At 56.0% G+C, this 115,343-nt stretch carries 82 protein-coding genes (2 of these 82 running past the window's edge); 35 read left to right on the plus strand and 47 right to left on the minus strand.

Going from position 1 to position 115,343, the window contains the following annotated elements; genetic code table 11:
• A protein-coding gene (locus DYU11_RS06350; RefSeq protein WP_119666823.1) for a family 43 glycosylhydrolase crosses the window boundary here: on the minus strand, positions 1 to 1,768 show its 5' portion. 98 nt of this gene lie to the left of the window's left edge; the window shows 1,768 of its 1,866 coding nt (coding positions 1-1,768); it begins with the start codon at positions 1,766 to 1,768; its stop codon lies beyond the left edge, outside the window.
• A 264-nt stretch (positions 1,769 to 2,032) separates the two neighbouring features.
• Between DYU11_RS06350 and DYU11_RS06355 the strand changes: the two genes are divergently transcribed.
• The 4 genes from DYU11_RS06355 to DYU11_RS06370 all read left to right on the plus strand — a co-directional run bounded on the left by DYU11_RS06355 (position 2,033) and on the right by DYU11_RS06370 (position 7,390).
• Complete coding sequence (locus tag DYU11_RS06355; protein WP_229365717.1) at positions 2,033 to 3,667, plus strand: tetratricopeptide repeat protein; 1,635 nt, start codon at positions 2,033 to 2,035, stop codon at positions 3,665 to 3,667.
• A gap of 56 nt (positions 3,668 to 3,723) precedes the next feature.
• Positions 3,724 to 4,077, plus strand: coding sequence for a winged helix-turn-helix domain-containing protein (locus DYU11_RS06360; RefSeq protein WP_119666825.1), 354 nt, complete (start codon positions 3,724 to 3,726; stop codon positions 4,075 to 4,077).
• 561 nt (positions 4,078 to 4,638) lie between these two features.
• Positions 4,639 to 6,690: a response regulator gene (locus DYU11_RS06365; RefSeq protein WP_119666826.1), complete on the plus strand. Its 2,052-nt coding sequence runs from the start codon at positions 4,639 to 4,641 to the stop codon at positions 6,688 to 6,690.
• 1 nt (position 6,691) lies between these two features.
• Positions 6,692 to 7,390 carry a LytR/AlgR family response regulator transcription factor gene (locus DYU11_RS06370; protein ID WP_119666827.1) on the plus strand — a complete coding sequence of 233 codons (699 nt, stop codon included), beginning with the start codon at positions 6,692 to 6,694 and terminating at the stop codon, positions 7,388 to 7,390.
• Positions 7,391 to 7,408: 18 nt separating this feature from the next.
• Here the strand turns inward: DYU11_RS06370 and DYU11_RS06375 are convergent, their stop codons facing one another.
• Positions 7,409 to 8,053: a response regulator gene (locus DYU11_RS06375; RefSeq protein ID WP_119666828.1), complete on the minus strand. Its 645-nt coding sequence runs from the start codon at positions 8,051 to 8,053 to the stop codon at positions 7,409 to 7,411.
• Between the two features lie 10 nt (positions 8,054 to 8,063).
• On the minus strand, positions 8,064 to 11,174 hold the full coding sequence (locus DYU11_RS06380; protein WP_229365718.1) for a sensor histidine kinase: 3,111 nt from the start codon (positions 11,172 to 11,174) through the stop codon (positions 8,064 to 8,066).
• A gap of 547 nt (positions 11,175 to 11,721) precedes the next feature.
• Here DYU11_RS06380 and DYU11_RS06385 point away from each other — a divergent pair.
• The 3 genes from DYU11_RS06385 (at position 11,722) to DYU11_RS06395 (ending at position 16,947) form a co-directional block, all read left to right on the plus strand.
• The gene (locus tag DYU11_RS06385) at positions 11,722 to 14,478 is read left to right on the plus strand and encodes a TonB-dependent receptor (RefSeq protein ID WP_119666830.1); all 2,757 of its coding nucleotides are present in this window, start codon (positions 11,722 to 11,724) and stop codon (positions 14,476 to 14,478) included.
• A 43-nt stretch (positions 14,479 to 14,521) separates the two neighbouring features.
• The gene (locus DYU11_RS06390; protein WP_119666831.1) at positions 14,522 to 15,781 is read left to right on the plus strand and encodes a right-handed parallel beta-helix repeat-containing protein; all 1,260 of its coding nucleotides are present in this window, start codon (positions 14,522 to 14,524) and stop codon (positions 15,779 to 15,781) included.
• A 65-nt stretch (positions 15,782 to 15,846) separates the two neighbouring features.
• A complete protein-coding gene (locus DYU11_RS06395; RefSeq protein WP_119666832.1) occupies positions 15,847 to 16,947 on the plus strand; it encodes a phytase in 1,101 nt (366 codons plus the stop codon).
• A 152-nt stretch (positions 16,948 to 17,099) separates the two neighbouring features.
• Here DYU11_RS06395 and DYU11_RS06400 read toward each other — a convergent pair whose 3' ends face one another.
• Positions 17,100 to 18,035, minus strand: coding sequence for an NAD(P)/FAD-dependent oxidoreductase (locus DYU11_RS06400; RefSeq protein ID WP_119666833.1), 936 nt, complete (start codon positions 18,033 to 18,035; stop codon positions 17,100 to 17,102).
• A gap of 442 nt (positions 18,036 to 18,477) precedes the next feature.
• On the opposite strand from DYU11_RS06400, the gene DYU11_RS06405 reads away from it, so the two are divergent.
• The 5 genes from DYU11_RS06405 to DYU11_RS06425 all read left to right on the plus strand — a co-directional run bounded on the left by DYU11_RS06405 (position 18,478) and on the right by DYU11_RS06425 (position 25,568).
• A complete protein-coding gene (locus DYU11_RS06405) occupies positions 18,478 to 19,047 on the plus strand; it encodes a TetR/AcrR family transcriptional regulator (protein ID WP_119666834.1) in 570 nt (189 codons plus the stop codon).
• A gap of 52 nt (positions 19,048 to 19,099) precedes the next feature.
• The gene (locus tag DYU11_RS06410) at positions 19,100 to 19,957 is read left to right on the plus strand and encodes an SDR family NAD(P)-dependent oxidoreductase (protein ID WP_119666835.1); all 858 of its coding nucleotides are present in this window, start codon (positions 19,100 to 19,102) and stop codon (positions 19,955 to 19,957) included.
• Between the two features lie 12 nt (positions 19,958 to 19,969).
• On the plus strand, positions 19,970 to 20,389 hold the full coding sequence (locus DYU11_RS06415; RefSeq protein ID WP_119666836.1) for a DUF6069 family protein: 420 nt from the start codon (positions 19,970 to 19,972) through the stop codon (positions 20,387 to 20,389).
• A 335-nt stretch (positions 20,390 to 20,724) separates the two neighbouring features.
• Positions 20,725 to 23,787 carry a SusC/RagA family TonB-linked outer membrane protein gene (locus DYU11_RS06420; protein ID WP_229365719.1) on the plus strand — a complete coding sequence of 1,021 codons (3,063 nt, stop codon included), beginning with the start codon at positions 20,725 to 20,727 and terminating at the stop codon, positions 23,785 to 23,787.
• Positions 23,788 to 23,891: 104 nt separating this feature from the next.
• The gene (locus DYU11_RS06425) at positions 23,892 to 25,568 is read left to right on the plus strand and encodes a RagB/SusD family nutrient uptake outer membrane protein (protein WP_119666837.1); all 1,677 of its coding nucleotides are present in this window, start codon (positions 23,892 to 23,894) and stop codon (positions 25,566 to 25,568) included.
• A 189-nt stretch (positions 25,569 to 25,757) separates the two neighbouring features.
• On the opposite strand, the gene DYU11_RS06430 is transcribed toward DYU11_RS06425, so the two are convergent.
• The 12 genes from DYU11_RS06430 to DYU11_RS06485 all read right to left on the minus strand — a co-directional run bounded on the left by DYU11_RS06430 (position 25,758) and on the right by DYU11_RS06485 (position 37,357).
• Positions 25,758 to 26,348, minus strand: coding sequence for a TetR/AcrR family transcriptional regulator (locus tag DYU11_RS06430; RefSeq protein ID WP_119666838.1), 591 nt, complete (start codon positions 26,346 to 26,348; stop codon positions 25,758 to 25,760).
• Positions 26,349 to 26,429: 81 nt separating this feature from the next.
• The gene (locus DYU11_RS06435) at positions 26,430 to 27,188 is read right to left on the minus strand and encodes an SDR family oxidoreductase (protein ID WP_119666839.1); all 759 of its coding nucleotides are present in this window, start codon (positions 27,186 to 27,188) and stop codon (positions 26,430 to 26,432) included.
• Positions 27,189 to 27,218: 30 nt separating this feature from the next.
• Positions 27,219 to 27,833, minus strand: a complete 615-nt coding sequence (locus DYU11_RS06440; protein WP_119666840.1) for an SAM-dependent methyltransferase — start codon at positions 27,831 to 27,833, stop codon at positions 27,219 to 27,221.
• A gap of 89 nt (positions 27,834 to 27,922) precedes the next feature.
• Positions 27,923 to 28,573: an MOSC domain-containing protein gene (locus DYU11_RS06445; protein ID WP_119666841.1), complete on the minus strand. Its 651-nt coding sequence runs from the start codon at positions 28,571 to 28,573 to the stop codon at positions 27,923 to 27,925.
• Positions 28,574 to 28,670: 97 nt separating this feature from the next.
• Positions 28,671 to 30,500 carry a glycoside hydrolase family 15 protein gene (locus tag DYU11_RS06450; protein WP_119666842.1) on the minus strand — a complete coding sequence of 610 codons (1,830 nt, stop codon included), beginning with the start codon at positions 30,498 to 30,500 and terminating at the stop codon, positions 28,671 to 28,673.
• A 110-nt stretch (positions 30,501 to 30,610) separates the two neighbouring features.
• Entirely contained in the window at positions 30,611 to 31,663 is a 1,053-nt protein-coding gene (gene rhaT, locus DYU11_RS06455) for an L-rhamnose/proton symporter RhaT (RefSeq protein ID WP_119666843.1), read from the minus strand.
• A gap of 212 nt (positions 31,664 to 31,875) precedes the next feature.
• Complete coding sequence (locus DYU11_RS06460; RefSeq protein ID WP_119666844.1) at positions 31,876 to 32,811, minus strand: cation diffusion facilitator family transporter; 936 nt, start codon at positions 32,809 to 32,811, stop codon at positions 31,876 to 31,878.
• A 6-nt stretch (positions 32,812 to 32,817) separates the two neighbouring features.
• Complete coding sequence (locus DYU11_RS06465) at positions 32,818 to 35,049, minus strand: TonB-dependent receptor (RefSeq protein ID WP_119667484.1); 2,232 nt, start codon at positions 35,047 to 35,049, stop codon at positions 32,818 to 32,820.
• Positions 35,050 to 35,119: 70 nt separating this feature from the next.
• Complete coding sequence (locus tag DYU11_RS06470) at positions 35,120 to 35,437, minus strand: DUF6660 family protein (protein ID WP_119666845.1); 318 nt, start codon at positions 35,435 to 35,437, stop codon at positions 35,120 to 35,122.
• Between the two features lie 125 nt (positions 35,438 to 35,562).
• Complete coding sequence (locus tag DYU11_RS06475) at positions 35,563 to 35,886, minus strand: DUF3817 domain-containing protein (RefSeq protein ID WP_119666846.1); 324 nt, start codon at positions 35,884 to 35,886, stop codon at positions 35,563 to 35,565.
• Between the two features lie 11 nt (positions 35,887 to 35,897).
• Complete coding sequence (locus tag DYU11_RS06480) at positions 35,898 to 36,362, minus strand: hypothetical protein (RefSeq protein ID WP_119666847.1); 465 nt, start codon at positions 36,360 to 36,362, stop codon at positions 35,898 to 35,900.
• A gap of 80 nt (positions 36,363 to 36,442) precedes the next feature.
• Positions 36,443 to 37,357: a helix-turn-helix transcriptional regulator gene (locus tag DYU11_RS06485; RefSeq protein WP_158600225.1), complete on the minus strand. Its 915-nt coding sequence runs from the start codon at positions 37,355 to 37,357 to the stop codon at positions 36,443 to 36,445.
• A gap of 173 nt (positions 37,358 to 37,530) precedes the next feature.
• On the opposite strand from DYU11_RS06485, the gene DYU11_RS06490 reads away from it, so the two are divergent.
• The 9 genes from DYU11_RS06490 to DYU11_RS06530 all read left to right on the plus strand — a co-directional run bounded on the left by DYU11_RS06490 (position 37,531) and on the right by DYU11_RS06530 (position 46,925).
• Positions 37,531 to 37,908 (plus strand): hypothetical protein, encoded by a 378-nt coding sequence (locus tag DYU11_RS06490; protein WP_119666849.1) that lies wholly within the window; start codon positions 37,531 to 37,533, stop codon positions 37,906 to 37,908.
• 119 nt (positions 37,909 to 38,027) lie between these two features.
• Complete coding sequence (locus tag DYU11_RS06495; protein ID WP_119666850.1) at positions 38,028 to 40,367, plus strand: TonB-dependent receptor; 2,340 nt, start codon at positions 38,028 to 38,030, stop codon at positions 40,365 to 40,367.
• 20 nt (positions 40,368 to 40,387) lie between these two features.
• Positions 40,388 to 41,584, plus strand: coding sequence for a sialidase family protein (locus DYU11_RS06500; RefSeq protein WP_119666851.1), 1,197 nt, complete (start codon positions 40,388 to 40,390; stop codon positions 41,582 to 41,584).
• A gap of 20 nt (positions 41,585 to 41,604) precedes the next feature.
• The gene (locus tag DYU11_RS06505; RefSeq protein WP_119666852.1) at positions 41,605 to 42,048 is read left to right on the plus strand and encodes a hypothetical protein; all 444 of its coding nucleotides are present in this window, start codon (positions 41,605 to 41,607) and stop codon (positions 42,046 to 42,048) included.
• 2 nt (positions 42,049 to 42,050) lie between these two features.
• On the plus strand, positions 42,051 to 42,692 hold the full coding sequence (locus DYU11_RS06510) for an SCO family protein (protein ID WP_119666853.1): 642 nt from the start codon (positions 42,051 to 42,053) through the stop codon (positions 42,690 to 42,692).
• 161 nt (positions 42,693 to 42,853) lie between these two features.
• Positions 42,854 to 43,627 carry an MbnP family protein gene (locus DYU11_RS06515; RefSeq protein ID WP_229365720.1) on the plus strand — a complete coding sequence of 258 codons (774 nt, stop codon included), beginning with the start codon at positions 42,854 to 42,856 and terminating at the stop codon, positions 43,625 to 43,627.
• Between the two features lies 1 nt (position 43,628).
• On the plus strand, positions 43,629 to 44,726 hold the full coding sequence (locus tag DYU11_RS06520) for a cytochrome-c peroxidase (RefSeq protein WP_119666855.1): 1,098 nt from the start codon (positions 43,629 to 43,631) through the stop codon (positions 44,724 to 44,726).
• Between the two features lie 145 nt (positions 44,727 to 44,871).
• Positions 44,872 to 46,083, plus strand: coding sequence for a hypothetical protein (locus DYU11_RS06525; RefSeq protein WP_119666856.1), 1,212 nt, complete (start codon positions 44,872 to 44,874; stop codon positions 46,081 to 46,083).
• A 182-nt stretch (positions 46,084 to 46,265) separates the two neighbouring features.
• Complete coding sequence (locus DYU11_RS06530; protein WP_119666857.1) at positions 46,266 to 46,925, plus strand: class I SAM-dependent methyltransferase; 660 nt, start codon at positions 46,266 to 46,268, stop codon at positions 46,923 to 46,925.
• Between the two features lie 104 nt (positions 46,926 to 47,029).
• Here DYU11_RS06530 and DYU11_RS06535 read toward each other — a convergent pair whose 3' ends face one another.
• From DYU11_RS06535 to DYU11_RS06565, 7 genes are all read right to left on the minus strand, one after another.
• Positions 47,030 to 49,684: a M14 family metallopeptidase gene (locus tag DYU11_RS06535; protein ID WP_119666858.1), complete on the minus strand. Its 2,655-nt coding sequence runs from the start codon at positions 49,682 to 49,684 to the stop codon at positions 47,030 to 47,032.
• Positions 49,685 to 49,751: 67 nt separating this feature from the next.
• Positions 49,752 to 51,074 (minus strand): M20/M25/M40 family metallo-hydrolase, encoded by a 1,323-nt coding sequence (locus DYU11_RS06540; protein ID WP_119666859.1) that lies wholly within the window; start codon positions 51,072 to 51,074, stop codon positions 49,752 to 49,754.
• A 77-nt stretch (positions 51,075 to 51,151) separates the two neighbouring features.
• Positions 51,152 to 53,977 carry a M14 family metallopeptidase gene (locus tag DYU11_RS06545; RefSeq protein WP_374755986.1) on the minus strand — a complete coding sequence of 942 codons (2,826 nt, stop codon included), beginning with the start codon at positions 53,975 to 53,977 and terminating at the stop codon, positions 51,152 to 51,154.
• 130 nt (positions 53,978 to 54,107) lie between these two features.
• Positions 54,108 to 54,734: a hypothetical protein gene (locus tag DYU11_RS06550; protein WP_119666861.1), complete on the minus strand. Its 627-nt coding sequence runs from the start codon at positions 54,732 to 54,734 to the stop codon at positions 54,108 to 54,110.
• A gap of 93 nt (positions 54,735 to 54,827) precedes the next feature.
• On the minus strand, positions 54,828 to 56,423 hold the full coding sequence (locus tag DYU11_RS06555) for a SusD/RagB family nutrient-binding outer membrane lipoprotein (RefSeq protein ID WP_119666862.1): 1,596 nt from the start codon (positions 56,421 to 56,423) through the stop codon (positions 54,828 to 54,830).
• 101 nt (positions 56,424 to 56,524) lie between these two features.
• Positions 56,525 to 59,773: a SusC/RagA family TonB-linked outer membrane protein gene (locus DYU11_RS06560; protein ID WP_119666863.1), complete on the minus strand. Its 3,249-nt coding sequence runs from the start codon at positions 59,771 to 59,773 to the stop codon at positions 56,525 to 56,527.
• 360 nt (positions 59,774 to 60,133) lie between these two features.
• On the minus strand, positions 60,134 to 60,514 hold the full coding sequence (locus tag DYU11_RS06565; RefSeq protein ID WP_119666864.1) for a MerC domain-containing protein: 381 nt from the start codon (positions 60,512 to 60,514) through the stop codon (positions 60,134 to 60,136).
• 232 nt (positions 60,515 to 60,746) lie between these two features.
• Between DYU11_RS06565 and DYU11_RS06570 the strand changes: the two genes are divergently transcribed.
• On the plus strand, positions 60,747 to 61,313 hold the full coding sequence (locus DYU11_RS06570; protein WP_119666865.1) for a hypothetical protein: 567 nt from the start codon (positions 60,747 to 60,749) through the stop codon (positions 61,311 to 61,313).
• A gap of 45 nt (positions 61,314 to 61,358) precedes the next feature.
• Here DYU11_RS06570 and DYU11_RS06575 read toward each other — a convergent pair whose 3' ends face one another.
• On the minus strand, positions 61,359 to 62,060 hold the full coding sequence (locus tag DYU11_RS06575) for a TapB family protein (RefSeq protein WP_199736684.1): 702 nt from the start codon (positions 62,058 to 62,060) through the stop codon (positions 61,359 to 61,361).
• Positions 62,061 to 62,138: 78 nt separating this feature from the next.
• Positions 62,139 to 63,008 carry a geranylgeranylglycerol-phosphate geranylgeranyltransferase gene (locus DYU11_RS06580; RefSeq protein ID WP_119666866.1) on the minus strand — a complete coding sequence of 290 codons (870 nt, stop codon included), beginning with the start codon at positions 63,006 to 63,008 and terminating at the stop codon, positions 62,139 to 62,141.
• Between the two features lie 256 nt (positions 63,009 to 63,264).
• Here DYU11_RS06580 and bshA point away from each other — a divergent pair, with 256 nt between their 5' ends.
• From bshA to DYU11_RS06600, 3 genes are all read left to right on the plus strand, one after another.
• The gene (gene bshA, locus DYU11_RS06590) at positions 63,265 to 64,401 is read left to right on the plus strand and encodes an N-acetyl-alpha-D-glucosaminyl L-malate synthase BshA (RefSeq protein WP_119666868.1); all 1,137 of its coding nucleotides are present in this window, start codon (positions 63,265 to 63,267) and stop codon (positions 64,399 to 64,401) included.
• A 134-nt stretch (positions 64,402 to 64,535) separates the two neighbouring features.
• Positions 64,536 to 65,873, plus strand: coding sequence for an NAD(P)/FAD-dependent oxidoreductase (locus DYU11_RS06595; protein WP_119666869.1), 1,338 nt, complete (start codon positions 64,536 to 64,538; stop codon positions 65,871 to 65,873).
• Between the two features lie 86 nt (positions 65,874 to 65,959).
• On the plus strand, positions 65,960 to 66,592 hold the full coding sequence (locus tag DYU11_RS06600; protein WP_119666870.1) for a sterol desaturase family protein: 633 nt from the start codon (positions 65,960 to 65,962) through the stop codon (positions 66,590 to 66,592).
• Positions 66,593 to 66,627: 35 nt separating this feature from the next.
• Here DYU11_RS06600 and DYU11_RS06605 read toward each other — a convergent pair whose 3' ends face one another.
• The 4 genes from DYU11_RS06605 to DYU11_RS06620 all read right to left on the minus strand — a co-directional run bounded on the left by DYU11_RS06605 (position 66,628) and on the right by DYU11_RS06620 (position 73,985).
• On the minus strand, positions 66,628 to 67,710 hold the full coding sequence (locus DYU11_RS06605; RefSeq protein WP_119666871.1) for a glycoside hydrolase family 43 protein: 1,083 nt from the start codon (positions 67,708 to 67,710) through the stop codon (positions 66,628 to 66,630).
• 81 nt (positions 67,711 to 67,791) lie between these two features.
• Positions 67,792 to 69,315, minus strand: a complete 1,524-nt coding sequence (locus DYU11_RS06610; RefSeq protein WP_119666872.1) for a RagB/SusD family nutrient uptake outer membrane protein — start codon at positions 69,313 to 69,315, stop codon at positions 67,792 to 67,794.
• Positions 69,316 to 69,341: 26 nt separating this feature from the next.
• A complete protein-coding gene (locus DYU11_RS06615) occupies positions 69,342 to 72,782 on the minus strand; it encodes a SusC/RagA family TonB-linked outer membrane protein (protein WP_119666873.1) in 3,441 nt (1,146 codons plus the stop codon).
• A 150-nt stretch (positions 72,783 to 72,932) separates the two neighbouring features.
• Entirely contained in the window at positions 72,933 to 73,985 is a 1,053-nt protein-coding gene (locus DYU11_RS06620; RefSeq protein ID WP_119666874.1) for a FecR family protein, read from the minus strand.
• A gap of 433 nt (positions 73,986 to 74,418) precedes the next feature.
• On the opposite strand from DYU11_RS06620, the gene DYU11_RS06625 reads away from it, so the two are divergent.
• Positions 74,419 to 75,081, plus strand: coding sequence for a zinc metallopeptidase (locus DYU11_RS06625; RefSeq protein WP_119666875.1), 663 nt, complete (start codon positions 74,419 to 74,421; stop codon positions 75,079 to 75,081).
• 90 nt (positions 75,082 to 75,171) lie between these two features.
• On the opposite strand, the gene DYU11_RS06630 is transcribed toward DYU11_RS06625, so the two are convergent.
• The 9 genes from DYU11_RS06630 to DYU11_RS06670 form a co-directional block, all read right to left on the minus strand.
• Positions 75,172 to 76,707, minus strand: a complete 1,536-nt coding sequence (locus DYU11_RS06630) for a glycoside hydrolase family 32 protein (RefSeq protein WP_119666876.1) — start codon at positions 76,705 to 76,707, stop codon at positions 75,172 to 75,174.
• A gap of 67 nt (positions 76,708 to 76,774) precedes the next feature.
• Positions 76,775 to 78,493, minus strand: coding sequence for a RagB/SusD family nutrient uptake outer membrane protein (locus tag DYU11_RS06635; protein WP_119666877.1), 1,719 nt, complete (start codon positions 78,491 to 78,493; stop codon positions 76,775 to 76,777).
• Positions 78,494 to 78,512: 19 nt separating this feature from the next.
• Complete coding sequence (locus tag DYU11_RS06640; RefSeq protein WP_119666878.1) at positions 78,513 to 81,665, minus strand: SusC/RagA family TonB-linked outer membrane protein; 3,153 nt, start codon at positions 81,663 to 81,665, stop codon at positions 78,513 to 78,515.
• Positions 81,666 to 81,702: 37 nt separating this feature from the next.
• Positions 81,703 to 82,596: a carbohydrate kinase family protein gene (locus DYU11_RS06645; RefSeq protein WP_119666879.1), complete on the minus strand. Its 894-nt coding sequence runs from the start codon at positions 82,594 to 82,596 to the stop codon at positions 81,703 to 81,705.
• Between the two features lie 109 nt (positions 82,597 to 82,705).
• Positions 82,706 to 84,040 carry a sugar porter family MFS transporter gene (locus tag DYU11_RS06650; protein WP_119666880.1) on the minus strand — a complete coding sequence of 445 codons (1,335 nt, stop codon included), beginning with the start codon at positions 84,038 to 84,040 and terminating at the stop codon, positions 82,706 to 82,708.
• A 315-nt stretch (positions 84,041 to 84,355) separates the two neighbouring features.
• Positions 84,356 to 86,818, minus strand: a complete 2,463-nt coding sequence (locus tag DYU11_RS06655) for a TonB-dependent receptor (RefSeq protein ID WP_229365722.1) — start codon at positions 86,816 to 86,818, stop codon at positions 84,356 to 84,358.
• 281 nt (positions 86,819 to 87,099) lie between these two features.
• Complete coding sequence (locus tag DYU11_RS06660; protein WP_119667486.1) at positions 87,100 to 89,901, minus strand: hybrid sensor histidine kinase/response regulator transcription factor; 2,802 nt, start codon at positions 89,899 to 89,901, stop codon at positions 87,100 to 87,102.
• A 107-nt stretch (positions 89,902 to 90,008) separates the two neighbouring features.
• Complete coding sequence (locus DYU11_RS06665; protein ID WP_119666882.1) at positions 90,009 to 90,407, minus strand: phage holin family protein; 399 nt, start codon at positions 90,405 to 90,407, stop codon at positions 90,009 to 90,011.
• An 83-nt stretch (positions 90,408 to 90,490) separates the two neighbouring features.
• The gene (locus tag DYU11_RS06670) at positions 90,491 to 90,907 is read right to left on the minus strand and encodes a phage holin family protein (RefSeq protein ID WP_119666883.1); all 417 of its coding nucleotides are present in this window, start codon (positions 90,905 to 90,907) and stop codon (positions 90,491 to 90,493) included.
• A 127-nt stretch (positions 90,908 to 91,034) separates the two neighbouring features.
• On the opposite strand from DYU11_RS06670, the gene DYU11_RS06675 reads away from it, so the two are divergent.
• Complete coding sequence (locus DYU11_RS06675) at positions 91,035 to 91,763, plus strand: class I SAM-dependent methyltransferase (protein ID WP_119666884.1); 729 nt, start codon at positions 91,035 to 91,037, stop codon at positions 91,761 to 91,763.
• A 21-nt stretch (positions 91,764 to 91,784) separates the two neighbouring features.
• Here DYU11_RS06675 and DYU11_RS06680 read toward each other — a convergent pair whose 3' ends face one another.
• Positions 91,785 to 93,455 carry an amino acid permease gene (locus DYU11_RS06680; RefSeq protein WP_119666885.1) on the minus strand — a complete coding sequence of 557 codons (1,671 nt, stop codon included), beginning with the start codon at positions 93,453 to 93,455 and terminating at the stop codon, positions 91,785 to 91,787.
• A 173-nt stretch (positions 93,456 to 93,628) separates the two neighbouring features.
• Between DYU11_RS06680 and gldA the strand changes: the two genes are divergently transcribed.
• The gene (gene gldA, locus DYU11_RS06685) at positions 93,629 to 94,543 is read left to right on the plus strand and encodes a gliding motility-associated ABC transporter ATP-binding subunit GldA (RefSeq protein WP_119666886.1); all 915 of its coding nucleotides are present in this window, start codon (positions 93,629 to 93,631) and stop codon (positions 94,541 to 94,543) included.
• Positions 94,544 to 94,613: 70 nt separating this feature from the next.
• Here the strand turns inward: gldA and DYU11_RS06690 are convergent, their stop codons facing one another.
• Entirely contained in the window at positions 94,614 to 95,147 is a 534-nt protein-coding gene (locus DYU11_RS06690; RefSeq protein ID WP_119666887.1) for a DUF4136 domain-containing protein, read from the minus strand.
• A 132-nt stretch (positions 95,148 to 95,279) separates the two neighbouring features.
• On the minus strand, positions 95,280 to 96,323 hold the full coding sequence (aroB, locus tag DYU11_RS06695) for a 3-dehydroquinate synthase (RefSeq protein WP_119666888.1): 1,044 nt from the start codon (positions 96,321 to 96,323) through the stop codon (positions 95,280 to 95,282).
• A 199-nt stretch (positions 96,324 to 96,522) separates the two neighbouring features.
• On the opposite strand from aroB, the gene DYU11_RS06700 reads away from it, so the two are divergent.
• Positions 96,523 to 97,431: a manganese catalase family protein gene (locus DYU11_RS06700; RefSeq protein WP_119666889.1), complete on the plus strand. Its 909-nt coding sequence runs from the start codon at positions 96,523 to 96,525 to the stop codon at positions 97,429 to 97,431.
• 52 nt (positions 97,432 to 97,483) lie between these two features.
• Here DYU11_RS06700 and DYU11_RS06705 read toward each other — a convergent pair whose 3' ends face one another.
• The 4 genes from DYU11_RS06705 to DYU11_RS06720 form a co-directional block, all read right to left on the minus strand.
• The gene (locus DYU11_RS06705) at positions 97,484 to 98,626 is read right to left on the minus strand and encodes a pyridoxal phosphate-dependent aminotransferase (RefSeq protein ID WP_119666890.1); all 1,143 of its coding nucleotides are present in this window, start codon (positions 98,624 to 98,626) and stop codon (positions 97,484 to 97,486) included.
• 125 nt (positions 98,627 to 98,751) lie between these two features.
• Entirely contained in the window at positions 98,752 to 99,231 is a 480-nt protein-coding gene (locus tag DYU11_RS06710; protein WP_119666891.1) for a hypothetical protein, read from the minus strand.
• A gap of 29 nt (positions 99,232 to 99,260) precedes the next feature.
• The gene (locus DYU11_RS06715; RefSeq protein ID WP_119666892.1) at positions 99,261 to 100,718 is read right to left on the minus strand and encodes a SusD/RagB family nutrient-binding outer membrane lipoprotein; all 1,458 of its coding nucleotides are present in this window, start codon (positions 100,716 to 100,718) and stop codon (positions 99,261 to 99,263) included.
• Positions 100,719 to 100,803: 85 nt separating this feature from the next.
• On the minus strand, positions 100,804 to 103,986 hold the full coding sequence (locus DYU11_RS06720) for a SusC/RagA family TonB-linked outer membrane protein (protein ID WP_119666893.1): 3,183 nt from the start codon (positions 103,984 to 103,986) through the stop codon (positions 100,804 to 100,806).
• 578 nt (positions 103,987 to 104,564) lie between these two features.
• Here DYU11_RS06720 and DYU11_RS06725 point away from each other — a divergent pair.
• The 6 genes from DYU11_RS06725 to DYU11_RS06750 all read left to right on the plus strand — a co-directional run bounded on the left by DYU11_RS06725 (position 104,565) and on the right by DYU11_RS06750 (position 113,102).
• On the plus strand, positions 104,565 to 107,651 hold the full coding sequence (locus tag DYU11_RS06725; RefSeq protein ID WP_119666894.1) for a SusC/RagA family TonB-linked outer membrane protein: 3,087 nt from the start codon (positions 104,565 to 104,567) through the stop codon (positions 107,649 to 107,651).
• Between the two features lie 117 nt (positions 107,652 to 107,768).
• Positions 107,769 to 109,310, plus strand: coding sequence for a SusD/RagB family nutrient-binding outer membrane lipoprotein (locus tag DYU11_RS06730; protein ID WP_119666895.1), 1,542 nt, complete (start codon positions 107,769 to 107,771; stop codon positions 109,308 to 109,310).
• A gap of 26 nt (positions 109,311 to 109,336) precedes the next feature.
• Entirely contained in the window at positions 109,337 to 110,110 is a 774-nt protein-coding gene (locus DYU11_RS06735; RefSeq protein WP_119666896.1) for a DUF4397 domain-containing protein, read from the plus strand.
• Between the two features lie 53 nt (positions 110,111 to 110,163).
• Entirely contained in the window at positions 110,164 to 111,267 is a 1,104-nt protein-coding gene (locus tag DYU11_RS06740) for a BamA/TamA family outer membrane protein (protein ID WP_119667487.1), read from the plus strand.
• Between the two features lie 96 nt (positions 111,268 to 111,363).
• Positions 111,364 to 112,059, plus strand: coding sequence for a TIGR04283 family arsenosugar biosynthesis glycosyltransferase (locus tag DYU11_RS06745; RefSeq protein ID WP_119666897.1), 696 nt, complete (start codon positions 111,364 to 111,366; stop codon positions 112,057 to 112,059).
• Positions 112,056 to 113,102 carry an NAD-dependent epimerase/dehydratase family protein gene (locus DYU11_RS06750; protein ID WP_119666898.1) on the plus strand — a complete coding sequence of 349 codons (1,047 nt, stop codon included), beginning with the start codon at positions 112,056 to 112,058 and terminating at the stop codon, positions 113,100 to 113,102. The genes DYU11_RS06745 and DYU11_RS06750 overlap by 4 nt, the downstream gene beginning before the upstream one ends.
• Here the strand turns inward: DYU11_RS06750 and DYU11_RS06755 are convergent, their stop codons facing one another.
• Positions 113,103 to 114,590: a flavin-containing monooxygenase gene (locus tag DYU11_RS06755; RefSeq protein WP_119666899.1), complete on the minus strand. Its 1,488-nt coding sequence runs from the start codon at positions 114,588 to 114,590 to the stop codon at positions 113,103 to 113,105.
• Between the two features lie 174 nt (positions 114,591 to 114,764).
• A protein-coding gene (locus DYU11_RS06760) for a glycosyltransferase family 9 protein (RefSeq protein WP_119666900.1) crosses the window boundary here: on the minus strand, positions 114,765 to 115,343 show its 3' portion. It continues 426 nt past the right edge of the window; only the last 579 of its 1,005 coding nucleotides appear in the window; the start codon falls outside the window, past its right edge; it ends in the stop codon at positions 114,765 to 114,767.

Here is a 115,343-nt window from a genome sequence, read left to right on the forward strand (position 1 = left end):
CGACGTTGAGCGCCCGCAGCTCGAATGTGTTAGGCTGGTCGTTCCAGAACTGATACGTCTGATACAGCTTGTCAGGTGCAATGCCCCAGCGGATGTTATAGCCCACGGCTCCGGGTACCTTTTCCCACGCGAGATCGGCGTTACGCTGGTCTTTCTGGCGTTTAACGGTCAGTTTGCCGGGTGTTGCGGGAGCTTTCCCGCTGCCGTTCCCAAAGATACGGAGCCCATTGATGGCTACCGTTGGTCCGGCAACGTACACGTGCTCATAGCGAACGTAGCGGGCGCGGATAGGCTTACCGTCGGCCCGCAGCGGTAGCTCGACGTAAGCACAGGCATGGTCGCGCTTGGGCTCCTTGGTCAGGTCGGCGGCTACGTCCCACTTCTTGCCGTCGCGGGAGGTCAGGATTTTGAACTGGGTATACACCGACGAATCGGAGTCGAAAATGGTTTGCTTGTAGTCGAAGTAATTCACCTGTACCGCCCGGATGTCGCACTCCTGCTGCAAATCAACAGTCAGAGTTTCGCCGGGTTTGTTCTTGGTTGAGGCCCAGAACGTGCGTGGATTTTCGTCGTTCACCAGTTCGGCCCGCATCGTGTCCGTCATCGACGACGCCGTCACGGGTTTTTTGTAGTTCAGCAGCATCCAGCCCGTAAACAGCTCGTCACCTGACTGGCCCGATCCAGGGCGGCCCAATCCAGGGCGGCCCAGTCCAGGGCGGGTATCCACTTTTTTGGTGGGAAGGAAATGCGGAAAGTCGCCGAAACGGGTATTGACATACATCTGGTCATCTTCGTCGAAACCTGCCGGGTTCATCACAATCCGCCGTTCCATGCCCCAGTTGACGCCGATCCAGGTTGTGCCGGTGTTCCAGTAATTACCGAAGTTATCCTGAAACGTATTGCCGTGACCGCAGCCCGTTGCGTAGCCGCCGGGTTTGTACGCCACCGGATTGTAGGGCGCGTACTCGAACGGGCCAAGGGGGTCTTTGCCGACGTAGGTTCCGTTGCCGTAAACGTTGTACTCCGTGCCGGGTGCACCGTACTGCAGGTAATATTTACCGTTGTGCTTGGTCATCCAGGCGCCCTCCGTGAAGGGCTTGATCGGGTCGGAATGGTTCGGACCGAACCGTTCCCAGCCGTGCTGATACGGATCAAGCCAGAACATAGCTTTGTAGGCCTGGGCCGGATTATTGCCGGCGTAGGTCAGGTTCCGGCTTTTGTCGAGTTCAGCGCCAAAGATGGGGTACACATTCGACGACCCCCAGTACATGTACCACTTATCCGTGTCAGGATCGTGGAAGAGCGCCGGGTCCCAGGGACCGATGTCTTTCGGCAGCCGGGGCATCCAGCGGTTATAAAAGATCAGCTTCCCTTTTTCGGGCTCGGTAGAAATGAATATAGGCCGCTGTTCAAACGTCGACTGAAACAGATACAGCGTATCGCGAACCGACAGAGCCGCCGGGGCGCACATGTCTTCCATCGGCCACTTGTTGGGGACAATGTACTCCCAGTCGACCAGATTTTTGGAGTGCCACCAGCCACCCTGAATCGTTACGAAGAGGTAATACTCGCCGGGGCGGCCTCCCGATTTGTGGTTGATGATGACCGGATCGGCACCAGAACGGTACGAAATTCTCTCGTTCAACTGCTCGAAATTATACCGGTAGCTGATGTCCATCGGGTTGCAATACGTCTGCTGCGTTGCCTGCCGCTGAGCCATAGCCGCTGAACCGACAACGAGCAAAAAGAGAAAAGCCAGATTTTTCATACAATACATGAATAGCAATTGGGCTCGCCTGTAACGAAGGCCGTATTGTAAAATTAAGGGATGCGAACCGCATTGAAGTCTATTGCATCTGAGAATTATCAAATTTCCAGCCAGCGTTTCGCCACGCCGGTTACCGCTCAACGGCGTTGACTTCACAAAAACTTCACGTACCAAATCCCGGCGACTACTTATCTTCATGCGGTGAATTAATGTACAATGCGACCCTTTTGCCTATATTTTTCGGCAGATCATCTGGTAATCAGGGTGCCTGTCGCCTGCTGGTTTATCCTGGCGATGTGGCTTACCGAAGCCAGGCCGGGTAATGCGCAGGCGACCACAGCCGGGCCGGTTGTATCGGGTATTGACCAGCTGGCGCGTCAACGTCCGGATTCAGCGTACCTGGTGATCAAACAGGCGCTGGCAAAGGCTACGGCCGAGAACGACCGGATTGCCGAGGGAGACAACCTGCAGCAGCTGGGACTGCTTTTTTACCACCAGGGCAACTATTCGCAGGCGATCAACTACCTGTTGCAGGCCCAGAAACTATTCCGGACGGCCAACGTACCCGACCGGCTGGCCCGCAATCTGAACGAACTGGGTACAGTGTATTATTACAATCGGCAGAGCAGCCTGGCCCGTAAACAGTTTGACGAAGCACTGACCCTCTACCAGCAAATTCGCAGCCGGCAGGGCATGGCCCGGACGTACGGCAACATCGGGCACCTCTACGAAAAAGGAGGGGATCTTAACCAGGCGTTCCGCTACCAGCGACTGGCCCTGGCCAACTACCAGGCCGTAAAAGACCCGTCGGGACTGTCGAAGATTTACGAGAACCTGGGGAGTATCTACGAGGATCGGGCGCAGTATGATTCGGCCCGGTACTACTACCAGAAAGCCCTGAGCATGAGCGATCAGAGCCGCGACGAGATCGGGCGGCTGGAAATCGTCAATAACCTCGGGGATCTGTACCGGAAAACCGGCCGCTACCCGCAGGCGCTGAACATATATTATCAGGTGAAAAACCTGGCGGGGCAGAAAGGCGAGCGGTACCAGCTGAATGGTGCCTACCGTGATCTGGGCAAAACCTACCAGTTGATGAACCGGCATGATAGCGCCTATCATTACTTCGAACTAAGCCACGACCTGACCGACCAGATTTATGCGACGGATAATAACCGGCAGATTGCCCTGCTGCAAACGCTGTATGAAGTGGAGCAGAAAGACAGCGAAATTGCTCAACTGAGCGCCGAAAAGCGAATCAACGTCATCCTGACCGTAACGGCGGTGCTGGTGCTGGTGTTGATCGGTGTGCTGGGGGCGGTGGTCATCAGCCGGCAGCGGCTCAAGATCCAAAACGAACAGGCGCTGAACCAGCAGAACCAGGAGATCTTCCGCACCCAGAACGAATTGATGCAGGCCGAGCTGACCAACAAACAACTGGCCGAAGAAAACCTGCGGTACCAGCTGGAACTGAAAGGGAAAGAACTAACCTCGCACACCCTGCACCTGATCCAGAAAAATCAGGTACTGGAGGACCTGAAGAGCGACCTCAATACGATTCTGAAAGACGACAAGCGGGACCAGCGCAAGCAACTCAAACAACTGGTTCAGAAGATTGGACAAAGCTTCAGCCAGGATAAAAACTGGAACGACTTCCGTACTACGTTCGATCAGGTCCATCCCAACTTCTTCAGTAACCTGACGCGCCACTTCCCCGATCTGACCGCTACCGACCTGCGGCTGATCGCCCTGCTAAAGATGAATATGAACTCGGCCGACGTGGCCACGATGCTGGCCATTTCGCCCGATAGCCTGCGGGTGTCGCGCTACCGGCTTCGTAAAAAACTGGGTCTGGCCGAGGGTGAGTCGCTGTCGGGGTACATTCAGCGGTTTGTGTAGCGACCGATAAAGGGAAGCTTTTATCTTAGCCGGTCAGAACCGATTTAGTTGTCAGCATGAATACACTTCGCCTTAACGGCCGCATCTGGCTTGAAACCATGTCGGACGATGCGACCGAGCGGTTTTTTGGCATTGGCCGAATGGAACTGCTGGGCCATATCCAGCAGACGGGCTCGATCAACCGGGCTGCCAAAGCCATGCGGATGTCGTACAAACGGGCCTGGGACTTAGTCCAATCCATGAATAAGCAGGCCGATGCGCCTTTGGTAGTCACACAAACGGGGGGCGATAAAGGCGGGGGGGCCGTGCTGACGGCCGAAGGAGAAAAATTCCTTGCCTACTATCGCGGCCTACAGGAGCGGTTCCAGCAGTTTCTGGCCGACGAAGTAGCCAACCTGCCGCCTGGCTGATAGCCGCCGGGTTTGTGTAGCGGTCCGTACAGGTGCTGTGCACGGGCTGCACGTACTGGATGGCCAGGCTAGACCTGCCCGCATACACAAAGGGCCACTGCAATCGTAACGATCACAGCAGCCCCGATTCAAGTGAACGGTGGGTAACACTTTGTTTAACAAGCACTCATCTGGCTGTCAGACCGGCCTTCGGTATACGAATTGCCCGCAGCGACTGATGTAGTGATGTTGCTTTTGAGGCCATACGCCCGAACCTCGGTCGGTAGCCTCGTTTTCTCATGGTGATCGCCCCGAAAGGATGACCTAAAGGTACGTTGACTGATCACCCCCGGTCGGGCGTTTTCGATGAAATGCAGGTTTCAGCCGTTTTTTGGTAGGATTTCCGCCGAAAGGAGATTGTTACTAAACTGAATTTAGTATTAAATAAAAATCTGAACTAATAACGTAGTAGTCGTTTATAGTGTGGTGTTTTGCCACTATTTTTATGCAGTTATGGGATAGTGGTTAAACTTTAGTAAACCGGATCATACACCTCATCACTACTTCACTCGTCCATCAATCATGAATCGTAAGAAGCTTGATACGGTAGCCGTCTTGGCCGCGCAGGAGCGGGCTGCTCGTATGCAGGCTGAGACCATGCTGGAGCAACGCACGAAAGAGCTTACCCTGCTCAACGAACAGTTGATTCAGGTAACAGCCAGCCTTGATCAGCTGCGAAAAAGCGAGGAAAAATACCGCGGCATCATGAATAACATGGATCTGGGCCTACTGGAAGTAGACAACGACCAGATCATTGTTCGGGCCTATGACCGGTTCTGTCAGATGATTGGCTACCGCGAGGATGAGCTGCTCGGGAAAAATGCGGGTGAACTGTTCTTGAAGCCAGGAGACGCTGATGTGCTTGAGAAAGAGCAGGAAAAGCGGAAACATGGTCTGTCGAGTTCCTACGAGTTACCGCTGCTGCATAAAGACGGGCATACCATCTGGGCGCTCGTCAGTGGTGTGCCGATCCTGAACGAAAAAGGGCAGGTTGTCGGCTCCATCGGCATTCACTACAACCTTTCTGAACGTAAACAACTGGAACAGGAGCTGGAGAAAGCCCGGCGTCTGGCGGAAGAGGCCCGAATCGCTGAAAATCAGTTTCTGGCGAACATGAGCCATGAAATTCGGACGCCCCTCAACGCCATCATCGGCATGACCAACCTGCTGTATGATACGTCGCCGTCTGCCCAGCAACAGGAATACCTCGACATGGTGAGGTCGTCGGCCGACTTGCTGTATGAACTGGTTTCCGATTTGCTGACCATGGCCAGGATTGATGCCGGGCGGATTGACATTCGCCCCGAGCCGTTCAGCCTGATCGATTTGCTCAAAACCCTGGGGCATGAATTCAGGGAAAAGCTGACGAATTCGTCGGTTCGCTTTGAGCTGGCCATCGAGCCTGGTCTGTCAGAAAGCTTCATCGGCGACGGGGCAATCTTACGCCAGATTCTGAATACCCTGCTGAGCAACGCCGAAAAATTTACCGAAGAGGGAATGATCCGGCTTTCGGTCCGGCTACAGAAGCTGGAAGGTAATAAAGCCTGGATTGAGTTTGCCGTAGCCGATACCGGCATGGGCATTCCGGACGATAAACGCGGGCAGATTTTTGAGAAATTTCAGCAGGTGAGTCACCTGGAGCTCAGGCACAAAGGCGTGGGTATCGGCCTGACCATCGCCAAACGACTGGTTGATATGCAGGGCGGTCAGATTGGTGTGCAGAGTACGATAGGGCAGGGCACTGTGTTTACCGTTTCACTGCCCTACGTAATGAATAGTGTAAATAGCCAGTCGGGAACGGCAGACTCAGCCGCCCTCGTCGGCCAAATGAGCGTGCTGGTGGTAGAAGACAATCTGATGAACCAGCGGTACATCAGTGCCCTGCTCACCAAATGGGGGGTAACGTATCAGGTAGCTAAAAATGGCCAGGAAGCGGTAGACGTTGCCCGGCACACCCGGTTTGATCTTATTCTGATGGATATCCAGATGCCCGTTCTGGACGGCTACGAAGCAACCAGGGCGATTCGGGCCTCGCCCAATCCAAACCAGCAGGTTCCTATCGTTGCGTTGTCGGCTTCGGCCATGCTGGACCATCGCGAGAGCCTGCATGCAACCGGTATGAACGACTTTCTGGGTAAGCCATTCTACCCCGCAACGCTCCTGGAACTGCTTCAGAAATACGCACTGGAAAAAGCCAGCGCGACCCCGGAGACCATAGACCTGACCGCGCTGGACCAGCAGCAGCTCATCGACCTCTACGGCGACGATGCGGAGTACGCGGCCGATATGTTTCAGACATTTCTGGAACAGATTCTGCCGGAGTTCGACGCCTTTGAACCGCTGATCCGTGAGCAGCAATGGACAGCCGTTCGCCAACTGGCGCACAAGCTGAAACCTACGCTGCGAATGGTAGGCCTCCCAACGCTCGAAAAAATGATGGCACGGTTAGAAGAAATGGCATCAGAACATCCGGATGGCGTTGAGGTTCAGACGCTCTGGCGTAGCTTCTACTCCGAGTTGACAAGTAAAAAATCTTTGATTGAGGCCCAGTGGCAACGCTACCTAACCAGTTGATATGATCCTCAAATGCATCATCGTTGACGACGAGCTAATGGCCCGAAAGTCGCTGCAGCGGCTTTGTGAGCAACACGAATCGCTGGCACTGGTAGCGGTCTGTGAACAGGCCGATGAAGCACTCAGGGTACTGACGGAGCAGGAGATAGACCTGATCTGGCTGGATGTCGAAATGCCGGGGTTATCCGGTTTCGACCTGCTGGAACGGCTCCCGACAACTCCGCTGGTTGTCTTAACCACAACAAAGACCGAATACGCCTTTGATGCGTTTCAGTACCAGGTTGCGGATTATCTGAAAAAGCCTATCGCCCTCCCCCGGTTTAACCTCGCCGTCGAAAAAGTACTGGACTTGAGCGACCACAGGAAACCCGTTCAGCCGCCGATCAACCCCCGCAGGGAAATTTACGTCAAGACCGACGGTCGCTACATCCGCATTCCCTACGAGACGATTTCATACATCGAGAACATGGGAGATTACGTCAAAATCATCACGAACACCCAGGCCGTTGTGGTGTATACTACCATGAAATCGCTGGAAGAAAAGCTGGGCCGGGAGTTTCTCCGGGTACACCGCTCGTATATCGTACACCTGGATAAGATCGTCGATATTGAAGAGAACAACCTGCTGATTGCCAATAAAGTAATCCCAATCAGCCGCGCAAACAAAGCCGAATTGATGAACCGCTTAAACGTACTTTAAACCGGATAGGCCGGCCGTTTAGAGCCCCTGTTCATTGGCAAACCGGATCAGTTCAGCCAGGCTGTTGATGTCTAGTTTATAATAAATGTTCTTTCGGTGCGTCTTCACGGTTTCTTCGGACAGAAACAGGCGCTGGGCAATTTCGCTCGTTGTCAAACCATGTTTCATCAGGACGATGATCTCCAGTTCGCGGGGCGATAGCTTGAAGCGTTTGACAAAGTCATCCTCCAGGTGCAGATCGCCGGCTTTGCCGCCCAACCGTATGTCGAAGTAAGTGCCACCCTGCCCAACACGGTCCAGGCAGGTGATTAACTCCTGCTGAGAGGCACTTTTCAGGAGGTAGCCCGCTACACCAATAACTTTCAGTTCTTCCACAAACTTCTGGTAGCTATACATTGACACGATAATCACCCGAACGTCCGGAAATTCCCGCACAATCTGCCGCGCAATGTCGAGGCCGGTACGCTGCGGGAGATTGATATCCAGCAGCACCACATCCGGTCGCCAGGTATGAATGGCCGGTACGACATCGGCCCCGGTGTACACCTGCTCGACAACCCGGAAGGGCGTACCGTCAAAGGTGAGCAGGTTGCGCAGCCCATCGTTGAACAACTGATGATCGTCGGCAATAAGAACGGTAGTGGGCTTGATCCCGGAAACCATAATCTGGGTATTAATACGGCACGTCGAGGGTGATGGTCGTGCCGGCTTCTCCAGAGTCGACTACCAGTTTCGACTGCAGGTAAGCCGCCCGGGAGTGAATGTTACGCAGGCCAATTCCGGCTTGTCCGTTCCTGGCTGCCACAGCGTATCCCTGGCCATCATCCTCGACCAATAAAGATACGTGTTGCGGATAAAAAATCAATTGTACCGTAATAGTACGGGCCTGGGCGTGTTTAATGGCATTGCTGATGAGTTCGACGGCAATGCGGTAGATGGTCAGTTCGGTTTCGTGATCCAGGCGCCGTTCGTCGCCGAACGTAATAAACAGAAATTGAATCTTGGAACCTGCTTCGACCCGCCTGACAATTTCACGGATGGCTTCGGTCAGCCCAAGCTTGACAAACTCGGGTGGCATGAGATGATGAGCGATATGGCGCAGGTCAGCGATGGCTTTCTTCATGAGTTGGATGGGGCCTTCCAGCTCGTCGTGCGGTCGATGAAGGGTTTGCAACTGCCCTTTGATGACCGATAGCGTTGCGCCTAAATCATCGTGGAGATCGGCCGCCAGCCGTTGGCGTTCTTCTTCCTGGGCCTGCAACACCCGTTTCAAATTCGTCCGTTGCCGACGGAGCCGGGCGCGGGTATAAAGTCGGATGGATACGACCGCCAGTAATACCAACAGCAGGCCGGCCAGGAGCCTGAACCAGGTGGTTTGCCACCAGGGCGGGTGGATGATAACCCGCAAAGCCACGCCTTTATCGTTCCAAACGCCATCGTTGTTTGACCCTTTGACCCGAAATACGTACGTACCAGGGGCCAGGTTGGTGTAGCTGACGTACCGGCGCGAACCGCTGTGTACCCAGTCTGGCTCAAGCCCGTCCAGTTTGTAAGCGTACTGATTTTTAGCCGGGTTTGTATAATCCATCGCAGCAAACTCAAAGGAAAGAAAATTCTGGTCGTAGGTCAGCTCAACGGGATCGGTGCCTGTTTTGCCGGGTAGCGGAGTGTCGAATAACTTAATCTGAGTTATAGCCAGTGGAGGAACGTGCCGGTTGATGGTCAGCTGGCGAGGATTAAACGTAGTAAAGCCGTTATTGCCTCCAAAGTATAATGTACCGTCTTTTGTTTTGCAATGAGCCTGTCGAAAGCCATTGCTTTGTAGTCCGTCGTTGACATCGTAATTGGAAAAGGTCGTGCGATTAGCCGAAAACCGGGAAAGCCCTTTTGTGGTGGCCAGCCAGAGATACCCCTGGCTGTCTTCAGTGATAGAAAAGATGGTGTTGTCGCCCAGCCCGTTAGCTTGTGTAAACGCCTGAAATGTTTCTGTCTGGTAGTCGAACCGGCAGAGGCCGCCACCCAGAGTGCCAAACCATAGGTTTCCTTTTGAATCCTGAGTGATGCAGGGAACGCCATCCGACGTGATGCTGCCGGGCTTGTGCCGATCGGGTCGGTAGTAGGTGAAACGACCCGTTTTTCGGTCTAACCGATTCAACGCAACGCTCACGGTACCAATCCACAAGTTACCCCGGTCGTCTTCCAGTATAGACGTAATGTGAGTGTCGCTGATCCCGTTTTTTTGCCGAGGGGCGTAATAAACGACCTGACCTGTTTTAGGGTTGAAGCTCTTAAGGCCGTAGGTCGTACCCAGCCAGAGCAGTCCCTGTCGATCTTCATACAGCGCTAGAATCGCTGCCTGGCCACTCAGCCCTGGATACCGCTTGGTTTGTCGTGTTAAACAGCTAAACGTTCCTGTTTTTGGGTTGAACAGGGCCAGTTCGCCCCCGCTGGCCACCCATAGATTTCCTTCCCGATCTTCAAGCATGGCCTCAGCGTTCCAGTTAGGCAGACTCGTTGGATCAGTGAGGCTGTGCCGATACTGTGTAAATTGACCAGTTCGCTGATCCAGCCGGTTCAACGCATTGCTGGTGCCAATCCAGACGGTGCCCGATCGGTCCTCCAGGATGGACTGAACAATCTCATTATTCAGCGAACGGGGATCGTACGGAAGTGGCCCGTAATGGCGAAAAGGGTGGCTAAGATTGACTTTGTCAATGCCTTTGCCGTACGTGCCAACCCATAGTAAACCGGACCGGTCGACCAGCAAAGACAGCGCACAGTCGCTACTTAGGCCGGATCGATCAACCGGGTTGTGGCGGATGTGGTCGAATTGCCTGCGTTTTGTGTCGAACCGAAACAGACCCTCGCTGGCGCAGCCTAACCAGAGATTCCCCTGCTGATCCTCCGCAAAGTGGCGGAAGTGCTTGTTAGTGAACGTATTGATGGTTTGAGAAGGGCTCAGTCCATACGGGTAATGAATAAAGGTCTCCGTTTTTCGATCAAACTGGTTGATCCCATTGTCAGTGCTTACCCAAAGCCTGCCGGCCCGGTCCTCGTAGGCTTCCCACACTTTATCGTGGCTTAAGCTACGCGGATTAGTGGGGTCGTGACGGTACGTAGTCAAACTGACCTGCGGAGGTTTACCCGGACCGGTCAACCTCACCCGCATGCCATGCAGCCCACTGTCCGTGCAAAGCCAGATAGTACCTGTTTTGTCGCCGTAGATGGTATTGATAACCGGAATGACGGATTTCCCCTCAGCCGACTGTTCGGACAGCAAGGAAGCATAGTTGATGCGGGAATAGGCACCGGTTTTTTTATCGAATCGCCGAAGTTCGGCCTGGCCGTTGGAGACCCAGATGAACCCGTCCTGGTCTTCGCAAAGCGAATGAATGCTGCCCTGGCGAAGTGTAAGCGGTGATGGCGGGTAGCAGGTAAATGTTTCTGTCCGCCGGTCGAATTTACACATACCCTGGCCCATTAAGCCAATCCAGAGATTGCCATCCCGGTCCTCCATGAGCTGGGGTATTGAATTGCCGGCCAGTGAGGTCGTATCGCCGGGAATCTTTTTGTACGTAGTCAGGGTGTAGCCGTCGTATTTATTAAGACCATTGTCCGTAGCAAACCACAGGAAGCCATAGCTATCCTGGAGCATAGCGTAAATCAAATGATTGGAAAGCCCCTGATTGACCGTAAGGTGTTCAAACCGGAGCTGAGTGGGCTGGGCCTTACCCGCTGCGGCAGCGATAAGCAGCCACAGGGCTATCCACCACGAACGAATCATAAGAAACGGGAGAGATATGATCGGGTTGAAAGTAACATGCGACCGGTGACTAAAAAATACCCCTTTCGGGGTATAGGCTACGCCCGGAGAAGCCCGGAAATTTACAACGGTTAATGCACAATGTCACGTAACCACAGCAGGCTTTCTGTTCTATCCACAGACCATATCGCCCATCCATACCAATCTCTTCACTCCACCCGTTCGTTCTTCAGGTAAAGGAAATTTGTTTAGCCGGAATGCGCTGACAGCATTCCGGCTTTTTCTTTTTGCACAACGAGTTTGTGCTCGCCTTAACAATAGCGTAACAGCTTGTTAATAATAAGATAATGGCAGGCCTGTAACGGTATATAACACTGGTATTCAGTTGTTTATTATTTGTTTGTTCACGTTGTTGCCTGCTTGTTAACGCCCGTTGTTGCCTTGTTGCTTTTTTGTTCACGGCCCTGAATAGGTCTCCTCCTCTATTTCATCTGACCTTTGTCCTGTCGAAACGGTACAGCCACTACAGCACGTAGACTGCCCCTCCGGCAAAGACATGTAACAGGCAATGAAAAACGTATATCTGATCTTGATGGGGCTCTTCGTTTCGCTTCAGGCGGTGGCGGCTACGGTCAGAGGCCGGGTGGTCGAATCGGCTACCGGGGAGCCGGTCATCGGGGCGAACATCCTATTCGAAGGGAACAGGCTGCATGGTGTATCGGGGCTGGATGGATCGTACGTTGTCCGCAACGTGACCCCGGGGCAGTATCGAATCAAAATCAGCTATCTTACTTACAAAACCCTGGTCAGGTCAATCACTGTCGATAAAGATGAGACCCTCACGATCGACTTTACAATGGAGCTGGCCGAAGACCGGATGCTTCAGGAAGTAGCGATCGTTGCCAGGCGCGACGGTGCCAGCGACAACACGGCCCGTAACCTGGAACGGAATGCCAACCAGGTTATGAACATTGTGTCGGGCAAAACCATCCAGCTTTCGCCCGATCTTACCGTAGCGAATGTAATTCAACGCGTTTCCGGGATTTCAATCGAGCGAAACAGCAACGGCGACGGCCAGTACGCCATCCTGCGCGGTATGGACAAGCGCTATAACTACACGCTGGTCAACGGCGTCAAGATTCCGAGTCCTGACAACCGCTACCGCTACGTCCCGCTTGATATCTTCCCTTCCGAGCTGCTCGACCGGCTGGAGGTTTACAAAGCCCTCACGCCCAGCATGGAGGGCGATGCCATCGGCGGGGCTGTCAACATGGTCATGAAGGATGCGCCGGATAGCCCATCCATTATGGCCAACCTCTCGACGGGTTTCAGCGAGCTGTTTTTCGACCGGGATTTTATGCGGTTCCAGACCGGACAGGTAAGCAGCCAATCACCCTACGAACGCTTCGGAAATCAGTACAACGCGACGGCTACCGATTTCTCAAAGGCTACGTCGACCTATACCAACAGTCGGCCGGCACCCAACCTGCTTGGGGGCCTGTCGATCGGCAACCGGTTCTTCAACCGGAAGCTGGGGGTGATCCTGGCCGGTAGTTATCAGAATACGTACCGGGGCAGCAATAGCCTGTTCTTCGATTTCGAAACGGTCGATACGTTGCGGGGCGTGACGCTGACGGAACAGAACGAACGGTTGTATTCTGAGCAGCAAACCCGCTACGGTATCCACGCCAAGCTGGATTATCGGCTCAGCCCGCGGCACAAGCTGCAGTGGTACAATGCTATCATGAGCCTGACCAATGCGCAGGTCCGGGATACCAAATCGACTCAGTTGACCATCGGCGGCTATGACCCGGAACTGGGTAATGCGACGCTGGGGTACTCGACGCGGTCGCGGCTGACCAAGCAGCAGATTTATACCAGTACGCTTCAGGGGGAACACAAACTACAGGATGCCCTGCGGCTGCAATGGTCGGCGGTGTATTCAGAAGCTACGAACGACGTACCCGACAACACGACGATCCCCCTGCTGGGCGAACGCAGGAACAACGTCGAGACCCGTACGACGGTTGGTAATGCAACGCGCCGGTGGGAGCATAATTCCGACCGCGATCTGGCTGGTTACCTCAACCTGACCTACACGACGTCCATCGCAGGCATTGCCATCGACTGGATGGCGGGCGGTTTATACCGCGACAAGCAGCGGGCTAATTTCTACAACAACTACCAACTGCGGCCAACGAATCTGCTGGCCCGCTACGGCACCGATTTTGCCAACTACGCCGATATTGCCTGGACCGTTATCAACCCCCGCGGTGCCGTAGCAACGGCCCTGACCTACGACGCCAGCGAAGTGATCAAGGCGGGCTATGTTCAATTTAAAACCCAGACGCAGCGAACGGAGATAGTGGGTGGTGTCCGGGTTGAAAACACCGATCAGGGGTATACGATGCGGTTCCAGATTGGCGAAGATCGGCCGACGGGCCGGCAGGTATACACCGACGTACTGCCGAGTCTGCACATCCGCTACATGCCTCAGGAGCGCACGAATCTTCGGGCGTCTTACTTCCGGTCGATCAACCGGCCGGGCTTTTTCGAGATCGTACCGTATCGCATCGTGCAGGAAGAATACCAGGAGCGGGGCAACGCGGATCTGAAGCGGGCCATCGCCGACAACATCGACCTGCGCTACGAATTTTTTCCCCGACCTTCGGAGCAGTTCATGGTGGGCGCTTTCTACAAGCGGCTTCAGAACCCGATTGAATACACCCTGCAGCGTGACGCCATTCGCGGACAGGATACGTACTACTCGCCGGGCAACTTCGGCAACGCCAGTAACTACGGACTTGAAGTTGACTTCATCAAGTACCTGAAAGTGTGGGGCATCAAGGCCAACTACACCTATACGCACTCCCGGATCACAACCGCCAAGTCGAAGCGAATTCGTAATCAGACCGGCGATCTTGAAACCATCACCGTCAACCAGACCCGCCCGCTGTATGGACAGTCGGCGCACGTAGCCAACCTGTCGATGCTCTACAAGAATACGGAGAACGGCTGGGATGGTCAACTGGCCCTGAATTACACCGGCGACCGGATCAATACCGTTTCGCAGTTTGTGGACAATGACCTCTGGCAGAAGGGGTTTGTTCAGATGGACGCTTCTGTCGAAAAAACGTTCGGGAAAGGCTTCAGCTGCTTCGCCAAGGCCAATAACCTGCTCAATACGCCCCTGGAAGTTTACATCAAAAACGCAAGCCCGAAGAACGAAGGCGTTCCGTTTCAGTCGGAATCGGGCCAGACGCTTGTGCGCCGGGACTTCTACCAGCGCTCGTACCTGCTCGGACTTCGGTACCGATTTCAATAACACCTAGTACCAAACATACTATCACGTATCACAAGCAAACCTCATGAAAAAGTTACTAATCTTCGCTGCGCTGTCGACCGTACTCGTTACGGGTTGTAAGGAAGAAACCAGCACCACCGATCCTACCCCGCAGCCGGTCGTTCAGGAAGCCGTTTCGGGTGAAGTGTCCGGGGTCTGGAAAAAAGGAAGTACCTACAAGATCACGGGCCACCTGCAGGTTCCGGCCGGTAAGACCCTGACTATTGAAGAGGGCGTAACGGTTTTGATGAACGACTCGACGGTGAAGCCCGAGATCGTCGTGCGCGGTAATCTGTATAGCCTCGGCACGACGCAGAATCCGGTAAAAATCACCGTTCCGGATGCCTGGAAAATCGCAAAAAATGAATTTGGTGCCCTGTGGGGTGGTATCGTAGCCGCTCCGACCTGCGCGGAGTTCGTTATGCAGAACACCGTTCTGGAATACGGTGGTGCCGTTACGACGGAAACGTCACCGTCTGTAAAAGGCGGCTTGTACAAAGCGGCTGCCGGCGAACGGATCCCGGCTATTTATTACTCGAACGTAAACGGTCAGTTTGTGGTGACAAACAGCATCGTTCGTAACTTCTACGAAGACGGTTTCTACCTCGAAGGGGGTAAGGTAATCGTGGCGAACAATAAGTTCTACACCACGGGTATTGCCAACGGCGACGCCATCAACATCAAATCGGGCGTCGTGGCCGACGTAGCGTTTAACCTGATCTACAGCCCCAACACCAACGGTCTGAAGCTGTCGAACTCCGGCGACCGTACTCCGCAGGCTTACGTGATTGGCTACAACAACACGATCCTGAACGCCGGCTGGCGCAGACCGACTACCAAAGGCGGTTCAATCTGGCTCGAAAAAACCGTGCGTGCCGATCTGTACAACAACCTGCTCGTGAACGACCGCTTTGGCATCAAACGCGACAAGGGCGCTCCGGAAGATAACCGCTCGAAAGTGAGCAACAATATGTACTACGCCTTCACGCAGGAGGCCGTTAACCAGTTCCAGCCGTCGACGGAGATTCTGGCGGGAAGCAACGACATCATCAGTAAAACGGCCGGCGACAACGATCCGAAATTCGTCAACTACCCGCTGAACACGGCCATGACGAACGCTACGTTCAACCAGGCATGGGATTTCAACGTACAGGCCGGATCGCCGACGCTGGGCAAAGGCACTACCAGCTTTACACGCAACTACGCCAATGGGTTGACCATCAATGGCGTAACGTACAAGTCGCCTGAGCCGACGACTACCATCGGTGCTTTCGGCACGAAATAAGGTGTTTATTCCCCGGTCTGGCCCGATCGGACCGGGGATTTCCAGTTTTTAACTCTGAACGGCCAGTGAATTCGTCAAAACTCATTCTTTACGGTTGCCTGCTGCTCTCGGGGCTGGAACAGAGCTGCCGGACCGAAGCCCAGACGGCGGCTGCGACCACGCCGATTGGGGAAACCATTGTTAAACCAGTTGTCATTACGGATCCTGTTCAGCATGATTCGGATGATCCGGCGGTATGGATTAACCCGCAGGACCCGACTAAAAGTCTTATCATCGGAACGGACAAAGAACAGGACGGTGGACTGTACGTGTTTGATCTGAACGGTAAGATTCAGACCGACAAGGTGGTAAAAGGCCTGCAGCGGCCCGACAACGTAGATGTGGAATACGGCCTGATGCTCAACGGTAAACCTACCGATATCGCCGTCACAACCGAGCGATTTACCCATAAGCTGCGGATTTACTCGCTGCCGGATATGAAACCGGTCGATGGGGGCGGGCTTGATATGTTCGTCGGTGAAACGGGTACCGCCTTCCGCGACCTGATGGGAATTGCCCTGTACAAGAACAAAGCCGGGCAAACCTACGCCGTAGTGGGCCGCAAGAGTGGACCGACGGATGGTACGTACCTGTGGCAGTACCTGCTGGCAGATAACGGATCGGGCACCGTAAAAGCAACGCTGGTGCGCAAATTTGGGCAATACAGCGGCCTGAAAGAGATTGAATCCATCGCCGTCGACGATGAGCTTGGCTACGTTTATTACTCCGACGAAGGCAAGGGCGTCCGGAAATACTACGCTGATCCGGAAAAGGGGAATCAGGAACTGGCTCTTTTTGCCTCGACCGGCTTCGCCGAAGACCACGAAGGGATCTCAATCTATAAGCTGACTGATAAGACAGGTTATATTCTGGTATCGGATCAGGGAGCCAATCGGTTTCACATTTTCAGCCGGGAAGGAACCGCACTGAATCCGAATCAGCATGACCTGATCAAGGTCGTTACTGTCAGTGCCCACCAGAGCGACGGCTCCGAAACGGTATCCGTACCCCTGAACAGCCAGTTTCGCTACGGCCTGTTCATCGCCATGAGCGACGACCGGACGTTTCAACTCTACCGCTGGGAAGACATTATGGGTAAGGACCTGAAAAAGATTGCGCTGAAGTAACACCGGCCTGCACAACGCCCTGCCCTGACTAGTTGAGACGCTAGCCAGGACAGGGCGTTTCAGTCTGACTAACTTGTCCAAACGCCCTGAATTAAGCCCCTGTTTGTCCGGCCAGCTACGTTCTCTGGGGTAGCCGGCAAGATTATAAGTGCTTAGCTGCTAACGATGGATAGTTTCAGAGCGATATCGTCTTCGATCATCTCTTTGTTGATCCAGGCACCGGCTTTGGCTCCGCTGGCGACGGCGATAGCTACCTGTCGGAAGGGCGTACTAATGTCGCCGGCTACAAACAAACCGGGTACGTCGGTTTGCCCCATCTCGCCTGCCTTGACCAGTCCCATCTCGGTCAGCTTACAGCCCAGCTGTTCGGCCAGATCCGAATGCTGCCGGAACGGTACGCGGCTAAACACAGCGCTTAGTTCGTGCCGCGATCCGTCCGAGAACGCCAGGGCTTCAAGATTCCCAGCCTGATGAACAAGGTGCGTCACTGACCGCTCATCAACCGGAACGCCCAATTGCTCAATGAGCTGCTGTTGCTCGCCGGTCAGCGTAGCAGGGCCATTGGTGAACAAGGTCAGGTTGCGGCTCCAGTTCTGGATTAGACGCACCAGGTCGTAGGCCATATCGCCGTTCGCCAGGATACCCAGCGGCTGACCGTGCACCTCGTAGCCGTGGCAATAGGGGCAATGCAGTATCGTGCGGCCCCAGCACTCGGCAAAGCCCGGAATGTCGGGCATAACGTCTGCCAGGCCAGTAGCGATCAATAGCTTCCGGCTGCGGTACGGCTGCCCGGACTGGGTTTCTACCCAAAAGCCATTGTCGTCCGGCCGGGCCTGGGTGACTTTGTCGGAAAGAAACGAAACCGTCGGGTAGGCGAGGACCTGCTCTTTGGCGATGGTCGCGATCTGGCCCGGTGTGTCACCGTCACGGGTTAGAAAGCCATGCGAATGGGGCGTTTGGCGGTTGCAGGGCTTGCCACTGTCGATGATGAGGACGGTACGTAGCGACCGACCGAGCGTCATAGCGGCACTCAATCCGGCGTAACTACCTCCTATGATTATGACATCGAAACTGCTTGTTGATTTCATTTGCCAGGGTGTTTGAACTGAAGAAACACAAAGCTAACCCTATTTTTCTTAATTGCAACAATGTTGCATTAATAAACGTGTGGATAAAAAGCAAAACACCGAAGTTTCCGGCGTAGACTTTAGCGGCTACAACCTTAATTTTGTTACGTTAGTAATCACCAGCAGGGCGAAAATCAGCCAGTAAACGGCAACTCGTTGACCATGATTAAGTCAGAGCACTCTTTCGTAATCTTTATTTTTTGTCATGCTGACGCAGGAAGCAGCTCCGGTAGTCAGATAAACATGTCAACCGAAGATGCTTCCTGCGTCAGCATGACAAAAATAAACTACTGGCATTTCGTTGATCAACTATGGGAAGACTCGTAACCTTTGTGGGTCAATGTTTCATAAATTTCTGGATCTAATCAGAACTTTTATTTTGTAACACTGTTATAAGACTGAAATGTCACGGAAAGCCGAATACCAGGAGTCACTTAAGCAGGATATTCTCTACCAGACCCTCACCCTGGCGGGCGAAGAAGGCTGGCCGGGCGTATCCACCCGTAAAATTGCTGATCGGCTCCAGACAAGTACCACGGCAATCTACCACTACTTTGGTGGGAAAGATGCTATTCTGGCTGAACTGCAGCGGGAAGGCTTTCGGCAGCTATGCGACGCTCAACTGGCCGCTTTAGCCCAACGACCCGATAAGCCTAAGAAACAGTTGAAAGCGGTATCGCTGGCTATGCTGCACTTCGCCCGGCAGAATCCGGAACAGTATGCGCTCATGTTTAACCTGGATGGAGCCGTTTGTCACAGCGATGCCGGCGACGAAGCGATGGAAGGCATTCATCAAATCCGGGGGGTGCTGCAAAAGTTAACTGATGATAACGTCGAGTCGGTCTTTATGCACTGGTTTGCCCTCATGCAGGGGTTTGTTGCCCTGGCCCGGCATGATTGCCACCCGGAAGCAACGGATCGCTTTGAGCAACTGGTCGAAGAGGCCATTGACCGATTTATAAAGGGCTTGTAAGCCTTTTATTTTTTGCCTGATTGAAAACACTGTTATAAAATAAAGCAATGGTATGAAACAGGTAGCAGTACTGATTGGCGCAACCGCGGGTATTGGCAAAGAGACCGCCCGGCTCCTGGCGCGGGAAGGGTATCGTGTACTTCTGGTTGGCCGTAACCAGACAGCCGGACAGGCGCTGGCAACTGAGCTACAGGGCTCGTTCATTCAGGCCGACGTGTCGCTAATGAGCGACGTACGTCGGGTTGCGGATCAGGTCGGTCAATTAACCGATACCTTGGATCTGATCATTCATACGGCCGATGTGCTGACGACGAAACGCCATGAAACCGCGGAAGGGTTCGAGGTATCGATTGCAACAAACTATTACGGCCGGTTTTTACTGAATCACCTGTTGCTCAACGAAGCGCCCGTGTATCGACCCGCCCGCATCATTCACGTAGCCGCGGCAGGATTTCCGGCAGGCAAAACGTTCAGGGCGAAGTTTCCGGTTGCGGCAACAGCCAGTGGTTTTACGGCCCACAACATCGGGCAAATTGCCAATGACTTTTACGGACTAGCACTGGCGGCTAAGCTGCAGCCGTCCGGAACGAAGGTCAATATCCTGAACCCGGGTCTGGTCGATACCGATATACGGCGCCGGGGCGACTTTCCGGGCTGGTTCAAAGCAGTTGAACCTGTGTTTGACTGGTTGCTCAGGCCCTGGATCACAAAACCCCACGACTACGCGCAAGTTGTAGTCGACATTGCGACCGGACGTAACGCTGAGGCCGATCAATCGGTGCTGATCAACCGCAAAGGCAAATCCATTCAACCGTCGACGGCCTTGCTGGACAACGAACTGCGTAACTACGTCTGGGAGCAGACCGCGCAGCTTACCGGACTTACAACTACATCAATGCTTACCAATTAAACCGTTTATTGTATGGAAACCCGGATTACATCTACCCCCCGTGTCGGCCGAGTGCTGTCGCTGGCCGCTATTGCCGGTAGTATATCGGCTATTATTAATGTCCTGCTGTTTCAGATTGGCCTGACCACGGGCGCTATTCCCGGCGATCTGATCATCCCGAATGCCGGTGAACCGCTGAGTGCTGTGCCGGTTATTATTGCTTCCATATTCCCATCTCTAGTGGCGGGTGTGGTGCTGGTAATCCTGAACCGGTTCACGAAAAATCCACTGCGGATTTTCAATAGTCTGGCGGTCGTTATTTTTCTGCTTTCGTTTTTCTCGCCGTTTAGCATCCCTAATGCGCCGATGGGAATGGTAGTGATTCTGGAACTGATGCACATTGTAGTGACGGGCGCCGTTCTATATATCTTCAATCGATTCGCTCGCAGCTAGCTGTAAAGACGACCGTTCAAGGCCCGGGCACACGCATTTCCATGAAATGCGTGTGCCCGGGCCCATTTTGTTAAATTATCTTATTCATTGGTACCGGTCCGTTAATCCACTCATAATATTTATTTGTAATTGATCCGGAAAAAATTGAATATTATCGCCAGTTACTGATTGATTAACAGCTATATCTATAATTAAATGCTGGAAAAGTTTATAAAAGCTCAGGACCGTTTACTGGCTAATTGATGAGTGTATTATCAATTCTTTAATTCCCCCTCAACGCATTCCGACTGACGACGCATACCCGGAAATTTGTGGTTGAATTTAAACTTCCTGCTATGGATTTTTTTTATCATCTTCTCTCTTCGCTGACCGCTCGGTTTCGTTGGGGAATGCTGCCGCTACTAATCGCGGTGGCCATCCTGCCTGCTGGTGCATGGGCAAACGACACGTTGCTGGATCAGCCTGCGAACACACCAAGCCAAACTAACCAGCCCAAAGCCGATATTACGGTTAGCGGCCGGGTCACCGATGCTACTACGAATGAAGCGCTGGCCGGTTGCACCGTTCTGCTGAAAGGTACGCAGCGCGGTACTACCACCGATGCTTCCGGTAACTTCCGGATTGCGGTACCCAACGAAGACGCAGTGCTTGTTATCGGTTTCATCGGGTTTGTATCCCAGGAAATCCCTGTCGGCAATCGCGCCACTATAAACGTAGCGCTCGCTCCGTCGGCGTCGGAACTGGCGCAGGTCGTTGTGATCGGGTATGGTACCACCACCAAGAAAGACGCGACGGGTGCGCTGACCACCGTAAAAAGTACCGAATTCAACCGGGGTATCATCAACTCACCCGAACAGCTCCTGCAGGGTAAGGTAGCCGGGGTGAACGTTACGTCGGCGAGTGGCGAACCCGGTGGCCGGCAGAACATTACCGTACGCGGCCCCGGTGGCGTTCGGACGGGCAGTACGCCCCTGTTTGTTCTGGATGGTATTCCGCTGGACAACTCCAGCACGGGCGGGGCCACCAATCCGCTGAGCTTCCTGAACCCGCAGGATATCGAAGCCATCGACGTCCTGAAAGATGCGTCGGCAACGGCAATTTACGGTGCCCGGGGTGCCAACGGTGTTATTTTGATTACGACCAAAAAGGGGAAAGCCGGTACGTCGAACCTGACCCTTTCGAGTAACGTCGGTATTTCGAATATGGCCCGTCCGATCGACGTGTTTACGGCCGACGAGTTCCGCCGGCAGGTGGTAGCCGTAGGGGGTGTGCTGGATGATCAGAATGCGTCGACGGACTGGCAGCGCGAGATCAGCCGGACGGCCGTTACGCAGGATTACAACATCGGCCTGAGCGGTGGCAGCGACAAGCTGACGTACTACGGATCGCTGAGCGTACAAAACCAGGAGGGCATTCTGAAAAACAGCCAGTTCAACCGCTACACCGGTCGCTTCAACGCTTCGCAGAAGTTCCTGGAAGACCGGCTTACGCTGGATGTGAACCTGACGGCTTCGCAGACCTTCAACGAACGCCCGCCCATCGAAAGCATTGTCGGAGCCGCTATCTCGGCGAACCCGACCTACCCGGCATACGATGCTACGGGCGCACCGGCCCGCTACCAGGCCTTTACAAACCCGCTGCTGACGCTGAATCTGCAGAAAGACATCACGACGATCAACCGGGTGGTGGCCAGCGTGTCGCCTTCGTTCAAGATCACTAAAGACCTCATCTATAAACTGAATCTGGGCGTCGACAATGCCAGCTCAACGCGGGATCTGCAGTCGCTGGCCAACACGGTTCCGCAGCAGGACGGACGGCTCGAAAGCATCTACGGTAACAACCGGAACGTACTGATCGAGAATTATTTCACCTACACCCGGGGCTGGAACAATCACAACCTGACGGCGCTGCTGGGTCACTCGTACCAGAAGTTTTCAATTTCGGGCCGGAACTGGAGCATCAACCGATTCCCGATTTCGCCCATTGAGCCGATTTATAACCCCGGTCTTGGTCAGGACCTGACGCTGGCCAACAACCGACCGGGTGGGTTTGCGCTCGAAAACGAACTGCAGTCGTTTTTCTCGCGGGTCAACTATGCCTACCGCGATCGGTATCTGCTGACGGCGACGGTACGGGCCGACGGATCGAGTAAGTTTGGGGCCAACAATAAGTACGGTGTTTTCCCGTCGTTCTCGGCGGGCTGGCGTTTGTCGGAAGAGCCGTTCCTGCAGTCAGGACCGTTCTCTGACCTGAAACTGCGGGCCGGCTGGGGTCAGACTGGTAACCAGGAGATTCCGTCGAAAATCACCCAGGCGCTGTTTACATCGAACGTATCGGCAACGACCAGCTATCCCCTCGACAACTCGACGACTTTCCCGGCCGGAACCACCTACACCCGACTGGCGAACCCCGACATTCAGTGGGAGGTATCGACCCAAACCGACATTGGTCTGGATTTTGGCCTGTTCAAAGGTGCCCTGACGGGTACGCTCGACTACTTCCGCAAGGTATCGGGTAAAATCCTGCTCGAAGTAATCCCGGCCGACCCCATCCAGCCGGCGGCTACCTACTGGACCAACGTACCGGACATGACCATCACCAACCAGGGCGTTGAACTGGGGCTGAACTACCGCTACGTCAGCCAGAGCGGCCTGCGCTTCGACCTCGGGGGGAACGTTACGTTCATTAAGAACGTAGTGAACAACTCGCCATACACGGTGATTACGTCGGGGTCGGCAACGGGGGCTGGTCTGACCTCCGCTACCGTGAACGGCTACGTCAACGGCCAGCCGATCGGTACGTTCTTCCTGCGCGAGTACACCGGCATCGACGACAAGGGCGTGAGCATTTACCGCGACATTGACGGCGACGGTATCGGCGGAACGGACAAAGACCGGATTGCGGCCGGCAGTGCGCTGCCCACGCGGCAGTACAACGTGAACGGCAGCGTGTCGTTCAAAGGCTTCGACCTGACGGCCAACTTCAACGGTGTGTCGGGCAACAAGCTGTACGACAACACGGCCAACGCGTTCTTCTACAAAGCTCGTCTGGTGAAAGGCCTGAACGGTCCGGCTGAGTCGGTGGGTGAGCCGACCGAATCGATCAATAACTCGGCACCGGTATCGACCCGCTTCCTGAAAGACGGTGCGTTCTTCCGGCTGAACAACCTGACGCTGGGATACAACCTGAACCCGCAGCTGATCGGGATGAAACGGTGGATATCGAACATCCGCCTATCGGCCACCGGCCAGAACCTGTTCGTCATCACGAAGTACAACGGCTACGATCCGGAAGTGAACACCGACCGGACGGTTAACGGCATTTCGTCGTATGGTATCGACTACCTGAGCTACCCGAAAGCCCGCTCGTTTGTGTTTGGCCTGAATGTGACGTTTTAATTAGTTCGTGGTTTGTGGTTCGTAGTTTGTGATTAGCACCTGCCTGTTTCAGGACCGTTAACCACAGACTATGAATCACAAACTACAAACCTGAAACTATAATCATGAAAAAGATATTCATCTCAACCATAACACTGCTCAGCCTGCTGTCGCTGAACAGTTGTACCGATCTGAACGAGAACGTCCTGGACGAAGCCTCAGCAAGCGGTCTGACCGATAAACAAGCCGCCGATGGCAATATTGCCCCGGTGTATGCCCGCCTGCCGGACGTGTTCACGCACACGACCTACTTTGCCATTCAGGAAATCTCGACCGACGAGGCTATTCTGCCGTATCGGGGTGGTACGGACTGGGGCGACAACGGAATTTACATTGCCATGCACCAGCATACCCACACCAGCACCGATCCGAACCTCCGGAATACGTGGCTGCTGCTGGCCCAGGGCATTTCGCGGTCGGTTACGGCGCTGAACACGCTGCCGACGATCAACGATCCGAACGTAAAAACGTACATCGCCGAAGCGCGGGGTATGCGGGCGTATTACAACATGCTGCTGCTCGATCTGTTCGGGCTGGTATTTGTAAAAAATGACCCGCAGTCGAATTCAGAAATCCTGCGGGGTGAACCGGCGCTCGAATACATAAAGAGTGAGCTTCTGGCCGTAGAGCCGGATCTGCTGACGACGGTTGGTCCGGGTCGGTTGACTAAAGGAGCCGCGTGGGGCTTGCTGGCCCGGCTGCACCTAAATGCGGCCGTGTACCGGGATCGCTACGCTGCCCAGTTCACGTTCAAGCCCGAGGATATGGACAAGGTGGTGGAGTACTGCGACAAGATTATCAGTTCAGGGCAGTACCAGTTGTCGCCGGATTATTTCTCGATCTTTAACGACAACAACCACGACAATAAAGAGCTGATTTTTGCGGTTGATCAGCGCGCCGAGCTGAACGGTCACAACCGTCTGGCGTACTTCTCGCTGTCGGGCGACCAGTTCCCGCTGCCGGCATTCCCGGGGGCCAACGGCACGGATGGCCCGGCCATCACGCCGGATTTTTACCGTACCTGGACGAGCGCCTATGCGCCCAGCGACCCGGCTGGGGTTGACCCGCGTTTTTACAAAAAGAACATGAACATCCCCGCCGATTCGTGCGCGGCTGCCGCTGATATCGTTATGGACCGGGGTATTCTGCGTGGCCAGCAGTATGGTTTGCTGCGGGTGAACGGCGCGTTTGTGCGGTGCGGCAACAACTACCGGCTTGGCAAGCTGTTCAACGTAACGCGGAACCGGCCCACGCTGCCCGTAAACTTCACCGAACAGGTTGACTTCAGCGTAGCGGGGAGCAACTACAACACGGGTTACCGGGTACTGAAGTACGAATTCGGTAAGAAATCACAATCCGGCAGGAACCTGGGCGATGCCGATATTTCGATTGTCCGTCTGGCCGATGTATACCTGATGCGGGCCGAAGCAAAATTGCGGAAGAGCAACGATGCGGCTGCTGCCCTGACCGACGTGAACACCGTCCGGGCCGCCCGGACGGCCATCAAGCCGGCCCCGGCCCTGACGACCATGAACCTTGATCTGCTGTTCCGCGAGCGTGGTTTTGAACTTTACTGGGAGTGCCTCCGGCGCACGGACATGATCCGGTTCGGTAAGTACGAAGGTACCTGGACCGAGAAGACCAACGCCGATCGGCAGAAGCGGATCTTCCCGATTCCGCAAACGGCCATCGACGGTGCGTCGAACATTCCGGGTTATCTGGCGCAGAATCCCAGTTATTAATACCTACGTGCCTTTGCTGCGCCGGATTATCCTGAAAAGGCTCTGGCTAGAACGCCGAAGCGATTTTGACGTAGTATAACGGATACCGTAGCAACGTAAACCGGCCCTGTTTCTCACGGAGAAGCAGGGCCGGTTGTTTTATGGCCAGCGGTTTTTCTGCCCAAGCAGGTGCCTGCTGAGCCCGTCTGGTTAGTCGATCGGTTGCAACGTACTCATGGCCACGTCCATTACCGCCTGCATAGCCGACAGGTCCGGGCGGGCCCGGCTCATAACCTTCAAGCCCGTAAACGTCGTGAATAAGAAACGGGCCAGATCAGCCGCCGAATGTGCCCGGTTGATACTGCCTTCCCGCTGACCGCGCTCAATAACCTGCCGGAGCCGCTCTTCAAACGTTCGTTGATTGGCGGCAACAATCCGGGCAATTGCCGGGTCATGCGGGGCCAGCTCAATCGTAGCATTGACAAGGAAGCACCCTTTTTGCTGCGGATCATCGACCGATTGCCGAATGCCACCGGTAAACAAATCCCGTAGCAGGTCGATGGCCGGCCGAGACTGATCCATCCACTGACAAAAGCCGTTGTGTTCGGCATCGCGGTAGTGTTCCAGCGCTTTTATGTACAACTCGCGCTTGTCGCCGTAGGTGTCGTACAGACTGGCGCGGTTGATCCCGAGTCCATCCACCAGGTCCTGCACGGACGTAGCTTCGTAGCCCCGGCACCAGAACAGGTTCACGGCTTTCTGCAGAACGGCTTCTTCGTCAAATGCTTTGGGTCGCGGCATATACAGGAATAGCTTAGTTATAACGGTCAGAGCTATAACTACACTACGTGGAATGTTCGTTCCAAAACTACGCAAAAAAAATTATAGCGTCACCATACCACCGTCGGCGATGAGTTCGGCACCGAGCACAAACGACGAGTCGTCGGAAGCGAAGAACACGGCTATTTTGGCGATTTCGTCCGGCGAGCCGAACCGGCCCAGGGGTACCTGCCCAACGATGCTTTGACCCATCTGTTGAAGCTGCTCTTCGGAAATCTGCAGTTTTTCGACGCTGTGCATGGGCGTAACGACCGGGCCGGGGCTAACGGCATTGACCCGAATCCGACGCGGCAGCAACTCAGCCGACAGGTTGCGTACCAGCGAAATCAGGGCGGCTTTGCTGGCTGCGTAGGCGCTGGCGCCGGGCATACCCATGTGCGCATTGACGGAGGTGTTCAGCAAGATGGAACCGCCCGCGGGCATCAGTGGCAAGATGCTCTGGATGGTAAAGTAAGCGCCTTTGAAGTTGATGTCCATGTTGTAATCAAACACATCCTCGGTCATGGCGTCAATCGGCGCAAATTTGCCAACCCCTGCGTTGACGAACAGCACATCAACCCGTTCGGTAATAGCTGTAACCTGATCGCCCAGTTGCCGGATGTCGGCCATGCTGCTGGCGTCTGAGACGATGCCGGTTACGTTCTCGCCGAGTTCCTGAGCTGCGTTCTGAACGGAGTCGGCGTTACGACCGGTAATGATCACGTGTTCGGCTCCCTCGGCCAGAAATGCCTGAGCGGTGGCAAAGCCAATGCCGCTGTTACCGCCCGTAATGACGGCGATTTTTCCTTGTAAGCGATTCATAAGTAGTGGTTTTAAGAAAAGAATAAGACATTACAATTTTAAAGCGATTAACCGGGTGACATGCGCCGGGCCGTGGTGATACGCTCCCTCCGCCAGCGTAATCGACTCGTTGTTGAGTTGTTGGATGGAAAAACCCTCCGCAAAAACGGCGCGCAACTCCTCGACGGTATAGCAAAACTCTGGCGCGTTGGGCCCACCCGACGGATTTCCGATTTGCCTGGGGTGAAAGCCCTCAAGAATCAGCGTGCCGCCTGGTTTAAGTAACCCGGCAAAGCGGACCAGCATGTCACGACGTGGAGCAGGGGCAAGGTGTACGTAGATCAATGCCAGCGCATCATAGCGCGTCTGGGTATCAAACGTGAGTAGATCCGCTAGTTCGTAGCCGATGCTGACACCCCGTTGGGCCGCCAGCCGGAGGGCTTTCTGCCGACCTTCTTCGCTGAAGTCAAAGGCGTCAACGTGCCAGCCCTGCGATGCCGCATAGACTGCATTACGGCCTTCACCTTCGGCGGGCAGCAGTAAGTGCCCCGGCTGAAGTGAACGTAGTGCCTGAGCGAAAAACTGGTTGGGCTGCGTACCGTACACAAACTCGGCCTCGCTGTATCGATCGTCCCAGAAGCGATTCGCCTGAAAGGGTGCCTGCATTTTAGAATGATTGTTCTGAAACAAAGGTAAACGTATTAGAACGAGCATTCCAAATAAAACATCGAAAATTTTAAATGTAACGCGGACCGTTACTTTTCGATCGACCAGCGAAACCGCTTGAAATGATTTTTGAGATTTTTAGCGAGAAAGGGGTGATTGACCAATTGATCCATTCGTTCGGAATTGGCGCTGCGTGAAAAATAGACCTCAGCAACATCGCGGATACTCAGGCTGCGGTCCGGTTCTTCTTCCAGCGTAATGGAATCCCCAGCCTGTACATCGCCTTCGTCCAGAACCCGGAAATAAATGCCACAGCGCATGGCGTTGCTGAATGTCCTGACCATACTGCGGTCGTTGAACCGGGCGTTCAGCTTGAAACATGGAAAGCGGGGCTGCGCTACCTGTAGCCGGGCGCTGCCAACCCGGTAAACACTGCCGATGTAAACAACCGGATCCGGAAGTCCGTCGGTAGTCAGGTTTTCGCCGAACAGGCCGTAGGTCCAGTCAGGCCAGTCGAGCTGCTGTTTCCAGTAGGCGTAATGGTCGATGTCATAGGCGTACACGGCTTTATCAGGCCCGCCGTGTACGCTGAGATCGGCCTGCTGATCACCGGCTACGTTCAGCCGGCTGATACGTAGCCGTGTCGTCACCGGGGATTTAAAGATGCCGGTGCTAACCGGTTTGCCCTGCCACTCAATCACCTGGGGCAGCCCTACGTTGACAGAAACGATACGTTGCATTTCCAAAGACGAATGACACGTAACTTACTAAAAACAATCTGGGCAAAAGCAGGCGAACAGGATGGTTAGCCGGGTTTTACTCCCCAAAACAGGTATGTTAATACGACTGGAAGCTGTCCAGCCGTCGGTTCAGGTCAAAAGCGGCACTGATTAGCCCGAGGTGGGTGAACGCCTGCGGGAAATTGCCGAGGTGCTCACCGCGTTTGCCCAACTGCTCGGCAAACAAGCCCAGGTGGTTGGAGTACGACAGCATCTTCTCGAACAGCAGCCGGGCCTTGGAGAGTTGCCCCGCCCGCGACAGGCACTCGACGTACCAGAAACTACACATCGTGAAGGTTCCCTCTTCGCCTTCCAGCCCGTCGATGGCCCCCGAATCGAGCCGGTAGCGGTGCACCAGCGAGTCGGAGATGAGTTCGCGCTCGATTGCCTCCAGCGTGGAGAGCCAGCGGGGTTCGTGGGGATGGATGAACCGTACGAGCGGCATCAGCAGGGCGGACGCATCGAGTGCGTTGCCGCCTTTAAACTGCACAAACGCCTGTTTTTCTTCATTCCAGAAGTTGTCATAGACGTCGCGGTAGATCTCGTCGCGACTGGTGCGCCACCGGTCGATAGGCGAAGGAAACGAGCGGTGTTCCACCACTTTGATGGCCCGGTCGAGGGCTACCCAGCACATAAGCCGCGATTGCAGAAATTCACACTCCTGGCTACGTACCTCCCAGATGCCGTGGTCGGGCCGGCTCCAGTTATCGCAGACGAATTCGATCTGCCGCTCCATCTTCTTCCAGAAGGCGTAGGTGACGGCCCCGTGGTATTTGTCGTAGAGGTAAATCGAGTCCATCAGCTCCCCGTAGATATCGAGCTGAAACTGGGAATAGGCTGCGTTGCCGATGCGAACCGGGGCCGAGTTGCGGTAGCCGCTCAATTGATCCAGTTCCTCTTCGGGCAGCTCGCGTCGGCCGTCCAGCGTATACATGAGCTGAAGGGTTTCGCCGGCCTCGTCGATGGTATCAAGCTCCTGCTCAATCCAGTGCATAAAGGCCGCTGCTTCTTCCATGAACCCCAGGCGCAGGAACGCGTACATCGTGAAAGCCGCATCCCGAATCCAGGTAAAGCGGTAATCCCAGTTCCGGTTTCCGCCAATAACCGAGGGCAGACCAAAGGTCGGGGCGGCTACGGTCGACCCGAACTGGAAAGACGTGAGTAGTTTCAGGGTCAGGGCAGACCGGTTGACCATTTCCCGCCAGCGCCCGGTATACTGCGATCGGCCAATCCAGGTTTTCCAGAAATCGACGGTGGCTTCAAAATCGGTCGTAGTGTAGAAGTGAATGGCATCCTCTGCGCTCCGTATTTCGTCGTCCGACGAGGATTCGATTACAAAATGGGCTTGTTCCACTTCACTCAGCGTAAACTCCGCGTACACGTCCGGGCCGTCGATGGTCATCGGTACGTTGCTCATAAGCCGAAACGACGATTTTGGATTCGACAGGCTGGTGAACATGATTTCGTGCGGACCACCTTCGATGCGGTGTTCAGCGCGGGCGTAGTCGAACCGGGGCATGCACCGCATCCTGAACGGTACGTTACCGCGGGTGATCGATACCGTTCGTACCAGTACGCAGTTGCGTTCAGACGTTTTTACCGGCATAAAGTCGGTAATTTCGGCGACACCCGCTTCTGACAGGAAGCGCGTGACCAGTACGGTGGTATCGGGCAGATACAGCTGTTTGGTGTCAGCGTCGTCCAGCCGGGGGGTAATTTCAAACGTTCCGCCCCGCTCGGCATCCAGCATGGCGCCGAACAGACTCGGCGAGTCGAAGCGGGTGAAGCACATGAAATCGATGGAGCCCGACATGGAAACCAGCGCAATGGTGTGCAGATTACCAATGATACCATAATTGCCGATGGGTTGATACGCCCCTTCGTTCATACGTACAGTGAATTAGGTGACCATAACGACGTACCGGACGAACCGGGTTTAGCCGCTATCATTACCATTCAAGCGCTTTTATGGCCGTATGGTTTTGAAAAGCCCGAAATTTACAGGGAATTACCAATGCCCACCAGAACAATCGAGATCAGAATCACGATCAGTCCCGCCATAAAGGTGCGGAAGGTTCTGGACGATACGCCCGACCACTCCTTGAGATACAGCCCCCAAAGGTTGGCGGTCAGGATGATGGTCGCCATGTGGGTGATCCACGACGATGCGCCGTTACCCAGTTTACTCTCGCCCATGCCGTAGAAGAAGAACTGCAGAAACCACATGGTTCCGGCGATGCCCGCAAACAGAATGTTCGCTGTAATGGGCGTCTGGGGATTGGTGTAATCACGGAAGGTTCCGTTGCGGGCGTTGAGGTACATACACCACAGGAAGTTGGTCGTGAGGCCACCCCAGAGCAGCACGACGTAGGTTACATTGTTCTGAAACAACGGGTCGCTGCCCTGCCGGACAGCCTGGTCGGCCAGGGGCTCACCGGCTTCGATGCCGTAATTGAAGAACGCACTCAGGATGCCTGAAATAACGGCAATCACGAGCCCTTTGGTCAGGCTGAACTCTTTGACAGACGCTTTCTTTTCGGCATCGGTAAGTTCGGCTTCCTTCAGCATGCCGGCCCGGCCCGAGATGGCAATGCCGATCAGGCACACCAGTACGCCCAGCAGTACCAACCGGCCACCCGCCGAGCCCAGCATGTCGGTGAACGAGGCTTTACCCGCAACCGGGTGGAGGTTGTAGTAAATCGGTGGTACCAGCGCGCCAAAAGCGGAGGTGAAGCCCAGCACTACGGAGTTCCCCAGCGACATACCCAGAAAGCGAACCCCCAGGCCGTAGGTAAGTCCGCCGATGCCCCAGAGCAGGCCCATCAGAAACGTAATGGATTTGGTACTCATGTCGGCGGAGGCAATGATACCCGTGAAGTCAGGAATAGTCAGATAAGCCGCCAAAGGTGGCACGATCAGCCAGGAAAAAAGGCCGCCGACAATCCAGTAACTCTCCCAGGACCAACCCCGAACCTTGTTGAAGGGCATGTAGAAGCTGCCCGAGAATCCGCCACCAATGGTGTGGTAAATGATGCCTAAAAGTACCTGCATGTACGTCGCTACGGTGGCGGTTAAACGCCTGGGTTGATAGGATATCGTTTAAAGTCAAAAACGTGTGTTTTCATACTGATCGTCGTAGCGGGAAACCAGGACAACTTTTCGGTCAGGGCATCGAATTACGTCAACCTGGCTTCTGTGTATCACCCCAAACAACCTCTCAGGGGTTTGGAATGATACACACAAAAGAAAGTGAGTAACGCCAATCAGCAGTCGTCGGCCTTGCAGTCGTCGGCTGTTACCTCGGTTTCCAGCGTAGCGTGGCCGATGCTGCGGTGTTCGAGCCGGTGGCGGATGTCGTGCTTGAGAGCCGCTACCTGCGATGCGGTCAGGCCCGGTTGCAGCACAAGGTGGGCCGTCAACGCGTTTTCGGTCGTGCTCATCGCCCAGACATGGACGTGGTGGACATCGCGAACGCCCGCAACGGTCCGCAGGTCATTCATGACGGAGGTCAGATCGATAGTCGCCGGAACGCCGTCGAGGGAGAGCCGGACACTGTCGGAGAGCAGCTGCCAGGTTGAAACCAGAATCACGGCCGCCACAACCAGCCCCAGCGTTGGGTCGAGCCAGTACCAGCCCGTTGAGCCGATAACGAGACCGCCGACCACTACGGCCAGTGAGACCAGGGCGTCGGCAACCAGATGCAGGTAAGCCGACTTGATGTTGAGGTCGTGCTCTTTGTCGCGGAAGAACAGCAGCGCTGATACGCTATTGACCACGATGCCAAGGCCTGCGATCCAGGCAATCGGCCCGCCCGGAATCGGTTCGGGATAGCGGAACCGCTGCACACTTTCCCAGACGATAGCGCCGACCGCCACCAGCAGCAGGACCGCATTGATCAGCGACGCCAGCACGGTACTCTTGCGGTAGCCATACGTAAAGGTCTCGGTTCGGCGGACCTGCGCCAGTCGGAATGCCAGCAGGGACAGCAATAGCCCGGCTACGTCGCTTAGGTTATGCCCGGCGTCGGCTACCAGCGCCAGGGAGTTGTAGTAAAAACCCAGCCCGGCTTCGGCAACGACGTAGATGATGTTCAGCACCGCACCAATAATCAGGGCACGACTGACCGACGTCAGGGCTACCGGGCCGTGGCTATGACCGGCATGACCGTGGGTGTGCGTATGAGAATGATCGTGTGCCATAGGTCTCTAGAGCTTTAACTTAAAACCGCCGTTAATGATTCGGCCATCGGTTGGAGCGTAGATGTCGGTCACGAACGTAGGCTGTTGCGGGGCGCCTGTAACCAGCGGCTCAAACCGCGACTGCCGGACATCCAGGAAATTCTCGAAGTTGATGAACACACTGCCTTTCGTGTTCCGGCCCCAGCTCCACTTTTTCTCGATCATGTAGCCGATTGACCAGTACGGCCGCGTCAGACCGCCGTTTGAGCGCTGCTGCCGACCCGTATAGAATGCTTCGAACCCGGTTTTGAGCCGCTCGGTTTCGTAGAGCGTCGTCATGTAGAGCCGGTGTTTGGCCGTGAGCGGCAGGGCATCGCTGAGACCGTTATAATGCCGCTTGGTATCGATGAACGAGTACCCCAGAAATCCGTGGATGTCCTTATACACGACCCGGATGTTGGTTTCAAAGCCACGGGTATCGATGTGGCCACGGGCGTTGACGAGCTGCTGCGCCAGCGAGAATCCGATAAAATCCAGAATCACCGGACGATTCAGCCGGGTATAAAAAAATAACTGATTGATCGAGAGCGTCAGGTCATCGGTCAATTCGGTGCGGTAGTTGATGTCCCAGTTCAGCCCGGCCGACTCTTCCGACCGTACGTCGCGCACGGACGTCAGGCGAATGTTCCGGAATGACTGTCGTTCGGCTTCTTCCGTAAACAGGGTCGGAGCTTTGTAGCCCAGCCCGCCACCCAGTCGGCTTGTCCAGTGTTCCGAGGCCCGGTAGAGCAGGGAAAAGCGGGGCAGCAAAAAGAACTCGGGAGCCTCGCGGTCCGACGTACTGTAGGGCCGTGTTGTGACGAGGTCGCCCCGCAGGCCGCTTTCGAGACTCAGCGTTGGCGATAAGGTCAGCGTGTTCTGGATGAAAAGCCCGGTTATGCCCTGTTGGTACACCAGCAGGTCCGGCGCACTGCTGCTCAGCCGGTTTTCGTTCCGAAACTCGTCGGTCCAGAGGTTGGCGCCAAAAATCCAGTCCGATTTTTCCCGGTGTTTGAAATAACTGACTTCCGAAAAGGTGGAAACCTGGTTACCGTCAAATCGGTAAAAACTGGACGCTGTGCCGGTGGCTACTCCGATCGACCGCCTGAATTGCGAGAAACTGTTCTTAACGGTCAATGAAGCCGAATTGGCGAACCGTTTGTCCAGCCTGAACTGCGTCGCGACCCGTCGCGACTCGTTAGCTTCGGTGTATCCTTCGGCTGTCTGCTCCCGAATAACGGGAAGGAAACCGCCTGTTCGATCTTCATCGCTGTAGATCAGGCCGGCCGACACCGTCGTTGTTTCGTTCGGATACCAGAACAGTTTAGGCTGCAGGGTTGTCCGGCTGATCTGCGGAATGTCGGAAAACCGGTCGTTGTTGGGGTCGTAGGCCCGCTGCCGGTTGTGCGTGGCGTAGAGCGTAATGCCAAGTTTACCGTAGCGCTGCGCATAGTACCCGTTCAGGTCCAGCCCCAGCGCCGACGTACCATTGACCAGAAACGACAGCTCCCGCTCATCCGTTGGACTTTTCGTGATCAGGTTCACCAGCCCGGCAATGGCCCCACTGCCGTACAGCGTGGACTGGCAGCCTTTGATAACCTCAACCTGTTGTAGATTCAGGGGGGGAATCTGCAGCAGGCTGAGCCCGCTGGCAAATCCGCTGTACAGCGGAAAACCATCCTGCAGCAGTTGCGTGTACCGGCCGTCGAGACCCTGAATCCGCAGCGTCGCGTTGGCCGATGTAACGGAGGTCTGCTGCACCTGAATGCCGGTGCTTTCGCGCAGAATAACCGAGATGTTACCGGGCTGCATATTGGCCTTTTCGTCCAGCTCTTCGCCGTCGATGATTTCGACCCGGGTAGGCTCGTCGGCTACGGCGCGGCCCGTTCGCGTAGAAGTGACAATCACTTCCTCCAGCTCCTCCTCCGACGGGGCCATCGCGATCCGGAGCGTATCAGGTATGGGAATCGTAACCGGCTGCGTCAGGGTTTCGAACCCCACCCCTGATACCCGGATGCGCTGCGGACCGGCAGGTACGTTCCGGAGCGTCGCGTTGCCCGACTCATCCGTGACGGCACCATTGGTGGTGCCGAGCAGCAGAACGGCAGCACCGGGTATGGCTTGCTGGGTCAGGCGGTTCCGGACCTGGACCCGGAGCGAATCCTGCGCAAAGGCGCTTGTCGCAATACATAGTAATACGAATAAACAAACGTTTTTCATTGAGTTGAACGGATACAATGGAACAATCAGCCAGTAGATGACTGGCCGGAACAAAATCCATGAAAACCGTTCAGCGTTTTGGCGGCTGCCAGATGGACGCGATTACGTCCTCGTGTTGACTGGGATGGTAGGCAAACGTCGACGGATTGGATAACCGGCTGGCCGTTTGCGGGAGCAGAGTGCTCACCAGCGGTTGCGGTACCGTGAAGCCGACGCAGGTAGCGCAGTGGCAAAATGGGCTGCACGGGGCTTCGTGCTGCTCATTGCTGTCGTGGGATGCTGGAACACTGCTGGTTGAAACGGCATGGGCATGGCAGTCGCTGTCGGGGCAGGGGAGTCCTGTCAGGATCAGTACGTACATCGCCAAAAGCCAGATCAGCCGATTCATGGCGACAAATGTACGGGCGTATCAGGTGCAACAGGTAGTCAAAAACCAGGTTTGTGCTGGCTCCCGGGGGCGTGGTGTCGAATTTAAGAAACTGACACCACGATTCTCCCGGGTTTCTGCACTATCTATTTCCGTTCCGCTCCTTCCAGGGTGCGGGGCAGCATCTTCAGATCCACGTAGAACGTACCGAACGGAATAAACGAAGCCGCTGCGGCAATCAGCGTCTTGCGGACGTTCCACCGCAGGTCAATATTGGCCTGCACCAGATACAGAAGGTAGAGAATGAACAGAATACCGTGAATCATTCCTACGTTCTGGACCAGCCACGGCTGTCCCCAGACGTATTTGAGCGGCATGGCAATGAACAGCAGAACCAGAAACGAGATCCCTTCCAGCCAGGCAACCAGTTTAAATCGGCCGATGCGGGTAAAAAGCAGCTTGGATAGCATAGCGTGAATTGCTAGAATGTTCGGAAATAAGGCCGTTGCGCCAGGGGTGAAAAAGGCCAGGGCACGGCTATCAGTATAACAACAAGAGCGGCCAAAAAGTACAGCGCAACGGTGCGGTGTTTTGCCTGAGCCGGTTCCGCCCGGCGGCCGAATGACGAACCCAGGGTCAGAACCACGACCGCAATCAGCATCAGGCTGATGTGAATCAGGCCAAAGAAGCTGAATTCCAGCGATCCGATAACCGCGCTGAAGTTGGCCCGGAAATAGCTCGTAATCGGACTTTTGAAGTACAGCACAAACCCAATCAGCAACTGGAGGTGGGCAATGGACGTAGCGGAACTGCGAATGGCCGCGTCGGCTTTGGTATACGGTCGGTTGGTAAGCCAGCCATGCAGGGCGGCCAGCAGGGTGCTCAATAAAGTCAGCAGCACGAGCCACCGCAGGTAGGAGTGAAGAGGTAGAAGAATGTCGTACATCGTGGGTAAAGTAACACGGTGCAAAGGTCCGGTCTGCCGGGTGAATTGGTGAGTAGTTATCGAATCATTATTAGGACAAATCAATCCTTTTTGCGGAATTCCTGGGGGGTAAGGCCGGTTGCCTTTCGGAAAAATCGGCTGAAATAGGATTGGTCATTGAAACCGAGCCGGAATGCAATCTCCCCAACGGGCTGGTCCGAATGCCGGAGCAGGACTTTAGCTTCCAGGAGCCGGGCTTCGGTAAGCAGCGTGCTGGCCGGCTGACCGGTTACCTCCCGAACCGCCTTGTTGAGGTGGTTCGGCGAAACGCCAAGCTGGTCGGCATAAAACGTCAGCGGTAGGTGGCAGCCGGTGTGCTGGCTGATCAGTTGCCGGAGCCGCTCGGTCAGTTCATACGCCCGACCCGGCCTGGGTTTGGTGCCCGCTTCGGGTAAGGCACTCTTGATTTCGTAGCAAAGCGTGACCAGATAGGCGTCGATCAGGCTGAGGTCATTCCTGGACGTATGTTCGTCGAGCAGCCGTTCAAACACCGACCTGACGGCAAGGCCGACTTTACCGGGTAACGTAATGGCCTTGTTAGCCATGGCCGTATGCAGTACATCCAGCTCCCGGACCATGTGTTCACGGTGGTAGAGCCGAATGATGGTGTCGAGACTGAAGTGGCAATAAAATCCCGCTACATCGTCGGATAGGTAATTCACGCTGGCGATCTGGCCGGCCAGCAGCAGATGGACACCGCCGGGCTCCATCTGAATCGTGCTCAGATTGCAGCCCCGTACCAACCGGCCACTGGTCACAAACACCAGTTCGTTGACATCCCGGCGATGCGGCTGGGTGGGCAACCGGAGCGCCTGGCGAAAGTTTTCCAATCGGGTTATGTAAAAGTCCTCGACCGCTGGGGGCAGGTCCGGTGCCTGGCGGTCGCCACCGAGAACGTACTGCTTCCAGAGACCGGCCGTCGTCAATCTGGGAATGTCGGTAGTCGGTGCAGTCATGGTCAGTTGGTAAAAATCAATCATAAAGGTAGCGCCTAAACAGATGCAACAGCGCAGTGGTATGTTTGGGCAATACATATTGGGTCGGGTGGCCGACCAACGAATAAATCTGCCAGGTACTGAACAATTCAACTGAAACCCTGCGTACTTTTGCCGCAACCTTCGCCTGCTTCATGCGTACGCTGCTGGTTTATATACTGCTCGTTGCCACCCTGCTGCCGACCGTCAGTCAGTGGGGGACCATCGCGTATTACCATGCCAACAAAGCGTACATTGCCCGTGTCCTCTGCGAAAACCGCGACCGCCCCGAGCTCCACTGCGACGGCCACTGTTTTCTGGCCAAGCGCCTGAAGGCCCGGCAGGACAAGCAGGACCAGGAAACAACGGAGCGCGTCCAGCGCATTCCAACGCTTCAGTTATTCTGCCAGTCCCAGGTGCCGTTTGCTTTTGGCGCGTCAGTCACTGACCTTCCGCTGGTCAGCCTGCCGAAGTACCTGCTTCAATCTTACGCAGCTCCCCTCGATGGCTTGCTGCAACCACCCCAGGCTTAGTTGATCTGATCTGGATGAATACCGGCTCGTTTTAGCCGGCACCATCGCTTTATGGCCGTTTCCGTCCGGATACGCATCTGACGGCATTGGCCTGATCCTATCAACCTAAGCAAAACTTCATGATTATCTCCAAACGATTACTACCGTGGGCGTTTTCGCTCATGGCAATACCTGCTGTCTGGGCACAGCAACCCGTAAGCGGCCGGGTGTTTGATGCCCTGACAAAAGAATCACTCGCCGGCATAACCATTTCGGTACCCGGCCATACGATCGGTACCACTACGGATGCGGCCGGTCACTTTTTCCTGCAAACGACGGCCGATTCGCTCAGGGTCAGTGGGGTTGGCTACCGTCGACAGATGATTGCGGTACAGGCGCAGCCCATGCGCATAGCCCTCGAACCGGCCGTTGAAGACCTGCAACTGGTCGTGGTGACGGGCAGCCGGGAAGCGGCTCTGCGTACCGAAACGCCCATTGCTATCTCGAAACTCTCGTCAAAACTGATCGACGAAACCAAGCCCACGAGTATCTACGAGGTTATTAATAAAGCCCCGGGTGTGCTGATGGTGAACCTGAATAACGAGCAGCACATGATGGCCATTCGCCAGCCGATGACCACCAACGCGTATTTTCTGTACATGGAAGACGGCGTACCGATTCGGCCGATGGGGGTGTTCAACCACAACGCCCTGCTCGAAATGAATCAGTTTACGGTCAGTTCGATGGAGGTTGTTAAAGGGCCGGTTTCGTCGATTTACGGGCCGGAGGCCGTGGGGGGAGCCGTCAACTTCATCACCCAGCGCCCTACCGCCGTGCCGACGGCCCGCGTCGGTATTCAGTTCGATCAGTGGGGCTACAAACGGCTTCAGGTTGGAGCCGGAGCGCAGCAAGGTAAGTTTGGTCTGTACGTGGGAGGCTTTGTGTCGCGGCAGCGCGGTTCGTGGCTGGCCCGGTCGGACTATGATAAATCGTCGTACTTCGCCCGGCTTGAATACGCCGTTTCAACGCGCACCCGCCTGACGGGTACGGCTTCGTACAACAACTACGACTCGCAGACGAGCGGGAGTGTGGACAGCACCGCTTTTTTTGCCCGTCAGTACGTAAGCACGACCGATTTTACGTACCGCAAAACGTTCTCGTTCCGGAGCCGCCTGACGCTCGAACACGACTGGCGCGATGGCTCGCAATCGTTCATCACGGCCTTTGTCCGTAACAACAGCGTAGGACAGAACCCAACGTACGCCATCCGGTGGACGATTGGGTCGTCGACGGCCACGGGGCAGGTCAACAGCAACGATTTTTCGAGTACTGGGTTTATCGCCCAGCATACACAGCGGGTCAATTTTCTGAACAGTAAGCTTGTTGTAGGGGCCACGCTTGACCTGTCGCCCAACACCTACTACGCCTACCAGACCGAACTGGCGGCTGAACTTCGGCCCGACAAACGGGCGGTACTGAAGTATACCCAGCTTCGCGAGCGGCCGGATGTTCCGCTGGCGAATTACCAGGCCGACATCCACAATACGGCCGCTTATGTGCAGTATGACCTGGAACCGCTGCCTAAGCTGCGGCTGTCGGCGGGGCTGCGCTACGACCGCATGGCGTTCGATTACACCAATGCCCTGGATAAAAGCACGGGCAGTAAAGCGTACAGTCAGCTAACGCCCAAACTGGGGGCTACCTACGAACTTGGTGCCGGAAAAGGGCTTTACGCCAATGTCGCCACCGGATTCGCCCCCCCGGCGCTCACGGCGGTTTTCCTCAGGCGGACCACGCCCACGGCTTCCGGCGAGTTGTTCTACTACAATCTTCAGCCTGCTCGGTTCAACAACCTGGAAATTGGCGGATGGGCGTCGCTGCTGAACAACAAGGTGTATGTCGATGCCGCGCTGTATCAGATGACAGGTACAAACGAACTTCTCAACATTCGGCAGCCCGACAACTCCTTTGATTACCAATCGGCGGGCAAGACGCTGCACCGGGGCATTGAACTGGGTCTGACGTACCGACCTTCAAAGCAGGTGTTTTTCCGGTTCGGTGGTACGCACGCCATCCATCGGTTCGTCGAGTTTACGCTGAGTCAGCGGGCGTCGGATGCGGTGCAGAACGTCAACGGGAAGGATATGCCTTCGGCTCCGCGCTGGCTGTGGAACACCGAGCTCAGTTACTATCCGGCCTGGTTCCGGAATTTCCGGGCGTCGGTGGAGTGGCAGCACGTATCAGACTGGTATCAGAACCAGATCAACACGCTGCGCTATGGCGGCTATGACTTTGCTAACGTACGGGCGGGGTATCAATGGAAAGGCATCGAGGCCTTTGTCAATGTGCTGAATGCGACGGATGTTCTCTACGCCACCAATGCTACACGGGGCAACAACGCAACCGATCGCACTACCTACACCCCGGCCGCGCCGAGGACGTTTGTGGTGGGGATTCAATACAATTTCGCTAGTAACTAACTGATTATCTGTACAGAACCATGAATATAGTATTCATCATCCCGTTGCTGCTGGCCCTGTTGGTCGATAAACCGGTGGGCGAAACGCGGGTATCAAACCCAAAATTCACGGGCGCTACCCCCCGCCTGACAACCGACGCAGCCGGAAACCCGCTGCTGAGCTGGGTGGAGAAGGAAAGCGACAATGCCGCATCGTTCTACTTCGCGCGGTCGAGCGACGGTGGCCGGACGTTCGGCGAGAAAGTGCACGTAAAGGCACCGGCTAATATATCGGTTCATGCCGAAGGTATGCCCAAGCTGGCTGTCAAAGCCGATGGAACGATACTGGCCCTTTTTGAAGTGAGTAAACCAACGGCCGATTCACCCCGTGCCAGCGACCTGCTGTACGTTACGTCGGCCGATGGCGGCAAAACCTGGACGCAGCCTAAGCCCGTTCACCGCGATACCACACCCGGCAAAGGGCATTCGTTCAGCGATCTGACGCGCCTGCCCAACGGTGAAATCGGCCTTGTCTGGCTGGACGAAAAGCTTTCCAATCAGGAGGGCCGCAGCGTCAAATTTGTGCAGACGAAACCCGGTGGTGGGTTTACCCCCGAAGTGGTCGTCGATGAAAATGCCTGCCAGTGCTGCCGAACCAACGTGTTCGCCGATACTGATGGCCGGATTCACCTGACCTACCGTGACTTGCTGCCCAATGGTGACCGCGACATCAGTCATGTTGTCTCGACGGATGGAGGCCGGACGTTCAGCCGCCCGCAGGTCGTTTTTGCCGATCACTGGACCGTCAATGCCTGTCCGCATACGGGGCCGGTGGTGGCGCAGGCTGGGCATGAGCTGTTTGCTACCTGGTTTTCGGGCAAGGAGGATGCCATAGGCCTTCGGCTGGCGAGGTTTGGAAGCCCCCGGCTGGAAGCAATCATCCTTTCCAGCCGGGCTAAACACCCGCAGGTGGTAGCCGTCGGCGACCGGCTGGTCTGGTTGTGGGACGAATCGGTACGTAAGCCCGGGCAGGCCGAAGATGAAGCCATGCCGGTATATAGTCAGAAGATCGCGTTGCGAACAAGGCCAGCCGGGTCAACCACGTACCTGACAACGGATGCCGTGAACGCCAGCTACCCGGTTGCCCTGGCTACATCGCAGGGCCTGTTGATTGCCTACGAGCAGCGAAAAGGAGAGGAAAACGCTGTAATTGTCTGTCGATTTGTAGATTCGCTGTAAAATAAAGCCATATTGAAACCATGAAAATATACGTAGCCGTTATCGCTCTGGCCCTGCTGGCCAGCGCCTGCCAAACGAAATCTGATTCGCATGCTGAACATAATCATGCCGTTGCCGAAAGCAGCGCCGGTCCCGTTGCTGACCTGGAGCAGCAGGTCATGGCCGTTCACGACAGCGTGATGCCAAAAATCAGCGACATCCTGCGGCTGAAAAAGGAGGTGACCGCCAAAGTGGAAAAAACGACAGACCCCGAGGCCAGAGTAATGGGCGAGTCGATCAACAGCCAACTGGTCAACGCCGACAAAGCCATGATGGACTGGATGCATCAGTACAACGGCGACACGCTGGGCAAACTCGATCAGGCGAAGGCGGTCGAATACCTGAAGGATCAGCAGCGGAAAGTCAACGACGTACGCGACCAGATGCAGAAAAGCATCGCCGACGCGCAGCAGTATCTGCAATAGCCATGCAACCGATTCGACGGATTATCTGGATCTGCCTGATGGGCGGGCTGGTCGGGTGCACGTTGTCGGCGGAGAAGCTGCCGGTGCTGGGCGAACCCCAAACGGTGAAGAAACTGGTCGATGGCAAAGAAGTTGACGAATTGGTTTACCCGACTATTCCCGACTTCTCGTTCACAAACCAGGATGGTAAGGCGGTTACGCAGAAGGAGGTTGAGGGTAAAATCTACATCGCCGACTTCTTTTTCGTGACCTGCCCGACGATTTGCCCCATTATGAAAAAGAACATGCTGGAGGTATACAAGGCGTATAAAGACAGCCCCGACGTGCGAATCATCTCGCATACCATCGACCCGGAGCATGATACGCCCGCCGTGTTGAAGCAGTACGCGCAGGACATCGGCGTAACGGGCGATACCTGGCAATTCGTGACCGGCGACCGGGACAAAATTTACGAGATTGGCGAACGACACTATCTAGTCACGGCCCAGGCCGATTCGACCGCACCGGGCGGCTACATCCACAGTGGCGCGTTCGTACTGGTCGACAAGGAAAAGCACATCCGCGGTATGTACGACGGCACGACGGAAGAGGGCACGAAAAAGCTCATCAACGACGTCAGGACGTTGCTGGCTGAGTATGAGTAAATCCATATTCGGCAAGACCGGATTAGAAGTCAGTTAGAGCCAATACTTTAGTCTGGAGGTGTTCGTTATCCAGACTGATAACCGACCGCTCAAACAACCAGTTATTGACCTCATAGTGAGTTACCCATCACCGTATCAACATGAGAAACGTTTGCTACTTCATGCTTGCCCTCCTGCTTGGCGTATCGGTCTGGGCCTGCAATGACCCCGATCCTGAGTTTGGTACCAACGAATTCGGCCGGCTGCAACTGGTGTTCGACAACGTAGTCGGCACCGAAGACCTGCGGCTACAGACGGGGATCTACAACAACGCGGCCGGGGAGCAGTTCTCAGTTTCGGCGCTCAATTACTTTGTCAGTAATATCCGCCTGAAACGGGCCGACGGTTCCGAATACGTAGTGCCCCAGGACAGCAGTTATTTCCTGATCAGGGAAGCCGAGCCAGCATCGCAGACCGTAACGCTCACCAACGTACCCGCCGGTGATTACGTGGGCGTGTCGTACCTGATTGGCGTTGATAGCCTGCGTAGTACCAGGAATATCAGTGAGCTGAAAGGTGTGCTCGAACCATCGAGTGACATGAACAGTGGCATGTCCTGGGATTGGAACTCGGGTTATATTTTCTTTAAAATGGAAGGCAGTTCACCTCAGGCACCTATCAATCAGACGACGGGTGAAAGACGATTCCAGTACCACATCGGACTCATACGAAACCTGCGCACAGCTACTGTATCATTCGGACCGGACGTGGCACAGGTATCAGCTACCAGTACCCCTCGTCTGACGATCCGGGCTGATATTCTCCGGGTATTCGATGGTACGCAGCGAGTCAGCATCGCTCAGAACAACAACGTCATGGTGTCGCCGTTTTCGGCTACGATTGCCGACAATTACGTTACTATGTTTCGATACAGCCAGCAGGTAAAGACGAACTGAGATGAAACGGTGGCAGGGACTTGGGGTGTTGATTAGCGCCGGTCTGTTCGGGCTGGTGGTTTCGTGTCAGTCGAATGAGCCGGTTGAGCCGACTACACCTACTGAGCCGCAGCCTCCGCAATACCAGACAACGCCGTACCCGTGGCAGAAACCGGCTAATTTTCCCGATCCGGTGTATGACTTCAGCAAGAATCCGCTGACGCAGGAAGGCGTCCGGCTGGGAAGGGCCCTGTTTTTCGATGGCATGCTGTCCCACGATGGGACCATTACCTGCGGATTCTGCCATATTCCGGAAGCGGCTTTTGCGCATACCGATCATACGCTGAGCCACGGTATTCGTGACCAGATCGGCCCGCGCAACGGCCTGAATATCCAGAACGTAGCCTGGAGCCGGACTTTCTTCTGGGACGGCGGTATCCGCGATCTGGATCTGCTGCCCATCGCCCCGATTCAGAACCCGGTCGAGATGGGCGATACGTTGACGAAGGTGCTGGATAAGGTTCGGAACAGTGCCAAGTACCCTCCCTTGTTTTATGCCGCTTTCGGAACCAGGGACATCACCCAGGAGCGGTTCCTGAAGGCCCTGTCGCAATTCATGCTCACGATGGTGTCGGCCAACTCGCGCTACGACAAGTACGTCCGGAAAGAAGCCGGCGGTACGCTGAACGAGCAGGAACTGCGCGGCCTGAACCTGTTCAAACAAAACTGCTCGACCTGCCATACCGGCGAACTGTTCACCGATCAGAGTTTCCGAAACAACGGCCTGCTGCCCAACCCGAACGCACCACAGCCGGATCTGGGCCGGTACAGCATCACCCTGAACGAATCGGACAGGAACAAGTTTCGGGTGCCGAGCCTGCGGAATATCGAACGAACGCTTCCGTACATGCACGATGGGCGCTTCTCATCCCTCGAAGCCGTGCTGAATCACTACGCCAGTGGGGTGAAGGATAACGCTGCCCTCGATCCGGTACTAAAGCAAAATGGACAGGTAGGGATTGCCCTCACCAAACAGGATCAGCAGGACATCATTGCGTTCCTGCGTACGCTGACCGACCAGCAGTTCGTAACCGACCGGCAATTCAAGCCGGAGCGGTAAGTCAGTATACAGTGTCGGCACTGATACGCAGCGGTTCTACGGTACGCCCTGGAACCGCTGCGTATTTTTATGCAACATTATTGCAAAAAGTCGATTCGGATGGTTATACTTGCAACATTGTTGCAAGTATAACCATCCGAATCTTATGTTTTCTTCTACGCATTCGCATCGTTTTCTGTTGGCTGTTTCTCTGGGTTTGTTAAGTACGGCCTGCGATCGGGACAACGACCAGCCTGCTCCCGTCGAGCGGGAAGCGGCTTTTGCCCGCCTGTTGGTCACTGACGCCGAAACGCCTGCTCTATCGCTGGTGAACCCCGCAAAGGGCACCACCGAATCGTTCCAGGCCAGGCACGTTGGTTCAAACCTGTATCCTACTAAAAGCGGACGCTTCGCGCTGGTGCTCAATTACGCCAATAACTCTGTCCAGTTCTTCGACAGTGGGATTGAGAGCCACAATGACCACGCTCATGTAGTTGGAACGCCAAAATGGGCCGCTTTGACATCGGAAGCGGCCAAGCCCACGCACACGTACTTCTGGGGTAACCGGATTGCCGTGTTCAACGATGGGGAGGGTTCGCTTACGCTGACCCGCGAGGAAGATCTGCACAATGCGGGCGCAAAACCCAAAATTGTCAGGGTAGACGTACCGCATCACGGCGCGGTGGTGGCCTACAGCAATAATACGTTCGCCGTGACGGAGAAAGACGGCAGCGTAGCCAGCACATTACCAGAGCGCGTGAAGATTGTGGATGAAAACGGCACGGTGCTGAAGAAGTCCGTGCTGGCCACCAAGGGAATCCACGGCGACGCGGGAAATGGGCAGGTAGCCTTGTTCGGTCATCCGGAGGGGATCCTCGTAGTGAATCAGGAAGGCAACCAGCGGAACATCACGTACCCCGCCAGCATTGGGAAGGAGTGGCTTGGCACAGTGATTTATAACGAGGGGGCCGACGCGTTCTATGGATTTAGCGCGAAAGCCGGTGTGTATCGGATTGATGTGAATCAGAACAAAATTACGCCCGTTCTGGAAAGTACCCAGATTGCCCAGTTCCGGGTTGATAACGAAGGACGCAATGTGTACGCGCTCTTGAATGATGGTACGTTGCAGAGCTTCGACGGAAAAACCAATGCCCCGCTGCGATCAGCCAAGGTCATTGACGCAATTGACCCGAATGCCAAAGTGAAGCCCGATATGACCATCTCCCGGCGGTTCATATACATAACACAACCCGACAAAGGCCAGATTCGGGTTATTCGCCGGGAAACGCTGACAGCCGCTGAATCCCTGACCGTGAGCGGTAAACCGGCCAAAGTTGTTATCATCGGCGCGCAGCAGGATGTTGAAAAAGACGATTAAGTTGTAACGGATAGTAAGACGATAACCCTGACCGGATTGGGCCAGGGTTATTCTCTTACTACGCGCTATCACCGAAGTGAAATTGATTACGTCAATGAGTAAGGGTAAGCTATCGGGAGCCGTTAGTAACGATAAAATTATGCGTACCTTTAGCGATATAGGGCCTAACCCTGAAATGACATATGGATGAAATGCAACTGCGCCAGATTGCCGGTCAACTGCGTCAGCCTCATGGTGACGCGGGCATTGAGGTCGGTCAGCGAATGAACGTCGGTAACGAAATTATTAACCGCCGGGCCATTGCTCAACTGACCGTGCAGCCGGACGACCGGGTGCTGGAACTTGGCCCAGGTAACGGGTACTTCGCCCGCGAAATCGTTACTGTTCATCCGTCCGTTCGCTACGTCGGCTGCGATTTTTCCAACGTAATGATCGAGCAGGCCAGGCAGCTTAATATTGACCTGGTGCAGAGTGGACAAGCCCAATTTATCCTGCGGGCCGACGCGACCTTGCCGTTCGCCGATGCGTCGTTTGAGAAGGTTTTAACCATCAATACGCTTTACTTTTGGGATGATCCAGCCGCTGAACTGGCCGAAATTCGGCGGGTGTTGGTGCCGGGCGGTCGAATTGTCATTGGTATTCGTCCACGCCGGGTTATGGAGCAAATGGCATTTGTGCAATACGGCTTCACCACGTACGCTCCCGAAGAAGCCGCCGACTTACTAACGAAAAACGGTTTCAAACTTACCAGTCTGACCGACGAACCGGAGCCGGATCAAATCTTTTTTGGTAAATCAATTGCTATGGCAAGTGTGCTGCTTTGCGGACAAGTGCCAGGTTGAAATGAAGCAAAGCCTGAACTGCTGTATTGCTGATTTTAACAGAAAAGCCTCCAAAACCAGTCAGTACGATCCGGTTTCAGAGGCTTTCGTCGGGTGAGTAAACGCTACTCGCTTTTCGAACTCAGTTCGGCGCTGCCCTTCGGCAGTGTGCTTTCGTAGAGCGCGTTGAAAATCAGTTTGTACGTACCGCGCGGCTGCCCCCGAAACTGCGGACTGAAGCCGAACATCACGACGTTGCCTTTGCCCTGAAACGCCCGCACCACGGCCGGTTTGCCGGCAATGTACCGGTCTTCGTTCAGCGCCCAGCCGCTCATCAGCAGGTCTTTTTTGGCGTAGCTGGCAATCACCTCCACTTTCGGTTCCGGCGCGGCTTTTACCTCTTCGCGACCGCCTTCGCCCTCCCGCGACTGCTTCACGATCTCAAAGGCCCGGCTGTTTGAAAAGGCAGCCGCTACTTCGGGCTGCATGCCGTAGGCCAGCGAATGCTTCGTGTCCACAACCGTCCGGATCAGCGAGCCGGGAATGTAGAACTGCTGGTTCGACAAGCCCTCGGTTACGTTCTTCACCGGAAGCCCCAGCATTTCGATGGCAAAGTCACTGGCGCCATCGAACGTAACCAGCGTACCGCCGTTGTTGACGTACTGCTGCAGGGCGGTTGCACCCATCAGGCCGATACCACCCACGTACGGAGCAGGCATGGTGTTGGGCGCGTGACCGTTCAGAATCCGTTTGGCGTCCTGATCAGGAATGATGATGGCGTTGTAGGTCGACAGGTCGCGCTTGGTGATGTCGGCGTCGTGGAGCGTATCGACCGGAAATCCGTAGCTTTCCATCAGCCAGCGCGTCCAGCCTTCATCCATGTTGGCTACCCACGATTTATACAGCCCAATCTTTGGCAGCTTAAGCGGGTTAACGGCGCTGGTGGGTTTGCCCGCCAGGCCCGTAAACGTCAGGCCCAGTTCGTTGGCCAGTTGTTTGACCCGGGCTTCGGTAGCGGCTCCTTTCTGGATCAGGAACGAACCCGCTTCGACCGATGGAACGCCGGAAGGCAGGCTGAACACCGTTTCGCCATCTTTCAGCAGGCGGTTCACGGCCATGGCGCTCGCATTCTGGTTGCGACTGAGTACGTAGCCAAACCCCGCGTCGGCCGCTACCTGGCCGGGTACTACCGCAGCCAGTCCTTTGAGCGGTTCGGCCTCGGCTTTGAAGGCGCTACCAATTTTAGCGACGCTCACCCCCATCTGCATCGGCAGGGTCCAGCCGGCCAGGTCGTAGGGCGGAATCGGGGGCCCGCCGGGGTATAGCCGCTGGTTGGGGTGCACCTGTTTTTCCATCAGGTCCACAACGTACGGACTGAACGCCTGACCGCCGTAGATGATGTACGATCCGGCTGCGTAGGATTTGTCGCCGGCCTGGAACGGCTGCGTTGCGCGGTGAATTTCCACGCCACTCTGCCGGAACATGTTGACCAGATTGAGGGCTTCGCTTTTGTCCCACTGCTCGGCGGGGATCACATACGCAAACGGCCTGGTTTTACCGGCCGCTTCGATGGCGTCGCGGCCCATCCGGTAGATGTTATACAGAAACTCTTCGCGCTTGTCGGCCGCCAGGACCAGCGTCGCCATGGATGCTTCTTCCATGTAATTGACCGCGTCCCGGAAGCGGGATTGTCCGCCTTTCCAGGGATCGGCATAGAAGATCTCGGTACCGCCGGTCGATGCCGTTACGCCCTGCCCAACGGTTTTCGGCAGTGAATCGGGCGGGTAGAAGCGGGGCGACGGCGTTGCGTGTGCCGTTTCGGTCAGGATACCGATCTGGTTGTGGAAATACGGTACGGTGCGCATCCCGCCGTTCCACCACATACTGAACCGTAGCTGCGACACGACGCCGGGCATCCGTTTGATGGCAAAGCGGCTGGCCATGGCCGTTCCGACCAGGTTAACACCGGCCGTTACCCCCGGGTGAATCTGTGGGTTAACGGGATTGGCGAAGGGCGGAATGAAAATACGCGTCCAGGCCGGTGAGGTCTGGTGGTGGTTGTAGACGATCTGCGGATACCACTGGTTATACAGTACGTTCGACACCGCCTTCGTTTCGGGCATGTTGTTGGTGAACCAGTCGCGGTTGTTGTCGTGGCCGACGTAGTGGTGGTACAGCCAGGGTGGTTGCGTGGTTTCGAAGGGGGTGCCGAGGTTATGCCGGTACCAGTCGGCGACAATATCCAGTCCGTCGGGGTTCATCTCCACCATCAGCAGCGCTACCACCTGATCACGGATTTTCTTCATCTCGCTCGACTCTTCCGTCGCCATGCGATACGCCAGTTCGGGCATCATCTGCGCCGAAGCCACCTCCGATGCGTGCATACCGGCGTCAATCCAGACGATGGCCTTGCCCGTTGCCGCCAGTTGGCGCGCCTGAGCGTCGTCGATGCGGGCCCGCGACAGTTGTTCACTGATGCTGCGCCAGCGTTCCAGTTGCTTCAGGTTGGCTTCGCTCGATACCATCAGCAGCAGCAACGGCTTGCCTAAAACCGACTTGCCGATGGTAGTCATCTGTACCCGGTTACTGGCTTTGTCCAGGCGCTGGTAATAGTCGAGCAGCATCTTGACGTTCGCGAGTTTGTAGTCGGCACCCGGTTCAAAGCCGAACACATCGGCCGGTTTGGGTACCTGGGCGTGGGCCATCAGGCCGGCCAGCATAGCCGCCAGAACCAGCAGCAGGCTCCGGTAAACGATCATCTTCAGATCAATCGATTTCATGCCATTGAGGGAGGTTATGTGAAAGACATCGATATCCGTTTGCTATTGACGGGTCCGACCCGTACCGTTACTCAGCCATGCCTGCTTCGGCCAGCAGGACCAGCATGATGCGCTGCAGGCCAAGATGGCCTTTGTCGTTCAGCCACCATTCTTTCAGCGAATGGGCTCCTCCGCCCGTGCCACCGCTGCCGATGGTAACCGACGGTACGCCCCGGGCAATGGGAATGTTGGCGTTCGTTGACCCTACGCGCAGGGCGGGTTCGGCCTGAAGGAATCTGGAAACGGCCATCGCCCGCTGCACCAGCGGAACGGTCGGTTCAATCCGGCCCGACGGACGGTCGCCGACCATCTTCACCTCAACGGTCAGGTCGGGGCCGTTCCGTTTCATCGCGTTTTCTTCCCTGAGCGCCCGCTGAACAGCCGCCTGCAAAAGTTTATCAATGCCCGCCAGTCGCTCGGGGCTTTCCGACCGCATATCGACTTCCATCCACGACTCGTAAGGAATGGCGTTGACCGACGTGCCGCCCCCGATGACACCGACGCTGTAGGTCGTTTTGATGCCCTGTTTGGTGAATTGATCGGCGTCGGTAGTGAAGTACGCAATGGCTTTGCCGAGCGCACCGTGCGGGTTTACGATGCCGAATGCGCCGTACGAATGGCCACCGGGTCCGCGGAACGTAATGCGGTAGCGGTGCGACCCAAGGCCCCGGTGCGTAATGCTGCCGATGCCGTGTCCATCGACGGCGATGTATGAATCAATCTTGGGACCATTGGGCCGGAACAGGTGTTTGACCCCCCGCAGGTCGCCGAGGCCTTCTTCGCCCACGGCTCCTACGAACAGTACGTCCGCGTCGGTTTCAATATTGGCCTTTTCCAGGCCCCGCAGTACGGTCAGCACGGCCGTCAGGCCCCGGGTATCGTCGCCAACGCCGGGCGCATACAGCGTATCGCCTTTCTGCCTGACCTTGACATCGGTTCCGGCCGGGAAAACCGTATCGAGGTGCGCTTCGACCACTACGGTTTTTTTGCCGGATTTGCCTTTGCGTTTGGCCAGTACGTTGCTGACCTCATCGATCCAGACCGAGTCGGCACCGGCTTCGCGCATCATGGCCGCGTAGGCTTTGGCTCGTTCGTTTTCCTTGAAAGGCGGGGAGGGAATTTCGGTGAGTTTAATCAGGTCCTGTTTGGTCTGCGGCTCCAGGTCCATGAAAATCTGGTTGGCCTTCAGCACGGCCGGCCGCTTAGCCAGGGTACTGATTTCGCTGACGTAGCGTTTGTCAAGGGCCACTTTTTCGGTCGCATCGTCGGCTTCTTCCTGGGCCAGTATCGGCTGCGCAGTGCCGGCCATCAGTGCCGACGCGACCATCGCTAGGGTAAACGGTCGATTCATAGGGTGAACGAAAACGTGGAGAGTCGAAAAAAATCGGCGGCCCAACCAGATGGTTAGGCCGCCGGAAACTACGAATGTTATTCTTCACTCACCGTCTCGGTGCCCGATTGGGTCGACGTACCGGTTGAGTAGAGTTGATTAAACAGAAGTTTGAAGGTACCCTGCGACTGCGCCCGGAACGTGATTTCGGGACCGAAGGCGTAGAGCTTACCCGAGCCGACCGGGGCCATGAAAGCCGCGACGCCGTCCTGCAGGTACGACTGCCCCCAGGCCCAGCCACTCCGCAGCGGCTTGTTGCTGGCGAACCAGGCCAGCGGCTTCACCGTTCCTTTGGCGATGGCTTCGGGAGCCAGTTTGAACACCGGGCTGGCATCGAAATACACATCTGTCAGGTTCGGCATGCCCCACGTAGCGTGCTGGGTCGAGTCCAGGTTTACGCGCAGTACACTACCCGGAATGTAATACTTTTCGCCGGGAAGCGGCCGGTCCTGTCCGCTGCTGGTCATTTCCGTCAGCGCATTCTTGACGGGCAGGTTCAGGTGGTAGGCCAGGTTTGTGCTTGAGCCGATGGTGACGACCGTGCCGCCCGCTTCCAGAAACGCCTTAATCTGCGGGATCGACTTGTTGGCGGTGATTTTGCCGAGCCACGGACGGTATTCGGCCGGGGTGTTTTCTTCTTTCGGTTCGCGTTCGAGGGCCCGGAAAATGTCGTTGTCCTCCCCTCTGACGGGCGGAATAGCCCGGGTCACGAATACGATCACGTCGTATTTTTTGCGCAGGTCGCCGGCGTCAATATCCGACGGGTAAATGACCTTCATTGGGAAGTGATACTGCTCCATCAGCCAGCGTACCCAGCCCGACGGCATCGACCCGCCATATGTATCCCACAGCGCGATGCGCATCGGAGACACTTTAATCATCGACGTAGTGGGGCGTTTCGATACGCCCGTAATGTCGAGGCCGAGGTCCTTGGCCGACTTGTCGAGCAGCGTTTTGGCCTTTGCTGAGGCCGGTACAAAGAACGCGCCGGATTCTACCGACGATTTACCACCAACGCCGTTTGGCAGGCGGTACACCTCCACCCCCGACGCCAGCAGGTCATTGACGGCAATGAACGAGTTGTTGGCGCGGGCACTTAGGAGGTAGCCGGCATTGCCACTACCCGCAATCCGACCTTCGGGCGACAGCAGTTCGCCGTACGGCAGCTTCTTGAAAGGCCCGTCGAAGCCGTCGAGAACCCGGTCAAACTGCACGTTCATCAGGTAAGCCAGGGTCCAGCCGGCGGCATCGTACGGACGAACCGGCGGGCCTCCCGGATACTGGAAATCGTTGGGGTGGTCCTGCGGCTCGAACATGTCGAGAATATGCGGCCGGAACGACTGATCGGTCTTGACAATGTACGACCCTTCGGGGTACTTCTTGCCCGCTACGGTGAAGTCGGCCGTAGCCCGTTGCACCTGAATACCCGTCCGGATCAGGGCGTTGAGGAATTTGACGGCGGTGGCAAAGTCGGGCTGATTAGCCGGAATGATGAAACCGCGCGGGTCGCGCAGGACCGGCGCTTTCATGATCGTATCGTAGTACTTAACCGGCATCCCGCCACCCCGGGGCAACAGACCGTACTGCGCCAGTGCGGCATTGGTAGTGGAGGTCGGCTTCTTCGGGTCGGCTTTGTAGGCTTCCTGAATGGCGTCGATGCGCTTCGGCGAGAGCGCCCACGTATCGGTGCTGCCGCGCTCGATGGAGTTCTTGCCCATGCGGTAGATGTTGAACAGCAGCTGATCGCGGTAGCGGGCGGCATAATCCAGCACGGCGTAGTTCAGCGACAGCGAGTAGTCGATCGACTGCTTGAAATGCCACTTCTGCGGCCGAACCGGGAGGGGCGTGTTGCCGTTCGGAATCAGGCGGTTCGGGACCAGCGGTACGTCTTCGGGGGTGGGGCCGCCGATAATCTCGGTTAGCAAACCAATCATGTTGTGAAAGTGCGTCGTCGTGCGCAGCCCACCGTTGTACCAGGTCGAGAACACCGAACCGCCCAGGCGCGTAAAGCCCGGTTTATTTTCGGCAATCAGCCGGTTGATCATGGCCGCGCCGAGGGCGTCGATACCAGTAACCATCAGCGGGTCGAACGCGTAGTTAAACGGATCGCGGTAGGGGGGACCCGCCAGCACCGATCCGGCCGGACCGCGCTGGTGGTGGTTGTACATGATCTGCGGAATCCATTCGATGAACAACTGCTTACCGATGTTCTGGGTTTCTTTCATGTTCAGCATGAAGAAGTCGCGGTTGTTGTCGTGGCCGATGTACTTCTGATACAGCCGCGGCAGATTGTCCAGCGACCGTTTCTCCGGCGTTTTTTCGCGCATGTACCAGTTCGTCACAATCTCCTGCCCGTCGGGGTTGGCGTGGGTAAGCAGAACGATGTCCTGGTCCAGAATCCGCATGGTTTCCGGGTCTTTGCGGCTCACCAATTGCCAGATCGTTTCGATCAGCTGCATGGTTCCGACGGTTTCGGTGGCGTGCAGACCGCCGTCGATCCAGACCACCGCTTTCCCTTCGTTGGCGAGGGCGCGGGCCTGTTCATCGGTCAGTCCTTCGGCGCGGGCCAGCTTCTGCGAAATCTCTTTGTAGCGGTCGAGCTTTTTCAGGTTCTCCGGCGACGAAACGATCAGCATGTACTGGTGCCGACCCTCTTCCGTCATGCCGATGTCCACGAGCTTAACCCGGTCCGAGGCCACGGCAATCTTCTTGAAATACGCTTCGGTCTGGGTGTAGGTAACGAGCATGTAGTCGTCGCCGATGTTGAACCCAAAGTGCTCCTTGGGCGAGGGGATGTTCTGCGCCCGGGCCGTAGTTAGGCCGAACAGCAGTCCGATCAAAAGTAAACGGGGAAAAAAACGCATCATAGCGGGTTGTTTAGGGTATTACGTTGTTGGTTAGTAGGGTGTGTGATTCATTGTTTGTGGGTAGACGGCCCGTTGTCGGTACGGTAATCCGAACCATAAACCACAAACTGAGAACTACACACTAATTTCACTTCCGCCGGAACCGGACTCCGACGCGGCAGTCGCCGACTTCGCCCCGGGCTTCGTCGCAAACGTTCTCCTGAAAGCCGACAATCCGGCGACCGTCTTTGAGGTTCAGGATAAACTTGAACAGAAAGTAGTCATTCTGGGCTACTTTACTCAGATCCGTACCCGTAAAAGCAGCCATCTGGCCGGCTGTTACCGTAAACGTCTTGGGAAACTGCGAAACCGTTTCATAGAGTTTGTCGGCCGACCCTACCCGGCTCGGCAGCGGAAACTGAGTTGCCGTCGGATACAGACCACCCGGTTGGGAAATAGCAATCGGATAAGGCGGATTGCCGGTTGCCGGCGCTTTGTAAAAACCCAAATATACATCAATTGAGGTGACTTCGGTACGCCCGAAGCCTTCCCACCGGAGCGCGTATTCAAACTCCTGGCTGGCCATATTGGCGGCTCCCAGGTCAAAGAAAGACGTGTTGGACGTCGCTACCGTTGGCAGCGCTGATTTGGACGTATTGACGGCCACCAGCGGAACGGCCGTGTAGGTGTAATTCTCCCAGACGTAGTCCTCGGTTTTGCAGGCGTCGAGGAAAATAGGCAATACTATGGCGATATAGAGGATGATCTTTTTCATGGTCTTCAGTGGTTTACTGGCTACGGTTTTCGGTGGCGGTGCTTCGGCGTCCTGTCTGGCGAAGCCGGCTGAAAACCGTACCGTCTTTTGCCGTTATTTATCCCAGAACACCGGGGTTGTTTGCTGGGCCGTCTGAACCTGATCGGCTTTGGTCGATACGTTCGCGTTGGTCGACAGTTCGGTGATCGAGTACGTGAGCCGGAGCGGGAACGTATTCAGGGGCGCGATGGGGGCCGGCAGTGCCGGCAGACCCGTCCGGCGGTAATCGTTGTACGATTCTATACCATTGCCGTAGAGCGCGATGTATTTCTGGGTCATCACCAGATTGAGCTTCCCGGCATCGTCGGCGGCCGTAAACTGGCTCACCCGGTTGGCGGCAAAAGCCGTGATCGAAGCGGCTGGAATGGCCGGGGCCGAGTTTCCCGAAGTCGACGAAATCGTGTTGACGCTGTTGAGGTGGGCCGTAACGCCGTCCTGAAACAGTTGTCGGGCGTCGCCGGTCGTGCCGAGGGTCAGGGCGGCTTCTGCCAGAATGAACTTGACCATCGCGTTCGTGATAAAGGGGAAAACCCCCGCGCCGGTGCCGTCGGTATTGGTCACGACCTTCGGCGCGCCTGTAGCCCCGGCGTTGGTTACGAACGTATTTGACGCCGGCAGGTTGTTGATCGGCGCGTTATCATACAACCCCCCGGCCGGATAGATCCCGATGGTAGCTTTCAGGGCGTTGTCGTTGGGCGAGGCCGTTGGGTCGCCGGTGTAACGGCCGAAGTACCCGTTGCCGGTTGGCGTAAAGCCCACGGTATAGTTTGGCGTCTGCCGGAAGAAGTAGTACCGAATCCGCGGGTCATCGCCGTTGAAGAGCCGCTCAATAAAGCCCTGGCTCATGTAGTACGATTTGCTGGCCTGGTATTCGGCCCGGTGCCACGGATGCCGGTTGGCGGGCGTTTCGCTGGTGCCGAAGCGGAACGAGAAATCCTGCGCGTTTGTGCTGATCAGCGGGGCATTGGCCGACAGCAGCGCGTTGATGCCCGTCCTTGCTTTCTCCGGCTGTACCAGCCGTATCTGGTTGAACAGTTTCAGCTTCAGCGAGTTGCCCATCCGAATCCAGGCGTTTCTGTCGCCCCGGTAGATGATGTCGGCCGTGGCCGGCTGGATGGCGAACGCTCCTTTGTTGGCGTCGGCCAGGGCTTCGTCGATCAGCGTAAACAGTTTATCGTAAATGGCAGATCCGTTCTCGAAAACCGGGTCCGACACCGTATTGCCCTTTGAGGCTTCGGTGAAGGGGATGTCGCCCCAGAGATCGACCATGATGCTGTAGATATACGCCTTTTCCAGTTTGGCGATGGATACGTAATCCCATCGGTTCTGGCGCGTACCCTCCGTAATAATGATTTCGAGGTCGTTCAGCACCTGAGTATACAGGCCGTTCCACGACTGCTGGTAATCGGTGCCATCCTGGAAGTTGCGGCTGGCGTTGTTGGTGTACAGATGCTGCACCAGCACGGATGTGCCCTGGTTTACGTCCCGCAAACTTCCCGCCATGGATACCTGCGTAGCCGGCAGCAGCAGTTCCAGTACCGGCGTGGTCGGGTTGTTGGGGTCGGAGTTGATATCGACAAACTCGTTGCAGGCTCCCACCGTCAGGAGCAGCCCCAGTAAACAGATTATTCGTATGATGTTGACTGTCATATTGCCTGATAGTTGTTAACCGCAACGACGCGAAGGAAGCGCAGTGGTCGCCAGATACGTTGCGTTCTTCGCACTCGCTCGGCGTCGTTGTGGTTTGACGATTAGAAACTGAACCGAAGGTTAACGCCCAACCGACGCGTGGTTGGAATACCGATGAAGTCGAAACCCTGCGAGTTGCCCGCTCCCAGTGAACTCACTTCCGGATCGAAGTTCAGGTACTTCGGGAAGTTGGGGGCCAGGTACCACAGATTCCGGCCGCTTACGGAAAGGAAGGCCGAACCGAACGGAGTTTTTTCGAGCCACCGCTTGGGAATCTGGTAGCCCAGCGAGACTTCGCGCAGCCGGAACACCGTAGCATCGAATACGTTCACCTCGGCGGCACCACCCGGCCCGAAGCCCCCACTGAAGTAGTAGTCGGCCACGGCAATACCTACGTTGTTCGGGATTTTCCGGCCTTCGCCGTCGAGGATAGGCTTCAGCGTGTTTACGTCGCCCAGCACACCCGGTCCGATGATGATGGCTTCCCGTTCCTCGGTGTCGCGGGTGACGCCCCGGCTCAGCAGTTCATAGGCCGTGAAGGAGTACATATCGCCCCCTTTCTTCCAGTCGAACAGGGCGCTGAGTGTCAGGCCGCGGTACGTCAGGGTGTTCGTAACGCCAAGAATGAAATCGGGATTTGGGTTGCCGATTGCTTCCGTTCTGCCGCTCAGGATGGGTTTGCCCGTGTTGGGGTTCACCAGAATATTGCCCTCGTCGTCGCGGGCGTAGGTGGAGCCGCGAATCATGCCGTAAGGCCGACCGGCAATGTGTACGCTACCCAGGTCGGCAAAACCGCCGTAGGGCAGTTCCCGCAGCGAACCAATGTCGCGCACGATGTTCCGGTTCAGCGTAAAGGCCGACGAAATGTCCCAGGATAAGCCGTTGGGTGCCTTTATCGGCGTAGCGTTCAGCCCGATCTCAATGCCTTCGTTGGAAGACTTCCCGAGGTTGATCACTTTCTGCGTATATCCCGACGACGGCACCGCGTTCACCGTGAAGATCTGTGACGTACTGATCTTATTATAGTACGTGACGTCCAGTCCCACCCGGTTGTTGAAAAATTGCAGTTCAGCGCCCAGCTCAAGTTCGTTGATGAACTCCGGTTTCAGGGTCGCATTCGCCAGCAGATCCGACTGAGTCAGGGCGCTCTGGCCAATAAAAGGCGTCGAAATGGTGCCCGTACCGGATGCGCCGGCACCCAGCACCGGGTTGGCGATGTACACCGTCTGGGTTTGATAAGGCGTTGCTTCATTACCGACCCGCGTGTAGCCCGCCCGCAGTTTGCCGAACGACAGAATCGACTTCGGTAGCCGGAACGCTTCCGTGAAAACCAGCGATGCGCTGGCGCCACCGTAGAGGTAACTGCGGCTGTCGGGGGGCAGCGTAGACGATACGTCATTGCGGGCCACGAGGTTCAGGAACAGGTAGTTCCGGTAGTCCAGCGAAATGTCGGTGAAGAAAGCGTAGAACCGTTGCTGGAGGACGTTCCGGTTGTTGGGCAGCACCCGCGGAATCGTTACGCTGGTGTTGTTCAGCGAGTTGATGCCCCGGAAGATGATCCCGTCGCCGAATACGACCTGCCGTTCCGTAGTCCGCTGATTGACGTTGCCTCCTAAAATTACCTTCATCCCGATGTTCTCGCTGATGGGTTTGGTGGCCGTCAGCAACAGGGTGTTGTCCAGCTCCTGCCGGAAAATGTTGTCGTTCGAAATGTTGCCGTTCGGGAAGTAGTCGCCCCCCTTGCCGTTCACAACCGTTCGGCGGTCGGTGTATACATTAAAGCCGGCCGTGTTCTGGATGTTCAGCCACGGCAGCGGATCGAAGCCGAGCACGATGTTACCGTAGTAGCGGTCAACCTTACTCGTGGTCGGGCTGTTTTTAACCGACCAGTACGGGTTGTCGGTGCCGACCCGGTCGTACACGTTGTTGCCGTTCAGCGGGTTCGTGTATGGGTAGTTGGTCAGATCAAAACTCGTCGGCACGAACATCAGAATGTCCAGAATCGAAGCCCCTGTGCCGTTCGCGGCCGTAAGCTGGGGTGACGTCTGGTCCGTATTGACGTAGTTCAGTGCGCCACTTACGTAGAATTTGTTGTCCAGTTGCGCGTTACCGCCGATGTTCACCGCCGTCCGGGTAATCTCGTTTTCCGGCACTACGCCCTGGTTGCCCGTTCGGGATAGGCCCGCCGTGAAGTTACCTTTCTCCCCGCCGGTCGATATGGACAGCGCATTTTCGAAGACACTGCCCGTCCGGAAGAAATTCTTGGCGTTGTACTGCGCGAACGACTGATACGGTACCTGAACGGGTGTGGTACCATCGGCCTGGAAGATGTCCGGGAAAACCGTCGATGGATAGCGGTTATTGGTTGTCAGGGGGTGCGGAATCGTCTGCCGCGTCGGGATCAGGCTGGTAACACCCGGATACGGTGGCCCCCACGACCCGAATACGCCACTCCGGTAGTCGAAGTTGGTGCCCTGCCCGTACCGGGTCTGGTACTCGGGCAGCCCGGCTACGGTCTCCGTCGAGTAGCCGGTATTGTACGTGATTTCAAGCCCTTTGCGGCTCTGGCTTTTCCCGGCCTTGGTCGTGATGATAATCGCCCCGTTGGCCGCCCGGGAGCCATAGAGAGCCGCAGCCGCAGCGCCCTTCAGTACGGTCATCGTCAGGATGTTGTTCGGGTCGAGGTCGAATGCCCGGTTGGTAACGGTCGATCCGCCTACCGTACCATCCGTACTGCCGAAACTGGAGTTATCGAACGGAACGCCGTCGACGACAAACAGCGGCTGGTTGTTGTTCCCCAGCGACGAGTTTCCCCGGATGGTGATGTTGGTGGCTCCGCCGGCGGCCCCGCCCGAGCCCTGTACGTTAACCCCGGCCACTTTGCCGGTCAGCGCCCGCAGCGGGTCAGGTTCCGATTTCTGCGCCAGCTTGTTGGCGTCAAGCGTAGTGACGGAATAGCCGAGCGCGTTTTTGTCCCGCTTGATACCGGCGGCCGTTACAACTACCTCGCTCAGTTGTTTGGTGTCCACCGTCAGCGTTACGTCAATTACCTGCTGTGACCCTACGGTCACTTCTTTCGACTGAAACCCAACCGAGGAGAACACCAGCACCGAAGCGCCGTTGGGTACGTTGATCTGGTAGCTGCCCTGCGCGTCGGTAACGGTCCCGACCGTAGTGCCCTTAACGGTCACCGACGTACCGGGTAATCCGGCTTTATCGCCGTTATCGCGGACCTTCCCCTGGATGGTTCGTTGCTGACTGAACGCTAAAAAAGGGAGCAAAAGGAGAAAAGCACATAGATGTATTTTCATACAGTTTCATAGAGGAGTTAATTGAATACCGAGAGAATACCAGGCTCGTGAAAGCAAATCAATATTATCAAATTATATTTTTTGATTCAAAGGATAAGACGAATAATATTTTAAAAAATTTATTTATATCAGTATTTAATTCTAAAATTTGATTTTATTTAGAATTAATTGAATCTTATATTTTCTCCTGTTCATCCATTTTTTCCCCAGTTGCCTGCGTAGTTTATACGTATATATTTCGGGGTAACGTTGGCGGGATGGACCGTAAAGGCGCCGGTTCAGACACGAAAAAGCCCGTGCCATCGGTGAGTTAGCACGGGCGATTATAACTGACAGGTTGATGCCTAAGAGTCGGGTAGGTTAGTGGGCGTGCTGCAGGCGGTGAGCGCGAATGTTGAACAGGTGCGAAACCACCAGCCCGACCGAAGCTGCGTAGCCAAGGTATTCAAAGAATTCGCTGACATCTTCGAGCAGAATGGCCACCGTAAACAAACTTAAAAAGCCCCACAGGCAGGCGCGGATACCGGGCGAAGCGTAGTGCCGGGTGGCGAAATAGACAGCCACAATATTGACGCCGATAAACACGTAATCCAGGCTCAGGTACCCGATGCGGAACGCGTCATGTTTTAGAATTGAAGACGTCATCAGCAGCATCGGCGTGATGAGACAGTGAATCAGGCACAGTACCGAACCGGTGATCCCAATGTAATCGGCTTTCTTATCAAGACTATCTGTTTTCATAGACAGTAAAGCAAAGGCTTAACAGCACAAAGGTAACAGTATTTTCTTATTTGCAACATTGTTGCAAGATCAACTATTAAGGTGACGTATAGACAAAGATACGAAGACCATTGCGTAGAGAAACCATAAGCAATGCAATATAGTTGCAAAAATTTTTGCAACTATATTGCATTTGGGATAGTTTTGCCGACCGTATCAACCGATATGTGTTTACATTCAACGATTTACCCGCATGAACAAGGTAGTGAACAAGTGGCTATGGATGCTGATCGTGGCTGTCCCTTTATTAAGTGGTTGCAACGATAACGCCGATGATCCGCAGCCCGCCGATGAAAACGAACTGATTACAACCCTCACATTGCGGTTCACCCAGCAGGGGGTGACCAATCCCCAGTCGCAGACGATCACCTTCCGGGATGTGGATGGTGATGGGGGGACAGCACCAGTCATTACGGGCAGCGTAACGCTCAGGGCTAACCAGACCTATACGCTGGACGTAGCTCAATTGCTCGATGAAAGCAAAACGCCGGCTACGAACATTCTGGAAGAAGTAGAGGAGGAGAGCGATGAGCATCTGTTCGTCTTTACGCCCAATCCGGCTTCGTTGTTTACCTACACCTATGGCGACAGGGACCAGAATAATCTGCCCATTGGGATCACCGGAACCGTACGGGCCGGAACAGCCGGCACCGGTACGTTTACGGTGCAGTTACGCCATCAGCCCGGTACGAAGAACGGTACGCCCGCACCCGGCGACGATGACGTGAACGTACAGTTCAACCTGACGGTGGCCAACTAACGGATAGCCACTGGCCCGTCACCGCCTGGTAGACGGGCCAGTTGTTTAATTTACCTGGCTAAGCAGGGTGTAGCCCATCAGCTTGCCGTTTTTGTTGTACGTCTCCGATTTGACATCGAACAGCAGGTTGCCCGTCCGGTAGCTGACCACCCGCATCGTGCCCCGAATGGGAATGCCCATGGTCCGGTTTTCGAAGCCCATGTCCGAGGTTATTTTATAGGTGTCGAACGTACCGGCCGGCGTCGTGATCGACTGCTGGCCTTCTACCTGCCGGTTGCTCATGGTCATGTTCATCTCCATCATGCGCGCGCCATTGGTGAAGAACTCGGCCTCCATAGCCCCATCCGGTAGTTTCTGCCCAACGGAATACTTGCCCGGATAGACAATCCGGTTCATTTTCATCCGCATTTCTGAATCCTTGAAGGCCGGGTTCTGCATACTCGCCATCATGCTCGACAGATCGGCAATGATTTCGTCGCCGGTACAGGTGTACCGAACGTCGGATGGGGGCTGGGCCTTGCCTTTTTCGTCCTGAAACTGGGTGGTAATGTCAACGATGGTTGAGTTGCCTTCGCGGCTTACATTCTTGATCTGGTACGTGATTTTGCCGTTCGGTTTTTCTTTGGCGTTGTAGGTGGTCAGCTCAAAGTTCATACCTGGTTTGAGCGTCATACCGGCGCAGGTTTGTGCCCGGCCGGTTGTCAGAACAGCCGCCGTCAGCAGCAGTGAAAGGACTAATTGTTTCATAAAGCGTAGGTTTGTAAGCGTTTAGTCGATAAAACTACGCGTTTGACAAACCCGATTGCCGAAGCTTTGAGGGAAAGGTCACGCCCAGGCCATACTCAGCACGCCCATCAGCATAATCAGCTTGCAGAGGCTGCTCAGGTAGCCGAAGTCCCGGCGGGTATCGGCAAAAACGAGCCGGTACACCAGCCACCCGATCGGTAGCAGGAGGAGCAGGAAAATCCAGCCCAGCCGCAGATTGCCCAGCGAATCGGCCATCAGAAACAGGGTGGCGATAAAGGACGCGATCAGGACGTAGAGCAGGTATTTGGTCCGACGCAGCCCCCAGACGATCGGGAGCGTCCGGCACCCGAAGCGGGCGTCGCCACGGATGTCTTCCATGTCTTTGATGATTTCCCGGACGAGTGTAATGGCAAACGAGAACAGGGCGTAGATCAGCAGCATGTCAGCGTTCTGGCGATAATACACCGCCAGAACGATCAGCGAGAGCGCCGTCAGCAGCGAGATAACTACGTTGCCGATAAACGGCTGGCGCTTGAACTGCGCGGAATAAAACCACAGTAATCCGGCCGCCACAACGTCGGTCACGAACACCCAGTTGCTCAGGTACAGCCCGATCACGCAGCCCACGAAGTTCAGTAGCTGGTGGGCCCCCATCGCCACCCGGCGTTTGAGGTAACGGCCAATGATGACCCGCTCGGGTTTGTTGACCAGATCGATCTTGATGTCGAAATAGTCGTTGATGATGTAGCCCGCTGCGGCAATGCAGACCGTCGAGAAGGACAGGAGCCAGATGGTTGGGTCAACCAGAATCTGCAGCCATTGATCCTGCGGTCCGACCAGAAAAATACGGGCCAGGAACTGCGTGAGCACCACAATCAATAGATTCTGCACCCGGATCAGCCGAAGGAATCCGAAAACAAACGCCGAGAAAGGAACGGGCTGGTGCATGGCCGGGCTTTTAACGACAAAAATACGGCTTTTTTATCATGCCGCACGGTTTACCCGGCTGTACCTATTATACGTAGCATGAACCCGTTGCCGGCCGGTTCGTACGTACTTTGACGGTGTTGTCTGAACGAGTGAACCGAAGGCGCTGGTAGAACGACATCGGCTGTAACAAATACTTTACATGATGATTGGGATTCTTTTCAGGCTGGTTTGTTGTTAGAGGAAAAAACCGTTCCCGGCCTTCGGGCTCCATTCTATGAAAATCGGTATTGTGTGCTACCCCACTTTCGGGGGCAGTGGCGTAGTCGCCACCGAACTTGGTAAAGCACTGGCTAAAAATGGCCACCAGATCCATTTCATCACGTACCAGCAACCTCCCCGGCTCGATTTTTTCAATGAGAATGTTTTCTACCACGAAGTAAATATTCCCTCGTATCCGCTCTTTCAGTATCCACCCTACGAATCGGCGCTTGCGAGCGAGATGGTTAACGTCGTGCTGAACGAAAACGTGGATTTGCTGCATGTTCATTACGCCATTCCGCACGCGTCGGCGGCCTACATGGCCAAAATGATTCTGCGGTCGCAGGGGCGGCACGTACCCGTGGTCACTACGCTGCACGGTACCGACATTACCCTCGTCGGAAAAGATGCCTCCTACGAACCGGTCGTGACCTTCAGCATCAATCAGTCCGATGGCGTAACGGCCGTGTCGGAAGACCTGCGGCAGGATACGTTCGCGCACTTCAACGTACACCGTGAGATCGAGGTCATTCCCAACTTCATCGACCTGAGCCGGTTCAAACGACAGCAGAAAGAACATTTTAAAAAAGCGATCTGCCCCAACGGCGAAAAACTCATTGTACACACGTCGAACTTCCGGCGGGTCAAACGTATTGACGATGCCGTTATGACGTTTTACCACATTCAGGAACAGATGTCGGCAAAGCTGCTGCTCGTCGGCGACGGTCCCGAACGCGCCCGCATCGAGCGACTGGTGCGCGAACTGGGCATCTACGACCAGGTCCGTTTTCTGGGTAAACTGGATGCCGTGGAGGAGGTGCTGTCCGTGGCCGATCTGTTTCTGATGCCCTCCGAAAACGAAAGCTTCGGACTCGCGGCACTGGAAGCCATGGCCTGTGAGGTGCCCGTTATCTCATCAAATGCCGGTGGGCTGCCCGAACTGAACATACAGGGCGTATCGGGCTTTCTGAGTCCGGTGGGCGACGTAGCCGACATGGTAAAAAACTCGTTGTATATCCTTGATGAAGCAAATCTGCCTACCTTTAAGCGAAATGCACTGGCCCGGGCCGAGGAGTTTGCGTTGCCGCTGATTCTGCCCCGCTACGAAGCGTATTACGAGCGCGTGCTGCAGGAAGCGCGGGAAACGGTTTAAACAAGCATTTAGGATTTACGGTTGTCAGTGTACAGCTGTCGGTTTACCGTTTTCAGCCGATCGATTCTGACCAGGCCTCCTGCCGGTATCAATCCCCGTACATTGTAAACCGTATACAGAAAACCGAGTAACGAATGAATCCAAACATACCCAAAACGGACCGGAAGCGGGTAGTGATTGTGGGAGCCGGCTTCGGTGGACTGAAACTGGCCAAACGGCTATCGCGACGGAAAGAATTTCAGGTTGTCCTGATCAATCGGCACAACTACCACGAGTTTCAGCCGCTCTACTACCAGGTGGCTACGGCCGGACTGGAGGCAAACTCCATTCTGTTTCCGCTGCGGGCCGTGTTCGGTAACTGCAAAAACGTACACATCCGCGTTACGGTCGTAACGGGTGTGCGGCCGGCCGATAAAACTGTTGACACCGAACTCGGTCCGATTACGTACGATTACCTCGTGATTGCAACAGGAGCCGATACCAACTTCTTCAACATGAAGAACATTGTCGAAAAGGCGCTGCCCATGAAGTCCGTGTCGGAAGCGATTGCGCTCCGGAACCGACTTCTGCAGAATTTCGAGGATGCGCTGAGTGTCGAAACCGAAGAGGAAAAAAATGGCCTGATGGATTTTGTGGTGGTCGGTGGCGGCCCAACGGGTGTCGAACTCTGCGGAACGCTCGCCGAAATGCGTAAAACGGTGCTGCCCCGTGATTATCCCGAGCTTAACTTCAAGATGATGGATATTTACCTCATCGAGTCGGGTGGGGAGTTGCTGGGGCCGATGTCGAAGCAATCGCAGGACCATTCCCTCAAATACCTTCAGGATCTTGGCGTTAATGTGCGGCTCAACACCCGGGTCAAAGACTTCGATGGTGAAACGGTGTATATGGTCGATGGGTCAACGCTCCGGACGAATAACCTCATCTGGGCGGCCGGCGTAAAAGCAAACCCGCTGAACGGATTACCACCCGAAGTCATTGGCCGCGGAGGACGTATAACCGTGAACCGGTACAGCCAGGTAACAGGGTTTACAGACGTATTTGCGATCGGTGACGTAGCTCTGATGACGGAAGAGAAATGGCCTAACGGACACCCCCAAATTGCGCAGCCGGCCATTCAGCAGGGTAAACACCTCGCTAAGAACCTGATTCACTGGATCAAGGGCGAACAGCCGGAAGAATTTACGTACCGCGACCTGGGCACTATGGCTACCATTGGTCGGGGATTGGCCGTGGTCGATCTGCCGTTTTTGCATTTTGGCGGTTTCTTTGCCTGGCTCACCTGGCTGTTTGTTCACCTGATGAACATCCTCGGTGTTAAGAATCGTCTGTTCATTTTTCTGAACTGGATGTGGAACTACCTGACGTACAATAACTCCCTGCGGTTGATTATCCGGCAGAAGCTTCCCGAAGGGAATTTAAATGCTATGCAGGAAAAACTTTCCGATCAATTGGAAGTTACTAAGACGTAGGAAGATAGTAAACCTGCTTTACTAAATTTATTTTTACGAATCACTTTTCGTTGTACTTTCGCGCCACTATTAAACGAAGCACTTCTATGCAAGGAACTGTTGACAATTATAAAAGTCACGCACGACCCAAGAACAGCGGGACAAAGCAACTGTTTGACAACCCGATCCTGGAAGCTTTATCGCGGACTCACATTATGGTACCGATCAGCATGTGGCTGACCTCGTCGGCGTTTCTGCTGTGGTACGCATTGAATTACACCGATTACTCAACGGGCCGCATCATTGCTTTATTCGCAGCGGGTTTATTCGTCTTTTCATTGTTCGAATACATACTGCACCGGTACCTGTACCACCTGGAACCGACTACCCCTCAGCGGGCCAAAATTCAGTATACGTTCCACGGGGTTCACCACGAGTACCCAAAAGATAAGACTCGCCTGGCTATGCCGCCGGCGCTGGCCATTATCATGTGGTTTGTGTTCTTCGGCATGTTTTTCCTGATCATGGGCGAATCGTCGTACGCGTTCTTCCCGGGCTTCCTGGTGGGGTATTCGGGGTATCTGTCCGTGCACTTTATCGTGCATGCGTATCCACCCCCGAAGAATTTCTTCAAGCAGTTGTGGGTCAACCATAGTGTTCATCACTACAAAAATCCCGACAGTAACTTCGGCGTTTCGTCGCCGTTCTGGGATTACATATTCAGATCGTATCAGAAGTAAAAGAAAAAGCCTGAACGTTGATTCAGGCTTTTTCTTTATTCCCCACTTGGCCGTTTAATCCATTCACTCAGCGGCACAGGGGTGCCGAAATCGGGGCTGCCGTCGGCTTTCCACGTAAACCGCTGGATGCGGGGGGATCGGAGGTTGCTGCAACCCGTATTGATGGTTGGGTTCGCGTGGTACAGTAACCAGTTTTCGGTGCCGTCGGGTGTTGTGAAAAAACTGTTGTGGCCAACCCCGTACGCGCCGTCGCGGGCGTAGGGACCAAATACCGGCTGCGGTGTTTTGGTCCACGACGCCGGATTGAGCAGATCGGCGGTGGCACTGGCCGTGAGCATACCCAGCGCGTACGCATCCGTGCTGCAGTGACTGGCCGAATACACCAGGAAGATTTTATCATTGCGCAGCAGAAACTCGGGCCCTTCGTTCACATCCGGGCTCCCTTCCTTCTCCCAGTTGAGTTCAGGCGTGGAAATGCGCACCCGGGGACCCTGGGCCGTCCAGGGGTTAGTGAGCCTGCACATATACAGGTCCTGCTGCCCATCCGAAAAGTTCGGCCAGCCCGACCAGGCAAAATAAAGCTGGCCGTTGTGCTGCAGCAGCGTTCCGTCAATCGCCCACTTGTCTTCGGGCAGTTCCAGTTCGCCTTTCGACACCCAGGTGCCCTGCGTCGGGTCGGCCGATTCGTTTTCCAGCACCCACATGCGGTGGTTTTCGTTCCGGCCGTCGTCGGCCGCGTAGTAAATGTACCAGCGGTTGTTGACGTAATGCAGCTCGGGCGCCCAGATGTTTCGGGAGTTCGGCCCCGACGTTGGCGGTGTCCAGACGACCGTCCGCGGTGCCGAACTTAACCGGCTCATCGACCGGGTTTTGTACAGCACCAGGTTATTGCCGGTAGTGTGCGTGACGTAGTAGTAGCCATCGCGGTAGATGGTCCAGGGGTCGGGGCCGGACGTCAGCAGCGGGTTCTGGAATTTACCCGTTGTATCGACGGTAGGCTTCGGGGAGGGCGTTGTCGTAGACGTACCCGGGGTCTTCCGGCAATGGGTAAAAGCCAGCAGGCTGGTCAGTAGAAGCAGGCCCGTTAGCGTTGGTAATTGAAAGCGTCGATCGGTCATTGATGCCAGGTTTCAGGATGAAAACGAAAACAGTGCTGATTGTTACGGTAAACAATCAGCACTGTTTTCTCATCGGTCAACTCAATAATTCGGATTCTGGACGAGATTAGGGTTTAAGTCCCGGTCGGTTTGCGGAATGGGCAGGAGTTCGTCCTGGCCTTGCTGGAAGTTCGCAAAGCCCGGGTCGCGTACGGCCAACTGCGGACCCAGATCACCCCAACGGGCCAGATCATTCCACCGCCAGCCTTCGCCCGCCAGCTCGGTGACGCGTTCGTGTTTCAGTTGATTCAGAAACTGTTCCTGACTCAAACCCGGCCGCACCGTCGAAAGCGGAGCCAGCCCGGCCCGTTGCCGCACCCGGTCAACGAAGGGGTACGCCTGGGCGGTCCGGCCCGTGGCGTTCAGGGCTTCGGCATACATCAGCAGCACATCGGCGTAGCGGATGTAGCGCCAGTTGTTCGGCGACCGGTACCCTTCTTCGTTTTTCCAGTGATCGTTCTGGAACTTCCGGAACCACACCCGCTGGTTGTTGGCCCCGTAGCGCTCCAGGAAGGTTCGGCCGTAAATCTGCGTGAAGGCAGGCCCCCGTACGTCGGTTGAATCGAACAGGAACGAGGCCGCTACCCGTGGATCGCGGGCACCGGTGGTCGTGGGCTCGTAGAACTCACGAACAACCCAGCGCCGGCATTCTCCGTCTGACCAGCCGATGGACTGCGGGCCAAAAAACTGGGCAATGGACGTACCGTAGTTGTGGTTCGGCGTTTCGGTGTCATCGTCGGTATACTCGGCCGGGTTCTCGGCAAACTGCCATTCAAACACCGATTCGCGGTTGTTTTCCGTCGTGATCAGGAAGTTGTCGCGGTAATTCGGCACCAGCGCGTAAATAGACCGTCCGTCGCCTTCAACGAGCCACTGCAAAGGAGTAAGCGACTCGTTGTACTTGCGCTGCTGAAAATAAGCGCGGGCGAGCAGGGCGTAGGCGGCTCCTTTGGTAGCGCGTCCGAGGTCGGCCCCGCCATACGTAGCAGGAAGCGCCGGGATGGCCTCGGTTAAATCCTGCTCGATCTGCGCCCATACCTGCTGAATGGTGGCCGAACTGGGCCGGTCGCCTACCGTCGAAGGCGTCAGGATCAGCGGTACGTTGCCATACAGGGTTACGAGATGGAAATAAAACATGGCCCGCAGGAACTTGGCTTCGCCGATGTACCGCTGCTTCAGGGTCTCGTCCATCTGGATGGTCGGCACGTTGGCGATCACCTGATTGGCCCGGTTGATACCGATGAAATTATCGTTCCAGACGCTGTACGCATTGCCGTAGTTATAGTCGCTGATCAGGAACCGGTCCATGTTGTTCAGGATACCGGGATCGGGGCTCTGGCTCCAGCCGATGTCGGAGCGAATGATGTAGTAAAACGGCATCCACCGCGAAATACCGCCCCGGTGCGTTGTACTGTAAATGGAATTTACCCCCACCAGGGCGTCGTCGGCCGTTCGCCAGAACACCTGGGTCGTTACCTGGTTTGGGTTTACAATGTCTAAGTTCCGATCGCAGCCGGCCAGTGTTATCGTTGCGGCCAGCGCCAGGAGTATGAATCTATTTTTCATGGTTTGCTGAGTCTAAAGAAGGGTCATCAGAAGTCGCAGTTGATACCGAGTGAAATCACGCGGGGGGTGGGCCAGTGGCCGTTGTCGACGCCCCGTTCCTGGATGTTGGCCCCCGTTACGTCCGGATCAAGTCCTGAATACTTCGTGATCGTAAATAGATTTTGACCACTAACGTACACGCGCGCGCCCCGAACGTTGAGCCGGTTAGTCAGGGTTTTGGGCAGGTTGTACCCAAGCTCAATGTTCCGTACCCGAACGTAGGAAGCGTTTTCGAGCCAGCGGTCGCTGTAGGCGAGGTTGTTCGAGATAATCCCCTGATCATTGGCTTCCAGGCCCAGTCGCGGATCGCTCGTGTCGGTGTTGTTGGGTGTCCACGGGCTGATGTCCCGGCGGAAGTTGGTGTTCTGGTAGCTGTCCAGAATCCGCCGGATGTCGTTGTAGACCGTATAGCCAAAAATGCCGATCAGCTGAACGTTCAGGTTGAAGTTTTTATACGACCCGTTAAACTGCGCACCGGTTTGCAGCGACGGCCAGGGCGACGTAACAAACTGCCGGTCGTTGACGTCGATGCGGCCGTCGTTGTTGGCATCCTCGTAGCGGATATCGCCTGGTTTGGCGTTCGGCTGGATCAGCGAACCGTCGGGCCCCCGGTAGTTATTGATCTCCTCCTGGGTCTGAAAGAGGCCGTTCGTTTTCAGCACAAACCACTGACCCACCGGATTGCCCACCTGCGACCGCGTGTTGCCGCTGACGATGTAGTTGATGTCCTGCCCCTGGTTGCCGACGTTCTCGACCCGGTTGCGGATGGTGGTGAAATTACCCGATACGTCCCACTTGAAGGCGTTTTCGTTATTGCGGTACGTCGCCGAGAACTCGACCCCCCGGTTGCGGATGGAAGCCGTGTTCACGTATGGATTTCCCCGCAGGTTACCCAGGTAGCCCGGTACGGTGAGGTTCAGGATGGCATCCGACGACAGGGAGTTATACACGTTGAATTCAGCCGTAATGCGGTTGTTCAGGAAACTGGCCGTCAGCCCGTAGTTCTGCTGAATCCGCTCTTCCCAGCGCAGGTTCGGGTTGGCCAGCTGCGCCTGATAGGCTCCGACGTTCGCGGTTTGGCCGTCGCCGAAAATGGCCCGGGGGTTGTTGTTGATAAAGGCCGTATACGGGAAGGAGCCCAGCGTCGGCACCACAATCCCCAGCTTGCCGTACGAAGCGCTCAGCTTCAGATCGGAGATCCAGTCTACGTTGAAAAATTTCTCTTCACTGATGCGCCACGCACCCGCTATTGATGGGAAGAAACCCGTTCGGTAGTTCGGACCGAACCGCGAATCCTGGTCGACGCGCCCGGTCAGGGTCAGCAGGTAGCGGTCGTTGTAGGTATAATTGATCCGGCCCAGATACCCCAGAATGCGGTAGTACTCGGGCGTACCGCCGGCCGACGTAGCGATGCCCGAAGCGGCCCCGATCGTGGGCAGGTACTGACCACCGGCAAACGCCAGGTTTGTGCGGCCGCCCGTGGTCACGTCGCGTCGGGTGTTTTGCTGGCTGATCCCCACCACGCCGTTGATGTTGTGCAGACCAAACGTCCGGTTAAAGTTCAGCGTGTGTTCAAACAGGAGGCTCGTGAACCGCGAACGGTCTTCATTGATCGAACTGGGAACGGGGGCTGCGTTGTACTGATACACACCCACCCGGCGGAGGTTCTGCGTGTAGTCGAAGCTGGCATCCAGACCGGCGTTGAAGCGATAGGAGAGCCAGTCGGCGAACTTGAACTCCAGGAAGGCGTTGCCGACCAGCCGGGCGAAGTTGCTCCGGTTGCTGGACAGATTTCGGGCGGCCACGGGGTTGTAGGCGTACGAGATGCTGTTGATCGAACCGATACCGTAGCCCTCCGGATTCGTTGGGCTGATGTAGCTGGGGTCCTGAACCGGAATTACGGGCAGGTTGTAGGCCATATCGTAGATCGGATTGGTTCCTATCGGCTGGTTCTGCACGTTGGAGTTCGTCAGCACTACGTTCTCGCCGAAGGTAAAGCGCCCGAATTCGTTGCGGGTATTGATCCGCAGACTGGCCCGGTTGAAATTGCTGCCGATGACGTAGCCCGTATTGTTGAAATAACTGCCCGACAGCAGGTACCGGCCCGTTTTCGTCCCCCCCGACAGGGTCAGGTTATAATCCTGTAAACTGCCGGTCCGCAGCACCTGATCCTGCCAGTCGGTGTCGATAGCCGGGTTGAACGTTCCTTCGGCTACGCTGACGGGCGGGGTTTGGCCTGAGTTCTGGTACTGCGTACGCTGCAGGGCCGCAAACTCCGACGCGTTCATGACGTCCCAGCGTTTGTACGCCTGCTGTATGCCGTATTTGCCCGTGAACGAAACCCGCGCCGGGCCTTCCTTGCCCTGCTTGGTGGTGATGATGACCACGCCATTGGCCGCCCGGGACCCGTAGATAGCAGCCGCCGACGCGTCTTTCAGAATCTGGATGGATTCAATGTCGTCGGTATTGATCGTCGGGTTGGCATCGGCAATCATGCCATCGATGACGTAGAGGGGTTCCGTATTCAGGAAGCTGGCTACCCCCCGGATCTGGATGGACGCCTGCTGACCCGGCACCCCCGTATTACGTACGGTAACGCCCGGCGACAGTCCCTGGATGGACTCGGGCAGCGACTGCGCCGTGACGCGGTTCGCTTCGGTAGGGTTGATGACCGCGTTGGCTCCCGTTACGTCACGCTTCCGTACGGCCTGATACCCGATCACCACCACCTCCTCCAGTGTCCGGTTGTCGGGTACCAGCTGCACGTTGATGGTGGTCTGGTTGCCGATGGCCACGTCCTGGGACACGTAGCCCACACTCGAAATGGTGAGCGTAGTGGCCTGGTCGCTGACGTTCAGGACAAAGTTGCCGTTCGCGTCGGTGTTGGTACCGTTGTTCGTTCCTTTTTCGATGACGTTGGCACCGGGCAGGCCCTGTCCTGTTTCATCCGTTATCTGACCGCTGATGCGTTTCACCTGCGGGGCAACGGCCGCCAACGCCGATTCAGTCAGGACGCCGGCCGAGGGTATGGTCCCGGCCATGTCGTTTTTTGCGTCCCGCGGGGCTTCGGCTGCCGGTGTTTCGGCCGGCTGAATCACGAACAGCTTTTCCTTGATTTTCGTATAGCGAAGCCCCTGCGGACGTAGCAACTGGAGCAACGCTTCTTCGAGCGAAGCCCCTTCAGGGACTACGCTGGTCTGTCGGCTGGCGACCAGTTGATCATCGTACGCGAAACTGACCCCGAACCGACGTTCGAGATCCGACAGGGCCTTCTTGAGCGGTCGGGTGCGAACGGCCCGGCTTGCTGACGTTGTCTGTTGGGTAAGTGACGGTTCGGCCCGGCTCAGCAACTGAGCATCCACCAGGTTCGGCCAGGCACACAGGCTGATGCCAATGAGCAGCGGAATGGTTGTAGATTGGTTTTTCATAACGGGAAAAAATTACCACTGTAGTTAACGTAAACTGAGGATTTCGTAAGTCGATGTTGTGGTGTCATAAGTCGAGTTGATGTTGAGTTAATTGTTGCTGATACGGCTTGTTAAACTTGTTAGGAAAAGGCCACCCGCCGGCCGGTCGGGTTATCTGGCCCGTCGCAGCACAATCTGGTTGGCCGCCCGGTCGGTGGTCAGATTGAACGTAGCCGAGAGGGTTGCCAGCAGGGTTTCGATGTCTTCGTTGGACAGGTTGCCGGTGAATCGCCGGGCGGCTAAGTCGCTGTCTTCAAATACCAGTTCCAGGCCGTACGTATCCTTCAGTTGCTGGGCGATGTCGCTCAGAGCCATGTTGTCGAACACGAACTGATGGTGCACCCAGGAGGTACGTAACAGCGGTTTTTCGCTACGGATGGCCACTTTTTCAACGCTGGGTCTGGCCGAGGCTACCTGGCCCGGTTTGAGTTCAATGCCGTTGCCGGCTGTCTGGCCTGGTTTGACCAGCTGCACGCGGCCTTCTACGAGGGTGACGTCGGTATGGCCGCGTCGGCTGTTCACGTTAAACTGCGTGCCAAGCACCGTAATGTCCAGGTTGGGCGTGTGCGTAACAAACGTTACGCGTTTAGTACGGGCCGCTTGCCGACTGTATTTTTTGGTGACCTTGAAATACCCTTCGCCGTCGATCCAGACTTCGCGGGGCTGATCGTCCGTCCAGTTGGCGGTAAACGTCAGGGTCGAGTTGCCGTTGAGCAGCACCGTACTGCCGTCGGGCAGCGTAACGGTGCGGTTCTCGCCATAAGCCGTATGAATACGCTCCTGGCGGGGCTGACGCACGTACCAGATCGTTCCACCGGCCAGCAGTAACAGACCCGTCAGCGACGCGGCAATCGGCCACAGCCAGCCCGATCGCTGCCAGACACGCAGCGGACGTACCGAAGCCAGTGGTTGCTGCTCGTCAAAAGCCTGTTCCAGCACCTGCCGTATGCGCTGCAGGCTGCTGTCGGTCAGGTCGTCGTGGCTGGCCCGGAGGTGAAGCACCATCGACGCGGCTTCGTCAATAGCCGTCTGCTGCTCCGGATGACTAAGCATAAAAGTGTGCCAGAACGTCATGCTTTCCTCGTCGGGCTGAAGAATCCAGCGCCGGAATGCATCGTCGAGGACAAAATCCCGGGCCGTGAACCGGTGGTAGGGCTGTTCCATGCGGGCGTAACCGTTGTCTATCTTCCGAAGAACGAAGTCGCGGTTTTTATCCCTCGGAAAGTGAAAAATTTTTACGGGTATAATGATACGCTGCGCCGGAAGTCAACCGGTAACAGGCCCGATTCAACACCATTGGTTGCCACGACGTCGAGTGTGATGCCGATGGAGGCATTTTAGAGCGGATCAGATAGCTGCGCGGTTGGCTCAGAACAGGCCGTAGAATCACCGGAGCCTCGGTAATTGGACGGCTAAACTCATTGCAGCAGGCAGTCTGGGTTGTTCAGCGTCCTGTTTTCAGGATAAACGGCAAGATTTTCGGGACACTTTAGGTGAATTTCTTGTTTTATTATCGGTAGGCCACTAAGTTGGTCGCCACAAAAGAATACCCTGACAAGTAACCTAACAACGAACAATGATTTCACCCTGGATATTAATGATCGTGATCTTCGGCCTCAGTGCGTTTGTGAGCTGGCGGTTGCGGAGTAAGTTTAACGAGTATTCACAAGTTGGGTTGAGCAACGGCCTGAGCGGAGCGGAGATTGCGCAGAAGATGCTGAACGAAAACGGTATCTACGACGTGCGCGTCGTGTCGGTGGAAGGTATGCTCACTGACCACTACAATCCGCAGGAAAAAACCGTGAACCTGAGTGCCGACGTTTACTACGGCCGAAGCGTAGCGGCCGCTGCGGTGGCGGCCCACGAATGTGGTCACGCCGTACAGCATAAAGTAGCCTACGGGCCTTTGCAGTTCCGGTCGGCCATTGTGCCGATTGTAAGCGTTGCCTCGCGGTATTTACAATGGGTAATCCTGCTAGGCATCTTCATGCTGCAAACGACACCGCTGCCGCTTACTATCGGTGTGGGTTTGTTTGCCGTCACGACCCTGTTCAGTTTCATTACGCTGCCCGTCGAATTTGACGCCAGCAAGCGGGCCCTGGCCTGGGTGCAGAACCGGGGTATTGTCAACAAGCGCGAATATGGTTATGCCAAAGATGCGCTGTGGTGGGCCGCTATGACGTACGTAGTAGCCGCGCTGGGTTCACTGGCTACGCTGCTTTATTACCTCAGCATTCTGTCAGGTCGTCGTAGTGACTAACCTGGGTTAACCGATATGGTAAACGCCCCGCTCGATCGTCGAGCGGGGCGTTTTGTTAAGCGGCCATTATGGTTTCGCAGGTCGGGTTCATCATAGTCCGGGCTCCAGAGAGGGCTTCAGTGGCGTGTACGTCAGCGTCGGGAGGGTTGTTCCCGGCGCCGATCTGATGAATACGCTGCTCAAATTCTTTTCCGGAAAGAAAATGTCCGTCATGACCGTCAACCCGTTATCAGCAAACAATTCAACGGAGGCTACATCGACCAGCAGCGTGAGCGTAATGGTACCGTCGGTCGACAGACGCGGGGCGGTGTGTCGCCTGGCAAAGCCTTTCTCGAAACCAGTTTTACCGGATTTTGTCCGGTCAATGTAGTACGCGTTAGCCGCTTTATCGTAGCCAACCACCAGTTCGTTGTCCTGCTCATTGGCGAGTACAATGGCAAAGTCGCTGGTAGGGGCAGCCGTTAGGGTCAGTTTGAACAGCTCGTTCCGGCCGCCGGTTTTGGCCGTCAGGTCATACTGCCCTTTTACGGCTACGTTACGCAGCGAGCTGGTCTTCTCATGGAGTACGTCCAGTTCCTTCACCGGGGTCGAGGTCAGGTACAGCTCTTTGTTCACTTCCTTCAAACCAAGCTCGCGCGGTACGGTAGTCGCACTGCGCCAGGAGGTAGTAGGCACCACATTCGCGTATTGCCAGTTGCTCATCCAGCCCATCAGCACCACGCGGTCGCCGGTATTGGAAAACGTAACCCCGGCGTAGTTGTCGGTGCCGTAATCCATCCATTTGGTGTTGGTCGAGTAAGGCCGGAAGGTCTTTCCGTCGAAGTCGCCGACGAAATACTGCGTTGCCGAGCCGCCATTCGGTCCGCCCGGATTGATGCTGACCAGCAGCACCCAGGCTTTGCGGCCGTTGTGGTCGAGCGGAAACAGGTCCGGGCACTCCCAGACGCCCCCGTGGGCCCCTACTTCCTTACCAAACTCACTTTCTCTGGTCCAGTCTTTCAGGTTGGGCGACGAGTAGAACGTAACGCGGTCTTTGGTGGCCAGCGTCATGATCCATTTCTTCTGCGGCTCAAACCAGCGCACCTTCGGGTCGCGGAAGTCAACGATGCCGGGGTTGGGCAATACGGGATTACCCGCGTATTTGGTCCAGGTCCGTCCTTCGTCGAGGCTGTAAGCAATACTCTGGTACTGGTATTTGTCTGATTTCTTCGTCTTCTCCAGCGAAGCGTTGTGGTGCGTAAAAATGGCGACCAGCGGCACCTGACCATCCTTACCGAACCCGCTCGTATTATTGACATCAACAACGGCACTTCCCGAGAAAATGTACCCCAGGCTATCGGGATAAAGCGCGATGGGCTGCTCCTGCCAGTGTACCATGTCCTTGCTGGTGGCATGTCCCCAGTGCATAGGCCCCCAGGTGGTTCCGTTGGGGTAGTGTTGAAAAAACAGGTGATACGTCCCCTTGTGGTAAACCATGCCGTTTGGATCGTTCATCCAGTGGGCTTTCGGCGAAAAATGGTACTGGAGCCGGTGGACTTCCGATTTCTGGCCGGCTTGCGTGGTCTGACCAGTCGAGACGTGGGGCAGTGATGCCAGGAACGTCAGAGTCAAGAGTATTTCTTTCATGCTGATTATCTGCTTGCTAAATCCCGATTCAGGTCAGCCGATCGGCTTGCCTGAACCGGGACTGGGTTTAATAACCGGGATTCTGCTTGTATAAGCCTTTGGTGAAGGTTATCTCCCGTTGTGGGATCGGCAAATATTCATCGCGGCCCGCGGTGAACCTGGCCCCGCCCAGAAAGGATCGCCGGGTTTTCTCAACGGCCAGGTAGGCGTTCAGCGTTGGTTCGGCAATGCCCCAGCGAACCAGGTCGAAGAAACGTGGCCCTTCCGTGGCAAATTCGAGCCGCCGTTCCCATTGCAGCGCCCGACGGGCATAGGCCTGCGTCCAGTTGGCGGCCTCATACGGCCTGATCAGGTACTTCGACGGGTCGGTACCGTCGGCTTTTTTCAGACGGCCGGTGCTTTTTGCAGCCCGCTCCCGAATCTGGTTGATCAGGGGCAGCGCCTGATTCGGCTGACCCAGCTCAATGTACGCTTCAGCCTGCCAGAGCAGGACATCGGCGTATCGGATGATGTCGATGTTTTTCGACGTCCCGATAAATGGCCCCTGCTTTTTGTACGATGAACTAGTGGCCAGCTGCTGTTCTTTCATACTTTGGAAGAAACCATACACGCCCGGATCGCGCACCCAGCTGTTGCTGAACGGCAGGGCCGCGTTGTATTTGTACGGGTGACCGTCGATGCCGATGGTATGATCCACGCGTGGATCAACGGTGGCGGTCTGGAAATTGATGTTTGCATTGTTGTACGTATCGAATTTAGGCAGTCCGCTGGCGTCCGTACCAAACGCATTGGCCAGGTTCTGCGTAGGCTGGTGGAAGCCGCAGCAGCCGTACTGCGGAGCCCCGTGCGGGTAATTCAAACCCGTTTCGAAGTTCAGCCGCCCCAGCGTTGTACCATCGTTGATCGAATACTGCACCGCAAACACCGATTCGACGCCGTTGTCGAACTCCGGCAGGAAATTCTCGGCATAGTCGGGCTGAAGGCTGTACTGGCCCGAACTGATTACCATGTCCGTGAGCCTCACTACTTCCTGCAATCGGGCTCTGTTGATGTTCATGACCTTGTGGCTTTCGTCCTGCTCGTAGGCCTGAAACAATCGCAGTTTGGCCAGGTAAGCCGCAGCCGAAAACTTGTTGGCCCGTGCCCGCTCAGGTTGGGTCGGCGGGAGGTTATCGACCGCGAACTGGAAATCCTCACCAATTTTGTTCCAGAGTTCATCGTTGGTGTACTGCCGGTTCGAGGTCGTCAGAATCTGATCGTTCGTCAGCGTTTCGTCTACGTACGGAACGTATTTGAACAGGATCTTGAGCATGAAGTGCGCGTGTCCCCGCAGGAAGCGCAGCTCTCCCAGCCGGGTTTTCTTCAGCGGATAATCGCTCTCGTTCAGCGCGTTGATCGACCGGATCGCAACGTTGGCGCGGGAGATGGCCTTGTAGTAATTTTCCCAGGTGTAGGGGTGGAAGAAGCCGCCACCCTGCTGCGGCTGCGTCAGGTTGTGCTGCTCGTAGAAGTTAATGTCTTCCAGGTCAGCTACGCCACCACCGCCTTTGTGGGCGTCGTCGGCGCGGACGCTGCCGTACACCCACATGCTCGCAACGGGGCCAATCATCTCGCCGTTGCCCAACGACGCATAAGCGGCCGTAACGAGCGCGTCGGCATTACCGGCGCTTTTGATGTTATCCGAAGAAAGAGTGCCCTGCGGCTGGTATTCCAGAAAATCGGTGCAGGAAGAGAAGAGGCTGCCACCCACCATGAGCAGGCCCGAAAGTAGTCGTTTAGTTTTCATGATCGTGAGGTTGCTGGTTTTAGAAAGAGACATTTAAACCGAACGTGAACGTGCGGGGCACGGGTACCGTGTTGACATCGACCCGCTCCGGATCAGGTCCCAAAAAGCTCCTGCTTTTGAACCAGACTACGTTCTCGGCCATGCCGTAGAGCCGCAGGCTGGTCAGGCCAAACTTGCCGATGGCTCCTTTCGGGAAGGTGTAACCCAGCTGAATGTTCCGGATCTTGTAGTACGAGGTATTGACGTTGAAGTAATTCGACGGCCGGGTTTCGTTGTTGCCGTCCGAGAGCGTCAGGGCCGGGATGGGCGACGAGGTATTCTGGGGTGTCCAGGCATCGAAAACCCCCGGTCCTACGTTATCGCGGCCCCGGATGAAGTTGTTGTAGAACGTGTACGAATCAAAACCCGTCCGACCGGCTACGCCCGAGCCGAAAATGGCAAAGTCGAAGTTTTTGTAGCCCAGCTGTACCTGCGCCCCGTATTCGAGGCCGGGCAGGGTTGTACCGTAAAACTCCTGATCCAGCGCGTCAATCCTGTTGTCGCCGTTGAGATCGCGGTAGCGGATACGGCCCGGCGCGGCTCCTACCTGAACGGCATGGTTGTTCACTTCTTCCTGATTCTGGAAGATACCATCGGTCCGGTAGCCAAACAGGTCAAACTGTGAACGGCCGATGATGGTCGTTACCGCATTGCCGGCGAAGGCCGAGCGTACTTCTTCGGGCAGCACCGTGATCCGGTCGCGGAAGCGGGCAAAGTTGGCCGATACGTTGTAGGTGAAGTTGCCGATGGGCTTGCCATAATACCCCAGCGACAACTCGAAGCCTTTGTTCGTTTTGGTGGCTCCGTTGACAAATTTCAGCTGACCTTCACCAACGGCAGCCGCAACGGGTGGCTTGATCAGAATGTCGCGGGTCTGCCGCGCAAAATAGTCGAACGAACCGGCCAGACTCCCGTTCAGAAACGAGAAATCCAGTCCCACGTTGACCTCGTCCGTCGTTTCCCACTTGAGGGCGGTGTTTTCGCCCTGGGTCTGCACGAAGCCCGACGGCAGGGTACCCGAGTTGACGCCGTTCAGGTCGTAGGCCGTTCCCACGTTCCAGAACTGATCGAAGAAGCCGTTATGACCGTTGGGTACCTGCGACGCCAGCGTACCATAGCGGGGCTCGAACAAACCAAACCGGGCCAGATCACCAATATCCTGGTTGCCGATTCGGCCCGCGCCGGCCCGCAGTTTCAGGCTGCTGATCGCTTTTATGTTCTGCATGAACGCTTCCTTATCGATGCGCCAGCCGACCGAAGCCGCCGGGAAAAAGCCGTAGCGGTTCTGGGCACCAAAGCGCGAGGAACCATCCCGGCGGAGCGTCAGGGCGGCCAGGTAACGGTCTGAGAAGTTGTAATCGATGCGGGCGAACTGCGAAAGCAGCCGGCTGCCGGTCGACGTACCGGTACTGCTGGCGTTGCCCGACGCGGCACTCAGGACGAAGAAGTCCTCGGTCTGCACCGCAAAGTTCTCGCGGTACGAAATCACGTCGTTCAGATTGTCGCGAATGGCTTCAACACCGCCCAGTACGTTGAAGCGGTGGTCGCCCAGTCCGAAACTGTAGCGCAGCGTGTTGGTCCAGGTCAGGCTCAGAAATTTGTTGGTGTTCAGCGTAAGGCTGTTCAACGACCGGGCAATGAAGCCGTTCTGGAACGACTGCTCGATGTTTTTGTTCGAGAAGCCGGCGTTATCCATCCCCAGCGACGACCGGAAGATCAGCCCCGGAATCGGTTCAAGCTCCGTGAATACGTTGCCGAAGAGAAACGTCCGGTTGACCTTGTCCCAGCGGTTGATGTACTGCATGAACACCGGATTGTTGCGGTCTGAGTAGCCCGAGCCAAGCGGTCCGGCGAAGTCGCCGGTGCTGGTGTACACCGGGATCGTCGGCGCGAGCGTCACGGCCAGCCCCGGAGTTGGCGCACCACCCAGATCGGAGCTTACCGGGGTTTCCCGCGAGGTGGTCATCTGCAGGTTAACGCCGAGTTTGAATCGCCCGTTGAACTTGCTGGTCAGCCCGTTAACGCGGCCCGTGAGTCGGTCGTAGCCGGTGTATCTGACCAGCCCCGTGTTGTTGAAGTAGCTCAGGTTAACGAGAATGGACGAGTTGGGCGTACCCCCCGAAATGGTCAGGTCGTTGTTGGTCACGTAAGCCGTTTTGTAGAGTTCATTCTGCCAGTCGGTATCGCCCACCGGTACGTTCTGATTGCCTCCTACGAAGGGGTTTACCGTCACGCCGGTTAGTTGCGGATTCCGGAAATCCCTGTTCCAGTTGAACGTATAGATTTCCCCGTAAGCCGATGCCGGATCGATGCCGTCGTTCACGGATGCCTGCCAGAGTGCCCGTCCCCGATCGGCCGCGTTCAGCATCCTGAAACGCTGGGGCTTTTCCGACTGGGCCGTGATGCTGGTATTGAACTGTACGTTCAGTTTGCCGTCGGTGTTCGAGCCGTTTTTGGTCGTGACGACAATGACGCCGTTCGATGCCCGAGCTCCGAAAATCGACGCCGAAGAGGCATCTTTCAGGACCTGGATGGACTGAATAGCCGTTGGGTTCAGACTTTGGAATACCTGCGGCCGTTTGGTCGGTACGCCGTCGATGATAAACAGCGGATCGTTGTTACCTAACGTATTGGAACCCCGAATCAGAATGCGGCTGGCTTCGCCCGAAGGGGTTCCGGTCTTTTCGATGAACAGGCCGGGGGTACGTCCCTGCAACGCCTGGAGCGGATTGCCCGAACTGGTGTTTTTTGTAACAGCCGGTTCGATAACCGCCACGGCACCGGTCAGGTCCTGCCGCCGGGAGGTTGTATACCCCAGCACCACGACTTCGGCCAGCTGCCCGCCTTCCACCAGGGCAACCGTTACGTTATCGACACCCCTGACCGGCACTTCCTGAGCCGTATAGCCAATGAACGATACCGTAACGCTCGTGGCGCTGGCCGGTACTGAAATTGAGAATTTACCTTTAGGGTCGGCTACCGTACCGATGGTTGTGCCGGGAATGATGATGCTGGCACCAATCAGGGGCTCCTGGGTTTTGGCGTCGACGACGCTCCCCGAAACCGTGCGCTGCGCCAAGGCCAGCTGCACCGTCATCAGCAGGACGACGATCGTAGATAGATACTTTTTCATGGGAGAAAATGGTTTACGTTAGTGCATTTGTAAAAAATCAGGCGGTCATGGCCATTTGCGCTGCGTTGGTGATCGTTTGCTCCGAAAAGTCGGGGGTAGCGCCCCGCTGCGTAGCCACGTAAGCCCCGGCAGCGCAGGCAAACGCCAGGGTTTTCTGCGCCGATTCGCCCTGCAGGGTCTTAGAGAGAAAAGCCGCCAGGAACGCATCCCCGCTGCCGATGGTGTCGGCTACCGTTACCGGAAAACCGGCCTGCTGCACGAAGCCGTCCTGATTCAGGAGTACGGCTCCTTTCTCACCGCGGGTAACGCAGAGCGTCCGGACCGAAAAGCGCTCCATAAGGGCCTGCATCGCGGCTGCTTCGCCCGGGTGGGTTCCGTACCAGGCCGCGATTTCGGTCAGTTCGTGGTGGTTCATCTTGACGATGTCGGCCTCGGCGAGCAGGTGTTCAATGATCTCGCGGCTGTAATGCGGAGGCCGGATGTTAACGTCAAATACCTTCAGGGGGGCGGTTTTCAGCAGGCGGTAGAGCGTATCGCGTGAGGTCTGGCTCCGGGCCGCCAGGCTCCCGTAAATGAACACATCGGCCTGTTCAACCAGCCGGGCCAGCGACTCATCGTACTGAATGTAGTCCCAGGCTACGGGCTGGACGATCTTGTACGTTACCTCGTTGCAATCGCTGACGTTCGCTTTTACAATGCCGGTGAGGTGCGTCTGGCCGCGCTGAATCGTATCGGTCGGGATGCCTTTACCGGCAATGAAATCGAGGAGTTCGTTACCCGGATCGTCCTCGCCGACCCGGCTGATCATGCGTGCGTCTAAACCAAAGTTGCGGAGATGTACCGCTACGTTCATGGGCGCTCCACCGGGTTGCTTACCGCTGGGCAGTACGTCCCAGAGCGTTTCGCCAAAACAGACAAGGATTGGTGTCATAATCGGTTTACAGTTTTTTGTTTTCTGGGAATGGTGCCCGGTTTTCGGTCGTTTTATCGGCACAGATCGCGTTGAGCGGAATAGCCGAAAACCGAATACCGCGACCGTTTTAATGAACGACGAAGGTTTTTTCGACCTGTTCCAGGCTGGTACCCTTGGTTTCGGGCATAAATCGAAGGACGAATACGAGCTGAAGCACCATCATCAGGCAGAAGAACGAGAAGGTGTAGGCACCGCCAAGCTGCCCGGCGAAGTAGGGAAACGTAAAGGTGATGATGGCCGCCATCAGCCAGTGCGTGAAGCTGCCCAGCGCCTGCCCGTCGGCCCTGACTTCGTTGGGGAAGATTTCGGAGATGAACACCCAGATCACTCCACCCTGCGAGAAAGCAAAGAAGGCGATGTACACGAACAGGAGAATCGGCACCGACATACTGCCAAAATCCTCGACATAGAAGGCCCGCGCGACCAGACCGAGCGTAACGATCAGGCCCACTGAACCAATGAGCATGAGCGTCCGGCGACCAAAGCGGTCGATCAGGTTAACGGCCAGTAGGGTGAACAACAGGTTGACAACGCCAATCCCTGCCGACGATAACAACGCTGAGCTTTTGCCGAGTCCCGTCATTTCAAAGATCCGGGGGGCGTAGTAGATAATGGCGTTGATACCCGACACCTGGTTGAAAACGGCGAACAGCACGGCCAGCATGATCGGGGTTTTGTAGCGGGATGAGAAGAGTCGGGCGGGTTTGTGCGAGAGCGTTTGCTGCTCGGCGCTGAGCTGAAGCGCGTTCAGCGTCAGTTCATAGTTGTCGCCGTCGATCATCCGCAGCACCTCACGGGCTTCGTCGACCCGACCGCGTTTCAGCAGCAGCCAGCGCGGGCTTTCCGGGATGTTCAGCACGGCGATCAGGAACAGGAGAGACGGAGCCGCCTGCACGCCCAGCATCCACCGCCACGCATTGTCGCCCAGCTCCTGGAGCAGGTAGTTCGACAGGTAGGCGATCAGAATACCCAGCACAACGTTAAACTGGAACAGGGCCACGAGCCGGCCGCGCGACCGTGCCGGCGAAATCTCGGTGATGTACATGGGTGCCGACACCGACGACGCCCCAACGCCCAGCCCGCCCATGAACCGGAACACCAGAAACAGGCTCCAGTCTGTAGCCAGGGCGGAACCCAGCGAGGATACCAGATACAGGACCGCAATCCAGAAAAGCGTTTGCCGCCGACCCAGGCGGTCGGCGGGGATTCCACCGAGCATGGCCCCCAGTACGGTGCCGATCAGGGCCATCGAAACCGTCAGGCCGTGTTCCCACACGCTCAGGTTCCAGAGGGGTTGCAGCGCCTGCTCGACGCCGGAGATTACGGCCGTATCGAACCCAAAGAGGAAGCCACCCAGAGCGGCCGTTATCGACCAGAAAAAAACACGTTGTTGTTGACTCATAACAGACCGGAAATTGTCGATTGATGAGTCAAAGCTACCGTACCGTATTCCGGTGGGCTTTTAGAAATCGTTCAGATAGTTCTAATTTTAAGATTATACGTAATATTTTGATTATCAACGTATTATTATTGTAATACATTGGCAGGATTCTACTTTTGCTACATGAATTTATGATTTTGTAACAGTGGGTTGTGGTACGGAAAGGGTTATAAAACCAGTCGGGGAGCTGTGGATGATGAGTATCCCGTTCTGAACCGGACACTCATCATCCACAGCTCCCCAACCGCGCCTGTCGACCCCGTTGGACGGCCCCCGTCAGAAGTCAATCCGGTACAGGAAAATTGGCAGGAAACCCAACTGATATTCCTGCTTGATAATGCTACCGTCTGGTTGTGGGGCGTAGCTCAGCGACAGGATATTCTGGACGCCCAGCACGTTGACCAGGTCTACCGAAACGGTATGGGTCAGACCCCGGCGACCAATGGCACCCCGATTGATTTTATAGTCGGCCTTCAGGTCGAACCGCCGATACGGGGCAAACTGCATGGTGTTGCGCCCTTCATTCTGGAAAATCACTTCCTGATTCAGCCGCGACGCCCGCTCATCGACAGGGCCGTACCAGCGTCCGCCCGTGGCGGTGTACTTGAAGCCCAGCGTGAGCGACGACCGCCGGAACGCGAACTCGCGGGCGAACAGGGCGTTGAACGCGTAGCGGCCGTTGAAGTCAGTATTACGCAGTACGCCGTCTGAGCCTTTGTATTTGGCGTCAAACAGCGAGCCGGTTAGCAAGAAGTAGTAGTTGTTGCTGAAAAATTTCTCTACGGTCAGCTCCACGCCGTAGTTGCGGCCGGTACCGGTGTTGGCCACGGGCCCCGGAAAGACCCGGGAGAAGGAGGCCCCTGCGTTAACCAGCGAAAACGACGACCGCTCCCGCTCAACCGGAATGTTGAACAGCCGTTGATAGTACGTTTCCAGCAGCACGCGGATGTTGCGGCCCAGCAGCCGCTGGTAGCTGGCGACGTAATGCCAGCTTTTGGTCAGGCCCATGTTCCGATTGGCCAGTTGTGCCGCGTCGGTTGAACTGTTGAGGTCTTCGGCGTAAAAGTAAGCGTACACCGGCTGAACCTGGCTGTGTAGCCCCGTGGCCAGACTCAGCTTCTGGCGTCCCGGCAGGTCCCAGCTCAGCCCCAGCCGCGGCTCAATGGGCGACAGACTCCGATTGTTGAGGGTAAACCAGAGGGCGTTCAGGCCGGCCGTCAGCGTCAGGTTTTCAGTCAGGCGGTTGCGGTAGCTCACGTACGGCTGAACGAGTGCAAACGCTTCGTTGGTGTTCCAGCGGGTGCGCCATGGGGTAAAGCGGGTGAAGTTGACATCCACAAACGTCCGCACGCTGTCGAATGCTTTGAAATGGTACAGATCCGTGTTCAGCCCGGCTTTGATCGTGGCCCGGGCGCTGAGCTTGTGGTTGACATAGGTCGACAGTGCGTAGCAAACTTCCGAAAACCGGTAGTCCAGAATAGGGCGCAGCGAGTCGATTACGTAGCGGCTGTTCTGTACCAGTGGATTACCGCTGCCATCCTTGCGCAGGAACAGGTAGTCGTGATTGGCATCCTGCGCGTTGCCCGATACCGCCAGCGTCGCTTTCAGGAACGTCTGCCGGTTCAGCGGCCGGGTGTAAGTCAGGCCCGCGGCACCCATCCGGGAGGTGTAGTACTGATCGCGGTCGTTCTGACCGAAAATGTTCCGGTCCTTTACCTCCTGCTGACTAATCAGAATATCAATAGTGCTGGTGCCGCCGAGTGCCCAGAGGGCCAATGATCCGCCCGATTCGCCGTTCCGTTTCTTCAGGGGGAAGTTTAGCCGGAAAAAGCCGTCCTGGTAAGCTGGTACAGCCTGCGTACCGATGTCGATGCCCAGTTTGCTGAAAAGCCACAGGTTCGCGTACCGATACGTAGCCAGGTAGGACGCGCCCGATTTTTTCGACAAGGGACCCTCAACCATCGCTTCCGTACCCAGAAATCCGAATTGCAGCATTTTTTCGTGGCGTTCGTTGTTGCCGTTGCGCAGCTTCAGATCAAACGCCCCGGCAATGGTATTGCCGAATTCGGCCGGAAAGGCGCCCGTAAAGAAGTCGGAATTGGCCAGGTATCGGTTGTTGATGATACTGACCGGCCCGCCCGACGTTCCGGCAATGGCAAAGTGGTTGGGGTTGGGAATGCTGACGCCATCGACCCGCCACAGCACGCCCTGTGGGGAGTTCCCCCGAATCACGATGTCGTTGCGGGAGTCGTCGGCCCCCTGCACACCGGCGAAGTTGGAGGCCATGCGGGCCGGTTCGCCCCGGCTGCCGGCGTAGCGGTTGGTCTCGTCGACCGAAAACTGCCGGGCCGATACGACCGCCATTTCGTTGCGGGCTTCGCCGGTACGCTGTGCCTGAACAGTTACGGCCGTGAGCTGCCGGATTTCTTCTTCCAGTTCAACATCGAGGATTTTCTCCCGGCCCGCATCGATGATGATGTCGTTCAACAGGGCGTCTTTGTAGCCGACCAGCGACACTTTTACCGTGTGCCGTCCAACCGGAACGCCCGCCAGCCGGAACGTTCCTGACGTATCGGCAACGATGCCCTTGTCGGCTGTTGTGACCAGTATGGTGGCACCAACCAGCGGAAACTTGGACTCTTTATCAACAACCCGCCCGCGCAGGGTCTGGGTAGCCTGACCCAGGGCAAGTTGAGTGGACAGGGAACAGAGAAGCAGTAGGGTATACGGTGGTTTCATACAGTAAAAGGAGTGTGTCGGTACAAGCCGGTACGTAGACAAACAAAGATGTCTACAAACTTTCGGGTTGAATATAGTTGGTATTGGGTATTGCAGTAAAGGAGTTTTCATACAATTCGACGAGCATTTGATTAACCGTAGAACGAATCAAAAGTAGTCGCCGTCAGTGCGTTATAAAACCGAGGGTTTATCTGCGGCAGGATTGGGTTTACCTCCGGCGGTGAGGGCGGCCTGAAAGCAGGGGGGAGATTACCGGTCGACCGGAAGAACAGGCTACAGAGTTACACGCTCACCGACGGCGACTTCCGGAACTCCGATGGCGTGCGCTGGGTGTGCTGCTTGAAGAACGTAGTGAAATAGGCCGGGGAACTGAAGCCGGTTTCGTAAGCAATTTCGGCGATGGGTTTGCCGGTTTCAGCCAGCAGGGCTTTGGCTTTCTTGAGCCGGATTTCTACGAAGTATTCGTTGACGTTTTTGCCCAGCAAGGCCTGCGCTTTGCGGTAAAGCTGCACCCGCGACAGGCCCATCTCGCGGCTGAGCTGCTCCACGCCGAACGACGGGTCGGTCAGGTGATTTTCGATCAGGGTCGTCAGTTCGTTCAGGAATTTCTTCTCCTGCCGGTTTTCGGTTTTGGCCAGGTAATCGCCGGTGTAGCGCTTCTGCCATTTCTCCCGGTTGGCCAGCGTCGTGTTGATGGTTTCCAGCAGGTACGCCATTTGAAACGGCTTGGCAATGTAGGCGTCGGCCCCGGCGCGGGTGCCTTCTATGCGTTCTTCCATCTGGCCTTTGGCCGTCAGCAGAATCACCGGTATGGTCGAGGTCCGGAAATCACTCTTTACGCGTTGGGTCAGTTCCAGGCCGTCCAGCGTGCCGGGCAGCATGATGTCGCTGATGATCAGATCCGGAATCGTTTCCAGAATGCGCTCCCAGCCTTGCTCGGCCGAGGGTTCCGCCACTACGTCGTAGCGGTCGCCGAGCCGGGATGCCACGTAGTGCCGGAGTTCGTCGTGATCTTCAATAACGAGAATCGTACCGGCTTTGGCTGACTGGACCGCCTGCTCGTCTGGTGCCGTCGGCAGCCACTCGTCGTCAACCGGCAGAGCCGTCGATTCGGTGCGGTGGGGGTCGGGAACCGGACCGATTTCGCTGGGATCGAGGTGAGCATTGCCCAGGGGCAACTGCAGGGTAAACGTCGTGCCTTTGCCCGGCTCCGACTGAACCAGCAGTTCGCCGTGGTGCAGCGTCATGAACTCCCGCGACAAGGCCAGCCCCAGTCCATTCCCCAGCGTGAACTGCGTTGATCCGGTATAGAACAGGTCGAAGATGCGCTTCTGCTGGTCTGGGGTCATGCCTTCGCCGTTATCCTGCACCTCAATCCGGACCGCTCCGTTAGTCGTGGTCAGATGCACGTGGATGAAACCATGCCGGGGGGTATACTTGAAGGCGTTGGACAGTAGGTTGAACAGGACTTTGTCCAGCTTCTCGCGGTCAAACCAGAGGGGCAGCATGGATTGGGTCGACAGAAACCGGAGGTCGATGCGCTGCTTGTCGGCCTTGGCCCGAAAGTCCTGCACAATGTCCTGAATAAAGGCCACCACATCCCCTTCCTGCGCTCTGAGCAGCAGCTTCCCGGCGTCGGCCTTGCGAAGATCGAGCATCTGATCGACCAGCCGCAGCAACCGGTGGGCGTTTTTCTGAATAAGCGACAAACTGTTTTTTACCTCCCGGGTGTCCAGGTGTCGTCGGGCCAGCAACTCCTCCGTCGGGGTGAGAATCAGGCTTAGGGGTGTGTTGAACTCGTGGGAGATGTAGGAATAAAACCGGAGTTTTTCTTCCGTTGCCTGCCGGGCCTGTTTGGATACGGCCTCAATCTGGTCTTTCTGCTGGCGAATTTCTTCGTTCTGCTGAGCCAGGCGCTGATAGGCCGCCTGTTTGGCGCGGGCCAGGTACCAGGCATACGCGCCGAGAATAATCACAATCAGCAGACTGACCAGCGTGACGTACAGCCGGTTTCGCTGCGATGCGTAGGTCCGGTTCAGGTCGTCGATTCGCTGGCGCTGGCGCTCAATATCAATCTGCTGCTCGGTGACCTTATCATTCTGGAGCTTCATGATCTGCACGTTCGTCGAATCGATCAGCGTTATCGGCAGCCGGTTTTCGCGTTTAAACGGCTGCTTTTGCAAAATGGCCATGGCCGTCCGGATCGCTTCTTTGCCCCCGGTCGGGTAGAGAACGGTTGCATTGAGGATACCCCGGTCAACCAGGTCGATGCCTTCGTTTTTGCCGGGCAGCCCGTCGACGCCAATAATCCTGATCTGTTTATCCAGCCCCAACTGCTCACAAACCTGGTAGGCTTTCAGAGCGGTACGGTCGTTCTGCGCAAAGATGAGTTGTATGGTTGGTCGGGTTGTCAGCAGGCGGGTAAGCTCGGGGGCAAACGACTGCTTATCCCAGTCGCCTTCCAGCTTACTGACCAGCCGGATGCCGGGTTGGCGGCCGATAGCTTCCACGAAGCCCCGGTGCCGGTCAATGTCGGCCGAGGAGCCCGGCGATTCACCAATTTCGATGACATCGCCTTTGCCGTCGAGCAAAGCCCCGGCGTAAATACCGGCCGTGCGGCCCACGTCGACGTTATCGGCCCCTACGTAGGCGGTGTATTGATCCGAAGCAGTCCGGCGGTCCAGCACAATAACCGGAATACCCTGCTGGTAGGCTTTTTCGACGATGGGCGTAATGGGGCGGGCCGAGTTGGGCGAAACGATCAGCAGATCAACCTGTTGCTCAATCAGTTCTTTGATCTGATCAACCTGTCTGGCACTTTGTCCACCGGCATCCTTAACAATAAAGTCAACCCCGGGATAAAACGACAGCTCGCGGTTCATGCCTTCCAGCATGGTTTTCCGCCAGGTATCCGCCGTGGTGCGCTGCGAAAACCCGATCCGATAGGCCGGTTCCTGCGGTGTTTCCGAGCAACCTGATAAAGCAATGCCGACAGGTATAAATAAACCCCGGCACAACAGCCGGTACGCCCAGTGTCTGGGGCTGCCTGCCTGCTGTGCCGGGGAGAAAAGAAGTCGCTTCATCAACGGGAATGATCGCATCAATAGCCTGTAATGGATAAAGATAGCGCCCCCGGTTGGATGTTTTGTCGATTAATTGATAAAATTTTAATGCCAGTGAGTAAGGCCGTCTAGCCAAGACGCAGCGAATGAAGGATACTCACAACGTAGCCCGACTCAACCATCTGCTCCGACGGGGCCGACCGGTCGATCAGCATGCCGGCCACGGCTACGGCGACGGCAATCACCAGCGCGGGCCAGAAGCCATGAATGGTAAAGCTGTCGAGAATGCGGTCAATGAGCTTCAGCAGAAGGGCCGTAACCAGGATGCGGACGATGCCCGTCAGCAGGAAAAACGTAACGAGGTTCAGCGGAAAGCGAATAAGCCAGCCTACAAAAAAATTGAGCAACCCCAGGAGTACGGCAATCAGCAGAGCCGTGCCGAAATTCTTAACGTCAATCTGGGGCATGATGTAGGCCAGTCCAAAAATTACGGCAGCGTCCAGCAACAAATGTAAAATCAAGTTCATAGACTCTTGGGTGTTTGATGGTTCGACGTTCGAAGTTAGCCGTTTAACCCGTACCAGCTTCAAACGCCGACCATCTTATTTGGCTACTGACTCGAATTACTACGCCCGTCGCCTTCCTGGAAATACGGCCGGTTTTCGTCGGCGGTCGGGTAATCGTGCTGCCGCAGGCTGTCGTAGATCGTTCCCGTAACGGTTACGGCAAAGCCGATCAGTACCGCCGACCAGAACCCACGCAGCGAAAAGCCTTTAAACAGACGGGCCAGCAGAATCAGCGAGACAACGGTCAGGATCATACGCACGAAAAACGTGAGGGTAAAAAACGTAAGCAGGTTTTCAATGCTGTACCGCATGCCAAAACTGATACCTACGTTCAGCAGCGCAATCAACACCGCAATGACAAAGGCAATGCCTGCGTCTTTCACCTGGGTTTGCGGCAGATACCGGGCCATAAAGTAGATGACGGCAGTATACAGCAGTACGGGGCCAATTAAACTTACCATAATCGTTGAGTTTGGTTGATGTTAATGTATTAACTGTAAAGGCATTTTGTTTGATTTCTAAAGCCACCGGTATTTTAAATCAATACGTTGACATTTTGGGTTATGCATCTGAGCAACTCAAACAAGCATGTACCGCCTTTTGATTTTTTTGCTGGCTGCGTTCTTTTCCTGCGGGCCAGGTTCGTCGCAGCAAACCGCTGGTAAGGCCAAAACCGACTCGTCGGGCTACTACCAGTACCGAAACGCAACCCGCGACGGCATCGGCAAGGTTTACCAGGGTCGGGAAATCGCGCAGGTGATGGGCCACCTTGGAGCGGCCTGGCTCGAACGGCCCGAACGCGAACAGGAAGAACGTACCGACCTGCTGCTGGATGCGTTGGATCTAAAACCCACCGACGTAGTGGCCGATATTGGTGCCGGAACGGGGTATTTCACCTTCCTGATGGCACCCGAAGTGCCCCAGGGTAAGGTGCTGGCCGTGGATATTCAGCCGGAAATGATTGACTACCTGAATGCGGGCAAGCGTAAACGGAATATGTCGAATGTGGAGGCCGTGCTGGGAACGGAGTCAAATCCAAAGCTGCCGGCCAACAGCGTTGATTTGGTTATTATGATTGATGCGTACCACGAGTTTTCGTATCCACGCGAAATGATGAATACCATCGTGAAGGCACTAAAGCCGGGTGGCCGGGTAGTGCTGGTCGAGTACCGCGCCGAAGATCCCAGCGTGCCGATCAAGGAACTGCATAAGCTGAGCGTCGCCCAGGCAACCAAAGAGATGAAAGCAGCCGGGTTGAAACTGATCAAAAACGACAGCCGTCTCCCGCAGCAGCACGTCATGTTTTTCGGCCGGTAATCTGATTTACCGCAAGTGGCACTACGTCGAAATTAGCCCTTTTTTGGCCAGTTTGCTCTTGCGGAAGCCGTACGAGAAGTAGATAACAAGGCCGATGACGAGCCAGACGACAAAAATGGCCCAGTTCGTGACCCCCAGTTCGGTCATCAGGTACAGGTTCGTCAGAATACCCAGCACCGGCAGCAGCGAGAAGTTGCGCTGAAACGCAAGCACCGAGAGGGTGGCCCAGGTTAGCCAGAAAACGACCAGCAGCGGTTTTTCAGCCAGGTGCGCCGTAAAGTCGCCGACGTACAGGGCAAAGCCCAGCGTGGCAATAAAGCCAGCCCCGATGATGTACTTCCCGTTGACGTATGGCACCCGGAACTTCGACTCTTTAGAAATGCCTTTTGCATCAAGGTACAGAATACCCCCGCAGACCAGAATAAAGGCGAAGAACGTACCGACGCTGGTCAGGTCGATAAAGAACTGCATGTCCAGAAACAGCGACGGAATGGCCACCAGCGCACCCGTTACGATGGTTGCAAACGAGGGCGTCCGGTAGCGGGGGTGGATTTGCGCAAACTTCGGCCACAGCAGCCCGTCGCGGCTCATGGTCATCCAGATGCGTGGCTGGCCGAGCTGATACACCAGCAGGGCACTTGTAATCGCCACCACGGCGCTGACCGAGATCACCCCGGCTACAAAATCCAGATTTACTTTCTGAAACACGTACGCCAGCGGATCGTCAACCCCCAACTCCTTGTAGTTGACCATACCGGTCAGCACCAGCGTAATCAGGACGTAGAGAACGGTGCAGATGATCAGGCAATACATCATGGCTTTGGGTAGGTCGCGCTGCGGATTGCGGCATTCCTCGGCCGTGGTGGAAATTGAGTCGAAGCCAATAAAGGCGAAAAAGACCGACGCTACGCCACTGAGTACACCACCCACGCCATTCGGGGCGAAGGGCGACCAGTTGGTAGGTTTTACATAGAACGCGCCGACCAGAATGACCAGCCCGATAACGGCCAGTTTCAGAATAACCAGCAGGTTGCTGGCATTGCGCGATTCTTTGATGCCGATGTAAACCAGGTACGTAATCAGAATCGTGATGATGCCCGCGGGCAGGTCCAGAATCAATCGCAGACCGCCGAGCACCGGCGCGGCCTCATACGCCCGGGCCAGGGCCTGTACGTTGGCCGGCATGGCTTCGCCCGTGCGCAGGGCGGCCTGCACCTGTTCGTAAGCGCGGTGGGCCGATCCGTAGTCGCTGGAGAGGTAGCCCGGAAACTGGATGCCGAATCCGCTGAGCATGGACGTGAAATATTCTGACCACGAGATAGCGACCACCATATTGGAAACGGCGTATTCCAGAATGAGCGCCCAGCCGATAATCCAGGCAAAAATTTCGCCGAACGAAACGTAGGCGTAGGTATACGCGCTGCCGCTGACGGGTACTGTGGAGGCAAACTGAGCGTAGCTGAGGGCCGTAAACACGCAGGCAATGGCCGTAAACACAAACAGCAGCGACACCGCCGGCCCGCCGTTGAAGCTCGCCCGACCGATGGTGCTGAAGATACCGGCTCCGATAATGGCTGCAATTCCCAGCGATGTCAGGTCGCGTACGCCCAGCACCTTCACCAGATTAGAAGCCTCTCCTTCCGCCGAATCACCGACGGCCTGCGTTACCGACTTTTTTCGAAAAATGGACATGTATGAGTATTCAATAGAGATAGAAGATACTGGATAGTGAGTCCCGGATCATTTCCGGCAGAAAGTCTATGATTCAAGATCCAGCATCCCAGCGTTCAAATTTCAGCGTACAAAGGCTAAAAATAGAAATACTTTCCGGTTTTTTGCGCGTTAATAAGGCAAAACACCTACTCATGTCGATCCGGGTTCAAAACCTGACTAAGGAATACGGCCGACAAAAAGCCGTTAACAATATCTCACTGACCGTGCAGCCCGGGGAGATCGTCGGATTTCTCGGGCCTAACGGGGCGGGTAAGTCCACGACCATGAAGATTGCTACGGGCTACCTCCCGCCAACCGACGGTACCGTTGAGGTGAATGGCTTCGACGTTCGGACCCAGCCGATGGACGTTCGTCGGAGTGTAGGCTACCTGCCCGAGCATAATCCGTTGTACCTGGACCTGTACGTCAAAGAATACCTCCGGTTTGCGGGGTCGCTGCATGGACTGAGCGGTACGGAGCTAACTAACCGCATTACGCAGATGATTGAGCTGGTTGGGCTGGGTCGTGAGCAACATAAACGAATCGTTCAATTGTCGAAAGGCTACCGTCAGCGCGTTGGGCTGGCGCAGGCGCTTCTGCACAATCCGCCGGTGCTGATTCTGGATGAGCCCACCACCGGTCTGGACCCAAATCAACTGGCCGAAATCCGACAGGTAATCCGCGAAGCGGGCCGCGACAAAACGGTGCTGTTCTCAACGCACATCATGCAGGAAGTCGAAGCTGTCTGCGATCGGGTAGTGATCATCAACCGGGGCGAAATCGTGGTGGATGAGTCGCTGAGCCAACTACGCGGGCAGACCGGCGAAGGCGTTACGGTCGTGGCGGAATTTGAAAATGATCTGGCCGACGCGGCTCTGTTGGGGTCGGTGGCCGGGGTGCAGCGCGTGGAGTCGATAGGAGAGGGTCAGTACCGGATTACGGCGCAGGCCGGAACCGATCTGCGGGCGGCTGTTTTCCGGCTGGCTGCGGATCAGGGATTGACGCTGGTGGGATTACGCCAGCAGGAAAATTCGCTGGAGACTATTTTCAAAGAATTAACCCGGTAACGTAACAGGGGTTAATGGCATTTCGCAAAACGCCATTAACCCCTGTTACGTTGGTTCATTACAAGCCGGGCTAGCGGCTGGTCGCCATCAGCGGATACTGGTCGAAAATCGACCGGACAATGCCTTTGAAATAGTTATTCTTGAAATTAGGGTTACGCATCATCTTGGAAGCGTATCCTTTCCAGATGACTTGATACGTTTCGGCGTCGATGAGGGAGATCATCAGGGTGCCTTCGTCCAGGTTGTAGTCAATACGTTTGTAGGTGGCATCATCATCTTCGCGCACGACCCAGTCCTTAATCACCGGCTGCTGGTAGCCCCGGAAACGCAGGTCACTGCGGAAGATATTGTACGAAATCAGCAGATTTGGATTGCGGTTGGCAACGCGATAGCCGCGGGCTTCCATCTGGTGCCGGATGGCATCCTGAATGTCTGAGCAAAGCAGGGTGGAGTCAACAAACTCACACTCCAGAAAATTGAAAGATTCGTAGTTCTTGAAGTGGCCCTCGTAGCTGTAATCATGCTCCACAAACAACTTCCCGGGCATACAGCCCGCCAGACTGACAACGGCCAGTGTAAACAGGATACCGATGCATTTTTTCATACTCGATTACGTAAACGTTTTTTATATGAGTTTAACTGAGTTAAGATGGGAATGGGGTTATGACTTAGATGCTTTGGGTCGAACTCAAAGATAAACGTAAATGTTTGGCAAACAATAAACTATTAGAAAATTTTAATTTTCCGTTACCCCCCGGTAAAAGGCAATGGCCCGACGCATTTCTGCCGGTGTAACGGCTATGTCGAAGGCGCATTTTCCCGGTCCATCCAGCAGTGCCATCCGCACCTGACGCCCCCGATTTTTCTTGTCCTGAGCCGTCAGCGCTACAATAGGTTCTATGTCTGCTTCCGACAGGCGTACCTTGCCATATACGGCGAATACGTACTCTTCGATTTGAGCGAGTAGCGCTTCATCAATCATTTTTTTCTGCGTGGCAATGTAGGCTTCGGCGGCCATACCCACGGCGATGGCTTCTCCGTGCAGGAGCCGTGCCCGGCCGGGCTTGGTCAGGAAGTACGTTTCAACGGCATGACCGATCGTATGCCCGAAGTTGAGAACTTTGCGCAGCCCTTTTTCGGTCGGGTCCTGTTCCACAATCCGCTGCTTGACGGCTACCGAATGGGCCACCAGGGCGGGCCAGTCCTGCTCGTCCAGGTCGCGCCGACGGACCTGTTCCCACATGGCCGCGTCGGCAATAAGGCAGTGTTTGATCACTTCCGCAAAGCCCGACCGAAGTTCACGCTCGGGGAGCGTTTGCAAAAAAGCCGGATCGATCAGCACAGCCGCCGGCTGCTGAAAAACGCCGATGTGGTTCTTGTAGCCTTTGAAGTCAATTCCTAGCTTCCCGCCGACACTCGCGTCGACCTGCGCGAGCAGCGTGGTCGGGATCTGCACGAACGAAATGCCGCGTTTGTAGGTAGCGGCACAAAAGCCGCCCATGTCGCCGATAACCCCACCGCCAAGATTCAGAACCAGTCCGTGCCGGTCGAAATTGGCGCGGGTCAGCGCATCCCAGATGGTTTCGCAGGTGCCGAGGTGTTTCTGCTCTTCGCCGGCCTTAATCCGGATCAGGGTGTGTTTGGGCAGCAGCGGCTCCAGTGTTGGGTAACAGTGGCGCAGCGTGTGATTGTCGGCAAGAACAGCAAGGGCCGAATGATCCAGTGTTTGCAGAAACGACGACAGGCTCTCAGCGAGCGGGGCGATGGTGACGGTTGACATAGCGGCAAAGGTAAGCAATCACTGAGAAGGGAGGAAGGGGAGGAAAGGAGGAGGGAGGGGAGGAGAGGAGGAAGGAAGGGGAGGAAGCCCGCTTACTCTGTTTTGGTAGATTGTATAAGTATTTAATAACTAAAGTCGATTGGGTTAGTTGGTTTTTAGGGCTCGCACGATTACTCAAGCCAACCAAAGCCCAGCGACTATGATCTTAAAAATAGATCAGCTCCCGATCGAGCTGCCTACTCCCAAAAACCCCTCGCCCAATAACGCGGCTGCCGTTCAGGAACTTCTCGGCGGTAAGTTCGGTGAGATGTCAACCCTGATGAACTACACGTATCAGTCGTTTAACTTCCGGGGCCGTAAAAAGCTGCGGCCGTTTTATGACCTGATCTGTTCGATTGCGGGTGAAGAGTACGGTCACATTGAAGTAGTCGCCTACACGACTAATCTGCTGCTGACGGGCGTGAGCAAGCGGGGCATGGACCCTACGACAACGCCACTGGCCAATGGGGTCGATGCCCGTAACACGCACCACTTCATTGCCAGCGGGCAGTCGGCGCTGCCGATGGATTCGATGGGGCATTTCTGGTCGGGCGAGAACGTATTTAACAGCGGGAACCTCAAACTTGATTTACTACATAATTTCTTTCTCGAGTGCGGAGCCCGGGCCAACAAAATGAGAGTGTATGAGATGGTTGATGATCCGACCGCCCGTACCATGGTGGGGTATCTGCTGGTACGCGGTGGGCTGCACGTAGTGGCTTACGCCAAAGCGCTCGAAAAACTGACGGGGGTGGAAGTCACGAAACTGCTGCCCATTCCCAACCTGAGCAACGACGCCTTCCCGGAAGCCAAAAAGTTTATGGAGCAGAAACTGCACCTGCAATTGTACACCTTTAGTCAGGAGGATTACAGGCAGGCCGGTCTGATCTGGAACGGGCCGCACCCCGAGGATGGTCAGGAGTGCGTAGTGATTGAAGGCGCAATTCCGGGCCATACGCCACCGGACCTTGAGGAGGAGCCTCAACTGAACGCGCCGGGTGGCGACGATTTTGATCCGCAGATGTTTGCCGATATGGCCAAAAAGATGGGGATCAAATACGAGTATTGACTTTTATGATTTACGGAGCGGGACCGCTGAGCGGTCCCGCTCCGTTCCGTAATCAGGAGACAACCTTCAACGCGTCGGCAAAGGCCTGCATCTGCGGCATGGTGCCGAGACTGACGCGGCACCAGAACTGCCCGTCGAACTTCCACTGACGAACACTCACGCCCTGCTCCATCATCTTGCCGATGAAATCGTCGCCTTTCATCCGGATCGGGAACAGCACGAAGTTTGTGCCCGACGGCAGATACGTATAGCCGTTGGTCTTCAGGGTTTCGTACAGAAATTCGCGGGCTTCGAGTCCCTTCGACAGCGAGTATTTGATAAACTCTTCGTCTTTGTAGCAGGCCAGACCCGCCCGAATGGTCGTCATGGTCAGGCCACCGGGGCCGCCCCCCCACTTGCTGATGGCCATGAGCGTATCCGGCTGACCGACGAGGTAGCCCAGGCGCAGACCGGCCATGCCGTAGATTTTTGAAAAGGTGCGGGCTACCAGTACGTTCTGCCCTTTCTTGATGTTGTCAATGACCGAAAACTTCGCCGGGTCGCTGGTGTAGTGAATGTACGCTTCATCGACGAAGACCGGTTTTTTGGCCGAAACCCGGTCGACAAAGGCCCGTAGCGCAACCGGGTCGATGGTAACGCCGGTTGGGTTGTTGGGATTGTTGACGTAGACCAGGCTGGTCGTATCCGAGATGCGCTTTTCCATTTCTGCCAGGTTATGGTCATAGCCACCGGCCGTGAGGGGTACCTTTTCCCATTTGGCACCGTGCTGCACAGCGGCCCGCATCAGTTGCTCATAGGTCGGGTCGGCCGAAATGATGCTGCCCCCCGGCTTGGCGTAAGTGTAGTGCATGGCTGCGGCAATCAGCAGGGAACCCGAGCCGGGTGCCAGCAAAATCTGCTCTTCGGAAACCCCTTCCTGCTCGGCAATCATCTTACGGAGCTGTGATCCATACTGGAACGGATACAGATACCCATCCTGCGCAGCCTCGCTGATGACCTTCAGGGCTTTGGGCGACGGCCCGTACGGATTTTCGTTGGCCGATAGCCGGGCTTTCAGGGCGCCTGTTTTAGGAGGGAAAAATGTCGGAGCCGCAGCTTCATCGAGCCACGGTTCACAGTAGCCGGTCTGAGCAGTAACAAGGCCTAAGCCAGAAAGCAGACCGGCCCGCAGCCAGTCACGACGGTTAAGTTGCATGGGTTATTGATTTTCGGTTTACAGTATAAAAATTACAGTATTCGGTTCAGGGTTTTCCGCTGACAGGAACAGTACTGAACGTACCGGATCGCCATCACCGAAAACCCCAAACCGAATACCAGCTATTATTCTACAGCCTGAATGCGCGACAGCCGGCTGAAGGCTTGTCCTTTGTGCTCGCCTGACCAGGTGAGCTGCACACTATTTCCTTTTTTAGGGGCGGCAATGCCCAGTTCCGCCCAGGTTTTTGTCAGGACGGCCCGGCCACCGGCATCCGTTTTCAGATCGCCTATGGCCGTACCGTCGCGCCTGGTAAGCTTGAGGGACAGGCCTACGACCGGAATCGAATCGATGCCGACTTTATAGTCGAGGATGCCGCTTTTGTCAAGTTCGAAAATCTTTACAGCCATGGTAACCGGGCTGGTGATTTTCTGGTTGACGACCGGCTCGGCGGTCAGCCCGCCCCCGTCGCCCGATGCGTTGTCGATCACAACCAGCACGGGGGCGGCTACGCGGTCAACAAACGGATCTTCCGCTTTCTCGCAGGCGGTGAGGCCCGTGATTGCCAGAAGGGTTCCAAAAAGTAATGCGTTATATCGGTTCATCTGTGTTCGCTTTTGTGATTTTAGTCTGCTTACTTTTCTGACCACCACAGTTTCATTTTCGTGTCGTTCTTACCGCCGATCAGTTCAATGCCTTTTTGGTAATTGACTTCGTTCAGTGAAGCTTCCGACGTAGGGTAGGGCAGGCGCGTCGGCAATACCCCATCGTTTTCGAACACGGCGCGCGGGTCCTTGGCCGGCAGCACCGGCAGACCCGTCCGGCGGTACTCCGTCCATGACTCCAGCCCCTGTCCAAACAGCGCAATCCACTTCTGTTCCATAACCTTCTCCTTCGTGGCTGCGCCGACCGTCTTCAGATAGGCATCCGTCATTTTCAGACCGTACTGCTCAAAGGAGGCCGTCATACCTTTTTCAAAGTACGGCTGGGCTGAGCCGCTGATGTCGCCGTCGAGGGCGGCTTCGGCCAGAATCAGATTCAGTTCGGCGTAGGTCATGACGACCTCCGGCGAGGTTTTCTGGATGAAGTACGTGCCAATGTTGGAACTGACACCCAGGTAAGTTGTCGCTACGGCGTCGGGGAGTCCGTTGGCGTGACCGAGGTATTTGCCGTCCTTGTTGGGCTGGGCGTACACCGTCAGGCGCGGATCGCTCAGTTCGGTCAGCTTATCGACCAGCGTTTTGCTCACGTTCCAGTCGGTCCGGCTGTCGTTGATCATGACCAGATACAGTTCGTTGTTGCTCGACAGCACCTCCGTACATTTCAGCGACGCATTATCGGCATTGCTGGTAAAAACCGGGTACTTGGTTGGGTCGGCCAGAATTTCAGCCATGATCGCCCTGGATTCGGCCGATTTTTTGGCGGCCTGGCGGTTGGCCAGCCGGAGCCGGAGTGAGTTGGCAAACTTTTTCCACTTCAGGATGTCGCCGTTGTAAAGAATATCGCCCGAAACGGCCGGTCCCTTGACATCGAGCTTTTCGTTAGCCGTTTTCAGATCGGCGAGCAGACCGGCATACACCTTGTCCATCGAGTCGTAGGTGGGGCTGTAGACCGGCGCATCGGCCGTGCCTTTCAGCGCTTCCGAATACGGAATGGGGCCGTAGAGGTCGGTCAGCAGCGAAAATACCCACGACCGCATCACCAGAGCGATGCCCTCGTAGTTGGCGTTCTGGAACTTGCCGCCGGGCTGCGAGAGGGCGATGATGCGCTGGAAGTTAACCAGCCCGTCGTTGAAGAGGGATTTCCAGTTGTTGTTGTAAAACGCGACCGACAGCCCGTAATTATCGCCTTCATTTGAGTAGATGTTCCGGGTCAGATACTGCATCCAGAGCATGGCACCGTCGAGGTTCAGCCGCTCAAAGCGCGTCCGGCCGCCCCACGACCGATCGATCGAGTACTCAATCGCGTACGGCAGAAGGTACTGCGGACTCAGCGCCGTAGGGTTGTTGGGGTCGATGTTCATCTCGTCGAACTCCTTGGTGCACGACGAGACGGTTAGTAAGGTGAATATGAAGAGAATGATTCGTTTCATCATCGTTTGTGGTTTGTGGTGTGTAGTTTGTGGTTTGTAGTTCCTTCGGTGTCAACCAACTACAAACCACAAACTACAAACCCATTTAAAACCCTAGGCTCAGGTTCAGTCCCAGGCTGCGTGAGCTGGGTAGTTCACCGTAGGCAAATCCTTGGGCATTGCCGCCGAACCGGTCAACCTCCGGATCGAGGTGCGGGTGATTGCTGAAGAGCATCAGCAGGTTCCGGCCAACCAGCGATACTTTCGCCGTCCGGATCTTCACGCGGCTGAGCAGGCTGGCCGGAATCTGATAACCCAGCGATGCCTCGCGCAGCTTGACGTAGGAACCGTCGAAAATGGCCGCTTCGTGGTAGCGACGGGGGTTGTTGTAGCCGTAGAGCGTCGTGGCCGGCATAATCACCGTGTTCGGTACGTACTGCGGGTTTTCGGCTGATCCGACGTTGACAACCCCCTTGCCGATGATGCCTTCCTCGCGACCGATGGCCGTTTCGGCGTACTGCCCTGTCCAGCGGGCGTTGGCTGTTCCCTCGTCGTAGAACTGTCCGCCCATTTTCGTGTCAATCAGAACCGACAGGACGATGCCTTTGTAGCTGAACGAGTTAAGCCAGCCGCCTGTCCATTTGGGCTGGATGTTCCCTAGCACCCGCGGATTCGTCGAAACAACCGGCAGGCCGTCTTTGTAAATGATCTGGCCGTCGGGTGCGTGCTCGAAGCCGATACCGAACAGCGTACCGTACGGCTGACCAACCCGTGCTTCGGACGTAAGGCCCTGCCGGGAGTTCAATACGTAGGTGGTCAGGCCTTCGGCCAGTTCAACCACTTTGTTGCGGTTGCGGGCGAAGTTGACCGTCGTTTCCCAGCTAAAGCCGTTGGGCAGCTTAACGGGCGTGCCGGTCAGAACGATCTCAATGCCTTTGTTGGTCAGAGCACCCGCGTTCAGGACGCGCTGGTTGTAGCCGCTGGCTTTGGAAATGTCAACCGCCAGAATCTGGTTGCGCGATGTTTGATCGTAGTACGTTACGTCCAGCCCAACCCGACCCTTAAGAAACCGCAGGTCCATTCCCAGTTCGATACCTGTCGTAATTTCAGGCTTGAGGGTCGAGTTCGAGATTTTGGTGTTTTCATAGAACTCCGGTACGGAGCCGTTCCAGGAGCCGCCCGATCGGAACGTCTGCGCAAGCTGATACGGATCGGTGGTGTTGCCCACCTGCGCCCAACTGGCCCGTACCTTACCAAATGACAGGAGGTTGCTTTGAATCCCGAGCAGATCGGTGATAACGGCGCTGGCCGATACCGATGGGTAGAAGTAGCTGCGGGCATCGGCCGGCAGGGTCGACGACCAGTCGTTGCGGGCCGTGGCGTTCAGGAACAGGGCGTTCCGCCAGCCCACTTCAAACGATCCGAACAGACTGTTCATCTGCGACTTCTGGATGGCGCTTTCGACGGCGTTCTGGCTTACGTTCGAGTTGGAGAGGTTGTATACACCATCGACCACCAGTTCGCCGACGTAGGTGTAATTACGCTTGTAGTAGTTCGTCCGCTGCACCCCGCCCACCTGTACGTTGGTCGTGATGTCGCTGGTCAGCGATTTATTGAACGTCAGGATGAAATCGTGGTTGGTTTCCTGCTGGCGGAGCACTTCTTCGGAGTAGCGGCCGGGCGTACGGTTGCCGTTCCGGACCCGCTCGAAGTTGACGATGTTGATGCGCGTATCGCTCCAGAGGTCGGTACCGCTGCGGAGCATCAGGCTCAGGTACGGCATGATCTGGTAGTTCAGCGCAATGTTACCGACCAGCCGGTCTTTGTCGTTGGTGTACGGCAGCAGTTCCGTCAGGTAATACGGATTCGTGAAGAACGTGTGCTGCCAGTTTGGTGGATCGGTATCGGCGGGTCGGCCGGGGAGCGCCCGCTGGATGTGCACGGCCGAGTAGTCGCGCCAGTTACGAATCCTGTTCCAGTCGGTCTGGCGGTGGGCCCAGATAAACTGCTGACCCTCCTGGAAGCCCCGGTTACCGCCCGATTTTACGTATTCGGCCGAAACGGCGACGTTTAGCTTCGGGGTGAAGTTGTACGCCGTATTGAGCTTGAAATTGGACCGTTTGAAATCGTTGAAGTACATGATGCCATCCTGCGACAGCCGCCCAACGGCCAGCCGGAAACTGCCCTTGTCGTTACCCCCCGACAGGGCCACGGTGTTGGTAATCGTCCGGCCGGTTTGCCAGTAATCGTTCCAGTTGTTGGGCATGGGCGTCAGCGGAGCCACTTCCCGGCCCGACCACCAGTGCCGCACAAGCCGGCCGTCCATCGGTCCGCCCCAGCTTTCGTCGGTGCCTTCCGTACCGCTGAGCGGGCCGTTCGGATACGCGGCCCGGTACTGCGTGATTTCGAGCGGATCGGTGATCGCCCCGCTCCAGCCGTCGGTATACCAGGTGCGGTAGCCGTTGCCCCCACCGTAGATGTTCTGAAACTGGGGCTTGATCCACGGCTCGTCGAACGTAACGTTCGAGTTGACCTCCACGCCAATTCCTTTCGTGCCGGAGCCGTTTTTGGTGGTAACCAGAATGACCCCATTGGCCGCCCGGGAACCGTAGAGAGCCGCAGCGTTGGGGCCCTTCAGCACACTGATTTCTTTGATGTTATCGGGATTGACCTCTGATAAGCCACCCCCCCATTGTTTCTCCGAGGTCTGCTGAATCGGTACGCCATCGACAACGATCAGCGGCTGGTTATTACCCGATACCGACGAGGCCCCCCGAATCTGAATGGACGAGCCACTGCCCGGTCCGCCGTTGCTGCTGATGCGCAGCCCGGCAATTTTACCCGACAGGGCGTTGGCGACGTTGGAAGACCGGGCCTCCGTAAGGGCCGAGCCTTTCAGTTCCTGCACGCCGTAGCCGAGGGCCTTTTTTTCTTTGGCAACCCCCAGGGCTGTAATGACAACTTCCTGAAGCTGCCGGGTGTCGGCTTTCAGCGTCAGGTTGAAGGTCGACCGGTTACCGACCGTAAGTTCTTCCGTTAAAAAACCAATGGAACTGAACGTGATCACGGCCGCATCGCCGGGCACAGAAAGCGAGTATTTTCCTAAGGCGTCGGTAGTAGAACCGACCGTGGTGCCTTTCAGCACGACGTTGACGCCCGGTAGGGGACCTTCTTCCGCCGAACTGACAATACCGGTTATCACCCGATTTTGAGCCTGAACGGTAACTGAGGTCCCAACCAGCAACGCACTACACCAAAACAGAAGCCAGATACGTAGTCCTTTTTGCATAGTTTATGATTAAGAATAAAGTAGCTGGGTGCTCCCGGTGGCGCGGGTTGGTAGCAGGCACTGGCCGCACGGCCCGTACCGCCCCGTACCAACCGGGCGCAACACAACTACCCTGACCGGCCCTGCGGACCGGCAGACGTAACACAAAAAAAGTTTGGCTAACAAGGGCCGATTGCGCCGATCCGAAATCGGGCAGTCGCTTCACGTATGTACCCAACCGGCACCCGCCCGAAGCCGGAATTACCGATTGACGTACCGTACCATCTGTCCTACGAGTGCGGCCAGTAAACAGACAGTGCGAGAGGCTTGCGTTTTGTTGTACTCAAATTAGATGATCAAAATTAACCTTGTTCGTGATAAAACAAATAATATTTCTTGTTTTTTTTAATAGAGCTCCAATAAATTCTAATAAAACAAAAAATGACAAAATATTATGCAACTTATGTGAAAATATTTTCTTGCCAAAGTGCAAATGCACTACTACCCGGTAGAATATAAGCTAGACTATTGGTTATATGTGATTTTTCAGCCAGTTTTGGGGTCATTTTCCAATTCAATTCATCTAATAATCTCTGCATATGCAGTCTTTTGTACGATTATTCCTATTCCTGCTCATCAGTACGATGGCCGGCGTTGCCGCTATGGCCCAGGATCGTACCATCACGGGCAAGGTTACGTCGGCCGACGACGGGACGCCGATTCCGGGAGCCAGCGTCGTGGTGCAGGGTACATCGCGGGGGACAACCACCGACGCCACCGGTACCTTCCGTATCCAGGCCCAGAGCGGACAGACCCTGCGCATCAGTTTTATTGGCAATGCCAGCCGGGACGTTGTAGTTGGCAACAGCGACGTAGTTAACGTAACGCTCCGTCAGGAATCGAACGCCCTGAACGAGGTCGTTGTGACGGCGCTCGGAATCAAGCGCGAGAAACGGCAGCTTGGGTATGCCGTAACGGAGGTAGCCGGTCAGGATCTGGCCAATTCGCAGCGCGATAACTTCCTGAATGCCATCCAGGGCCGGGTGGCCGGGGTGCAGGTGGGGGCGTCGAGCGGGATGCCGGGATCGTCCTCGTCGGTCATCATTCGCGGCATAAACTCGCTGAGCGGCAACAACCAGCCCCTCTACGTAATCGACGGGATGCCGATCAGCAACAATACAATTGCCAGCAACAGCTTCGTGTCATCGCGTACGTCGGGGCAGTCGACCGAAAACCGGACCGTCGATTTCAGCAACCGGGCGCAGGACATCAACCCCAATGACATTGAAACCATTACGATTCTGAAAGGTCCCGAAGCGGCTGCGCTTTACGGTGTGGAAGCGGCTAACGGGGCCATCGTTATCACCACCAAGAAAGGACGTGCCGGACAGGGCCGTATCAGCTACCAGAACAGCTTCACCTGGCAGGAGCCGGGAGCACTGCCCGAAACGCAGCGCGTGTACAGTCAGGGTAACAACGGGGTTCCTCAGGCGAACAATTATAATGCGTTCGGGCCGCGCTACGCTGAAGGCGTTCAGTTTTACAACAACGCCGAAAACTTCCTGCAGACCGGATTCGGGCAGCGGCATAACGTATCGTTCGACGGGGGAACTGACCGCTACACGTACCGGTTGTCGGCCGGCTACACCAACTCCCAGGGGGTAATTCCGACGACCAATTATAAGCGTCTGAATATCAGCCTGGGCGGCACGGCCAAGATCACCGACAAGCTGTCGCTGGAGTCGACGATTCAGTACATCAACACCGACAACCAAAAGGTATCGAAAGGAACGAACAGTTTCCTGTTGGGGATGCTGGTCTGGCCGGCAAACGATGATATGAGCAATTACCTGAATCCCGACGGGTCACGTCGTCGTGCGACAACGGCCAATGCAGAAATTGAAAACCCGTATTTCGACGTTAACAAGAACCAGCTTCGCGACCGGGGTAACCGCGCCGTGACGAATATCGGCGCCAACTATGCCGCAACTGACTGGCTGACCTTAACGGCCCGTGTCGGTCTGGATGTGTTCTCGACCCAGTACCTGATTAAGTACCACCCCGAATCGAACCGGGCGGGGGGCGTAATCGGTGGGGCGCTGGACCAGGCTACCGATAACAACCGGACCCTGACGGCGCAGTACTTCGCCACGGCCAAGCGCGACTTCGGTAAATTCAGTACGTCGGTGCGCGTTGGGCAGGCCATCTACGACTATCGATACGAGGTGCTGGCAACCCGGGGTGAGAAATTCCTCGATCCAAACTTCACGTCGATTAACAACACGGACCCGCTGACGCAGAAATCGCTCACGACGCTACGGCAACGGCGGCTTATCGGGGTGTTTGGCGACGCGACCTTCGGCTACGACAACCTGCTGTTCCTGACCGTAACGGGCCGCAACGACTGGTCGTCGACTTTCCCGCCGGCCAACCGCTCGTTCTTCTACCCGTCGGCGTCGCTGGGCTTTGTCTTCACCGACCTGGTGCCGCAGGGGGCGTTCCGCAACGCGCTGTCGTATGGTAAGTTCCGGGTGTCGCTGGCGCAGGTAGGTAAGGAAGCGCCCGAGTATTCGACCTCGCAGGCCTACGAAAGCCAGACCACCACGGGCGGAGGCTTTGCCTATGGCTTCACAGCCCCCAACCCGTTCCTGAAACCCGAAAAAGTCAATTCGTTTGAAATTGGAACCGAACTGAAATTCTTCAACGGGCGGCTGGGTGTCGATGCGGCTTATTACAGAACAACCAGTACGTCGCAGATTATCCGCGACCTGCGCATCAGCTACGGTACCGGGTTCATCCTGAAGACCATCAACGGTGGTAAACTCTGGAACAACGGGGTGGAGATCTCGCTGACCGGCGAACCAATTCGTTCGGCAAACTTTACGTGGAACTCGACCGTCAATTTCACTAAAACCAACAGTCAGTTAGTGGAGCTGGCGCCGGGTCTGCCCGAGTTCTATAGCTCGGATACGTGGCTGTATGGCAACATTCGGAACGGATCGCGGCTGGGCGGGTCACTCACGACGCTGACCGGCAACAGCTACGTTCGCAACAACAAAGGGGATATCCTGATTAGCCCTGTTTCGGGTTTGCCGTTTACCGAAACTGCCTGGAACGTAGTCGCCGACCGGAATCCTGACTTTGTGATGGGCTTCCTCAACAGCTTTTCGTACAAGAACTTTTCGCTGAACTTCCTGCTCGACATCCGGAAAGGAGGGGATGTGTATAACGCTACGGAGTCGTTTTTGTACCGGCAGGGGCTGAGTATGAAAACCCTCGACCGTGAGACGCCCCGCATCTTTACGGGTGTGCTGAAAGACGGTCTGGAAAACACCGACAACCCGACCCGCAACACCATTCAGGTTGTGCCCTATTACAACAACGCGTACTACTCGGCGCTGGCGGATGAAAACTTCATCGAACGCGACATCAACTGGTTGCGGCTGAAGGAAGTAACCCTGCGGTATAACCTGCCGTCCTCACTGCTGACCCGCTCGCGGGTGTTCAAAACGGCGGGGGTATTCTTTACGGGAACGGATCTGCTGCTGCTGACCAACTACACCGGCGGTGATCCGGGCGTAAACGGTGTCAACACGGCTACGGGTGGTTCAGGCGGCTACGGCATCGATTTCGGGAATCTGCCCCTGCCGAGAGTGTTCAACGTGGGCATTAACGTAGGCTTTTAATTGAGGTTGTGATTAGCAGTTTGTGGTTAGTGGTTTGTGGTTGGTTGACACCGGAGGAACTACAAACCACTAACTACAAACCACAAACCTCGAACCACAAACGACAAACAAAACATCATGAATTATAAGAAATTAACCGGCTTGTTGCTGACCGGACTGGCTCTGACGCTGAGCAGTTGCAACGAGTATCTGGACATTAACAATAACCCCAACAACCCCGACCGGGTTGAGGCTGCGCTTCTGCTGGCTCCCATTCAGAACCAGTACACGCTGGGTATTCAGTTCGATGCCCGCTATCTTGGTTCATATAACCAGAACTGGCATAATTATCTTTCAGGTGTATCATGGGATCTGCAGGGCTACGTACCTTCCTCTGATGCCGGTGGTGAAATGTGGCGGAGCGTATACTGGAAAGGTGGGCGGAATCTGATCAATCTCATGGACGATGCCCGCGCCAACCAGAAATGGGATTACCTCGGCGTAGGACTGGTGATGCAGGCCTGGGGGTGGCAGATGCTGACCGACCTGCACGGCGAAATCATCCTGTCGGAAGCGTATGACCTGGACCCAACCAAGAATACGTTCAACTACGATACGCAGGAGGCCGTGTATGCCAAAGTGGTTGAGTTGACCACCGAGGCCATCAAGAACCTGAACCGGGCCGATGGGGCCGTATCGCAGGCGTCGCTGGGCCGGGGTGATGTGATCTACAAAGGCGACCGGACGAAGTGGAAGAAGTTTGCCTATGGCCTGCTGGCTATCAACGCGCACCACCTGTCGAACAAGAAAAGCCTGTACAAACCCGATCAGGTCATCGCCTACGTGGATAGTGCACTGACGAGCAACGCCGACGATGCCCAGTTCACGTTTAATGGCCTGAGTACGGCCGATGGTAGTTTCTTCGGACCGTTGCGCCAGAACCTGCAGGTATATGGCCAGTCGGCGTTTACGCTCCGCCTGCTCGATGGTACGGTGTTCAACGGCGTAAAAGACCCGCGTCTTCCCGTCATGCTGGCTGCCAGTGGCGACGGACAGTACCGGGGCATTACGCTTGGACAGGGACAGTCGACGGCCGCCAGTGTCCCGCTGAATATCCGGGTGGTTAGTCCGTGGGGGACACAACTGGGTGTTAACCCGCCGGCCGGTACGACGGGCCGGTACATCTTTACCGACAAGGGACCGTTCCCGCTGATGACGTATGCGCAGTTGCAGTTCATCAAGGCGGAAGCCGCGTTCATCAAAGGCGATAAAGCGACCGCCCTGGCCGCGTACCGGAAAGGCATCGAAGCCCACCTGACGGCTCCGTACGTCAACGTACCGGCTGCCGACCGGACGGCCTACCTGAACAACCCGGCTATCATACCGGCATCGGCCGCCAGCCTGACCCTCAGCCAGATCATGTTGCAGAAGTACATCGCGCAGTGGGGGTGGGGTTTCCTGGAACAGTGGTCCGACCTGCGTCGGTACAACTACAGCGCCGACGTGTTTACCAGCCTGACCTTGCCGACGACGTATTATCAGAACAACAACGGTAAGCCCGTGCAGCGGCTGCGACCCCGTTACAATTCAGAATACGTATGGAACGCCGACGCGCTGGCCAAAATTGGTGGCCTCGAGCTTGACTTCCATACCAAACCGCTCTGGTTCACCCAACCCTGATTGCTAACTTCTTGACAATTCGTAGTATGAGATACAAACTTTTTTCGGTAATGGCGTTGGCGACGGCGGCTCTGGTGGGCTGGTCGTGCGAGAAAAACGCGTTGACCCTGCCCGACGAACCCGTTACGAGTGGTGCGCGGGTTAAACTGGTGCATGCGGCACCGGAAGCCCCGGGGGTTGACCTGTTTGTCAACGGAACCAAACTGAGCGCTTTTACCCCGGCCAATGCGTCCACAACCAGTCCGGGAACGCCCGTGCCGATCAGCTTCAACAATACGTTTCCGGGAACCGGTGCTAACTACGCGGTGGTTCCGGTTGGCCAAACGGCCCTGAGGGTCTCGGCCCCAGCTACCACCACCGCTACCAGCGCTACGGTCATCTATGAGCAGACCACTCAGCTTGAGGATAACAAGTATTATTCGCTGCTGCTGACGGGGGCCGGTCTGAAGCCGGAGGTACTGCTGGTTAACGACGACTTCAGTAACGCAATCGACCCGAACAAATTCTACGTGCGGTTCGTCAATCTGATTCCTAATGACGTGAAGTACGATCTGGCCCTGTCGACGGGCACGGTAGTGATACCGGGCGCTGCGTACAAGAGCGTATCACCGTTCGTTGGCGTCGACGTCAGCAACAACGTATCGCTGGTGCTGCGGGCTGCAGGAACGACCACGAACATTGGCACGACCTACACGTTCACCAGCACAGCCAACGGTCGGGTCCTGACGCTTTTTGCCCGCGGTCTGCCCGGGAAAACCGGTGCGCAGGCACCCGCGCTGAACGGATACCTGAATCGATAGCGGCTAAAACTTATGGGGGCGTTTCGGCGTATATGCTGAAACGCCCTTTTTTTATGGTTGCTGCGCTGGCTGTCTTCTCCTCATTCCTGCTTACGGCCCCGGCCGACTCTACACCCAAACGCTTCAGCATCTTTCCGTTCCCGCTCGTTTATTACACCCCCGAAACCCGGCTGGCCTATGGCGTTGCAGCTACCATGACCTTCCGGTTCCGGCGCGATACGATACCGGCTGTTCGGCCGTCGCAGGTGACGGTCGGAGCGGCTTACACCCAGAACCGGCAGACGCTTTTCTACGTGCCTTTCCAGATTTTCTACGACCAGAACCGCTATTACGTAAACGGGGAGGTTGGGTACTACAAATACAGCTATTTTTTCTTCGGACTGGCTCAGCGGGAGGTTCCCCGCGAGTTATACAGCGTGAATTTTCCCCGTATTCGGGTGAATGCCTTTCGCCGGGTAGCCGACCGGGGCGTCTGGAAAAGCCTGTATGCCGGTGTGCGCTACCAGTACGAGGAGTTCGACGTAACCCAAACTGAACCGGCGGGTCTTTTAAGCAGTGGGGAGGTGCCCGGTGGGTTGGGTAGCCGCCTGTCGGGAGCCGGAGCCGGACTTTTTTTCGACACACGCGATAATATTTTTTACCCGTCCAAAGGTGTCGTCGTTGATTTGACTTATCTGCTAAACAATTGGAAATCAAAGGATGTTGTTGGGCAAGGCTTTTCGGACAGCCGGGCCAACCGCTTCGGGCGTTACGTACTCGATGTTGCTTCCTACCATAAACTGACCGACCGGGCAATCCTGGCGGTTAACTATATCGTAAGTATGTCGGATGGGTCTGCACCGTTCAATGCGCTGTCGTTGCTGGGCGGAACCAAACGGATGCGTGGTTATTACGAAGGCCGGTTTCGCGACTGGAACGTAGCGGTGCTTCAGGCTGAAGGCCGATTTACCCTCTGGCAACGCCTGGGGGCCGTCGTGTTTGGGTCAGTTGGCGTGCTGGGGAACAACACCGAGCTGATCCGTTTCGCAGACCCCAAAGGAGCTTATGGAGCGGGGCTGCGCGTCCGAATTAACCGCGACCGCCTGAATATCCGCGCCGATTACGGGTTTGGCCGACAGTCGAATGGCCTTTACCTGACGATCGGTGAAGCCTTTTAAGGCTGCATTGTTACTAATGTATATTTTGTGGTAACTTTGCGCGGTGGTCGTATGCGAGCCTTGAAAAGGTATAGTTATTATTGAAAAAGGAGCCGTATGACACTGAGCGTAATCATACCCACGTTCAACGAAGCCCGGCACATTGGTACGTTACTGCGCGAGTTACAGACGTTCGGAGGGGCTGATGTGGTGGATTTACTGGTTGTGGACGGTGGCAGCACGGATCAGACGGTTGCCCTCGCCCGGCAGGCCGGTGCGCGGGTTTTGCTTGCCCCGCGGCCGGGTCGGCCCCAGCAGATGAATTACGGGGCTGGTTTTGCAACGGGCGACGTACTGTATTTCGTACACGCCGACGTTCAGGTTAACCCTGATTTCGTCAGCGACATCCGGGAAGCTCTCCGGAACGGATACGAGGCTGGTTGTTACCGATTTCGCTTTGCATCGTCTCATCCTTTATTGCGGCTCAACAGCTACGGAACCCGCTTCCCCGGTCTGATGAGTCGCGGGGGCGATCAGACTCTGTTTGTCACGCGGGACCTGTTCACGCGGCTGAGTGGATTCAACGAACGGTATGTGGTTATGGAAGATTTTGACATCATCATCCGGATTCGGAAAATGGCGCGGTTCTGCATCATTCCCAAAGATGTGATTGTGTCGGCCCGGAAGTATGAGGTCAACAGTTGGTTGCGGGTGCAGATTGCCAATCTGACTGCGTTTACAATGTTTTTTATGAAAATAGCACCGGTACGTATTGCCAGAACGTACAGCCGGATGCTGAACCACCGCGGATGAAAACAGTACTACTGACCGGTGCAAACGGATTCCTGGGAGGCCATCTATGCCGTACACTGCTGCAGCGCGGTTACGCGGTACGGGCGTACGTGCGGCCAGGCGGTAACCAGCGCATGCTGAGTGGATTACCCCTGGATATCTGGGAGGGCGACCTGCGCGATACCGACAACGTACGGGGCGCTACCTACGGCTGTGACTACGTGATTCATGCCGGTGCGGTTGCTCAGGTAAACCCGGCCCGCTCACGAACGGTCGTGGATGTCAACGTGGGGGGAACAGCCGCCGTGCTGACCGCGGCAACGGAAGCCCAGGTAGAGCGGCTGGTGTTCGTTGGTACCGCCAACGTATTCGGATTTGGCTCGAAAGAACAGCCCGGCGATGAAGCCTGTCCGTACAACGGTGCCCGCTATGGTCTCGATTACATGGACAGCAAACTGGTAGCTACCCGGATGGTAACTCAGGCGGCCGTTGAGCACCGGGTACCCGCCGTACTGGTGCATCCAACGTTCATGCTGGGTCCTATTGATCATAAGATTACGTCCAATGCGCTGTTGCTGGCGCTGTATCAGGGGCAGCTGGCAGGCATTCCGACGGGAGGAAAAAATTACATCCATGTCGACGATGCCGCTACTGCTACGGTGAACGCCCTGACCGAAGGCCGGCTGGGTGAGTCCTATATTCTGGGCAACGAGAACCTCAGCTACCGGGAAGCGTTTGCGCTGATGGCCGATGTGATGCACGTGCGGCCACCCCGCTGGCTGGTTCCCCGACCCGTTACCCGGCTGATTGGTCAGGTCAGCGACTGGAAATACCAGTTGACCGGCCGGTTGGCCCAGCTAAACTCCGCAATGGCGGCTGTCGCCAACGACGGCCATTATTTTACCGCCGACAAGGCCATTCAGGAGCTTCATTTACCGCAAACCCCGGTCAGAGTAGCCATTCAGGATGCGTTCGACTGGTTTCAGCAGCACGGTATTATCCAGAAAGCAGCGTGGCAGCCCGGCACCCACGAATTCCGGCAGTTCGCCGGTTCGGGCCAGTGATCAGGGCAGGCCGCCCGCCGGTCCAAACTGCATGACGCCATCGTTGATACGCCCGAACCGGATGGTCAGCATATCCTGCAGGTAATTCTGGTACACCTGCCAGGGCCGGCGCGAACCCTGTTGGGGCAGTACTGAGCCGGCTCGCTGCACGTAGCCCGAGGTAAAATTCAGGAGCGGCTGCGGCTGGACATCAGCCTCCCGGCGCGGTACGGCAATGGCATGGTTGTGCTGGTCCATGTAGCGGAGCAGCCGGCACACGTAGCCCGCAGTCAGGTCGGTCTTGAGGGTCCACGAAGCATTGGTGTACCCAAAAGCAATCGCAAAATTAGGTACGTCGCTGAGCATCATGCCTTTGTACATCATCAACTGATTCGCCTGACACACCTGACCGTCGACGGTCAACTGCATCCCGCCCAATAGTTTTATGGTTAAGCCCGTGGCCAGTACAACAACATCGGCCGGTAGTTCTTCACCTGACCTGAGCTTCAGCCCGGTAGGCGTAAACTGATCAATTTCGTCTGTCACTACCGAGGCTTTGCCCTCCCGAATGGCCTGAAACAGGTCGCCGTCCGGTACGACACAGAGCCGCTGGTCCCAGGGGTTGTAGCGGGGCCTGAAATGAGTATCAACGGCGTAGTCGGGACCGAGCTGCTCAGCCGCCATCCTGACAATTCGTTGCCTGGTAAACGCAGGCAGGCCACGGGCAATCCGGAAGGTGAGCATACTGAGCGTGAGGTTTTTCCACCGGGTTAGGCCATACGCCATACGTTCGGGCAGCAAGCGCCGGAGCCCCTGGGCAACGGTGTCCTGACTTGGCAGCGCAACAATGTAGGTCGGCGAACGCTGGAGCATAGTCACGTGCGCTGCCGAACTGGCCATAGCCGGTACCAGCGTCACGGCGGTGGCTCCGCTGCCGACCACCACTACTCGCTTGCCGGTATAGTCAAGGTCTTTCGGCCAGAACTGCGGTAAAACGATCAGCCCTTCAAAGTCGTTCTCCCCGGCGAACGTAGGACGGTAGGCTTCCTCGTAGCTGTAATACCCGCTGCACATGCAAAGAAATCGGGCCCGTACGGTATGGCGATCGCCCGTAGCCCGGTGCTCAGCCTCCAGGGTCCAGCAGGCCTGCTCGCTCGACCAGGCTGCGGCAACAACCTTGTAGCCAAAATGAATGTGCTGCGTAACGCCGTACTCGCGGGCGGTTTCTTCGATGTACTGCCGAATGGACTCTCCATCGGCAATGGCTTTGGGTTTGCTCCACGGCTTGAATACATACCCGAGCGTGTGCATGTCGGAATCGGACCGGATGCCCGGGTAGCGGAACAGATCCCACGTACCGCCGATTGTATCGCGGGCTTCCAGAATGGCGTATTGCTTGTCGGGGCATTCAGTTTGCAGCCAGCAGGCCGTACCGATGCCCGACAACCCGGCCCCTACAATCAATACGTCCAGCGGCTTTTCATCGGACGGAAATGGAACAGCAGACATAAAAGTAAACGATGTCAGAATAGTCTGATAACAAAAAAGGGGCGGGGTTTGATCCGGCAGTATACGCCGTCAGAACGGATTGGAGCTGGACAGATCAAATACGCAATCTGGCCGCTGATGTTGCTGATAACGCTGATGGTCGCCATCAGACCCTGACGTTAACCAATACATGGTTTACAGCAACTGCTCCGTCCGGATGCTGTAGGCGCAGCGGTAATGACCGAGCGGGCAGCCCGACCGGCCGTGCAACGTACAGGGGCGGCAATCGAGCGGCTCGGGGGTGCCAACAGTTCGTGACTGATCAGCCAGCGGTCCAAAGCCAAACTCCGGCACCGTCGAGCAGAACACGGCCGTAGTAGGCGCGTTCATGGCCGAGCAAAGATGCAGCGGGGCCGAATCGTTCACGTAGTTCATTACCGCGTCCTGCATCAGCGCTGCCGATTGCAGCAGGGTCAGCTTGCCGGCGAGGTTCCGCACACCTTCCTGCCGGCCCGACAGAGCAATGATCGCATCACAGGCCACTGCGTCAGCTGGCGCACCCAGCAGATAAACCGTGGTGTCGGCAGGCAACGCCCGAATCAGTTCCGCCCAGCCTTCGGCGGGGTATTGTTTGGTAAACCAGACGGATGTCGGTGCGATACAAACGTACGGATTCGACTGGTAGCCCCGGATGCTTTCGTAGTCCTTCGTCAATGGGTAGAGCTTAGGGCGGATCCGGACGGTGCCTGCTCCCTGGGACAGCAGGGGCTCGAG

The organism is Fibrisoma montanum (genome assembly GCF_003583365.1).
Taxonomy (GTDB): Bacteria; Bacteroidota; Bacteroidia; order Cytophagales; family Spirosomataceae; genus Fibrisoma; species Fibrisoma montanum.

Coding starts and splice junctions, on each gene's coding strand:
- DYU11_RS06645 (WP_119666879.1), bottom strand. CDS start 82,596: ATGACACCAATCCTTGTCTGTTTTGGCGAAACGCTCTGGGACGTACTG.
- DYU11_RS06510 (WP_119666853.1), top strand. CDS start 42,051: ATGCAACCGATTCGACGGATTATCTGGATCTGCCTGATGGGCGGGCTG.
- DYU11_RS06420 (WP_229365719.1), top strand. CDS start 20,725: ATGGATTTTTTTTATCATCTTCTCTCTTCGCTGACCGCTCGGTTTCGT.
- DYU11_RS06400 (WP_119666833.1), bottom strand. CDS start 18,035: ATGAAATCAACAAGCAGTTTCGATGTCATAATCATAGGAGGTAGTTAC.
- DYU11_RS06565 (WP_119666864.1), bottom strand. CDS start 60,514: ATGAAAACAGATAGTCTTGATAAGAAAGCCGATTACATTGGGATCACC.
- DYU11_RS06505 (WP_119666852.1), top strand. CDS start 41,605: ATGAAAATATACGTAGCCGTTATCGCTCTGGCCCTGCTGGCCAGCGCC.
- DYU11_RS06525 (WP_119666856.1), top strand. CDS start 44,872: ATGTTTTCTTCTACGCATTCGCATCGTTTTCTGTTGGCTGTTTCTCTG.
- DYU11_RS06755 (WP_119666899.1), bottom strand. CDS start 114,590: ATGTCTGCTGTTCCATTTCCGTCCGATGAAAAGCCGCTGGACGTATTG.
- DYU11_RS06680 (WP_119666885.1), bottom strand. CDS start 93,455: ATGTCCATTTTTCGAAAAAAGTCGGTAACGCAGGCCGTCGGTGATTCG.
- DYU11_RS06555 (WP_119666862.1), bottom strand. CDS start 56,423: ATGACAGTCAACATCATACGAATAATCTGTTTACTGGGGCTGCTCCTG.
- DYU11_RS06515 (WP_229365720.1), top strand. CDS start 42,854: ATGCTTGCCCTCCTGCTTGGCGTATCGGTCTGGGCCTGCAATGACCCC.
- aroB (WP_119666888.1), bottom strand. CDS start 96,323: ATGTCAACCGTCACCATCGCCCCGCTCGCTGAGAGCCTGTCGTCGTTT.
- DYU11_RS06725 (WP_119666894.1), top strand. CDS start 104,565: ATGCAGTCTTTTGTACGATTATTCCTATTCCTGCTCATCAGTACGATG.
- DYU11_RS06390 (WP_119666831.1), top strand. CDS start 14,522: ATGAAAAAGTTACTAATCTTCGCTGCGCTGTCGACCGTACTCGTTACG.
- DYU11_RS06410 (WP_119666835.1), top strand. CDS start 19,100: ATGAAACAGGTAGCAGTACTGATTGGCGCAACCGCGGGTATTGGCAAA.
- DYU11_RS06480 (WP_119666847.1), bottom strand. CDS start 36,362: ATGTACGACATTCTTCTACCTCTTCACTCCTACCTGCGGTGGCTCGTG.
- DYU11_RS06490 (WP_119666849.1), top strand. CDS start 37,531: ATGCGTACGCTGCTGGTTTATATACTGCTCGTTGCCACCCTGCTGCCG.
- DYU11_RS06470 (WP_119666845.1), bottom strand. CDS start 35,437: ATGAATCGGCTGATCTGGCTTTTGGCGATGTACGTACTGATCCTGACA.
- DYU11_RS06665 (WP_119666882.1), bottom strand. CDS start 90,407: ATGAACTTGATTTTACATTTGTTGCTGGACGCTGCCGTAATTTTTGGA.
- DYU11_RS06415 (WP_119666836.1), top strand. CDS start 19,970: ATGGAAACCCGGATTACATCTACCCCCCGTGTCGGCCGAGTGCTGTCG.
- DYU11_RS06710 (WP_119666891.1), bottom strand. CDS start 99,231: ATGAACCGATATAACGCATTACTTTTTGGAACCCTTCTGGCAATCACG.
- DYU11_RS06630 (WP_119666876.1), bottom strand. CDS start 76,707: ATGAAAGAAATACTCTTGACTCTGACGTTCCTGGCATCACTGCCCCAC.
- DYU11_RS06530 (WP_119666857.1), top strand. CDS start 46,266: ATGGATGAAATGCAACTGCGCCAGATTGCCGGTCAACTGCGTCAGCCT.
- DYU11_RS06655 (WP_229365722.1), bottom strand. CDS start 86,818: ATGAAACCACCGTATACCCTACTGCTTCTCTGTTCCCTGTCCACTCAA.
- DYU11_RS06660 (WP_119667486.1), bottom strand. CDS start 89,901: ATGAAGCGACTTCTTTTCTCCCCGGCACAGCAGGCAGGCAGCCCCAGA.
- DYU11_RS06600 (WP_119666870.1), top strand. CDS start 65,960: ATGCAAGGAACTGTTGACAATTATAAAAGTCACGCACGACCCAAGAAC.
- DYU11_RS06560 (WP_119666863.1), bottom strand. CDS start 59,773: ATGAAAATACATCTATGTGCTTTTCTCCTTTTGCTCCCTTTTTTAGCG.
- DYU11_RS06485 (WP_158600225.1), bottom strand. CDS start 37,357: ATGACTGCACCGACTACCGACATTCCCAGATTGACGACGGCCGGTCTC.
- DYU11_RS06405 (WP_119666834.1), top strand. CDS start 18,478: ATGTCACGGAAAGCCGAATACCAGGAGTCACTTAAGCAGGATATTCTC.
- DYU11_RS06675 (WP_119666884.1), top strand. CDS start 91,035: ATGTACCGCCTTTTGATTTTTTTGCTGGCTGCGTTCTTTTCCTGCGGG.
- DYU11_RS06375 (WP_119666828.1), bottom strand. CDS start 8,053: ATGGTTTCCGGGATCAAGCCCACTACCGTTCTTATTGCCGACGATCAT.
- DYU11_RS06435 (WP_119666839.1), bottom strand. CDS start 27,188: ATGAATCGCTTACAAGGAAAAATCGCCGTCATTACGGGCGGTAACAGC.
- DYU11_RS06570 (WP_119666865.1), top strand. CDS start 60,747: ATGAACAAGGTAGTGAACAAGTGGCTATGGATGCTGATCGTGGCTGTC.
- DYU11_RS06735 (WP_119666896.1), top strand. CDS start 109,337: ATGAGATACAAACTTTTTTCGGTAATGGCGTTGGCGACGGCGGCTCTG.
- DYU11_RS06440 (WP_119666840.1), bottom strand. CDS start 27,833: ATGCAGGCACCCTTTCAGGCGAATCGCTTCTGGGACGATCGATACAGC.
- bshA (WP_119666868.1), top strand. CDS start 63,265: ATGAAAATCGGTATTGTGTGCTACCCCACTTTCGGGGGCAGTGGCGTA.
- DYU11_RS06575 (WP_199736684.1), bottom strand. CDS start 62,060: ATGAAACAATTAGTCCTTTCACTGCTGCTGACGGCGGCTGTTCTGACA.
- DYU11_RS06700 (WP_119666889.1), top strand. CDS start 96,523: ATGATCTTAAAAATAGATCAGCTCCCGATCGAGCTGCCTACTCCCAAA.
- DYU11_RS06430 (WP_119666838.1), bottom strand. CDS start 26,348: ATGCCGCGACCCAAAGCATTTGACGAAGAAGCCGTTCTGCAGAAAGCC.
- DYU11_RS06620 (WP_119666874.1), bottom strand. CDS start 73,985: ATGGAACAGCCCTACCACCGGTTCACGGCCCGGGATTTTGTCCTCGAC.
- DYU11_RS06445 (WP_119666841.1), bottom strand. CDS start 28,573: ATGCAACGTATCGTTTCTGTCAACGTAGGGCTGCCCCAGGTGATTGAG.
- DYU11_RS06450 (WP_119666842.1), bottom strand. CDS start 30,500: ATGAACGAAGGGGCGTATCAACCCATCGGCAATTATGGTATCATTGGT.
- DYU11_RS06520 (WP_119666855.1), top strand. CDS start 43,629: ATGAAACGGTGGCAGGGACTTGGGGTGTTGATTAGCGCCGGTCTGTTC.
- DYU11_RS06650 (WP_119666880.1), bottom strand. CDS start 84,040: ATGAGTCAACAACAACGTGTTTTTTTCTGGTCGATAACGGCCGCTCTG.
- DYU11_RS06750 (WP_119666898.1), top strand. CDS start 112,056: ATGAAAACAGTACTACTGACCGGTGCAAACGGATTCCTGGGAGGCCAT.
- DYU11_RS06370 (WP_119666827.1), top strand. CDS start 6,692: ATGATCCTCAAATGCATCATCGTTGACGACGAGCTAATGGCCCGAAAG.
- DYU11_RS06730 (WP_119666895.1), top strand. CDS start 107,769: ATGAATTATAAGAAATTAACCGGCTTGTTGCTGACCGGACTGGCTCTG.
- DYU11_RS06705 (WP_119666890.1), bottom strand. CDS start 98,626: ATGCAACTTAACCGTCGTGACTGGCTGCGGGCCGGTCTGCTTTCTGGC.
- DYU11_RS06595 (WP_119666869.1), top strand. CDS start 64,536: ATGAATCCAAACATACCCAAAACGGACCGGAAGCGGGTAGTGATTGTG.
- gldA (WP_119666886.1), top strand. CDS start 93,629: ATGTCGATCCGGGTTCAAAACCTGACTAAGGAATACGGCCGACAAAAA.
- DYU11_RS06720 (WP_119666893.1), bottom strand. CDS start 103,986: ATGCAAAAAGGACTACGTATCTGGCTTCTGTTTTGGTGTAGTGCGTTG.
- DYU11_RS06610 (WP_119666872.1), bottom strand. CDS start 69,315: ATGAAAAATAGATTCATACTCCTGGCGCTGGCCGCAACGATAACACTG.
- DYU11_RS06550 (WP_119666861.1), bottom strand. CDS start 54,734: ATGAAAAAGATCATCCTCTATATCGCCATAGTATTGCCTATTTTCCTC.
- DYU11_RS06475 (WP_119666846.1), bottom strand. CDS start 35,886: ATGCTATCCAAGCTGCTTTTTACCCGCATCGGCCGATTTAAACTGGTT.
- DYU11_RS06500 (WP_119666851.1), top strand. CDS start 40,388: ATGAATATAGTATTCATCATCCCGTTGCTGCTGGCCCTGTTGGTCGAT.
- DYU11_RS06460 (WP_119666844.1), bottom strand. CDS start 32,811: ATGGCACACGATCATTCTCATACGCACACCCACGGTCATGCCGGTCAT.
- DYU11_RS06715 (WP_119666892.1), bottom strand. CDS start 100,718: ATGAAACGAATCATTCTCTTCATATTCACCTTACTAACCGTCTCGTCG.
- DYU11_RS06385 (WP_119666830.1), top strand. CDS start 11,722: ATGAAAAACGTATATCTGATCTTGATGGGGCTCTTCGTTTCGCTTCAG.
- DYU11_RS06740 (WP_119667487.1), top strand. CDS start 110,164: ATGGTTGCTGCGCTGGCTGTCTTCTCCTCATTCCTGCTTACGGCCCCG.
- rhaT (WP_119666843.1), bottom strand. CDS start 31,663: ATGCAGGTACTTTTAGGCATCATTTACCACACCATTGGTGGCGGATTC.
- DYU11_RS06465 (WP_119667484.1), bottom strand. CDS start 35,049: ATGAAAAACGTTTGTTTATTCGTATTACTATGTATTGCGACAAGCGCC.
- DYU11_RS06580 (WP_119666866.1), bottom strand. CDS start 63,008: ATGCACCAGCCCGTTCCTTTCTCGGCGTTTGTTTTCGGATTCCTTCGG.
- DYU11_RS06605 (WP_119666871.1), bottom strand. CDS start 67,710: ATGACCGATCGACGCTTTCAATTACCAACGCTAACGGGCCTGCTTCTA.
- DYU11_RS06380 (WP_229365718.1), bottom strand. CDS start 11,174: ATGATTCGTTCGTGGTGGATAGCCCTGTGGCTGCTTATCGCTGCCGCA.
- DYU11_RS06615 (WP_119666873.1), bottom strand. CDS start 72,782: ATGAAAAACCAATCTACAACCATTCCGCTGCTCATTGGCATCAGCCTG.
- DYU11_RS06360 (WP_119666825.1), top strand. CDS start 3,724: ATGAATACACTTCGCCTTAACGGCCGCATCTGGCTTGAAACCATGTCG.
- DYU11_RS06540 (WP_119666859.1), bottom strand. CDS start 51,074: ATGAATCGACCGTTTACCCTAGCGATGGTCGCGTCGGCACTGATGGCC.
- DYU11_RS06535 (WP_119666858.1), bottom strand. CDS start 49,684: ATGAAATCGATTGATCTGAAGATGATCGTTTACCGGAGCCTGCTGCTG.
- DYU11_RS06635 (WP_119666877.1), bottom strand. CDS start 78,493: ATGAAAACTAAACGACTACTTTCGGGCCTGCTCATGGTGGGTGGCAGC.
- DYU11_RS06670 (WP_119666883.1), bottom strand. CDS start 90,907: ATGGTAAGTTTAATTGGCCCCGTACTGCTGTATACTGCCGTCATCTAC.
- DYU11_RS06495 (WP_119666850.1), top strand. CDS start 38,028: ATGATTATCTCCAAACGATTACTACCGTGGGCGTTTTCGCTCATGGCA.
- DYU11_RS06545 (WP_374755986.1), bottom strand. CDS start 53,977: ATGCGTTTTTTTCCCCGTTTACTTTTGATCGGACTGCTGTTCGGCCTA.
- DYU11_RS06625 (WP_119666875.1), top strand. CDS start 74,419: ATGATCGTGATCTTCGGCCTCAGTGCGTTTGTGAGCTGGCGGTTGCGG.
- DYU11_RS06425 (WP_119666837.1), top strand. CDS start 23,892: ATGAAAAAGATATTCATCTCAACCATAACACTGCTCAGCCTGCTGTCG.
- DYU11_RS06365 (WP_119666826.1), top strand. CDS start 4,639: ATGAATCGTAAGAAGCTTGATACGGTAGCCGTCTTGGCCGCGCAGGAG.
- DYU11_RS06745 (WP_119666897.1), top strand. CDS start 111,364: ATGACACTGAGCGTAATCATACCCACGTTCAACGAAGCCCGGCACATT.
- DYU11_RS06690 (WP_119666887.1), bottom strand. CDS start 95,147: ATGAAAAAATGCATCGGTATCCTGTTTACACTGGCCGTTGTCAGTCTG.
- DYU11_RS06640 (WP_119666878.1), bottom strand. CDS start 81,665: ATGAAAAAGTATCTATCTACGATCGTCGTCCTGCTGATGACGGTGCAG.